This is a genomic window from Microbacterium sp. H37-C3 (genome assembly GCF_027157935.1).
In the GTDB taxonomy this organism is placed as follows: Bacteria; Actinomycetota; Actinomycetes; order Actinomycetales; family Microbacteriaceae; genus Microbacterium; species Microbacterium plantarum.
On sequence record NZ_JAPVLR010000002.1, the window covers coordinates 338618 to 451208 of the forward strand.

The 112591-nt window shown below is 70.9% G+C and carries 103 protein-coding genes, 1 pseudogene and 2 riboswitches (2 of these 106 cut by a window edge); of the genes and pseudogenes, 54 read left to right on the forward strand and 50 right to left on the reverse strand.

The window, feature by feature from the left end:
* The 4 genes from O1W71_RS06625 to O1W71_RS06640 form a co-directional block, all read left to right on the forward strand.
* A protein-coding gene (locus O1W71_RS06625) for a phage holin family protein (protein ID WP_269267073.1) crosses the window boundary here: on the forward strand, positions 1-110 show its 3' portion. The gene continues 301 nt to the left of window position 1, outside the view; the window shows 110 of its 411 coding nt (coding positions 302-411); its start codon lies beyond the left edge, outside the window; it ends in the stop codon at positions 108-110.
* A complete protein-coding gene (locus tag O1W71_RS06630) occupies positions 100-366 on the forward strand; it encodes a hypothetical protein (RefSeq protein WP_114589066.1) in 267 nt (88 codons plus the stop codon). Before O1W71_RS06625 ends, O1W71_RS06630 begins: the two co-directional genes overlap by 11 nt.
* A 200-nt stretch (positions 367-566) precedes the next feature.
* Positions 567-1367 carry a uroporphyrinogen-III synthase gene (locus tag O1W71_RS06635; RefSeq protein WP_112616173.1) on the forward strand — a complete coding sequence of 267 codons (801 nt, stop codon included), beginning with the start codon at positions 567-569 and terminating at the stop codon, positions 1365-1367.
* A 70-nt stretch (positions 1368-1437) separates the two neighbouring features.
* Positions 1438-1857 (forward strand): hypothetical protein, encoded by a 420-nt coding sequence (locus tag O1W71_RS06640; RefSeq protein ID WP_114589068.1) that lies wholly within the window; start codon positions 1438-1440, stop codon positions 1855-1857.
* Here O1W71_RS06640 and O1W71_RS06645 read toward each other — a convergent pair.
* Together O1W71_RS06645 and O1W71_RS06650 are read right to left on the reverse strand one after the other, a co-directional pair.
* On the reverse strand, positions 1824-2645 hold the full coding sequence (locus O1W71_RS06645) for an ABC transporter permease subunit (RefSeq protein ID WP_269267074.1): 822 nt from the start codon (positions 2643-2645) through the stop codon (positions 1824-1826). The two genes, O1W71_RS06640 and O1W71_RS06645, sit on opposite strands and share 34 nt — an antisense overlap.
* On the reverse strand, positions 2642-3574 hold the full coding sequence (locus O1W71_RS06650; protein WP_269267075.1) for an ATP-binding cassette domain-containing protein: 933 nt from the start codon (positions 3572-3574) through the stop codon (positions 2642-2644). The genes O1W71_RS06645 and O1W71_RS06650 overlap by 4 nt, the downstream gene beginning before the upstream one ends.
* Positions 3575-3660: 86 nt before the next feature.
* On the opposite strand from O1W71_RS06650, the gene O1W71_RS06655 reads away from it, so the two are divergent.
* Positions 3661-4731, forward strand: a complete 1071-nt coding sequence (locus tag O1W71_RS06655) for an enoyl-CoA hydratase/isomerase family protein (protein WP_269267076.1) — start codon at positions 3661-3663, stop codon at positions 4729-4731.
* Positions 4732-4831: 100 nt separating this feature from the next.
* The gene (locus tag O1W71_RS06660; protein WP_269267077.1) at positions 4832-5755 is read left to right on the forward strand and encodes a DnaJ domain-containing protein; all 924 of its coding nucleotides are present in this window, start codon (positions 4832-4834) and stop codon (positions 5753-5755) included.
* A gap of 22 nt (positions 5756-5777) precedes the next feature.
* On the opposite strand, the gene O1W71_RS06665 is transcribed toward O1W71_RS06660, so the two are convergent.
* Complete coding sequence (locus tag O1W71_RS06665) at positions 5778-7130, reverse strand: D-alanyl-D-alanine carboxypeptidase (RefSeq protein ID WP_269267078.1); 1353 nt, start codon at positions 7128-7130, stop codon at positions 5778-5780.
* A 37-nt stretch (positions 7131-7167) separates the two neighbouring features.
* Positions 7168-7277, forward strand: a riboswitch (TPP riboswitch).
* Between O1W71_RS06665 and O1W71_RS06670 the strand changes: the two genes are divergently transcribed.
* From O1W71_RS06670 to O1W71_RS06680, 3 genes are all read left to right on the forward strand, one after another.
* Positions 7270-7905: an ECF transporter S component gene (locus O1W71_RS06670; RefSeq protein ID WP_112616187.1), complete on the forward strand. Its 636-nt coding sequence runs from the start codon at positions 7270-7272 to the stop codon at positions 7903-7905. (Overlaps the previous riboswitch by 8 nt.)
* Positions 7824-9434 (forward strand): ABC transporter ATP-binding protein, encoded by a 1611-nt coding sequence (locus O1W71_RS06675; protein WP_442923952.1) that lies wholly within the window; start codon positions 7824-7826, stop codon positions 9432-9434. The genes O1W71_RS06670 and O1W71_RS06675 overlap by 82 nt, the downstream gene beginning before the upstream one ends.
* On the forward strand, positions 9431-10222 hold the full coding sequence (locus O1W71_RS06680; protein WP_269267080.1) for an energy-coupling factor transporter transmembrane component T family protein: 792 nt from the start codon (positions 9431-9433) through the stop codon (positions 10220-10222). The genes O1W71_RS06675 and O1W71_RS06680 overlap by 4 nt, the downstream gene beginning before the upstream one ends.
* A gap of 22 nt (positions 10223-10244) precedes the next feature.
* Here O1W71_RS06680 and O1W71_RS06685 read toward each other — a convergent pair whose 3' ends face one another.
* On the reverse strand, positions 10245-11225 hold the full coding sequence (locus O1W71_RS06685) for a sugar-binding transcriptional regulator (RefSeq protein WP_112616956.1): 981 nt from the start codon (positions 11223-11225) through the stop codon (positions 10245-10247).
* Between the two features lie 122 nt (positions 11226-11347).
* Between O1W71_RS06685 and O1W71_RS06690 the strand changes: the two genes are divergently transcribed.
* The 3 genes from O1W71_RS06690 (at position 11348) to glpK (ending at position 15481) form a co-directional block, all read left to right on the forward strand.
* On the forward strand, positions 11348-13066 hold the full coding sequence (locus O1W71_RS06690; RefSeq protein WP_269267081.1) for a glycerol-3-phosphate dehydrogenase/oxidase: 1719 nt from the start codon (positions 11348-11350) through the stop codon (positions 13064-13066).
* A 101-nt stretch (positions 13067-13167) separates the two neighbouring features.
* Complete coding sequence (locus tag O1W71_RS06695; RefSeq protein WP_269267082.1) at positions 13168-13920, forward strand: MIP/aquaporin family protein; 753 nt, start codon at positions 13168-13170, stop codon at positions 13918-13920.
* Between the two features lie 46 nt (positions 13921-13966).
* Entirely contained in the window at positions 13967-15481 is a 1515-nt protein-coding gene (glpK, locus tag O1W71_RS06700; protein ID WP_269267083.1) for a glycerol kinase GlpK, read from the forward strand.
* A 2-nt stretch (positions 15482-15483) separates the two neighbouring features.
* Here the strand turns inward: glpK and O1W71_RS06705 are convergent, their stop codons facing one another.
* A complete protein-coding gene (locus tag O1W71_RS06705; RefSeq protein WP_269267084.1) occupies positions 15484-15993 on the reverse strand; it encodes a GNAT family N-acetyltransferase in 510 nt (169 codons plus the stop codon).
* Entirely contained in the window at positions 15978-16715 is a 738-nt protein-coding gene (locus O1W71_RS06710) for an aminoglycoside 3'-phosphotransferase (RefSeq protein ID WP_269267085.1), read from the reverse strand. The genes O1W71_RS06705 and O1W71_RS06710 overlap by 16 nt, the downstream gene beginning before the upstream one ends.
* 74 nt (positions 16716-16789) lie before the next feature.
* Between O1W71_RS06710 and O1W71_RS06715 the strand changes: the two genes are divergently transcribed.
* The 3 genes from O1W71_RS06715 to O1W71_RS06725 are packed head-to-tail and all read left to right on the forward strand — an operon-like array spanning position 16790 to position 19208.
* Complete coding sequence (locus tag O1W71_RS06715) at positions 16790-17551, forward strand: SDR family NAD(P)-dependent oxidoreductase (RefSeq protein ID WP_269267087.1); 762 nt, start codon at positions 16790-16792, stop codon at positions 17549-17551.
* Positions 17548-18369 (forward strand): enoyl-CoA hydratase/isomerase family protein, encoded by an 822-nt coding sequence (locus tag O1W71_RS06720; protein ID WP_269267088.1) that lies wholly within the window; start codon positions 17548-17550, stop codon positions 18367-18369. Before O1W71_RS06715 ends, O1W71_RS06720 begins: the two co-directional genes overlap by 4 nt.
* Positions 18366-19208, forward strand: coding sequence for an SDR family oxidoreductase (locus tag O1W71_RS06725; RefSeq protein WP_269267089.1), 843 nt, complete (start codon positions 18366-18368; stop codon positions 19206-19208). Before O1W71_RS06720 ends, O1W71_RS06725 begins: the two co-directional genes overlap by 4 nt.
* A gap of 10 nt (positions 19209-19218) precedes the next feature.
* On the opposite strand, the gene O1W71_RS06730 is transcribed toward O1W71_RS06725, so the two are convergent.
* The 6 genes and pseudogenes from O1W71_RS06730 to O1W71_RS06755 form a co-directional block, all read right to left on the reverse strand.
* Positions 19219-19698, reverse strand: coding sequence for a GNAT family N-acetyltransferase (locus O1W71_RS06730; RefSeq protein ID WP_269267090.1), 480 nt, complete (start codon positions 19696-19698; stop codon positions 19219-19221).
* Positions 19698-20567: a Cof-type HAD-IIB family hydrolase gene (locus tag O1W71_RS06735; protein ID WP_269267092.1), complete on the reverse strand. Its 870-nt coding sequence runs from the start codon at positions 20565-20567 to the stop codon at positions 19698-19700. The genes O1W71_RS06730 and O1W71_RS06735 overlap by 1 nt, the downstream gene beginning before the upstream one ends.
* Before the next feature lie 23 nt (positions 20568-20590).
* Positions 20591-21466, reverse strand: coding sequence for an HAD-IIB family hydrolase (locus O1W71_RS06740; RefSeq protein ID WP_269267094.1), 876 nt, complete (start codon positions 21464-21466; stop codon positions 20591-20593).
* Positions 21467-21550: 84 nt separating this feature from the next.
* Positions 21551-22967, reverse strand: a pseudogene (locus tag O1W71_RS06745) (glycoside hydrolase family 1 protein).
* Positions 22968-23096: 129 nt separating this feature from the next.
* The gene (locus O1W71_RS06750; protein WP_269267095.1) at positions 23097-24956 is read right to left on the reverse strand and encodes a beta-glucoside-specific PTS transporter subunit IIABC; all 1860 of its coding nucleotides are present in this window, start codon (positions 24954-24956) and stop codon (positions 23097-23099) included.
* 187 nt (positions 24957-25143) lie between these two features.
* Positions 25144-26055, reverse strand: a complete 912-nt coding sequence (locus O1W71_RS06755) for a PRD domain-containing protein (protein WP_112616217.1) — start codon at positions 26053-26055, stop codon at positions 25144-25146.
* Positions 26056-26150: 95 nt separating this feature from the next.
* Between O1W71_RS06755 and rlmN the strand changes: the two genes are divergently transcribed.
* From rlmN to O1W71_RS06775, 4 genes are read left to right on the forward strand one after another with little or no spacing between them, the layout of a single operon-like run.
* The gene (gene rlmN / locus O1W71_RS06760) at positions 26151-27434 is read left to right on the forward strand and encodes a 23S rRNA (adenine(2503)-C(2))-methyltransferase RlmN (protein ID WP_112616219.1); all 1284 of its coding nucleotides are present in this window, start codon (positions 26151-26153) and stop codon (positions 27432-27434) included.
* Positions 27435-27489: 55 nt separating this feature from the next.
* Positions 27490-28503 carry an aldo/keto reductase family protein gene (locus O1W71_RS06765; RefSeq protein ID WP_269267098.1) on the forward strand — a complete coding sequence of 338 codons (1014 nt, stop codon included), beginning with the start codon at positions 27490-27492 and terminating at the stop codon, positions 28501-28503.
* Positions 28504-28512: 9 nt separating this feature from the next.
* The gene (locus O1W71_RS06770; RefSeq protein ID WP_269267527.1) at positions 28513-28995 is read left to right on the forward strand and encodes an NUDIX domain-containing protein; all 483 of its coding nucleotides are present in this window, start codon (positions 28513-28515) and stop codon (positions 28993-28995) included.
* Positions 28996-29016: 21 nt separating this feature from the next.
* Positions 29017-29952, forward strand: coding sequence for a hypothetical protein (locus tag O1W71_RS06775; protein WP_269267099.1), 936 nt, complete (start codon positions 29017-29019; stop codon positions 29950-29952).
* Between the two features lie 17 nt (positions 29953-29969).
* Here O1W71_RS06775 and O1W71_RS06780 read toward each other — a convergent pair whose 3' ends face one another.
* On the reverse strand, positions 29970-30500 hold the full coding sequence (locus tag O1W71_RS06780) for a ribonuclease H family protein (protein WP_036304688.1): 531 nt from the start codon (positions 30498-30500) through the stop codon (positions 29970-29972).
* Positions 30501-30607: 107 nt separating this feature from the next.
* On the opposite strand from O1W71_RS06780, the gene O1W71_RS06785 reads away from it, so the two are divergent.
* Genes O1W71_RS06785 through O1W71_RS06800 form a run of 4 tightly spaced genes read left to right on the forward strand, consistent with a single transcriptional unit; the run spans position 30608 to position 34945 of the window.
* A complete protein-coding gene (locus tag O1W71_RS06785) occupies positions 30608-31270 on the forward strand; it encodes a GntR family transcriptional regulator (protein ID WP_269267101.1) in 663 nt (220 codons plus the stop codon).
* A complete protein-coding gene (locus O1W71_RS06790; RefSeq protein WP_269267102.1) occupies positions 31267-32787 on the forward strand; it encodes an MmgE/PrpD family protein in 1521 nt (506 codons plus the stop codon). The genes O1W71_RS06785 and O1W71_RS06790 overlap by 4 nt, the downstream gene beginning before the upstream one ends.
* Complete coding sequence (prpB, locus tag O1W71_RS06795) at positions 32787-33713, forward strand: methylisocitrate lyase (protein WP_269267104.1); 927 nt, start codon at positions 32787-32789, stop codon at positions 33711-33713. The genes O1W71_RS06790 and prpB overlap by 1 nt, the downstream gene beginning before the upstream one ends.
* Positions 33714-33754: 41 nt before the next feature.
* A complete protein-coding gene (locus tag O1W71_RS06800; protein ID WP_269267106.1) occupies positions 33755-34945 on the forward strand; it encodes a bifunctional 2-methylcitrate synthase/citrate synthase in 1191 nt (396 codons plus the stop codon).
* Positions 34946-34973: 28 nt separating this feature from the next.
* On the opposite strand, the gene O1W71_RS06805 is transcribed toward O1W71_RS06800, so the two are convergent.
* Positions 34974-38777, reverse strand: a complete 3804-nt coding sequence (locus tag O1W71_RS06805) for a choice-of-anchor I family protein (RefSeq protein WP_269267107.1) — start codon at positions 38775-38777, stop codon at positions 34974-34976.
* Between the two features lie 119 nt (positions 38778-38896).
* On the opposite strand from O1W71_RS06805, the gene O1W71_RS06810 reads away from it, so the two are divergent.
* A complete protein-coding gene (locus O1W71_RS06810) occupies positions 38897-39673 on the forward strand; it encodes an enoyl-CoA hydratase-related protein (protein WP_269267108.1) in 777 nt (258 codons plus the stop codon).
* Positions 39674-39682: 9 nt separating this feature from the next.
* The gene (locus tag O1W71_RS06815) at positions 39683-40612 is read left to right on the forward strand and encodes a cytochrome b/b6 domain-containing protein (protein WP_269267109.1); all 930 of its coding nucleotides are present in this window, start codon (positions 39683-39685) and stop codon (positions 40610-40612) included.
* A gap of 45 nt (positions 40613-40657) precedes the next feature.
* Here the strand turns inward: O1W71_RS06815 and O1W71_RS06820 are convergent, their stop codons facing one another.
* The 3 genes from O1W71_RS06820 to O1W71_RS06830 form a co-directional block, all read right to left on the reverse strand.
* Entirely contained in the window at positions 40658-41998 is a 1341-nt protein-coding gene (locus tag O1W71_RS06820) for an HNH endonuclease signature motif containing protein (RefSeq protein WP_269267110.1), read from the reverse strand.
* 119 nt (positions 41999-42117) lie between these two features.
* A complete protein-coding gene (locus tag O1W71_RS06825) occupies positions 42118-42624 on the reverse strand; it encodes a GNAT family N-acetyltransferase (protein ID WP_112616251.1) in 507 nt (168 codons plus the stop codon).
* Positions 42625-42689: 65 nt separating this feature from the next.
* On the reverse strand, positions 42690-43658 hold the full coding sequence (locus O1W71_RS06830) for a hypothetical protein (RefSeq protein ID WP_269267112.1): 969 nt from the start codon (positions 43656-43658) through the stop codon (positions 42690-42692).
* Positions 43659-43774: 116 nt separating this feature from the next.
* Positions 43775-43871, forward strand: a riboswitch (TPP riboswitch).
* 2 nt (positions 43872-43873) lie between these two features.
* On the opposite strand from O1W71_RS06830, the gene thiM reads away from it, so the two are divergent.
* From thiM to O1W71_RS06885, 11 genes are all read left to right on the forward strand, one after another.
* Entirely contained in the window at positions 43874-44680 is an 807-nt protein-coding gene (thiM, locus tag O1W71_RS06835) for a hydroxyethylthiazole kinase (protein WP_442923965.1), read from the forward strand.
* Positions 44677-45357, forward strand: coding sequence for a thiamine phosphate synthase (gene thiE, locus O1W71_RS06840; RefSeq protein ID WP_269267114.1), 681 nt, complete (start codon positions 44677-44679; stop codon positions 45355-45357). The genes thiM and thiE overlap by 4 nt, the downstream gene beginning before the upstream one ends.
* Positions 45354-46856: a bifunctional hydroxymethylpyrimidine kinase/phosphomethylpyrimidine kinase gene (thiD, locus tag O1W71_RS06845; protein ID WP_269267115.1), complete on the forward strand. Its 1503-nt coding sequence runs from the start codon at positions 45354-45356 to the stop codon at positions 46854-46856. Before thiE ends, thiD begins: the two co-directional genes overlap by 4 nt.
* Positions 46857-46865: 9 nt before the next feature.
* Positions 46866-47918: a LacI family DNA-binding transcriptional regulator gene (locus tag O1W71_RS06850; protein WP_269267116.1), complete on the forward strand. Its 1053-nt coding sequence runs from the start codon at positions 46866-46868 to the stop codon at positions 47916-47918.
* Between the two features lie 109 nt (positions 47919-48027).
* Complete coding sequence (locus O1W71_RS06855; RefSeq protein ID WP_269267117.1) at positions 48028-49359, forward strand: extracellular solute-binding protein; 1332 nt, start codon at positions 48028-48030, stop codon at positions 49357-49359.
* On the forward strand, positions 49356-50327 hold the full coding sequence (locus tag O1W71_RS06860; protein ID WP_269267118.1) for a carbohydrate ABC transporter permease: 972 nt from the start codon (positions 49356-49358) through the stop codon (positions 50325-50327). Before O1W71_RS06855 ends, O1W71_RS06860 begins: the two co-directional genes overlap by 4 nt.
* Positions 50324-51241 carry a carbohydrate ABC transporter permease gene (locus tag O1W71_RS06865; protein ID WP_112616265.1) on the forward strand — a complete coding sequence of 306 codons (918 nt, stop codon included), beginning with the start codon at positions 50324-50326 and terminating at the stop codon, positions 51239-51241. Before O1W71_RS06860 ends, O1W71_RS06865 begins: the two co-directional genes overlap by 4 nt.
* Positions 51242-51299: 58 nt before the next feature.
* Entirely contained in the window at positions 51300-52841 is a 1542-nt protein-coding gene (arfA, locus tag O1W71_RS06870) for an arabinosylfuranosidase ArfA (protein WP_114589100.1), read from the forward strand.
* 81 nt (positions 52842-52922) lie between these two features.
* Positions 52923-53483: an acyl-CoA thioesterase gene (locus tag O1W71_RS06875; RefSeq protein WP_112616269.1), complete on the forward strand. Its 561-nt coding sequence runs from the start codon at positions 52923-52925 to the stop codon at positions 53481-53483.
* A 52-nt stretch (positions 53484-53535) separates the two neighbouring features.
* A complete protein-coding gene (locus O1W71_RS06880; protein ID WP_269267119.1) occupies positions 53536-57231 on the forward strand; it encodes a proline dehydrogenase family protein in 3696 nt (1231 codons plus the stop codon).
* 36 nt (positions 57232-57267) lie between these two features.
* Entirely contained in the window at positions 57268-57564 is a 297-nt protein-coding gene (locus O1W71_RS06885; protein WP_114589103.1) for a hypothetical protein, read from the forward strand.
* A gap of 20 nt (positions 57565-57584) precedes the next feature.
* Here the strand turns inward: O1W71_RS06885 and O1W71_RS06890 are convergent, their stop codons facing one another.
* Positions 57585-58142 (reverse strand): TetR/AcrR family transcriptional regulator, encoded by a 558-nt coding sequence (locus O1W71_RS06890; protein ID WP_269267120.1) that lies wholly within the window; start codon positions 58140-58142, stop codon positions 57585-57587.
* Positions 58143-58191: 49 nt separating this feature from the next.
* Here O1W71_RS06890 and O1W71_RS06895 point away from each other — a divergent pair, with 49 nt between their 5' ends.
* Positions 58192-58512 carry a hypothetical protein gene (locus tag O1W71_RS06895; protein WP_269267121.1) on the forward strand — a complete coding sequence of 107 codons (321 nt, stop codon included), beginning with the start codon at positions 58192-58194 and terminating at the stop codon, positions 58510-58512.
* 33 nt (positions 58513-58545) lie between these two features.
* On the opposite strand, the gene O1W71_RS06900 is transcribed toward O1W71_RS06895, so the two are convergent.
* Positions 58546-59436 (reverse strand): aldo/keto reductase, encoded by an 891-nt coding sequence (locus O1W71_RS06900; RefSeq protein WP_269267123.1) that lies wholly within the window; start codon positions 59434-59436, stop codon positions 58546-58548.
* Between the two features lie 206 nt (positions 59437-59642).
* On the opposite strand from O1W71_RS06900, the gene O1W71_RS06905 reads away from it, so the two are divergent.
* The 4 genes from O1W71_RS06905 to O1W71_RS06920 all read left to right on the forward strand — a co-directional run bounded on the left by O1W71_RS06905 (position 59643) and on the right by O1W71_RS06920 (position 64387).
* The gene (locus O1W71_RS06905) at positions 59643-60767 is read left to right on the forward strand and encodes an aminotransferase class III-fold pyridoxal phosphate-dependent enzyme (protein ID WP_269267124.1); all 1125 of its coding nucleotides are present in this window, start codon (positions 59643-59645) and stop codon (positions 60765-60767) included.
* Between the two features lie 184 nt (positions 60768-60951).
* A complete protein-coding gene (locus O1W71_RS06910; protein ID WP_269267125.1) occupies positions 60952-62619 on the forward strand; it encodes a circularly permuted type 2 ATP-grasp protein in 1668 nt (555 codons plus the stop codon).
* Entirely contained in the window at positions 62613-63545 is a 933-nt protein-coding gene (locus tag O1W71_RS06915) for an alpha-E domain-containing protein (protein ID WP_112616285.1), read from the forward strand. Before O1W71_RS06910 ends, O1W71_RS06915 begins: the two co-directional genes overlap by 7 nt.
* Entirely contained in the window at positions 63542-64387 is an 846-nt protein-coding gene (locus O1W71_RS06920; protein ID WP_269267127.1) for a transglutaminase family protein, read from the forward strand. Before O1W71_RS06915 ends, O1W71_RS06920 begins: the two co-directional genes overlap by 4 nt.
* Here O1W71_RS06920 and O1W71_RS06925 read toward each other — a convergent pair.
* From O1W71_RS06925 to O1W71_RS06960, 8 genes are all read right to left on the reverse strand, one after another.
* Entirely contained in the window at positions 64371-65981 is a 1611-nt protein-coding gene (locus O1W71_RS06925) for a DHA2 family efflux MFS transporter permease subunit (protein WP_269267128.1), read from the reverse strand. The two genes, O1W71_RS06920 and O1W71_RS06925, sit on opposite strands and share 17 nt — an antisense overlap.
* 99 nt (positions 65982-66080) lie before the next feature.
* The gene (locus O1W71_RS06930) at positions 66081-66302 is read right to left on the reverse strand and encodes a hypothetical protein (protein ID WP_112616291.1); all 222 of its coding nucleotides are present in this window, start codon (positions 66300-66302) and stop codon (positions 66081-66083) included.
* A gap of 170 nt (positions 66303-66472) precedes the next feature.
* Complete coding sequence (locus tag O1W71_RS06935; protein ID WP_269267129.1) at positions 66473-67900, reverse strand: rhamnulokinase; 1428 nt, start codon at positions 67898-67900, stop codon at positions 66473-66475.
* Between the two features lie 97 nt (positions 67901-67997).
* The gene (locus O1W71_RS06940; RefSeq protein WP_269267130.1) at positions 67998-70049 is read right to left on the reverse strand and encodes a bifunctional aldolase/short-chain dehydrogenase; all 2052 of its coding nucleotides are present in this window, start codon (positions 70047-70049) and stop codon (positions 67998-68000) included.
* A 28-nt stretch (positions 70050-70077) separates the two neighbouring features.
* The gene (locus tag O1W71_RS06945; RefSeq protein ID WP_269267131.1) at positions 70078-70938 is read right to left on the reverse strand and encodes an alpha/beta hydrolase fold domain-containing protein; all 861 of its coding nucleotides are present in this window, start codon (positions 70936-70938) and stop codon (positions 70078-70080) included.
* A complete protein-coding gene (locus tag O1W71_RS06950) occupies positions 70935-72251 on the reverse strand; it encodes an MFS transporter (RefSeq protein ID WP_269267132.1) in 1317 nt (438 codons plus the stop codon). The genes O1W71_RS06945 and O1W71_RS06950 overlap by 4 nt, the downstream gene beginning before the upstream one ends.
* Entirely contained in the window at positions 72248-73414 is a 1167-nt protein-coding gene (gene rhaI / locus O1W71_RS06955; RefSeq protein ID WP_269267134.1) for an L-rhamnose isomerase, read from the reverse strand. The genes O1W71_RS06950 and rhaI overlap by 4 nt, the downstream gene beginning before the upstream one ends.
* On the reverse strand, positions 73411-73836 hold the full coding sequence (locus O1W71_RS06960; RefSeq protein ID WP_269267135.1) for an L-rhamnose mutarotase: 426 nt from the start codon (positions 73834-73836) through the stop codon (positions 73411-73413). The genes rhaI and O1W71_RS06960 overlap by 4 nt, the downstream gene beginning before the upstream one ends.
* Positions 73837-73964: 128 nt before the next feature.
* Between O1W71_RS06960 and O1W71_RS06965 the strand changes: the two genes are divergently transcribed.
* Positions 73965-74969: a LacI family DNA-binding transcriptional regulator gene (locus O1W71_RS06965; protein WP_112616299.1), complete on the forward strand. Its 1005-nt coding sequence runs from the start codon at positions 73965-73967 to the stop codon at positions 74967-74969.
* Between the two features lie 229 nt (positions 74970-75198).
* The gene (locus tag O1W71_RS06970) at positions 75199-78075 is read left to right on the forward strand and encodes a rhamnogalacturonan lyase (protein ID WP_331282646.1); all 2877 of its coding nucleotides are present in this window, start codon (positions 75199-75201) and stop codon (positions 78073-78075) included.
* Between the two features lie 128 nt (positions 78076-78203).
* On the opposite strand, the gene O1W71_RS06975 is transcribed toward O1W71_RS06970, so the two are convergent.
* Together O1W71_RS06975 and O1W71_RS06980 are read right to left on the reverse strand one after the other, a co-directional pair.
* Positions 78204-79538 (reverse strand): MFS transporter, encoded by a 1335-nt coding sequence (locus O1W71_RS06975; protein ID WP_269267136.1) that lies wholly within the window; start codon positions 79536-79538, stop codon positions 78204-78206.
* Positions 79539-79546: 8 nt separating this feature from the next.
* Positions 79547-80005: a MarR family winged helix-turn-helix transcriptional regulator gene (locus tag O1W71_RS06980; RefSeq protein ID WP_112616303.1), complete on the reverse strand. Its 459-nt coding sequence runs from the start codon at positions 80003-80005 to the stop codon at positions 79547-79549.
* Positions 80006-80088: 83 nt separating this feature from the next.
* On the opposite strand from O1W71_RS06980, the gene O1W71_RS06985 reads away from it, so the two are divergent.
* On the forward strand, positions 80089-80934 hold the full coding sequence (locus tag O1W71_RS06985; RefSeq protein WP_269267138.1) for an alpha/beta fold hydrolase: 846 nt from the start codon (positions 80089-80091) through the stop codon (positions 80932-80934).
* On the opposite strand, the gene O1W71_RS06990 is transcribed toward O1W71_RS06985, so the two are convergent.
* Together O1W71_RS06990 and O1W71_RS06995 are read right to left on the reverse strand one after the other, a co-directional pair.
* Positions 80931-82340, reverse strand: a complete 1410-nt coding sequence (locus O1W71_RS06990; protein WP_269267139.1) for an FtsX-like permease family protein — start codon at positions 82338-82340, stop codon at positions 80931-80933. The two genes, O1W71_RS06985 and O1W71_RS06990, sit on opposite strands and share 4 nt — an antisense overlap.
* The gene (locus O1W71_RS06995; RefSeq protein ID WP_112616309.1) at positions 82337-83080 is read right to left on the reverse strand and encodes an ABC transporter ATP-binding protein; all 744 of its coding nucleotides are present in this window, start codon (positions 83078-83080) and stop codon (positions 82337-82339) included. Before O1W71_RS06995 ends, O1W71_RS06990 begins: the two co-directional genes overlap by 4 nt.
* Positions 83081-83180: 100 nt before the next feature.
* Here O1W71_RS06995 and O1W71_RS07000 point away from each other — a divergent pair, with 100 nt between their 5' ends.
* Positions 83181-84230, forward strand: coding sequence for a lipoate--protein ligase family protein (locus O1W71_RS07000; protein WP_023952552.1), 1050 nt, complete (start codon positions 83181-83183; stop codon positions 84228-84230).
* 12 nt (positions 84231-84242) lie between these two features.
* Here the strand turns inward: O1W71_RS07000 and O1W71_RS07005 are convergent, their stop codons facing one another.
* From O1W71_RS07005 to O1W71_RS07045, 9 genes are all read right to left on the reverse strand, one after another.
* Positions 84243-84998, reverse strand: a complete 756-nt coding sequence (locus tag O1W71_RS07005) for a hypothetical protein (RefSeq protein ID WP_269267140.1) — start codon at positions 84996-84998, stop codon at positions 84243-84245.
* Positions 84991-85551: a hypothetical protein gene (locus O1W71_RS07010; protein WP_269267141.1), complete on the reverse strand. Its 561-nt coding sequence runs from the start codon at positions 85549-85551 to the stop codon at positions 84991-84993. Before O1W71_RS07010 ends, O1W71_RS07005 begins: the two co-directional genes overlap by 8 nt.
* Entirely contained in the window at positions 85548-86153 is a 606-nt protein-coding gene (locus O1W71_RS07015; protein ID WP_269267142.1) for a hypothetical protein, read from the reverse strand. Before O1W71_RS07015 ends, O1W71_RS07010 begins: the two co-directional genes overlap by 4 nt.
* A gap of 33 nt (positions 86154-86186) precedes the next feature.
* Positions 86187-87458, reverse strand: a complete 1272-nt coding sequence (locus tag O1W71_RS07020; RefSeq protein WP_269267143.1) for a hypothetical protein — start codon at positions 87456-87458, stop codon at positions 86187-86189.
* Positions 87455-87784, reverse strand: coding sequence for a hypothetical protein (locus O1W71_RS07025; protein ID WP_112616319.1), 330 nt, complete (start codon positions 87782-87784; stop codon positions 87455-87457). Before O1W71_RS07025 ends, O1W71_RS07020 begins: the two co-directional genes overlap by 4 nt.
* 116 nt (positions 87785-87900) lie before the next feature.
* Positions 87901-89379, reverse strand: a complete 1479-nt coding sequence (locus O1W71_RS07030) for a carboxylesterase/lipase family protein (RefSeq protein WP_269267144.1) — start codon at positions 89377-89379, stop codon at positions 87901-87903.
* Positions 89380-89427: 48 nt separating this feature from the next.
* Positions 89428-89748, reverse strand: coding sequence for a hypothetical protein (locus O1W71_RS07035; RefSeq protein WP_269267145.1), 321 nt, complete (start codon positions 89746-89748; stop codon positions 89428-89430).
* Positions 89745-90332: an Asp23/Gls24 family envelope stress response protein gene (locus tag O1W71_RS07040; RefSeq protein ID WP_269267528.1), complete on the reverse strand. Its 588-nt coding sequence runs from the start codon at positions 90330-90332 to the stop codon at positions 89745-89747. The genes O1W71_RS07035 and O1W71_RS07040 overlap by 4 nt, the downstream gene beginning before the upstream one ends.
* Positions 90332-90904: an RNA polymerase sigma factor gene (locus tag O1W71_RS07045; protein WP_112616327.1), complete on the reverse strand. Its 573-nt coding sequence runs from the start codon at positions 90902-90904 to the stop codon at positions 90332-90334. Before O1W71_RS07045 ends, O1W71_RS07040 begins: the two co-directional genes overlap by 1 nt.
* Positions 90905-91043: 139 nt before the next feature.
* Here O1W71_RS07045 and O1W71_RS07050 point away from each other — a divergent pair, with 139 nt between their 5' ends.
* From O1W71_RS07050 to O1W71_RS07075, 6 genes are read left to right on the forward strand one after another with little or no spacing between them, the layout of a single operon-like run.
* On the forward strand, positions 91044-91547 hold the full coding sequence (locus O1W71_RS07050; protein ID WP_114589121.1) for an Asp23/Gls24 family envelope stress response protein: 504 nt from the start codon (positions 91044-91046) through the stop codon (positions 91545-91547).
* On the forward strand, positions 91544-91735 hold the full coding sequence (locus O1W71_RS07055; protein WP_023952539.1) for a DUF2273 domain-containing protein: 192 nt from the start codon (positions 91544-91546) through the stop codon (positions 91733-91735). The genes O1W71_RS07050 and O1W71_RS07055 overlap by 4 nt, the downstream gene beginning before the upstream one ends.
* The gene (locus O1W71_RS07060) at positions 91732-92127 is read left to right on the forward strand and encodes a hypothetical protein (protein WP_269267146.1); all 396 of its coding nucleotides are present in this window, start codon (positions 91732-91734) and stop codon (positions 92125-92127) included. Before O1W71_RS07055 ends, O1W71_RS07060 begins: the two co-directional genes overlap by 4 nt.
* Positions 92124-92708 (forward strand): DUF6286 domain-containing protein, encoded by a 585-nt coding sequence (locus O1W71_RS07065; protein ID WP_269267147.1) that lies wholly within the window; start codon positions 92124-92126, stop codon positions 92706-92708. The genes O1W71_RS07060 and O1W71_RS07065 overlap by 4 nt, the downstream gene beginning before the upstream one ends.
* Positions 92705-93319: a hypothetical protein gene (locus O1W71_RS07070; protein WP_269267148.1), complete on the forward strand. Its 615-nt coding sequence runs from the start codon at positions 92705-92707 to the stop codon at positions 93317-93319. The genes O1W71_RS07065 and O1W71_RS07070 overlap by 4 nt, the downstream gene beginning before the upstream one ends.
* A gap of 59 nt (positions 93320-93378) precedes the next feature.
* Positions 93379-93549, forward strand: coding sequence for a CsbD family protein (locus O1W71_RS07075; RefSeq protein WP_023952533.1), 171 nt, complete (start codon positions 93379-93381; stop codon positions 93547-93549).
* A 59-nt stretch (positions 93550-93608) separates the two neighbouring features.
* On the opposite strand, the gene galK is transcribed toward O1W71_RS07075, so the two are convergent.
* Together galK and galT are read right to left on the reverse strand one after the other, a co-directional pair.
* Positions 93609-94799 (reverse strand): galactokinase, encoded by a 1191-nt coding sequence (gene galK / locus O1W71_RS07080; RefSeq protein ID WP_442923982.1) that lies wholly within the window; start codon positions 94797-94799, stop codon positions 93609-93611.
* Positions 94796-95962, reverse strand: coding sequence for a galactose-1-phosphate uridylyltransferase (gene galT / locus O1W71_RS07085; RefSeq protein ID WP_269267149.1), 1167 nt, complete (start codon positions 95960-95962; stop codon positions 94796-94798). Before galT ends, galK begins: the two co-directional genes overlap by 4 nt.
* A gap of 57 nt (positions 95963-96019) precedes the next feature.
* On the opposite strand from galT, the gene O1W71_RS07090 reads away from it, so the two are divergent.
* Positions 96020-97003, forward strand: coding sequence for a LacI family DNA-binding transcriptional regulator (locus O1W71_RS07090; protein ID WP_269267150.1), 984 nt, complete (start codon positions 96020-96022; stop codon positions 97001-97003).
* 82 nt (positions 97004-97085) lie between these two features.
* Here O1W71_RS07090 and galE read toward each other — a convergent pair whose 3' ends face one another.
* From galE to O1W71_RS07120, 6 genes are all read right to left on the reverse strand, one after another.
* Positions 97086-98066 carry a UDP-glucose 4-epimerase GalE gene (gene galE / locus O1W71_RS07095; RefSeq protein ID WP_269267151.1) on the reverse strand — a complete coding sequence of 327 codons (981 nt, stop codon included), beginning with the start codon at positions 98064-98066 and terminating at the stop codon, positions 97086-97088.
* Positions 98067-98106: 40 nt separating this feature from the next.
* On the reverse strand, positions 98107-99870 hold the full coding sequence (locus O1W71_RS07100) for a glycoside hydrolase family 35 protein (RefSeq protein ID WP_269267152.1): 1764 nt from the start codon (positions 99868-99870) through the stop codon (positions 98107-98109).
* Positions 99867-101405, reverse strand: coding sequence for an arabinosylfuranosidase ArfA (gene arfA / locus O1W71_RS07105; RefSeq protein WP_269267154.1), 1539 nt, complete (start codon positions 101403-101405; stop codon positions 99867-99869). The genes O1W71_RS07100 and arfA (O1W71_RS07105) overlap by 4 nt, the downstream gene beginning before the upstream one ends.
* Before the next feature lie 74 nt (positions 101406-101479).
* Positions 101480-102826: an ABC transporter substrate-binding protein gene (locus O1W71_RS07110; RefSeq protein WP_269267155.1), complete on the reverse strand. Its 1347-nt coding sequence runs from the start codon at positions 102824-102826 to the stop codon at positions 101480-101482.
* Between the two features lie 82 nt (positions 102827-102908).
* A complete protein-coding gene (locus O1W71_RS07115) occupies positions 102909-103787 on the reverse strand; it encodes a carbohydrate ABC transporter permease (protein ID WP_112616345.1) in 879 nt (292 codons plus the stop codon).
* A complete protein-coding gene (locus tag O1W71_RS07120) occupies positions 103784-104707 on the reverse strand; it encodes a carbohydrate ABC transporter permease (RefSeq protein ID WP_112616347.1) in 924 nt (307 codons plus the stop codon). The genes O1W71_RS07115 and O1W71_RS07120 overlap by 4 nt, the downstream gene beginning before the upstream one ends.
* 171 nt (positions 104708-104878) lie before the next feature.
* On the opposite strand from O1W71_RS07120, the gene O1W71_RS07125 reads away from it, so the two are divergent.
* Both O1W71_RS07125 and O1W71_RS07130 read left to right on the forward strand, forming a co-directional pair.
* A complete protein-coding gene (locus O1W71_RS07125) occupies positions 104879-105862 on the forward strand; it encodes a LacI family DNA-binding transcriptional regulator (RefSeq protein ID WP_269267157.1) in 984 nt (327 codons plus the stop codon).
* A 113-nt stretch (positions 105863-105975) separates the two neighbouring features.
* Positions 105976-109881, forward strand: a complete 3906-nt coding sequence (locus O1W71_RS07130) for a glycoside hydrolase (RefSeq protein ID WP_269267158.1) — start codon at positions 105976-105978, stop codon at positions 109879-109881.
* A gap of 161 nt (positions 109882-110042) precedes the next feature.
* Here the strand turns inward: O1W71_RS07130 and O1W71_RS07135 are convergent, their stop codons facing one another.
* Positions 110043-112295 (reverse strand): beta-galactosidase, encoded by a 2253-nt coding sequence (locus tag O1W71_RS07135; RefSeq protein ID WP_269267160.1) that lies wholly within the window; start codon positions 112293-112295, stop codon positions 110043-110045.
* Positions 112292-112591, reverse strand: the 3' portion of a protein-coding gene (locus O1W71_RS07140) for a serine hydrolase domain-containing protein (RefSeq protein WP_269267161.1). The gene runs 672 nt beyond the window's last position; only the last 300 of its 972 coding nucleotides appear in the window; its start codon lies beyond the right edge, outside the window; the stop codon is at positions 112292-112294. Before O1W71_RS07140 ends, O1W71_RS07135 begins: the two co-directional genes overlap by 4 nt.

Sequence of the window (112591 nt, forward strand, 5' to 3'; positions counted from 1 at the left end):
TCGCGGTGCTGGGGCTCCTCCGCTTCAAGCGTCTGAGCTCACGGCAGAACCCCGCCCAGGCGATCTCCACCGACGCCAAGATCGTGAAGGAAGTGGCTGATGAGTTCTGAGCTCCCTGACACCGCGGTGCCGCTGGGCATCTCCGACCCGGTCGAGAAGGCGCGTGCCGAGCTGAAGGCCGCGCTCGCCGCCATCGAGCACAAGGCGAACCTCCCCAAGCGGGCGGTCATCGCAACCGACCGCGCCAGCCGCGAGGCGCGCGCGTATGCGCAGCGCAACCCGGCGGGAGCCGCTGCGGCAGCGGTCGGCGTCGCGGTCGCCGTGGGCGCCGTGGTCTGGGGCATCGCCCGGCTGATCGCCCGCTGACCCGTCCGTTCTCGGCCAACCGAGTCCGGATCGATACCTCCCGCCGCCGCCTCCCGCCCGCATCGGAGTATGCTCGGAAACGAGGCAGCGGCGATGGAGCGGATGCTGCCGATGTTGCGCATCCGGGTCTGCACCGCCCGGAGAAGGAACGTGCGTCGGCCGCTCTTCCGGGGGCGGCCGCGCCTCATGAGAGCCACCATATGCATGTCGAGCCCGGCCACCCAGAGCCGCAGAAGCCCCTCCGGGGGTGGCGCGTGCTCGTGCCGCGCGGCGGTCCCTGGGGCGACCAGGTCGCGGCACTCCTGCGATCGCACGGTGCCACGCCCGTCATCGCGCCGCTGGTGAACTTCGCGCCCACGACGGATGTCGCCGATCTCGAAGGCGCGCTCGCCGAGCTCGCGGCCGGAGCCTTCGACTGGATCACGTTGACGAGTGCCACGACCGTCGACGTCCTGTACGCCTATCGCGCGGAGATCCCCGCGCGCACGCGCGTCGCCGCGGTCGGTGAGACGACGGCTGCGGCGCTGACCGCGGTCGGGTACCGCGTTGACCTGGTTCCCGACGAGGACGATTCGGCGGCCGGCCTCGCCGAGCAGATCCTCGCCATCGAGCCCGAGCCGACACGCGTCCTGGCGCTGCGCAGCGAGGTCGCCAAGCCCGTCCTCACCAGGATGCTCGTCGAGGCCGGTCACGACGTCCGCAGCGTCGTGGCGTACCGCACCGTCGGCGTCCCGGTGACCGAACGCATTGCAGCCGACGTGGCCAGCGGGCGCATCAATGCGGTGCTCGTGACCAGCGGCTCGGTCGCCGAGCAGGTCAGCGAGCAGTTCCCCGATCTGCCGGCGTCGACTCTGATCGCGGCGATCGGCCCGCGGACGGCCCGCGACGCGCGCAAGCTCGGTCTCACCGTCGATGTGGTGGCCGCCGAGACCACGATCTCATCCCTCCTCGATGCGATCGCCCGCCAGCCTGCCCCGGCATCGGGAGCATCGGCGTCCTGACGCGATCGCGGCGGTGATCGTTGCCGGTCTGTGAGCATTTCGTGAGTGTCCGACTGGCAGACTGAGACGCATGGTGACGCTTCTGCTCGACTCCGCGCAGCTCGAAGTCGTGCTCTCGGCGACCGAGCGCGCCGCAGCATTCCGTCAGCGGAATGTCCTGGTGTCTCGCGAGCACATCGCGCGGGTGCAGCTGACGGATGACGCGTGGTCGTGGCTCCGCGGCGTGCCGCGCCCCGGACTGCTGGTTCCTGCGGTCATCGCGGCCGGTTCCTTCGAGTCAGCGGGAGGCACCGATTTCGTCCTGGTCCGGCGTCGCCGCCCGTCGGTCGTCGTCGACCTCGAGGGCGACGACGAGTTCCAGCGTCTGATCCTCACGACGCGGCACGGGGTGGCGCTCGTGCGCGCCCTGCGCCTCGACGTCGAGGACGAGCCGGCTGACGTGGCGGATCTGGTCGATCAGGCGACGTCGCGCCGCCACGACACCGCGTAGCCGATCACGGCGAACACGACGGCGTAGCCGACGAGCACGAGCCCGCCCGCCCACCACTCCAGGGGCTGGCCGGCGCTCCCGCCCATGGCGGCGTAGATGCTGTCGCCCGCGAGCGCATCCGAGGCCGCACCCGGGAGGAAGCGCACCACGTCGGCGAGCCCGTCGACCATGCTCGCGCCCACGCGGGCGATCGGCTCGACGAACTGGGTGAAAGCGAGGATGCCGACGACAGCGGCGATCTGGTTGCGGATGAGGGTGCCGAGCGCGATGCCCACGAGCACCCAGAGCACGAGGGCGAGCAGCATCCGTCCGAGGAACGCCCAGGTCTCGGGGCGTCCGAGCTGCGGGTCGACGCCGAACAGCGCCAGCATCCCACCGCCTGCGGCGACCGTCGAGCCGACGGCGGCGACGCCGAAGACGAGACCCATGACGATGCCCGCGAGCATCTTCGCCGACAACGCGATGCCACGTCGAGGGGTGGCCAGGAAGGTCGGCGTCAGGGTCTTGTGGCGGTACTCGCCGGTCACGAGCAGTGAACCCACGACGAGCGGGAACACGTATCCCATCGCCGTGGCGAGCCCGTAGATGAGGCTCGGCAGCCGATCGCCGAGCCCCGTCGGCAGCGACGTGGTGCCCGGGAGCGAGCCGTTCTCGCCCGCCGCGAAGACGGCGGCCATACCGCCGGCCGTTCCGCCGATGTACAGGACGAGGACGATCAGGAGGATCCACCAGACCGAGGTGGAGAACTGCTTCGTCAGTTCCGATCGGGTCGCGTTCACGAGGTTCATCGCGTCTCCTCCCCGGTCACGGCCGACGGGTGCACGCGGGTGCCGCTGACGAGCTCCAGGAAGACCTCTTCGAAAGCCGGACCCTTCCGCTGCAACGCGGTCAGGGCGATGCCGGCGTCGGCGGCGATGCGTCCGACCGTCGGGGCGTCGGCACCGCGCACGGCAAGGCCTGTGCGGCGTTCGTCGCTCTCGAAGCCGGCGGCCGAGAGGGCGCGGCGGAGCGCGTCTCGATCTTCGGCGTCGACGACGGTCGCGATCTCGTCCTGCGGCACGACATGCTCGATGCCGCCCTGGTACACGAGGCGCCCGCGCGTGATGATCATGAGCGCATCGACGGACTGCTGCACCTCTGCCAGCAGGTGCGACGAGACCAGGACGGTGCGTCCTTCCGCGGCGAGGTCGCGGAGGAAGCGGCGGATCCAGCGGATGCCTTCGGGGTCGAGCCCGTTCGTCGGCTCGTCGAGGACCAGGACGCCGGGGTCGCCCAGCAGGGCGTAGGCGAGACCGAGGCGCTGCCGCATCCCGAGTGAGAACCCGCCCACCTTGCGGCCGGCGACATCGCCGAGACCGACGATGCCCAGGGCGTCGTCGACGCGCGACGTCGGGATCCCCGCCGCATGGGCGTAGACCCGGAGATGTGCGGCGGCCGATCGGCCCGGGTGGAAGCTGGACGACTCGAGGACGGCGCCGACGGTCTGCAGCGGGTGCTTCAGGTCGCGGTAGCGGCGGCCACCGATCGTGGCGGAGCCCGACGTGGGGGAGATGAGCCCGAGGAGCATGCGCAGCGTCGTGGTCTTGCCCGCACCGTTCGGTCCGAGGAAGCCGGTGACGGCGCCCGGTTCGACCCGCGCCGTCAGGCCGTCGACCGCCGCGACGGCGCCGAAACGTTTGGCCACGTCGGTGAACTCCAGCACCTGTCCGTCCGCCATCGCGCCCCCTCTCGCCGGGTGGTTCCGCTCCCATCCTGCCCGACACGCCGCGTTCACCGCGAACTCCGAGCGGTAGCGTGGCGAGGGTGACCGACGCCGCTGCATCCGATCCGCGTGTCCGAGTCCGTGTCGATCGTGCACTCGGACATCTCACTCTCGACCGGCCGCGCGCCATCAACGCCCTCGACCTCGGCATGATCCAGCGCCTCGCCGCAGCGCTCGACGCGTGGGAGGACGACCCGGGTGTGGACGCCGTCCTCCTCGATGGCGCGGGCGACCGCGGGCTGTGCGCGGGGGGCGACGTCCGCGGGCTGTACGACCAGATCGTCGCGGGCGATGTCGCCGAGACGGCGCACTTCTTCCGGGCCGAGTACGCCCTCAACGCACGGATCGCCGCGTACCCCAAGCCCGTGGTCGTGTTCGCCGACGGTGTGACGATGGGCGGCGGGATCGGGCTCGCCGGTCACGCGGCGGTGCGGGTGGTCACCGAACGGTCGCGCCTGGCGATGCCCGAGGTGCGGATCGGCTTCACTCCCGACGTCGGCGGCAGCCTGCTGCTGGCCCGGGCGCCGGGGCGCGTGGGGGAGTACCTCGCGTTGACCGGTGAGTCGATGGATGGCGCTGACGCGATCTACGCCGGGTTCGCCGACCACCTCGTTCGCTCCGAGCGGCTCGATGATCTGCGCGACGCCCTCGTCAGCCGCGCCGACCCCCAGACCGCGACCGAGCTCGTCCTCTTATTCGACGAGACGGCCGCTCCTGCCCGCCTCGAGGCCGCCCGGCCCTGGATCGACGACGCCTTCGCCGCCGACTCCGTCGGCGAGATCATCGGCCGGTTGCGGAAGCGCGCCGAGCCGGAGGCCCACGCCACCGCTGAGCTGCTCGAGACGCTTCCGCCGACCGCTCTTGCCGTCACCCTCGCGGCCGTCCGCGCCGCGCGCGAGCAGGACGAGCTGCGAACGGTCCTGGCGCAGGAGTACGGCCTGGTGCTGTGGTTCGCCACGACGCAGCCCGACCTCGTCGAGGGCATCCGAGCCCGCCTCGTCGACAAGGACGGGGCGCCGTCGTGGTCGCCCGCGTCTCGTGACGACCTCGCTCCCGATGTCGTCGCGCGGGCGTTCGGGTTCGAGCCCGTCCCGGCCCTATGGACTGACTGAGTTCCGTCGGACGTCCGGGCTCCGCCCGGTCGCGAGGTAATAGTCTCGGGATGCTGTGCGTCCGCGCCGTCCCGGGGCTGCGCCGCGCGAGGGAGGGTTCGTGTTCGACAGTCCGCTGTCCGTCTCGGCGTACGACGTGCTCGGGGTCGCGCCCGACGTCGACGACGAGGAGCTTCGCCGCGCCTACCGACTCCGGTTGCGGCAGACGCATCCCGACACCGGGGGCGACGCCGTGAAGTTCGTGCAGGTGCAGCGTGCCTGGGACCTGGTCGGCACGTCCGCCGCCCGCGCCGCCTACGACCGCGGACACGGTTTCGCGGACGCCCCGACCTTCTCTCCCGACGCCCCGACGTGGCGGCCGCCGCAGCGCCCGACCGACACCCGCCCGCGGGCGCGGTCGTTCGGGCAGCCCGGCGGCTGGCGCCGTGAGCGCTACCTGACCCTCATCCGGGAGTGGGTCGGACGTGGCGCAGCGGTCGACGACCCGTACGACCCCGCGCTCGTCCGGACCGCGCCCCACGAGATCCGGCGGCTGCTGGCCGACGCCCTCGCTGAGGAGGCGACGGCTCGCGTGGTCGCGGACCTCGGAATGGGGTACACCGTCTGGCATGACGTGGCCGCCGACCCCCGCGATCCCGACGTGAAGCTCGACCACGTGGTGCTCGGGCCCTCCGGGCTCTACGCCGTGCTGTCGGAGGACTTCGGCGCTCCGGTGCGCACTCGGCGCGGCGAGCTGATCGGCGAGGGCGTCGACTCGCCGATCGCGACGCTCGTGCATCGAGCGCGAGCACTCAGCCGCGCCGCGCGGGTGAAGTTCAGCGGCGCGATCGTGGTGCTCCCCGACGACGATGTGGTGCAGGCCATCGAGGAACTCGGCCGTGTGCGCGGTCTCGCGGTCGCGGTGGTGGGACGTTCGGCGCTGGCCACGGTGCTCCGTCGCGGGGTCGCCGGTGCGCGTGAGATCGGCGGGAACGAGCTCTTCGACGTCCGCACCCGCCTGCAGCAGACCGTCCGCTTCGTATGATGTCTGCTCGGGCGTCGCGAGGTCAGTCCGCGAGACCCCACAGCTGCAGCGGGTGGCTGAGGCGCCACCAGATGTCCGGGTCGGGGATGTCCGCGGTCAGGCGCAGGGTCGTGGTCGCCGAGCCGAGCGGGCCGGTGAGCGTCAGCTCGCCCGCCTCGTCGCCGGCGTCGCGGGAATCGCCGAGCTCGACGTTCGCCGCAGCCTGAGACGACTGCGTGTTCCAGAGCGCGACCCGGACGTCGGCGTCGGTGACGATCTCGGCTGTCGCACCCCACGCGGTGGTCGCGGTGCCGGCGACGGTTCCCGCGGGCAGGGCCGGTGAGGCGGCGATCTCGGCGATGGTGCGATCGAGCAGCTCGGCCGTCGCCGAGTGGCGGGTCTCGTCGTCGGGCTGATCGAGAGCGGTCGCGTACACGCGGACGTTCACCCCGTCGATGGCGGTGTCTTTCGCGGCGACGAGGTTGTACGACCCGAACAGGCTGCCCGTCTTGACGCCGACGACCGCGGGGTCGGCCAGCAGAGCATTGGTGTTCTCGACGAAACCGGCGCCCGGCAGCTCGACGGAGCGCTGCGCCACGATACCGGCGATGACCGGGTTCGACATCGCGGTCTCGGCGAGGGCGATGACGGATGCCGGTGCCGCCGTGTTCTCCGGATCGATCCCGCTCGAATCGACGACGGTGACGCCGCCGAGATCATGGGCCTGCAGCCAGGCGTTCGCCGCCTCGACGTAGGCGTCTTCATCGGGCCAGAGGTCGAACACGAGACGGTCGGCGTAGTTGTTCGCCGATCCGATCAGCACGCCCTGCAGCAGCTGATACTGCGTCAGTACGCCGTCGACGGGTACGTCGAGAGCCGACTGGTCGTCGGCGAGGTAGGCGCGGTACTCCCGGCGGTCGGCGGAGGTGAAAGCGAATTCCGGACCCTGCTCGCCGTCGGCGAGCGGCATCCGGTCGAGGACGACGAGGGCCGTGACGAGCTTGGTGATGCTCGCGATGGACTCGGGCTCGCTCGACGAGGTCGAGACGTTCGCGAAGCCCTCGACGCCGGTCGCGCCGGCGCCTTCGAGGGGCCACGCCGGCTGTGCGACGGCTGCGGCGGGGGCGGTTACGGCGGCGGGGAGGATGTCGGGCGCGACGGCGTCGAGCGGCCAGAGAAGCGTCGCCGCCGCGTAGCCGCCCACGGTGAGGGCGGCGATTCCCAGCGTCGACAGGGCGGCCGGCGCCGCGGAGCGTCGCGGCGGCTCGGTGAGCAGGTCGGCGTGCGCGACCGTGTACGGGCCTGCTGAGGCAGCCGCTTCGTTTCGCCTGCCGCCGCGCGCGACGGCGTCCTCGTCGACCCACGCGAGGGCGACGCGCGCGTCGGGAGAACTCACCCGCCCAACGTACATCGCCCGCGCGACGTTATACTTCAGCGACAACCACGGGAGTCCGGTGAGCCGGGCTGAGAGGAAGCGATCCACGCTTCGACCGTCGAACCTGATCCGGATCATGCCGGCGCAGGGAGGAGAGAGAATGCACGCTGCTGCGTCCACCACCGAGTCCGATCGTCGTACTGGCCGCACGCCCGGCCGTTTCCGCTGGCGCGTCGTCGACATCGTCATCGCCAGTGTCATCGGCGTCGCCTGCGCCGCGGTGTTCCTGCTGTGGAACGTCGCCTATCAGGGCCCGTCCGCCGCACTCACGCCGTTGCTTCCGGGCCTGCAGGGCCTGCTCGCCGGGCCCTGGCTCATCGCCGGCGTTCTCGGCGGCCTCATCATCCGCAAGCCCGGCGCGGCGCTCTACACCGAGCTGCTCGCGGCTGTGATCTCGGCGCTCGTCGGCAATCAGTGGGGCCCCCTCACGATCGTCTCCGGTCTCGTTCAGGGATTGGGCGCGGAACTGATCTTCCTGGTGTTCCTCTACGCGTCGTGGCGTCTTCCGGTCGCGCTCCTCGCGGGTGCCGGGGCGGGTCTCGCCGGCGGCATCAACGACCGCATCCTCTGGTACCCCGGTGCCGACACTCTCTTCACGTCGGTCTACATCGCCTCGACGACGATCTCGGGCGCCGTCATCGCCGGTCTCGGCGGATGGCTCATCACGCGCGCGCTGGCGCGGACGGGAGCCCTCGGCCGGTTCGCGGCCGGGCGCGAAGCCACCGCCCGCGTCTGACGGTGGGCGACGCCGGGGCTCCGCGGCCCGCGACCCTCGAGGCCCGCGGGTGGGGGTGGCGCTACGCGACGCGACGCGCGTGGGCTGCACGCGAGACGACGTTCCGCATCGATGCCGGCGAGCGCGTGCTGCTGCTCGGCGCTTCGGGGTCGGGCAAATCGACGCTGCTGCAAGGCCTCGCCGGGGTCCTCGGCGGAGCCGACGAAGGCGAGCAGGAGGGGACGCTACTCGTGGACGGGCAGCCGGCCGCGGAGGCCCGTGGCCGAGCAGGGCTCGTTCTGCAAGACCCCGACAGCCAGACGATCCTCGCGCGGGTGGGCGACGACGTCGCGTTCGGCTGCGAGAACCTGGGCGTGCCCCGCGACGAGATCTGGCGCCGGGTACGGGCTGCGTTGGATGCGGTCGGACTCGACGTCCCGCTGGATCGTTCGACCGCGGCGTTGTCGGGCGGGCAGAAGCAGCGCCTCGCCCTCGCGGGCATCGTCGCGATGCAGCCGGGTGCGGTGCTGCTCGACGAGCCGACCGCGAACCTCGATCCTGCGGGCGTCGTCGACGTCCGGGACGCCGTCGCCCGCGCGCTCGATGCGACCGGGGCCACGCTCGTCGTGATCGAGCACCGGATCGAGGCGTGGCTTCCCGTCGTCGATCGGGTCATCGTGCTGGCGCCCGGCGGCGAGGTCATCGCTGACGGCGATCCTCGAACGGTGCTGACCGAACGGGGCCAGGAGCTCGCTGCGGCGGGCGTGTGGGTGCCCGGCATCCGTCCCTCCTTCCCGCCGCGGCCCGCCACTCGGCCTGGCGATGTGCTGCTGTCGGCCGCGGATCTCGTGGTCGGACGTGCCGCCGGCTCGCCGGCCGCCGGGCCTCTCGACCTCGATGTGCGGGCGGGCGAGGTGCTCGGTGTCGTCGGGCCGAACGGTGCCGGCAAGTCGACCCTCGGGCTCACGCTCGCGGGGCTGCTCCCCGGGCAGGGGGGTGCCGTGCGCGCGGCGGACGGCCTCGCTGCCGGGGCTGCGCTCGCCCGCCGTTCACGGCGACGTGTCGCCGCGGCCCCCGCCGACCCCGCGGCGTGGACGTCGACGGCGTTGCTGACGCGGATCGGGACGGTCCTGCAGGAGCCCGAGCATCAGATCCTGCGCGCATCGGTGCGCGACGAGCTCGAGGTCGGGCCCCGCGCTCTGGGTCTCGAGGAGACGGAGATCACTGCTCGCGTCGACGAACTGCTCGAGCGGCTTCGGCTCGCCCCGCTCGCCGGGGCCAACCCGTACACACTGTCGGGCGGCGAGAAGCGTCGCCTCACTGTCGCGGCGATGCTGGCGGCGCGTCCCCGGGTCGTGGTCCTCGACGAGCCGACTTTCGGCCAGGATGCGCGCACCTGGTCGGAGCTGGTCGCGATCATCGCTTCCCTGCGCGACGGTGTCGACGACCGCGGCCCGCTCGGCGTCGTCACGATCACTCACGACGATGCCGTGCTCGACGCGCTCGCGGCGCGCCGGTTCGCGCTCGCGCCGGCGGGGGTGCGGGCGTGAGCGCCCCCGTGCATCTCGAAGCTGCGCCGCGCGGCGTCGCGACGCTCAACCCCGTGGCGAAGCTGCTGGCGGCGCTCCTCATTGCACTTCCGCTGGTCATCACGATCGACCCGGTCTCGGCCGGCGTGGCCCTGCTCCTCGAGCTGCCGCTCCTGCTCGCGTCGGGCGTCGGGTGGCGCCGGTTCTGGATGCGGACACTGCCGCTGTGGATCGCCGCGCCGGCGGCCGCGGTGACGATCTCGCTCTACGGCGAGCGAAGCGGCGCCGAGGTCTTCTCCTGGGCATTCGTCCACGTCAGCGAGGGTTCGCTCGCGCTGGGGCTGGCTGCGGCGCTCCGCGTCCTCGCGATCGGGCTGCCGGCCGTCGTGCTGTTCATCACGGTGGACCCGACCGACCTCGCCGACGGGCTGGCGCAGATCTTGCGCCTTCCGGCCCGTTTCGTCATCGGGGGACTCGCCGGGATGCGGATGCTCGGTCTGCTCGCGGAGGATTGGCGCGCGCTCGCCCTCGCGCGGCGGGCCCGTGGCGTGGCCGACGCCGGCCGGCTGCGGCGCACGCTGGGGATGGCCTTCGCGCTTCTCGTGCTGGCCATTCGACGGGGCTCGGCGCTCGCGACCGCGATGGAGGCTCGGGCCTTCGGTGCGCCGGTGCGTCGCACGTGGGCGCGGGAGTCGCGGCTCGCGGCATCCGATGTCGCGGTCATGGCGGGCGGGCTCGCGATCTCGGTCACGGCTCTGGCCGTGTCGGTCGCGGTGGGAGCCTTTCACCCGATCTTCGGCCCGTCCTGAGATCAGGCCACGAGATCGGGTCTCAGAGGCTCCCGACCGTCGTCTCCGCCAGGCGCCGGGCGAGCGCCTCCTCGACGACGAGCTCGGTGATCAGCCCGGCGGCGAGAGCCCCGCGCAGCGCGTCGAGCTTGGTCAGGCTCGAAACCGCGCACAGGCGGCGGGGGATGCGGCGGATCGCTTCGAGCGACGGTCCGCTCGAGCGGGCGTTGAGCTCGATGCCGGTCGCCGAGCCGTCGATGCGGTAGAACACCGTCGCGCAGTCGCCGACGACCCCGTCGCGGAGAAGCGAGCGCAGATCCTCGCCGGTGAGGTAGCCGCCCGCGTACACATGGGACGGGACGTCGGCGTGCGGGGAGCCGAGCCCGAAGACGAACACCTGCACGCGCGACTGCGCGTCGAGGACGCGCCGGATCGACCGTTCGCGCCACAGCAGCTGCTTGGTCAGCGGATCGTCGAACAGTGCCGGCACGGGGAACTGCTGCACGTCGGTGCCGAACGCCTGCCCGAACCGCTCGAGGATCGCGCCGGAGTACGAGATGCCCGACGTCGACTCGTTCGCCGCGCCGTTCATCTGCACAATCTGCGAGTCGTGCAGCCGTTTCGTCGGCAGGTGGCGGGCGATCGCCGACACCGTGGCTCCCCAGGCGATGCCGATGCTGGCGTCGGGATCGAGCGTCGACGACAGGACGTGGGCCGCCGTCCGTGCGGTGCGCTCGAGCCGTTCGGCGTCATTCGTCCGCGGCGGTGTGCTCACGACATGCACCGAGATGCCGAAGCGCTCGGAGAGCCGCCGTGCCACCACCGAGTTCGCCTCATGCGGGGAGTGCACCGTGATCTCCACGAGACCGATGTCGCGGGCGTGCGAGAGCAGGCGCGACACCGATGACCGCGACAGGCTCATCTCGGCCGCGATCTGATCCATCGTCCGGTCCTGCACGTAGTAGAGCTGCGCGGCGCGCAATGCGTCGCGCGTCCGGGCTTCGGCTTCGGCATCCGCGCTCATCGTCGTCCGTTCTGCACGTTCGTGCATAGCCGCGGCGCCGGTGCACATCTGTGCACGACCGTTGCGCATCCGTGCGGTGGACCCCAGTGTAGATCGGGACAGCCGTGGAAAAGGATGCATGTATGACCGAGTCGACGCCGACCACCCGAGCGAACATCCGAGCCCTGCGTGAGCGCCCCCACGCGGAGGTCCTCGTGATCGGCGGCGGTATCAACGGCATCGCGACGTTCCGCGATCTCGCGCTCCAGGGCGTCGACGTCGCCCTCGTCGAGCGCGGCGACTATGTCAGCGGCGCCTCGTCCGCGTCGAGCCACATGATCCACGGCGGCGTGCGCTACCTCGAGAACGGCGAGTTCCGCCTCGTGAAAGAGTCGGTGACCGAGCGCAACCGCCTCGTGCGCAACGCCCCCCACTTCGTCAAGCCGCTGCCGACGACGATCCCGATCCACCGCACCTTCTCGGGCATCCTCGCGGCCCCGTTCCGGCTGCTCGTGACGCACGGCCGCGGCAAGCCCCGCGAGCGCGGCGCTCTGCTGATCAAGGTCGGTCTGATCATGTACGACACCTTCTCGCGCGACGGCGGATCGGTGCCTCGTCACCGGTTCCGCGGCCGCCGCAGCTCGCGGACGCAGTTCCCCGAACTCGACGAGCGTTTCCGGTACACCGCAACGTATTACGACGCCTCGATGCACGACCCCGAGCGCCTCGCGCTGGACGTGTTGCGCGACGGAGCGCGCGAGGACTCCGCGCGGGCTGCGAACTACGCCCCGGTGGTCGGTGCCGACGGATCGTCGGTCATCATCCGCGACGCCGTCACCGGCGAGGAGTTCCCCTTCTCGGCGGACGTCATCGTGAACACGAGCGGTCCCTGGACCGACCTGACCAACACCGCACTCGGCACCCCGACGCGCTTCATGGGTGGCACGAAGGGCTCGCACATCGTCCTCGACAACACGTCGCTGCTGGAGGCCACGGGCGGCAACGAGATCTTCTTCGAGGCCGCTGACGGCCGCATCGTCCTCATCTACCCGCTCAAGGGCCGAGTCATGGTCGGCACGACCGACATCGACGCCGACCCCGCGAGCGCGACGGTCTGCACCGACGACGAGATCGACTACTTCTTCGATCTGATCGGGCAGGTCTTCCCCGACATCTCGGTCGATCGATCGCAGATCGTCTACACCTTCTCGGGCATCCGTCCCCTCCCGCGGCACGACGACCTCGCCCCGGGCTTCGTCTCGCGCGACTACCGCATCGAGAAGGACCGTCTGGGCGATGTGCCCGTCCTGAGCCTCGTCGGCGGCAAGTGGACGACGTTCCGGGCGCTCGCCGAGCACCTCGCCACCGACGTGCTCGGCCTGATGCGGCGTCCGCGCCGGGTCGCCACCACCGACCTCGCGATCGGCGGCGGTGCGGGGTACCCCCGCAGCGTCGCGCAGCGCCGTCGCTGGATCGAGGCCCACCGCGGTGCGCACTCGGCGGAGTTCGCCGATCGGATGCTGGAGCGCTACGGCACCTACGCCCAGGAGGTGCTCGCGGCCCTCCCCGTCGCTCAGCAGGAGCTCGCGCACGCGCCCGGCTACTCGGTCGAGGAGATCGCCTTCCTCGCGGAGCGCGAGGAGGTCGTGTCGCTGATGGACCTGCTGCTGCGTCGCACGTCGATCGCGTTCGTCGGCGGCGTCTCGATGGAGACGCTCTCCGAGGTCGCCGAGGCGGCTGCGTCGGTGCTGGGCTGGGACGACGACGCCGTGCGTGCCCAGGTCGAGAAGGCTGCGCAGGCCCTCGAGGAGGCGCACCGCATCGACGTGCGGACCTCGCACCTGGCGCCGCTCGACGCCTGACGCTCGCAGACCCGGCGAGGCCCGACGCCGGATCACCCTCGGGCCACCCTCTCGCGCGGCGACGTCGCCCGCGATGATTCTGCAGAAAGGTCGACGCTGACATGCACGACATCAATCTCGGGCTCTACTTCGTGTCAGAGCTCGTGGGAACAGCGATGCTGCTCCTGCTCGGCGGTGGCGTGGTCGCCAACGTCATCCTCGCCAAGTCGAAGGGTCTCGGCGGCGGGACGCTGATGATCAACTGGGGCTGGGGCCTGGCGGTCTTCGCCGGTGTGCTCGTGTCGTCGTACTCCGGCGCGCAGCTGAACCCCGCCGTGTCGATCGGGCTCCTGGTGGGCGAGAAGATCGAGTTCGTCCAGTTCCTCGTCGCGATCGCCGCCCAGTTCGTCGGCGCCTTCCTCGGCGCCGTGCTCTGCTGGCTGGCCTACCACGACCACTTCGACGCCGAGCCCGACCCGGCCAACAAGCTCGGGGTGTTCTCGACCGGCCCCGGCATCCGCGCCTACGGTTGGAACCTCGTGACCGAGATCATCGCGACCTTCGTGCTCGTGTTCGTGATCTTCGGCTTCGCCGACTACGGCGACATCGAGATCGGCACGCCCGGTTCGCTCGGACCCCTCACCGCGGTGCCGGTGGCCCTCCTCGTGGTCGGCATCGGCGCCTCGCTCGGCGGCCCGACGGGCTACGCGATCAACCCGGCCCGCGACCTCGGCCCCCGCATCGCCCACGCCGTGCTCCCCATCAAGGGCAAGGGCTCGAGCGACTGGTCGTACGCGTGGGTTCCCGTCGTGGGACCCCTCATCGGCGGTACGCTCGCGGCACTCGCTGCCGGCGCTCTGCTCGGCCTCGCCTGACCCCCTCCACCGAACCGACAACGCGAACAGACAAGGACGTCACATCATGACCGACTACATCATCGCCCTCGACCAGGGCACGACCTCGAGCCGCGCGATCATCTTCGACAAGAAGGGCTCGATCATCTCCGTCGGGCAGAAGGAGCATGAGCAGATCATGCCCCGGGCCGGCTGGGTCGAGCACGACCCGATCGAGATCCGCGACAACATGCGCGAGGTCATCGGCATCGCGCTCGGCCGGGCCAACCTGACCCGTCACGACATCGCCGCGATCGGCATCACCAACCAGCGCGAGACCGCCGTCGTGTGGGACAAGAACACCGGCATCCCCGTGTACAACGCGATCGTGTGGCAGGACACCCGCACGCAGTCGATCGTCAACCGTCTGGCGGGCGACGAGGGCGTCGAGCGGTACAAGGACATCGTCGGGCTGCCGCTGGCGACGTACTTCTCGGGCACGAAGATCGTCTGGATCCTCGAGAACGTCGAGGGTGCCCGCGAGAAGGCCGAGGCCGGCGATCTCATCTTCGGCACGACTGACACGTGGGTGCTGTGGAACCTCACCGGAGGCCCGACGGGCGGCATCCACGCCACCGACGTCACGAACGCGTCGCGCACGCTCTTCATGGACCTCGAGACCCTCGAATGGCGGGACGACATCCTGGCCGACTTCGGTGTGCCGCGCTCGATGATGCCCGAGATCCGCTCGTCCAGCGAGGTCTACGGCGAGGCGCGCGACACGTCTCTGCTGCGCGAGACGCCGGTGGCCGGCATCCTCGGCGACCAGCAGGCCGCGACCTTCGGCCAGGCGGCCTTCGATGCCGGTGAGAGCAAGAACACCTACGGCACCGGTAACTTCCTGATCTTCCAGACCGGCACCGAGATCGTGAAGTCCGAGAACGGACTGCTCACGACGGTCGGCTACAAGCTGGGCGACGGGCCGACCCACTACGCGCTCGAGGGCTCGATCGCCGTCACCGGGTCGCTCATCCAGTGGCTGCGGGATCAGCTCGGGATCATCTCGACCGCTCCCGAGGTCGAGCAGCTCGCGCTCTCGGTCGAAGACAACGGCGGCGTGTACTTCGTCCCCGCCTTCTCGGGTCTGTACGCACCGTACTGGCGGCCGGATGCCCGCGGCGCGATCGTCGGGCTCACGCGCTACGCCAACCGCGGCCACCTCTCCCGCGCAGCGCTCGAGGCCACGGCCTTCCAGACGCGCGAGGTGCTGGATGCCGTCAACGCCGACTCCGGGGTCGACCTGGCCGAGCTGAAGGTCGACGGCGGCATGATCGCCAACGACACGCTGATGCAGTTCCAGGCCGACATCCTGGGCGTTCCCGTCGTGCGGCCGGTCGTCGCCGAGACGACGGCGCTCGGTGCCGCCTACGCAGCCGGCCTCGCGGTCGGCTTCTGGAGCGACCTCGACGAGCTGCGGGCCAACTGGCAGGAAGACAAGCGCTGGACGCCGAACGACGACGCCCCGGAGCGCGAGCGCCAGCTGCGGCTGTGGAAGAAGGCCGTGACGAAGTCGATGGACTGGGTCGACGACGACGTCCGCTGAGGTCAGAGGGAGAGGGCGAAGCAGACCGAGCGCGGCATCGTCTCGACATAGGGCTCGTAGACGGGGATGCGGCTGAAGCCCATCGACGCGTAGAGCGCCATGGACTCGGGCTGCTGGAGTCCGGTCTGCAGGATCACGCGCTCCGCGCCGTCCGCGCGGGCGGCCTCGAGCGCGGCCGACATGAGTCCGCGGGCGATGCCGAGCCCTCGGAAGCCCGGTGCCACGATGAGGCGCTTGATCTCCCACTCGTCGCCGAGCCTGCGCAGGATGACGTGCCCCGCGGGGGCCTCGTCGGCGCCGGCTTCGGCGGCGAGGGCGATCAGCGTCGCGACGATCTCGTCGGGGTGCGTCGCGAGTGCGCGGGCGCGAGCTCGGCGTCGCTCGTCCGGCTCGTCGCCGTGGAAGCCGTCGTAGCGCGCGCCGAGGTCGTCGTCGAGCTGGCGGCGCAGGTCGCGGGCGCGGGGATCGTCGTAGGCGACATCGACGATGCGCCAGGTCAGGTCTCGTTCCACAGCGACCGATAGTAGGCCAGTCGCTCGGGGTCGGGACGCACCCCGTATGCGGCGATGAGCGCGTCCTCCCAGCCGGGACCGTAGTTCCACTCGGTGCTCATCGAGGCGACGGCGATGTCGGCCCAGCGGTCGGCGACGCCGAGCGCGCCGAGGTCGACGTGCGCGAGCCACCGTCCGCCGTCGTCGATGAGGGTGTTCGGGCAGCAGGCGTCGCCGTGGCAGACCACGAGGAGATCGGGCTCGGGCGGCTCGTGGAGGGATGTCGGAACGGCGATGCCGCGGGCCGCTGCGGTGCGCAGCCGGTGCTCGACGCGCCAGTCGAACGGGCAGTCCACGACGGGCAGCGCGTCGTGGAGCGCGCGGAGGCCCTCCCCGACGGCGCGGACGGCGGTGGCGGGATCCGCGATCCAGCGAGGATCGACCGCCGACCGGCCGGGCAGCGCGCGGGTCACGAGCCATTCGATGTCGCCGTCCTCACCGGTCTCGATGACCTCGGGCACCGGTGTGAATCGTGCGGCCCATCGCAGGCGCTCCGACTCGTCGTGCATCGAGGTCTCGAGATTCCGCGGACCGATCTTGACGACGCGGCCGTCGTCGGTGCGGAACGTGAGGCCCCCGATCGCGTTGCGCCACAGCGGCGTCGAGCTCGCGCCGCGGGTGAGTCGGCGCAGCCGTGCGGCGATGTCGGGCGGGATCGGCGCATCCGGCGGCAGCAGGGTCACAGCCCCATCCTGCCCCGGCAGCTCAGCCGGCCGCGGGCGTTCTAGGGTGGAGGGGCGAGTTCGAAGGAGAACACATGCAGATCGCGGGAGTCTCCGCCCTCATCACGGGCGGCGCCAGCGGACTGGGCGCGGCCACGGCGCGGCGCCTCGCCGCTGACGGTGCGCACGTCACGATCGTCGACCTGCCGGGGTCGCCCGGCCGGGAGGTCGCCGCCGAGCTCGGCGGGAGGTTCGCCCCCGCCGACGTCACCGACCCGGACGAGGTCGCCGATGCCGTCGAGACAGCCGGCCGCACCACGCCCCTGCGGATCGTCGTCAACTGTGCCGGAATCGCACCGCCCGCCAAGCTGCTCGACCGCGAGGGCGCGCCCACGCCGCTCCCGGACTTCGAGCGGATCATCCGTATCAACCTCGTCGGCACCTACAACGTCGTCGCTCAGGCGTCGGCGGCGATCGCGCGGACCGAACCGACCGACTCGGGAGCCCGCGGCGTCATCGTCAACACCGCCTCCGTCGCCGCCTTCGACGGCCAGATCGGCCAGCCCGCCTACGCCGCATCGAAGGGGGGAGTGCACGCGATGACCCTGCCGATCGCGCGCGAGCTCGCGCGCTACGGCATCCGCGTCTGCACCATCGCCCCCGGGATCATGCAGACGCCCATGATGGCCGGGCTGCCGGATGCCGCGCAGCGCTCGCTCGGTGAGCAGGTGCCGTATCCGCAGCGGCTGGGGGCGCCGGAGGAGTTCGCCGCGCTCGCCGCCCACATCGTCGACAACGACTACCTCAACGGAGAGACGATCCGTCTCGACGGCGCGATCAGAATGGCACCACGATGACCGACACTGCATCCGACATCGCACCCGACACTGCATCCGACACCGTTCTGCTGCGGCGCGAGGGCGCGCTCGCGCGCATCACCCTGAACCGTCCGGCATCCCTCAACGCGGTCGACGCCGAGATGGCGACGCGCTGGCGCGAGGTCGCCGCCGAGGTCGCCGCCGACGCGTCGATCGGCGCCGTGATCCTGGATGCTGCGGGCCGCGCCTTCTGCGCGGGCGGCGATGTCGTGTCGATGTCGACGTCGGGCATGGGCGGCACCGCGGTCACCGAGACGGCCCGCGTCATCCACGACGGCATCACCTCGTTGACCGACGCGGCGGTGCCGATCGTCGCGGCCGTCCAGGGCGCGGTCGCCGGGGGAGGGCTCGGGATCATGCTCGTCGCCGACTACATCGTCGCGTCGCCGTCGGCGGTCTTCGTCAGCAAGTACGCCAACATCGGGCTCACTCCCGATCTCGGTGTGTCGACTCTGCTGCCGGCCGCCATCGGCCAGCGCCGGGCGCTGCAGCTGCTGCTCGACGACACGACGCTCGACGCCGCGACCGCACGCGACTGGGGCCTGATCGCCGAGGTCGTCGACGACCCGGCCGCCCGCGCGCAGGCGCTCGCCGAATCGTGGCTGCACGGCGCGACGACCGCGTTCGGTCAGGCCAAGCGCCTCGTGCGCGAGGGCGCCGGGCGCACCTTCGCGCAGAACCTCGACGACGAGGCGCGGACGATCGGCGCGCGTTTCGACAGCGACGAGGCGCGTGTCCGCATCGACGCGTTCGCCGCCGCATCCGCCCGCCGGACCCGACCCGAGGAGAAGTCATGACCGACCCGAAGCCCCTGGCGGGCAAGACGCTGCTGATGTCGGGCGGGAGCCGCGGCATCGGTCTGGCCATCGCGCTGCGCGCTGCGCGCGACGGTGCGAATATCGCCCTGCTCGCCAAGACCGACCAGCCGCATCCGAAGCTCGAGGGCACCGTCCACACTGCCGCCGCCGAGATCGTCGCGGCCGGCGGCCAGGCCCTGCCGATCGTCGGCGACGTCCGCGACGAGGACTCGATCACCGAGGCGGTGCTGAAGACGCAGGGCGAGTTCGGCGGGATCGATATCGTCGTCAACAACGCATCGGCGATCGACCTCTCGGGCACGCTGGAGCTCGCCACGAAGCGTTTCGACCTCATGCAGGGGGTCAACGTGCGCGGCACGTTCCTGCTCTCGCGGGCCGCCATCCCGATCCTGCGAGAGGCCGAGAACCCGCACATCCTCTCGCTGTCGCCCCCGCTCAACCTCTCGCCGAAGTGGCTCGGCGCGCACACCGGCTACACCCTCGCGAAGTACGGCATGACGATGGCGACCCTCGGCGTCGCCGCGGAGTTCGCCGGCGACGGCATCGCCGCCAACACCCTGTGGCCGCGGACGACGATCGCGACGGCGGCGGTGAAGTACTCCCTCGGCGGTGACCGCATGATGGCCGCGAGCCGCACTCCGGAGATCTACGCGGATGCCGCCTACCACGTGCTCGTCCAGCCCTCGCGCGAGTACACGGGGCAGACCCTCATCGTCGAGGATGTGCTCGAAGCCGCCGGCGTGACCGACTTCTCGAGCTACGCCGCCGTCCCGGGAACGCCCGACGCCGAGCTGTTCCCCGACGTCTTCCTCGACTGACGGGTCGGGATCAGAGAGGCTTGCGCAGGAAGATCTGGAAGGTGCCGTCGCCCTGCGCCACGCGCTCGGACTCGCTGTAGCCTTCGCGCTCGTAGAGGCGCAGGTTGGCCTCGCTGAGCGAGCCGGTGAACAGCTCGGCCTCGCGCGCTCCGGCCTCCCGTCCGCGGGCCTCGACAGCGGCGAGCAGTGCCGTGCCGAGTCCGGACCCCTGCTGGTCGGGGGCGATCGCGATGCGCCCGATCAGCAGCAGCTCGCCGTCGAGGCGGGCGCGCGCCGCTCCGACGATGCGACCGTCGTCGACGGCGACGCAGCCGAGGTTCTCCTGCAGCTCCGCACGGAGCTCATCGAGGGTCTGCGTGAGGGGCGGCATGTCGGCGGCGTCGTAGATGAGGGCCTCGGACACGAATGCCGCGCGCTGCAGGGTCAGCACCTCGCCCGCGTCAGCGGGGTCGATGGGGCGGATGTCGCGGTCGCCGGCCTCGCGGGACATCAGACGGCCGTCTCGGGGTCGATGATGCCGTGGCGGACAAAGGCGTTCCAGATGCCGTCGTCGAGGACACCGGTGGTGACCTCGCCGGCGATGCGCTGCAGCTGGGGGTCGGCCTCGGCCATCGCGATGGCGGTGCCGCAGACCTCGAACATCTCGACGTCGTTCCAGCTGTCGCCGATTCCGACGGCGTCGGCGGCGTCACGGCCGAGGTGCCTCAGCATCGCCTGGATGCCGGTTCCCTTGTTCGTGCCGCGCATCCCGACCTCGCCGTTCGCCCCGGTGGGCAGGGGCATGCTGCCCGGGATGACGTGGAACTCGTCGCCGAGCGCGCGCTGGGTCTTCTCGACGGCGTCGGGGTCGGAGCTGACGAACACCGCCTTCGCGATGTGGTCGAGATCGGCCTCTTCGACGGGGGCGAAGCGCGGCGCGGCCACGACGTCCTCGGCGAGGGCGACGGTCGAGAGGTCCTCGGCGTGACGACGTCGGCGTTCGCTGATGAACTCGGCGATGAAGGACCGCACGCCCTCGCTCGCGTACACCCCGTCGTGCGACTGGATGAAGTACCGCGTGCCCTGCTCGTCGAAGTAGGCCATGACCCGCTCGACGGCGGCGCGGGGCATCAGCTCGGCGAGCACCGTCTCGTCACCGGAGACCGCGAGGGCCCCGCCGTTGGAGATGGCGCCGTCGAAGCCGATGTCGAGCACGCGGGGGTTGATGTCGCCGGCGGCGCGTCCCGTGCACAGGTAGACGAGATGCCCGCGTTCGCGGGCGGCGCGAACCGCTGCGATCGTCGAGGGGGCGATCGTCTCGCCGTGCGCGAGGATGGTGCCGTCGACGTCGAGGAAGATGATGCGAGAATTCGACGTCACCCCTCCAGCGTAATGCGGGTGGCTCACAGCAGGCCGTGGCGGACGAAGGCGTTGTGGATGCCGTCGTCGTCGATCGCGGTCGTGACCTCGTCGGCGAGGGCCTGCACCTCGAGCGCGGCGTTGCCCATCGCGATCGCGGTGCCGCAGACCTCGAACATCTCGGCGTCGTTCCAGTTGTCGCCGATGCCGATGGCGTCGGCGGGGTCGACGCCCAGGTGGGCGAGCACCTCGAGGATCGCGGCGCCCTTGTTCACGCCGCGCGGCGCCACTTCGCCCGAGCTGCCCTCGGGCAGGGGGATCGTGCCCGAGACGACGGCGAAGTCGGGGGCGAGCTGCTCGAGCAGGTCGGCGACCGCGTCCGCGTCGTGCCCGAGGATGACGGCCTTGGCGACCTCGGCATCCGAGAAGTGGACCTCGTCGTCGAAGGTCTTCATCCCGACGCTGAAGAACTCGAGCTCCTCCGGGTCGGCCCCGGCGGCCCGCGCGTCCTCGATGTGGCGGGCGCGGTCGCGCTCGAGACGGTCCGCGAGCAGAGCCGGCAGTCCCGGGCTCGCGAACATGCGGTCGAACGACTGGTAGTACCAGTGGATGCCGCGGGCCTCGAACGCGGCGCTGAGGCGCGCGACCTCGGCGGCGGTCATGAGTCGCGAGACGATCAGCTCGTCGCCGACCCCGGCGAACGCGCCGCCGTTGGTGACGGCACCGTCGAAGCCGATGTCGAGGATGCGGCCGCGGAGCTCGGCCATGCCGCGTCCGGTGCTCAGCAGCACGAGGTGACCGTTCTCGCGGGCACGGCGGACGGCGGCGACGGCGGATTCGGGCAGGTGGGTGCCGTCCTGCAAAAGCGTGCCGTCGACGTCGAGGAAGACGGCGCGGCGGCGGAAGTCGGACGAGGTCATGCAGATCCCCTCTCGGATGCGGAGAAGGGCGCGGCCGCGGGCCAGAAGGAGGGCCCCGCGACCGCGCCCGGTCGGGTCAGCGTCTCAGCGGGTCAGCGAGGCGCCGTTGGTGCGGATGACTTCGGCGTACCAGCCGAACGACTTCTTCTCGAAGCGCTCGAGCGTGCCCGAGCCGTCGTCGTTGCGGTCGACGTAGATAAAGCCGTACCGCTTGCTCAGCTGAGCGGTCGAGGCGCTGACGAGGTCGATGCAGCCCCACGAGGTGTAGCCGAGCACCTCGACGCCGTCGGCGATCGCCTCGCCGACCTGCACGAGGTGGTCGTTGAGGTAGGCGATGCGGTAGTCGTCGACGACCGTCTTGACGCCGTCGACCTCGACGAGCTGGTCCTTCGCGCCCAGGCCGTTCTCGACGATGAACAGCGGCTTCTGCCAGCGATCCCAGAACTGGTTGAGCACCAGTCGCAGGCCGACGGGATCGATCTGCCAGCCCCACTCGCTCGCCTCGAGGGTCGGGTTCGGCACGCCGCCCATGATGTTGCCCTCGCCGGTGACCTTCTTCGCCGGGTCGGCGGTCGCGGCGACCGACATGTAGTAGCTGAACGACACGAAGTCGACCGTGTTGGTGAGGTCGTCGCGGTCCTCGTCGGTGATGTCGAGCTCGATGCCCTTCTCGGCGAGCGTGCGCAGGAAGTACCCGGGGTAGGCGCCGCGGGTGTGCACGTCGCCGTAGACGAGGTTCGAGTGATCGAACGACATGACCTCGAGGGCGTCGGCGGGAGAGGGCGAGAGCGGGTACACGGGCATCGAGAGCACCATGCAGCCGATCTGCGCGTTCGGGGCGACCTCGCGCGCGATGCGCGTCGCGCGGGCGGATGCCACGAGCTCGTGGTGCATCGCCTGGTACAGCTGCTGCTCCGTCAGCTCGTCCTTCGGGGTGTTGATGCCCCCCGACATGAAGGGGGCGTGCAGCAGCGAGTTGATCTCGTTGAAGGTCAGCCAGTACTTCACCCGTGCGCCGTAGCGCTCGAAGAGGGTGCGCGCGTAGTTCTCGTAGAAGCCGATGAGCCGGCGGTCGGTCCATCCGTCGTAGGTCTCGGCGAGGTGGAGCGGGGTCTCGTAGTGCGAGATCGTGACGAGCGGCTCGATGCCGTGCTTCTCGAGCTCGTCGAGCACGCGATCGTAGAAGGCGAGGCCCTCTTCGTTCGGCTCGGTCTCGTCGCCCTTCGGGAAGATGCGGCTCCACGCGATGGAGAAGCGGAAGGTCTTGAAGCCCATCTTGGCGAACAGGGCGATGTCTTCGGCGTAGCGGTGGTAGAAGTCGATGCCGACGAGCTTGAGGTTGTCGAGGGTCGGTGCGTCGGTGCGGGCGCCGACGATGCCGTGGGGGCATGACGTCCTGCACCGAGAGGCCCTTGCCGCCTTCGTCGTAGGCGCCCTCGAGCTGGTTCGCGGCGGTCGCGCCGCCCCAGAGGAATCCGTCGGGGAAGGTGGTGGTGCTCATGACTCTCTCGTTTCGTATCGCTTGTCCCGCGGTTGGCGGGACTGTGTATCGCTGGTCCCGCGGATGGCGGGACGGGTGGGGGAGGGGGCGGGGTTCGGGTTGCCCGCCCCCTCCGTTCGGGTGCGTCGGTCAGCTCGCGAGCGCGGACTCGACCGAGACCGCCGTGAACAGCGGCTCGCCGTGCGCGATCGGGCCGGACGCCTGGTCGGTCAGGGCGGGGTACAGCTCGCCGTTGGTGACGATGACGGGCGTCGTCAGGTCGTAGCCCGCCCGCTCGATCGCGTCGCCGTCGAACTCGACGAGCAGATCGCCGGCCTTGACCTCCTGGCCGGTGGTGACCTTGACGTCGAAGTGAGCGCCGGCGAGCTTGACCGTGTCGATGCCGATGTGGATCAGTACCTCGGCGCCGTCGGCGTGGCGCAGGCCGATCGCGTGTCCGGTCGGGAACGCGGCTGCGACGGTCGCGTCGAACGGGGCGTAGACGGCGCCGGAACGCGGCTTGATCGCGACGCCGTCACCGAGGCTGCCCTCGGCGAAGGCCGCGTCGGGGGTCTCGCTCAGGGGCACGACCGTACCGTCGACCGGGCTGAGAACGACGACGTCGTTGCCGGATGCCGCCGGGGTGGCTGCCGGTGCGGCATCCTCTTCGGGCTCCTTGAAGCCGACGATCGCGGTCAGCAGGAACGGGATGGCGATCGCGGCGGCGAGGCCGATGATGAGCATGACCATGTTCCCGTTGCCGAACAGGGCCGGAAGCGCCAGGCCGGAGGGGACGACGAAGGCGGTCGAGAAGACGCCGCCCATCGCGATGATCGCGCCGCCGACCACACCGCCGACGATGCCGAAGGCGAAGGGGCGCTTGAGCGGCAGGTTGATGCCGTAGATGGCGGGCTCGGTGATGCCGGCGAGGAAGCCCGACAGCGTCGCGGGAGCCGCGAGCGACTTGAGGTTCTTGTTGCGGGCGCGCACCCAGACACCGGCGACGGCGGCAGCCTGCGCGAGGACGGCTGCGAACACGGGGCCGATGAGCAGGATCTGACCGGTGGTCTGGTACTCCAGTGTGAACAGCGGCACGAGGCCCCAGTGCAGACCGAAGATGACGAAGACCTGCCAGAAGCCGCCCATGATGGCGCCGCCGGCCCACGGGGCGTTCTCGAAGACCCAGCCGATGCCGTTGCCGAGCGCGCCGCTGAGGATCGCGGAGATCGGGCCGATGACGACGAAGACGATCGGGACGGCGATGAGCACGACGATCATCGGGGTGACGAAGCGCCGCACCGCGCCCGGGAGCTTCGCGTAGAGGAACTTCTCGGCGTGGCTCTGCAGCCACACGATCACGATGATCGGGATGACGCTCGAGACGTAGGTGACCATCGTGAACGGGATGCCGAAGAACGTCAGCCCCTCGACCCCGACGAGCGGGGTGATGGTCGGGTAGAGCAGCGCGGCCGCGATCGCGAACGCGGTGAACTCGTTGGCCTTGAAGTAGCGCGCCGCGGTGAACGCGAGCGCCATCGGCAGGAAGTTGATGAGACCGTCCGATAGGGCGTTCAGCACCGCGTAGGTCGAGTTGTCGGTGCCGATCCAGCCGAAGGTGACCGCGGCTGCGAGGAAGGCCTTGAGCAGACCGGTGCCCGCGAGGGCCCACAGCAGCGGCGTGAAGATCGCCGAGATCATCGAGATGAAGCGGTTGAAGAGGTTGCCCTTCGGGCCCTCGGATGCCGCGGCCTCGGAGCCGGCGCCGAACTTCGAGATCTTGCCGATCTCGGCGAACACGTCGGGGACGTCGTTGCCGATGACGACCTGGTACTGGCCGCCGGCCTGGGCGACGGTGACGACACCGGGCACGGCCTTGACGGCGGCGGTGTTCGCCTTGGACTCGTCCTTCAGCACGAAACGCAGACGCGTCGCGCAGTGGACGAGGGAGGTGACGTTCTCCTCGCCGCCGACGCCCTCCAGGACGCCGGCCGCGGTCTTCGAGTAATCCATCGGGACTGCTCGCTTTCTGCCGCAGCATCGCGGCACTCGGGTGGAGGAAGCCGCCGCATCCCTGTTTCCGGGCAACAAAAAAACCTGAACTCGTTCACCGCCGATCAAGACGATGTGAGTTCAGGTTTTGCCCGCTGCCGCGGTAACAATCCGGAGACTTCCGCAGGGCAGCGACGCCCTGCGAGGGTCACGGTAGCACGGGACCGGGGTTCTGGCCAGCTTCGTTCGCACCGACCTGCGTCGCCAGGCGCTCGACGTGCACGATGACGTACAGGAGCTCCTCGTCGGTCAGCTCCGACTCCGTCGCCGCACGGACGTAGGCCTTCACCTCCTCCGCGATCGCGTAGGAGCGCGGGTAGCTGTGCTTGGCGAACTCGAAGAACGAGGTGTCGGCGCTGCGCAGCATCGTCTTCGAGACGAGGCGCTGCAGCAGGAACTGGATGTGCAGGATGAATCGGGCGTAATCGGGGCTGTCGGTGTCGAGCTTGACGCCGAGGCCGTTCTCGACCGTCATGACGACGTGCTGCAGGCGGCGGAAGAGGAGCGCCGCCGTGCCGTTCGGCTCGTCGCGGGTCGCGTTGAGCAGGTGCATCGTGAGGAACACCGCCTCTTCGGCGGGCAGCTCGCGATCGAGGGACTCGGAGATCGCGGTGGCCATGCGCTGCGCCGCGGAGAACTCGTGGGGATGCAGCACGCGCAGTTCGGGCATGTTGGTCGCGGGGATCCGGATGCCGTTGTCGAGCCGCTCGAGCACGAACTGGATGTGGTCGATGACGGCCATCGTGAAGAACCGGTCGAGGTGGTGGCCGAGACGGCGCTCGGCCTCGTCGACGGCGCGAGTGACGGCTTCCACCACCGGGTAGGGCACGTCGGTGAGCAGCTGGCGTTCGCGGTCGCCGGCATCCCCCGCATCGAGGATGAAGGTCTTCTCGACCTTGTCGGGGTCGAGGGTGTCGGACGGCTTCAGCTGGAACCCGAGCCCGCGTCCCATGAGCACGCGTTCGCGGCCATGCTCGTCGAGAGTGATGACGACGTTGTTGTTCAGCACCTTGTGCACGACGGTGCCCCGCGGGGGCGGAGCGACGTCGTCGAGGTTCATGGCTGCAGTCTAGGGCGGAGCAGGGCGGGGGCCGCCGGGCGCGGCGAACGCCGGCGGCCAGCCTTCGCGCAGGCGGCGCCGGTACCCTGGATCATATGACCGATTCAGATCCCGTGCGCGAGACCGCGTCGTCCGTGCGCGAGACCTCGTCGCCCGTGCGCTCCACCAAGCCGCGTCAGGTGCGCCCCGCGACCGAGGGCTGGTCGCAGCAGAAGGACGAGTCCGGTCGTCCGCTGCTGCAGTTCGCGAGCCCGAAGCGCGGCAAGCCGCCCGTCCACCTTGCCGACCTCACGCCCGAGCAGCGCGTCGAGAAGGTCAAGGAGCTCGGCATGCCGGGCTTCCGGGCGAAGCAGCTCGAGAAGCACTACTTTCGGCACTTCACCTCGGATGCCGCGGAGATGACCGACCTGCCCGCCGCGGGGCGCGACGAGCTCGTCGCCGGTCTGCTCCCGCCGCTCCTGACCGAGGTGCGCCGGCTCGAGACCGACCGCGGCGACACGATCAAGTTCCTGTGGAAGCTCCACGACGGCGCCCTCGTCGAGTCGGTGCTCATGCGCTACACGGGCCGCATCACGCTGTGCGTGTCGAGCCAGGCCGGATGCGGCATGAACTGCCCGTTCTGCGCGACCGGCCAGGCGGGCCTGACCCGCAACATGTCGGCCGCCGAGATCATCGAGCAGGTCGTCCGGGCGAACCGTCTCATCGCGGACGGCGGCCTCGGCGACCCGCGCAAGGTCGGGCACGAGGGCGAGCGCGTCACGAACATCGTCTTCATGGGCATGGGCGAGCCGCTGGCGAACTACGCCCGCGTCATGCAGGCGGTGCGCACGATGGTCGACAAGGATCACGGCATCGGCATGAGCGCGCGGGGCATCACGGTCTCCACGGTCGGCCTCGTTCCGGCGATCCAGAAGCTGACGAAGGAGGACATTCCCGTCACCTTCGCACTCTCGCTGCACGCCCCCGACGATCAGCTGCGTGACGAGCTCATCCCCGTCAACTCCCGGTGGAAGGTCGACGAGGCGCTCGACGCGGCGAAGGCCTACTTCGACGAGACGGGCCGGCGGGTGTCGATCGAGTACGCCCTCATCAAGGACATGAACGACCACGCGTGGCGCGCGGACCTCCTCGCCGAGAAACTGAACGCCCGCGGACGCGGCTGGGTGCACGTCAACCCCATCCCGCTCAATCCGACGCCCGGCTCCATCTGGACCTCGTCCGAGCCCGAGGTGCAGGACGAGTTCGTGCGACGGCTGAACGAGGCGGGCATCCCGACGACCCTTCGCGACACCCGCGGCAAGGAGATCGATGGGGCGTGCGGTCAGCTCGTCGCGACCGAGGACGACCAGCGCGCGGCCGACACGGTTCCCGCGGGTTGAGGTCATAAGACGCAACTCCGGCCCGCACGGGCCCACCGCGAGGTAGCGTTTTCCCATGGTTGAGTATCGCTACCTCGGCAACAGTGGATTCAAGGTCTCGGAGATCACGTACGGCAACTGGGTGACGCATGCGTCGCAGGTGGAGAACGACGCGGCCATCGCGACCGTCCACAAGGCGCTGGACCTCGGCATCACCTCGTTCGACACCGCGGACGCGTACGCCAACACGGCCGCGGAGGTCGTGCTCGGCGAGGCGCTGAAGGGTCAGCCGCGCGAGACGCTTGAGATCTTCACGAAGGTGTATTGGCCGACCGGCCGCAAGGGGCCGAACGACCAGGGCCTCTCGCGCAAGCACATCTTCGACAGCATCAACGGGTCGCTCCGCCGTCTCGGTGTCGACTACGTCGACCTCTACCAGGCGCACCGCTACGACTACGAGACGCCGCTGGAAGAGACGATGCAGGCTTTCGCCGACATCGTCCGCCAGGGCAAGGCGCTCTACATCGGCGTCAGCGAGTGGACCGCCGAGCAGCTGCGCGAGGGTCACGCCCTCGCGACGAAGCTTGGGTTCCAGCTCGTGTCGAACCAGCCGCAGTACTCGGCGCTGTGGCGCGTCATCGAGGGCAAGGTCATTCCCACCTCGCAGGAGCTCGGCATCTCGCAGATCGTCTGGTCGCCGCTCGCGCAGGGCGTGCTGACGGGCAAGTACCAGCCCGGGCAGCCCGTACCCGAGGGATCGCGCGCGACCGACGAGAAGAGCGGCGCGAACTTCATCAAGCGCTTCTTGAACGATGAGGTGCTCACGGCCGTTCAGAAGCTGAAGCCGATCGCCGATGAGGCGGGCCTCACCGTCGCGCAGCTCTCGCTCGCGTGGGTGCTGCACAACGAGAACATCGCAGCAGCGCTCGTCGGCGCCTCGCGTCCCGAGCAGCTCGAGGACACCGTGAAGGCCTCGGGTGTGAAGCTCGAGCAGTCGGCGTACGACGCGATCAACGATGCCCTCGGCGGCGTCGCGGTGACCGACCCGGCCGAGACCGACACGGTCTCGCCGAAGACGCGCCCGGCCTGATCCGGGCTGATCGTGGTCACGAGCGCCGGCATCCTGCCCTACCGCATCGCTGCGGACGGCACGGTGTCGGCGCTCGTCGCCCACATGGGAGGACCGTTCTGGGCGGCCAAGGACGCCGGGGCGTGGTCGATCGTCAAGGGCGAGTACGACCCCGACGACGAGGCGGCCCTGGATGCCGCGCGGCGCGAGTTCCGCGAAGAGCTCGGGCTCGAGCCGCCCGACGGCGAGTACGCCGAGCTCGGCACCTTCTCGTACTCGTCGGGCAAGCGCATCACGGTGTTCGTCGTCGACGGCAGCGGGTTCGATGCCTCGAACGCGGCATTCGGCGAGTTCGAGATGGAGTGGCCGCCGCGGTCGGGGCGCACGGCGTCGTTCCCCGAGGTCGACCGGGTCGAGTGGGTCGAGGTGGGGCGCGCTCGCGAGCTGCTCGTCAAGGGTCAGCGACCGGCCCTCGACCGGCTCGATGAACTCGTTCAAGCGAGCGGGAGGTAGTCGAGGGTGGCGCAGCATCGCATGCTTCCCACCGACCGGTGGGAGCCGTTCTCCGATGAGCACCTGGCGCGCGTCATCCCCGTCGCCACGGATCGCATCGTCCGGGCCTCGGCCGCCGCGGACTTCGCGCCGCGGCAAGCGGAGATGGTGATCTTCGACGCGTGCGGCATGAGCGCGGACGGCGTGCGTATCTGGCATGCCGCCCGCCTGCTGGGCGAGTCGGCGAACGCACGCGCCCGGTCGTCGGCTCGGCTTCGCTTCGGCGGTCGCGCATCCAGCATTGGCTGGATCGGGTGGGTGCTGGTGCTCGCCGCCCTCACCGGCGGACTCGCATTCGCCGTCGCGCTGCAGACGAAAGACGTGGTGCTCACAGCCGCGTTCTCCGCCGCGACGGCGATGGCGGTGCTGGTGGCGGCCGCGGGCGCGCGAGGACGCCCGCTCGATCGTGCGCTGTGGCGGCCGCAGGCTGTCGCCCTCGTCGGGACGGCGGTTGCCGCCGTCCTCGTCGGCAGCGGTGCCACCGCCCCCGCAATGGCCGTGCTGGTGACTGCCCCGGTCATCGTCGTCACCTCTCTGGTCGCAGGCATGATCATCCGGGGCGCCAAGCCGCAGCAGGCCCGCGAGGTGGATGACAGTCTGACCGCCGCTTACCGGGCGGTCATCGCGGACCTTCCCGCTCATGTCGAGCGTCTCGAGCGCGAGACGAGCGCTGCACTGCCGCCGGAGCGAGCCCGGTTCGTCGAACGCGTCCGCGCCGCCGTGTTCGAACGAGTGCGGGCCGACGAGCGCGTGCCCGAGCGGGCGCGGAGAAGGCTCGCGCGGCACGGGGACGCGCACGGCGCGGGCGGCGTCATCATCGCGGATTTCGCCGATCCGCTCACCTGGATGCCGGAGGCGCTCGCGCGGTCGGCGTACACCACGGACGATCCGCGGCATCCCGACAATCGGGACGGCTGACCGGTCTCGCCGTCCCGTCAGCGCTTCTTCTTCGGCGCCTCCGACACGTCGAGCTTCTCGTGCAGGCCGCCCAGCGACGACCAGGCGCTCGCGGTGCCCTTCGCCGCGTGCTCGGCGCCGCGCACGGCTCGCTCGTCGGCCCACTCGTTCAGGACGTGGCCGCGGTGCCCGCGGACGTGCTCGAGGATGACGTCGGGCAGTCCGCGCGCACGGCGGGCGTCGCGGGCGGCGATGAGCTGCTCGAGGATGTCGCGGTTCTTCGTCGGCGCGCCGGTCGAGGTCTTCCAGCCGCGGCGGCGATGGCCGTCCATCCACGATGCGTACGTGTCGATCGCGTACTTGGAATCGGCCTGAACGACGAGCTCGCGGACGTCGGGGTGGTCCTCGATCGCCTTCAGCAGCCCGAGCAGCTCGCCGATGTTGTTCGTGCCCTGCGGGATCGCTCCGGCGGCCCAGTGGCCGTCCTCGCCGACCCAGGCCCAGCCGGTCGGTCCGGGATTGCCCTTGCAGGCGCCGTCGGTGGCCACGGTGTATCGGTCGGAACTCACTCGGGCAAGGGTACCCGGGAGGTCGTGCGATGCGGCTTCTGTATACGTTGGAGTCCGATTCCGCGGTTTTGACCCGCCGGCACGGGCTCTGTGTATACAATCGTCGCATGGTGGCCGAGGGTGGAGCACGGGCGGGAGAGCGCGCCTACGCCGCTCTGCTGGCCGAGATCCAGAACGGCGACCTCGCTCCCGGGGCGGTGCTCGGCGAGGTGGAGCAGGCGACGCGACTGGGCGTCAGCCGTACTCCGCTGCGCGAGGCTCTCCGGCGACTCGCGGCCGACGGCCTCGTGCGCCAGGCCTCGCCGCGGGTGACCGTCGTCGCCGACATCGATCGCGATGACATCCGATCGCTGTTCGAGGTGCGCCGTGCGCTGGAAGAGACCGCCGCACGGCTCGCCGCATCCCGGGGCGACGCCGCGCTCTTCGCCGAGCTCGCCGCGGCGTTCGACCGCACCGCGCAGGCCGATGCGCCCGGAGCGGGTGACCCCGACGCGTACTACGCGCTCATCGCTCGCTTCGACGCGGCGCTCGACGACGCCGCAGGCAACGCCTATCTGACGTCGGCGCTGACGAAGGTCCGCGCTCACCTCGTGCGGGTTCGCCGCCTCGCACGCGACAACCCCGCGCGGCTCGCGGCGTCGATCGAGGAGCACCGGCTCATCGCGAGCGCCATCGCCGCCCGCGACGCCGACCTCGCCGCCCACGCGACCCATGTGCACCTGCACAACGCCCTGACCAGCATCCTCGACTCCCTGGAGGCATCCGCATGACCGTCAGCCATCACGTCCGCGTCCACCGCAGCGACGAGGAGCTCGCGCGCGAGGACCAGCTCGCGTGGAAGATCGCGGAGGTCGCCGTCGACCCCGTAGCGGTCGAGCCCGCCGTGGTCGACATGATCGTGAACCGCATCATCGACAACGCCGCCGTCGCAGCGGCATCCCTCACCCGGGCGCCCGTCAGCTCGGCCCGCGCGCAGGCGCTCGACCACCCGGTCTCGCGCGGCGGCGCGGGGGCGAGCGTGTTCGGCGCGACCGACCGCACGAGCCCCGAGTGGGCCGCGTGGGCGAACGGCGTCGCGGTGCGCGAGCTGGATTACCACGACACCTTCCTCGCGGCGGACTACTCGCATCCCGGCGACAACATCCCGCCGATCCTCGCGGTCGCTCAGCACGTCGGTGCCGACGGTGCGGCGCTCGTGCGGGGCCTCGCGACCGGGTACGAGATCCAGATCGACCTCGTGCGGGCCATCTGCCTGCACAAGCACAAGATCGACCACGTCGCCCACCTCGGGCCTTCGGCCGCCGCCGGCATCGGCACGCTGCTGGGCCTCGATACCGCGACGATCTACCAGGCGGTCGGCCAGGCGCTGCACACGACGACCGCGACGCGCCAGTCGCGCAAGGGCGAGATCTCGACCTGGAAGGCCCACGCCCCCGCCTTCGCCGGCAAGCTCGCGGTCGAGGCCGTCGACCGCGCGATGCGCGGCGAGACGAGCCCGAACCCGATCTACGAGGGTGAGGACGGCGTCATCGCGTGGCTGCTCGACGGACCGGATGCCGCCTACACGGTGCCGCTGCCGGCGCCGGGCGAGCCCAAGCGCGGCATCCTCGACTCGTACACGAAGGAGCACTCGGCCGAGTATCAGGCGCAGGCGTGGATCGACCTCGCGCGCAAGCTGCACGGCGAGCACCCCGAGCTGCTCGACTCCGCGAACGTCGAGAGCATCGTGCTCCACACCAGCCACCACACGCACTACGTCATCGGCTCGGGGGCGAACGACCCGCAGAAGTACGACCCGACCGCGTCGCGCGAGACGCTCGATCACTCGATCCCGTACATCTTCGCGGTCGCGCTGCAGGACGGCGGCTGGCACCACGTCGACTCGTACACGCCCGAGCGCGCCGCCCGCCCCGACACGGTCGCCCTGTGGCAGCGAATCACGACGGCCGAGGATGCCGAATGGACGCGGCGCTACCACTCGGAGGATCCGGCGGAGAAGGCCTTCGGCGGGCGCGTCGAGATCCGGATGGCCGACGGCTCGACGATCGTCGACGAGATCGCCGTCGCCGACGCCCACCCGCTCGGTGCTCGCCCGTTCGCGCGCGAGGACTACATCCGCAAGTTCCGGATCCTCGCCGAGCCCGTGCTCGAACCGGCCCAGATCGAGCGCTTCCTCGACCTCGCGCAGCGTCTGCCCGATCTCACGGCAGACGAGGTGCGCGAGCTGAACATCGTCGCACGTGACGGCGTCATCGCGTCTGCGCCGAACCCGCGAGGGCTGTTCTGATGCTGTATTCGCAGACCACCCCCGCCGACAAGCGCCGCATCCTCCGGGAGCGGCTCGCGAGCGGTGAGACCCTGCGATTCCCGGGGGCGTTCAACCCCCTCTCGGCCCGGCTCATCGAGCGACGCGGCTTCGACGGCGTGTACGTCTCGGGCGCGGTCATCGCGGCTGACCTCGGGCTGCCCGATGTGGGCCTCACGACGCTGAGCGAGGTCGCCGGGCGCGGCCAGCAGATCGCGCGGATGACGGAGCTTCCGGCGATCATCGACGCCGACACGGGCTTCGGCGAGCCGATGAACGTCGCCCGCACGATCCAGACGCTCGAGGATGCCGGCCTCGCCGGATGCCACATCGAGGACCAGGTCAACCCCAAGCGCTGCGGGCACCTCGACGGAAAGAGCGTCGTCGACGAGAACACGGCCGTGGGCCGCATCCGGGCTGCCGTCGACGCCCGGCGCGACGCGAACTTCCTCATCATGGCGCGCACCGATGTGCGGGCGATCGAGGGGATGGATGCCGCCGTCGACCGCGCCCGCGCGCTCGTCGACGCCGGGGCCGACGCGATCTTCCCCGAGGCGATGCGCGACCTCGCGGAGTTCGAGGCGATGGCGTCGGCCGTCGACGTGCCGATCCTGGCGAACATGACGGAGTTCGGGAAGTCCGAGCTCTTCACGGTGGACCAGCTGCGCGACGCAGGTGCGCGGATCGTGATCTGGCCCGTCTCGCTGCTGCGCATCGCGATGGGGGCGGCGGGCCGCGCGCTCGACGAGCTCACGGCGGCCGGGAATCTGACCGCGAAGCTCGGCGAGATGCAGCACCGCGCCGACCTGTACGACCTCGTCGACTACGAGGGCTACACGCGCTTCGACTCGTCGGTCTTCGACTTCACCCTGTCGACTCGCCAGAATGAGTCGATCGACCGGGGCTGAGACCCGCGGATTCTGGCTACTCGACGGAGAGGGAACAGAACATGACCGAGCAAGACATCCGTAAGGGGCTCGTGGGGGTCGTTGCCGATGTGACGGCGATCTCGAAGGTGAACCCCGAGACGAACTCGCTGCTCTACCGGGGCTACCCGGTGCAGGAGCTCGCCGCGACGCAGCCGGTCGACGCCGTGGCGCATCTGCTGTGGCTCGGCGAACTGCCGACCGACGACCAGCTCGCCGAGCAGCGCCGGCGGGCTCGGCCGCAGCGGGCGCTGCCGCCGGAGCTGCGGGAGGCGATCGACCGGATGCCGGTGGACGCGCACCCGATGGACGAGGTGCGGACCGCCGTGAGCGTTCTCGGCGCGCTCGACACCGCCGGCGCGGCATCCGTGCTCGACGCCGTCGGGACGCCCGAGCGCAACCTGGAGCGAAGCCTGCGCCTGTTCGCGGTGCTGCCGGCGGTCGTCGCCTACGGGCAGCGTCGCCGCCGCGGGCTGGGCCCCATCGAGCCGCGCGACGACCTCGACGACGCAGCGAACTTCCTGTGGATGACCTTCGGCGAGGAGCCCGATCCGGTCGTCGCCGACGCGTTCAACCGGTCGCTGATCCTCTACGCGGAGCACTCGTTCAACGCCTCGACCTTCACGGCTCGGGTCATCGCTTCGACCCTGAGCGACCTGTACTCGGCCGTCGTCGGGGCGATCGGAGCCCTCAAGGGGCCGCTCCACGGCGGAGCGAACGAGGCTGTGATGCACGTCTTCGACGAGATCGGGGATGCCACCGCCGTCGAGGCCTGGCTCGACCGGGCGCTCGCCGAGAAGCGCAAGATCATGGGGTTCGGTCACCGCGTCTACAAGCGCGGCGATTCGCGGGTTCCGACGATGAAGGCGGCGCTCGACGCGTTGGTCGCCCACTACGACCGGCCGGATGTCGCGGAGCTCTACGACGCCCTCGAGCGCGAGTTCACCCAGCGCAAGGGCATCTACCCGAACCTCGACTATCCGTCGGGCCCCGCGTACAACCTCATGGGCTTCGACACCGTAACTTTCACGCCGCTGTTCGTCGCGGCCCGCGTGGTCGGGTGGACGGCGCACATCATGGAGCAGTACGCCGCCAATGCGCTCATCCGGCCGCTGTCGGCGTACGACGGGCCGGATGAGCGCCACGTCGACGGATATGTCGCCGACGAGGCCGAGGTCGAGGCAGCAGAGCGCCCCGAGGAAGCCGCCAGCTGACGGCTCCCTCGGGGCGGACTCGGACGGGTCAGGCGGTTCGGCGGCGACGCGCGGCGACCAGGAGGCCGCCCAGCGCGAGGGCGAGGATGCCCGCCACCGCGAACCCGATCGGAGCCGTCCCGCCGGTGACGGCGATCGTGCCCGCCGGCGCGGCGGCCGTCACCGTCACGGCGACCTCGATCGGCGTGAGCGTCCCCGACGTCACGACGAGGCGGTGCGCGCCGACCTCGAAGTCACGCGGGATCGCGACCGAGAACGCCGTGCGGCCGGATGCGTCGGCCGCGGGGATGCCGCTGACGACGATCGGCTCGCTGAACAGTGTCGCGGCGATCCGCTGGCCCGGCTCGAGGCCGGTGACCGTGACATCGAGCGTGCCGCCCTGCGCGACCGTGCTGCCGCCGAGCTCGACCGTCGCCCACGGCTGTGCGGGCTCGGCGGGCTCGCCGGGCTCGCCGGGCTCGCCGGGCTCCGTGGGCTCGCCGTCACCGGGCGCGCCGGGGCCGGGGAAGCCCGGCTGCTCGACCGGCGGCTGCTCGCCGGCGACGTAGGCACGGTTCGCCGGGGCCGGTGAGACCGGGCCCACGGCGGCGAAGAACTCCACCGTCGCCTGCAGGTCGACCTGGCCGGAGTCCGCCGCCCCGGTGCCCGTCGCGAAGGTGCCGAAGTTGTCGCCGCCGCCCGCGAGGAACGAGTTGGTGACGACGCGGATCTTCGTTGTGGTGTCGTCGAGCGCGAGCTGCTCACCGTTCAGCTGCATCGAGCGGATGTGCGAGCCCCTCGTTCCCTCGGGTGCGTACTCGAATGTGAAGCCCTTCGACACGCCCATCGCGAGCTTGGGACGCGACGCTCCGTCGGGCTGCCACTGCTCCTCGAGAACCTGCTTGATCTGTGCCGGGGTGAGCTCGAGCGTGACCAGGGTGTTCGCGAACGGCTGGACGTTGGCGACCTCACGGTACGACACAGCGCCGTTGTCGTCGCCGAACAGCAGGTCGGCGCGCAGGCCGCCCGGGTTCATGAACGCCACCTCGGCGTCGCGTCCGCCGTAGGCCGGGTTCTGCGACGTGGCCCACAGGTAGACGTCGGCGACGGTGTTGCCGAGCGTCGAGTGCACGCCGCGGTCCTCCGAGCCCGACGCGGTCTTGCCGCGCAGGATGTCGGCGGTGATCGAGCCGACCTGCACGCGGCCCTTCTCGTCCGCGATGCGCACGGCGTTCGCGACGACCTGGGCCGTCTCGGTGTCGGGGTAGGCGATGTACTGCCCCAGCGTGGCGTTGTACAGCGACACCGTGCTGGGGGTGATCGACTCGAGTTCGCCCGCATCGGTCAGCTCGATGTCGAGCGAGCCGAGCGTCGTGCCGTACTGGTGCGCCTGGAGCACCGGGCGCCCGCCGATCTCGCACGCGTACTTCTGGTGGGTGTGGGCGGAGACGATCGCGTCGATGTCGCCGGACGCGCCACGGACGAGGTCGCCGAAGTCGCCGGTCTCGGTCGCGATCGCGGTGCAGTCGGAGCCCGCGGAGCCCTCGTGCGCGAGCAGCACCACGATGTCCGCGCCCTCGGCAACCGCGTCGGCCGCTGCATCGTTGGCCGATGCGACCTGGTCGCGGAACTCGATGCCCGCGATGCCCTGCGGGCTCACCATTCCCGCGGTCTGCTCGGTCACGGTGCCGACGAACGCGATCTGCGTGCCGTCGACCTCCTTGATCGTGTACGGCTTGAGCGCGTGCTCGTCGGTGCCCTTCACGAGGACATTCGCACCGAGTGCGAAGTCGCTGAAGGCGCCGGGATCCGCGTCGTCCTCGAATCGGGGGATGACACGCCCGGTCAGGTCGTCGAAACCGCGGTCGAACTCGTGGTTGCCGACGGCGCTGACGTCGAGGCCGGCGGTCTTCAGCGCGTCGATCGTGGGGGTGTCCTGATCGATGAACGACTCGAACGCCGACGCGCCGATGTTGTCACCGGCCGAGACGAGCAGGGTGTTCGGGTTCTGCTGGCGGAACGTGTCGACCGCGCCCGCGAGGACAGCGGCACCCGCGACGCCGCTGGATTCCTGCACGAGCCGCCCGTGGAAGTCGTTGATCGTCAGCACGCGGATGTCGGGCTGCGCGACGGGAGCGCCGCCGACGAGCTGCTCGATGCTGTACAGCGTCGTCGTTCCCGACACCTCGTTGCCGACCGCGAGCAGCGGCTGGCCCGTGGGGGAGCGGTGCGCCCCGATGAAGTGGATGCCCTCAGGGCCGAGGTCGCCCGCGGCGGGGGAGTCGGCGGCGGCGCTGAAGTCGCGGTTGTTGACGTACGTCACGTACGTCGCCGCCTTCGGATCCGTGATGTCGTAGACGATGATGCCGCCGACGCGCTCGAAGCCGATGAAGGCGTACGTGCGGCCGCCGACCGTCCCGATCGACAGGTTCTCGGGCTCGGGGCCCTTGTCGTCGCTGCGTCCCTCGAGGTTGGCCTCGGTGTGGTTCGAGTTGACGTACTCGGGCGCGACGCGCGCGAGGATCTGCTCGAACTGGTCGCCCGAGTCGAACATCAGCGAGCCGTCGGTGCCCCAGATCGAGAACGAGCGACCGCCGAAGGAGTACAGCTCGTCGTAGCAGCTGCCGTCCGCGCGCAGACCGTTCTCGATCGTGACGTTCAGACGTCCGAGGGCCGCATCGCCGAGCTGCGCCGCGAGGGGGGAATCGGCGCAGACGGCCGGGAGCCCCTTCTTGCCGAGGTCCTTCACACGGACGGCCTCCGCGTAGTCGCCCCACTCGCGGGCGTCGCCCTCGTTGGCGGTGACGAGGTAGGTCGTGGCCTTGCCGCCCGCCGTGGCCGAGTACGACTGGATGCCGTCGGGCATGTACATGCCCTTCAGCCCGGCGTACTCGGCGATGTTGATCGCGCCGTCCTTATCGCTCGCGTCGAGCCCGTTGCCGACCGCGCCGTGATCCTTGAACCCGAGCGGGACGACCTTGGTGACCTCGGCCTTGGCGAGGTCGACGACGGCGATCGCGTTCGCCTCCTGGAGCGCCGCGTAAGCGGTCGTGCCGTCGACGGTGATGTACTCGGGCTCGAGGTTGCGGCTCACACGATTGGCGGTGAGGGGCTTGTCTCCCTGGTCCGGTGCCGCGACGTCCGGTCCGAACACGCGCACGCCGGCCGGAAGCGTCTTCGAGCCGCCGGGCTCGAACGCGCCGAAGCCCGCGATGCGCACGGCCGCCTGCGCGGGGGCCGAGACGGTCTTGGGGAGCGCGACGACGCCGACGGATCCTTCCGGGTCGACCGAGAAGTCGTCGGCGGGCTCGCCCTCGTTCGCGACGACCGCGTACGCGCCGTCCTTCGAGATCGTGACCATATCGGGCAGGGCGCCGACGGTGACCGAGCCGAGGCGAGCGGATGCCGCGTCGCCGGCGTTCGCGTCGAAGAAGACCAGTGACCCGTTCGCGGTCTTGTCCTCGGCCTCGAACGCCACGATGCCGAGACCGTCGTCGCGGATCGCGAGGGAGTTCGCCGTGCCGGCATCGGCGATGGTGAACAGCTCGACCGGCGCGGTCGGGTCGCTGTTGTCGAGCACCGTCACCGAGCCGGCCTGCGCGTTGACGACGTAGAGGCGGTCGCGGTACGACTGCACGATCTCGGCGGCGGACTCATCGAAGACGCCGGTCTCGTGGGTGCCGATGGGTGTGAGCGCGAGCGTCGCGCCGGGAGCGGAGTCGGTGATCGGTTCGCTGACGATCGCGGCGGATGCCGTGGTGAGCGGCGTCAGTGCCAGCGTGCAGGTGAGTGCGGCCGTCGCGACGGCGGCGAGCGTGCGGGGAACCGTGCGGCTCCGGGCAGGCGAAGGCATAGGTGTCCTCTGGTCGGGTGAACGGGTGCAGGTCGTGAGTACTCTCCGTACGTGTCCGGCATGTGAATGCCCGGCAACCGATCGGAGACGCGCGGAGAGGCGCGTGGCACGATGAGGGGATGAGCGACTACACGACCATCGTCAGCGAGACGCGAGGGCGCGTCGGCTGGCTGACACTGAACCGACCGGAGGCGTTGAACGCCCTGAACTCGACGCTCGTCGCCGAGCTCGCCGACGCGGCCATGGCGTTCGACCGCGACGAGACGATCGGCGCGATCGTCGTGACCGGCTCGGAGCGGGCGTTCGCGGCCGGCGCGGACATCAAAGAGATGGCGGGCAAGAGTGCCCGCGACATGTCGATGGAGAACCCTTTCGCGGCGTTGGCGGACTTCGCGCGGGTGCGTACCCCCGTCGTCGCCGCGGTTGCCGGGTTCGCGCTCGGTGGCGGGTGCGAGCTGGCGATGATGTGCGACGTCGTGCTGGCCGCCGACACCGCGGTGTTCGGGCAGCCCGAGATCGACCTCGGCGTCATTCCGGGCATCGGCGGGACGCAGCGGCTGACGCGCGCGGTCGGCTACTACAAGGCCGCGGAGCTCGTGCTGACCGGACGGCGGATGCCGGCGGAGGAGGCGGAGCGCGCCGGGCTCGTGACTCGTGTGGTTCCGGCGGCGCAGCTGCTCGACGAAGCCGGTGCCGTCGCCGATCGGATCGCGTCGCGATCGCTGCCGGTCGCCTATGCGGCGAAGCAGGCGCTGCGCGCCTCGCAGGAGACGAGTGCCGCGGAAGGGCTGCGCCTCGAGCGCACGCTCTTCGCGTCGTTGTTCGCGCTCGAGGACCAGAAGGAAGGCATGGCCGCCTTCGCCGAGAAGCGCGCCCCCGAGTTCCGCCACCGCTGACCTGCCGCGGTGTTGGTCGAACGCGTGGCCGCCGCACGCCGACGGGTGACGGTGATCGTGGCCGTCGGCGTCGCACTGGTGCTCGCGGCGGCGGGTGCCGTCGCGTTCGCCCGCTGGGCGCTGAGCCTCGATGCGATGCGTGGGTTCGTCGAGCGGTACCCGGGCGCATACCCGCTGCCGGCGGGGGCGCCGGTCGGGATTCCGCCGTGGCTCGCCTGGCAGCACTTCTTCAACGCCTTCCTGATGGTGCTGATCATTCGCACGGGTCTGCAGGCGCGGAGGGAGAAGCGTCCGAGGGTGTTCTGGTCACCGCGGGGCAGGCCGAAGCGCCGGACGAGCCTCACGATCTGGTTCCATCAGGCGCTCGACGTCATCTGGATCGGCAACGGCATCGTGTTCGTCATCCTGCTCTTCGCGACCGGACAGTGGATGCGGATCGTGCCGACGAGCTGGGACGTGCTGCCGAATGCTGCCTCGGCGGCGTTGCAGTACGTGTCGCTCGACTGGCCGACGGAGAACGGCTGGGTGAATTACAACAGCCTGCAGCAGCTCGCGTACGCCACGACCGTGTTCGTCGCGGCACCGCTCGCGGTCGTCACCGGCGCGCGGCTCAGCACGGTCTGGCCGCGGGGCGACGGGCGGATCAACCGCCTGTACCCGCTCGAGTGGGCACGACGCCTGCACGTGCTGGTGATGCTCTTCTTCGTCGTCTTCATCGTGACCCATGTCGCTCTCGTCCTGGCTACGGGAGCGCTCCGCAACCTCAACCACATGTACGCCGCACAAGGCTCGGCGGACCCGACGGCCTACGCCGACAACTGGACCGGCTTCTGGCTGTTCGTCCTGTCGCTCGCCGTCATCGTCGGGGCGTGCGTCGCCGCTCGCCCCGCTGTCCTCGTACCGATCGCGCGTTTGTTCGGCACGACCATCACCCGTTGACCGTCGTCGGCCGGTCGGAGATCACGCCCGCGCGATCAGGCGGTGTCAGAAGGGTGGCGGTTCGTCCGGCGGTGGTCCGCCGGGTGTCGCATCCGGTGGCGGGTCCGTGGTGTCGATGGTGAAGCAGACCGCCGGTACGGGAACGTCTTCGCGGTACACCCGGCCGAGGGGTGAGGTCCATTCGAGGACCCCACCACCGACCTGCCGAACCTCCCACTTCGTGAACTGCTTCATCGAGTGGTGTCGTTGGCAGAGGTGGGCGAGGTTGAAGATGTGGGTGTGCCCACCCAGGGCATGGTCGATGGTGTGATCCAGTTCGCAGCGGATCGCGGCTCGTCGGCATCCGGGGAACCGGCAGTGCTGGTCGCGGGCCATCAGGAGTTTCTTCATCGACGCGGTGGGTCGGTAGGTGTCGATCTCGACCGGGGTGCGGGTGACGGGGTCGATGAAGAGCCGGTCCCACTCCGATACCTGCCCGGCGAGCTGCCGGACGGTGTCGGCATCGACGAGCCCGGCCCCGACGGCTTCGGCGGGGCTCTCATCCTTGCCCATCAACGTCTCGGCGGTGACCGCGACCTGAACGCGTGCCCGAATCGCGCCGAGCCCACCGGCCCGGTCGGTCCCGTAGGTCGGGTCGACCACGGGCGCCCCGCCGAGAACGAGGTCACCCAGGATGTCCGCGCGCAGCTGATCCATCGTCCGCGTGTCGCCGGAATCACTCTCCGCCCTGGCGTCCTTCACCGACTGTCCCATCTGCGTCAGTCGGTCGAGCATCCCGGCGGCGATGACCGTCGGAAGGTTCGCGACGAGGTTCGACATCCCGTCTGTCCCGTGGAACACCCGTACGCACCGCTCCGCCGCCGCGGTCTTGTGCCGGTCGGTGAAGGTCTGCGGGTGAAGCCGGGCCGCCAGCGCGTCCAGCGCACCCCGCACCCGCGAGGGCACATCCCGCTCACACACCGAGATCGCCGCTTCCGCGAACGAATCCCGCACCTCAGCCGGCACCCCCGCGCCGACCCGCACGACCACATCGACGTGGCCGCGTTCGATCCGCCGCTGGACCCACGCCTCGAACACCGCGGGGTAGTCATCGATGACGGTCATCGCGTGGTCGATCTCGCCCTGCAGCCGCCGGTCCGTCAACCGCGCCATGCCCGCTGCTTCGGCCGCGACCGACCGCAGCTCCATGTCCGACGCCACGCCCCGCACCCCATCACGGCGAGCGTCGTGCAGCGCGGCGTGGCCCAGGTCGGCCAGCGCCCGGGTGCGAGCGATGTCAGCGGCGTGAGAGAGGTCGAGCGCCTCCGCGTACCGCGAGAAAGCGAGCGCTTGCGACGGCGTGGGCGTTTCGCCTCCCACCTCGCCACCCGCGCTGTTCGCTGTCATGTTCCCATGATGACAGTGGGGTACGACATCGAAGTCGAACAGAAGTACGAATGTGAGCAACTCGCTAAAAACACCGGCGGGGGAGGAACGACCGCCGCCGTCACCCGACTCGCGCCGGGTCAGCGGACGAAGCGGACCTCGGTCAGCGTTTCGCCGAGGAACGGCTCGGTGTGGGTCTGCCCGTCGAGCGTGAAGCCATTTCGCTCGTAGAAGCGGTGCGCGCGGGGGTTGTCCTCCGCGACCCACAGGTAGACGCCCTCGTCCTTCTCGACGGCCGCGTCGAAGAGCCGCTGACCGATGCCGGTGCCGTGCCAGGCGTCGAGCAGGTAGATGAAGTACAGCTCGCGCATCCGGGGGGCGTCGCGATCGCGCGCCGGGCCCGACCCGACGAAACCGACGATCTCACCTCGGACGAGTGCGGCGTACATCCGGAAGTCCTCGCCCTGCGCGGCCCAGTGGGTCCACAGCTCGGCGAGTCGTCGCGGCGAGACGCTCTGAAGAGCGGCGGTGCTGATGAGGTGGTCGTAGGTCTCGTGCCAGCAGGTGGCGTGCACCCGCCCGAGGGCTTCGGCGTCGACATCCCGCACCGGACGGACGACGATGTCGGTCTGCAGTTCGGCTTCCATGGCCAGACTCTACGCGCGGCCGGCGACGGCGTGAAATCGGCGAGTCGGGGTTGCGCCGCCCGCCGTCATGCGCCGACACCGTCCACCACGGCGACCTCAACCGAGACCAGGCCGACCTCGCCCGGGCTCCAGCCCGCCGCAACCAGTCGAGCCCGCAGCGCTCGTTCGATGACCCTCTGCTCGCTGGGGCTGCGCAGCCGTGCACCGGCCCCCGTGGGTTCGACGACGGCGCCGGGATCGAGAGTCCGCGCCGCGGCGATCAGGTCCTCCCTCATCCGATCGGCGCGCGCGGCCCCGAGGGCGGTTCGGACGATCTCGTACGAACCCAGCGTAACCGTCCACGCCGGCCCCCGGTCGTCGTCCGGGGCCCCGCGCGAGCGTTGCCCGGCCAGCGCGGCCAGCGCGGCGCTGCGGTCCGACAGGATCATCAGGAGGGCAGCGCCGCTCAGGAGGACGAGCACGGCCCCCGCGATGGTCGTCGGCACGACCGAGAACCCGAGGCGGTAGAGCGCTGAATCCCATCCGAGCGTGAGCCCCACGCCGGCGCGGCACACGGAGAAGAGCGCGTAGACCGCCATGGTCGCTGCGAGGAGCCACGACCCCCGTCGCGCTGCGATGGCGGGGTGCCTCGCGGCGACGCTGGTCAACCCGCAGATGACCGCCATGACCAGGACCTTCACCGCGAGCGAGACGGGCAGTCCGATCGCCGCGGAGACGACGCCGACGACAGCGGCGAGCGAGACGGCGATGCCGCCGCGGGTGAGGACGCCGCCGCTGAGCGAGCCGAGCCCGGCGAAGACCAGTCCCGGGCCGAGGACCATGGCGATGTCGCTGATGACGAGCGATGCCGGATCGCCGGTCTGGGTGTGGACGAGGTACAGCAGGCTGGACGCGGTGGCCGAGAGCGCGCCGACGATCCCGAAGCGCAGGAGCGCGCCGCGCCGACGCCAGCTCGGGCGCAGCGTGAACAGCACGACGAGGCCGATGATCGTCATGAGGCACGCGAAGACCAGCGCGCATCCCGCTGTCAGCACGGCCCCACCCCCTCGCGCGCCGGCCCGTGAAGCGCGCTCACTCGCAACCTACGCGCTTCGGCGGCCGGGAGAAAAGCACAGCGGCCCAGAGCGTGCAAACCGGCCTGCTATGGTCGTGTCCCGACACGGGGTGCCCGCGACCGCGAGCTGAGATTAGACCCGTCGAACCTGCTCCAGTGCAATGCTGGCGAAGGGATGTCGAAATGCGCGATGTCGTGCCCACCGTCCGAGGACCGGAAGCGGCGCTCCGAGCGCTGCGGGATGCCGCTCCGCTCACCCACTGCGTGACCAACGCCGTCGTCACCGGGTTCACCGCGAACGCGCTGCTCGCGCTCGGGGCGAGCCCGGCGATGGTCGACATCGAGGGTGAGGCGGGCATCTTCGCCGACGTCGCCGACGGTGTCCTGATCAACCTCGGCACCCCGAATCCGCAGCAGCAGGCCAGCGCCCGCGAGATCGTGGCGGCGACGCGGCGCTGGGTGCTCGACCCCGTCGCGGTCGGGATGCTGCCGATCCGCACGGCCCTCGCCGCGGAGCTCGTCGCTGCTCGCCCCGCGATCATCCGCGGCAACGCCTCGGAGATCGCGGCGGTCGCCGGAACCGGCGCGGGCGGCCGCGGCGTCGACAGCATCGACGACCCGGACTCGGTGCACGCGGCCGCGGCGGCCCTGGCCCGCCGGTCCGGCGCGGTCGTCGCGGTGTCGGGCGCGACGGACCTCGTCACCGACGGAGAACGGGTCGCGCGGGTTCCCGGGGGAGACCCGCTGCTGACCCGGGTGACCGGCGGAGGCTGCTCGCTGGGCGCGACGATGGCGGCCTTCCTCGGCGTCGTCGAGCCCTTCTCGGCAGCCGTCGCAGCGTCGCTCGTGCACAAGCAGGCCGCCGAGGCTGCGGCATCCGTGTCGTCCGGTCCCGGCTCGTTCGCCGTCGCCTTCCTCGACGCGCTCGCGACGCTCGCTCCCGGCGACCTCGATGCCGCACGCGTCGCGACCCGCGCGATGGCGGCGGAGGGCGTCCGGTGACCCGCCGGGTCGACCTCGCCCTGCACCTCGTCACCGATGACCGGCTGAACGCCGACGCGCTGCTGTCGATCGTCGACGCCGCCGTCGACGGGGGCGTGACGGTGGTGCAGCTGCGCGACAAGAGAGTGAGCGCGGCCGAGCTGATCCGCCGCGCCCGGATGCTGTCGGATGTGATCGCGGGGCGGGTTCCGCTGCTCATCGACGACCGGGTCGACGTCGCCCTCGCCGCCATCGATGCGGGGGCCCGCGTGGACGGCGTGCATCTCGGTCAGAACGACATCCCGCCCACGACTGCGCGGCGAGTCCTCGGGCCGGACGCCGTCATCGGGTGGACGGCGAACACGGCGGCGCATCTGCAGGCCGCCCACGCGATGCCGGACGGCACCCTCGACTATCTCGGGGTCGGCGTGATCCGGCCGACGATCACGAAGCCCGATCACCCGCCCGCGCTGGGCATCGAGGGATTCGCGGAACGGGCCGCAGCGACGCCGCTCGCGTGCGTCGCGATCGGGGGTGTGGGTCCCGATGACGTCGCCGCCCTCCGCCGAGCGGGGGCGGCCGGGGTCGCCGTCGTCTCGGCGATCAGCGGTGCTGCGGACCCCGCCGCGGCCGCGCGCGCCTTCGCCGTCGCAGCGAGCGGGCGCGGATCCGACACCGCGGACGGAGCGGTCCGGTGACCGCCGGGGCACGGGCGCCGCGCGTACCGCGGGTGCTGAGCATCGCGGGCACCGACCCGTCGGGCGGCGCGGGCATTCAAGCCGACCTCAAGTCGATCGCGGCGATGGGCGGCTACGGCATGGCCGTCGTCGCGGCCCTCGTGGCGCAGAACACCCGCGGTGTGCGGGCCGTGCACGTGCCTCCGCCGGAGTTCTTGCGTACGCAGCTCGACGCGGTCGGCGATGACGTCGAGATCGATGCGATCAAGATCGGGATGCTGCACTCCGAGCCGCTCGTCGCGGTCGTCGACGACTGGCTGGCTCGGCGAGGCCATGACCTCGTCGTGCTGGACCCCGTCATGGTGGCCACAAGCGGCGATCGCCTGCTCGATCCCGCCGCAGAGGCCGCGATCCGCGCCCTCTGCGGGCGCGTCGCCCTCGTGACGCCGAACCTCCCCGAGCTGGCAGTGCTCGCGGAGGAGCCGCTCGCACGCACCTGGCGCGACGCCCTCGCCCAGGCGCAGCGGTTCGCGCGCACATCGGGTGCGGCGGTGCTCGTCAAAGGCGGGCATCTCGACGGCGACGACTGCCCCGACGCGATCGTGACGCCGGACGGGGTCGCGGCAGAGGTCGCGCGCCGCCGCATCGCCTCGACCAACACCCACGGCACCGGGTGCTCCCTGTCGTCGGCGATGGCGACGCTCGGCGCGAGCGGCATCGGCTGGACCGGTGCCCTCGCGCGTGCGACCGAATGGTTGGCCGGTGCGATCGCGGCGGGCGCCTCGCTCGGCGTCGGGCGAGGAAACGGCCCTGTCGATCACCTGCACGAGCTGCGCCCGCACCTCCCGTCGCCCGTGTCGTGGACGGAGCGCGCCTGGGCCGGCGCCGCTCCGCTCCGCGCCGCCGTCGACTCCTGCGCCTTCGTCGAGGGGCTGCGCACGGGAGAGCTCGATGAGCCGGTCTTCGCCTGGTACCTCCAGCAGGACGCGCTGTACCTCTCGGAGTACGCCCGTGTCCTCGCCCGAGCCAGCGCGCTCGCCCCGCGAGGCGAGGAACAGGTGTTCTGGGCGGAGGCCGCCGCCTCGGCGATCGCGGTCGAATCCGAGCTCCACCGCTCGCGGGTCGGCGCGGACGCCGCGGACCCCGCCGCCGCGACGCTCGCCTACACCGATCACCTCCACGCCGCATCCGCTCGCGGCTCGTACGGTGAGCTGGTCGCCGCCCTCCTGCCGTGCTTCTGGCTCTACTCCGATGTGGGCGAGCGATTCGCGGCGGCGTCGCACGCGCACCATCCGTATCGGGACTGGCTCTCGACCTACGCCGACCCCGCTTTCGCCGCATCGACCCGCGCCGCGATCGAGATCGTCGACCGGGCGGCGGAAGATGCGTCGTCGGCAGAGCGCGCGCGGATGAGCGTCGCGTTCGCGCGATCGATGCGCCACGAGCTCGCCTTCTTCGAGGCGCCCATCGCAGCGCTGGCCGGCGCAACACGGGCGGGAGGGCCTGCGCGCGGGGCCTAGTCTGTGCTCATGCCGAAGGAGAGAGCCGGCCGAGCCACGATGAAGGATGTGGCGGCGCTCGCCGGGGTATCGGCGAAGACGGTCTCCAACGTGCTGACGGGCACCGCCGCGGTACGTCCCGAGACGCAGCAGCGCGTGGAGTCGGCGATGCGCGAGCTCGACTTCGTGCCAAACCTCAGCGCCCGGGGACTGCGGAACGGCCGCTCCGGTGTGATCGCCATCGCCCTCCCCGACCTTGCGACGGCGTTCTCCGCCGAGATGCTGCATCACCTCGTCGACGCGGCTCACCAGCGCGGCTACGCGGTCCAGATCGAGGAGACCGCGCTCGAGCCGGAGCGTGAGCGCGACCTCGTCTCGCGGGCGCGTCAGCATCTCGTCGACGGTGTCGTGCTCAACCCGATCCGCATCGAGGACAGCGTCGTCGATCGCGACGAACGGCTGCCGCCTGTCGTGCTGATCGGCGAGGTCGAGCAGCACGTCACCGACCGGGTGCTCGTCGACAGCCGGGGTGGCGCGCGCGATGCCGTGGCTCACCTCGTGGCGCGCGGGGCGCGGCGGATCGCCGCGATCGGCGGCGACGATCAGCCCGAGCTCGCCACGGCGACCAGTCGCCTGCGCCTCGCGGGCGTGCGCGACGGGCTCGCCGCGGCCGGGTTCGAGCACGACCGCCGCCGGGAGGTCAACCTGCTGCCCTGGAACATGGAGGCGGGCGCGCTGGGCGTGCGGACACTGCTCGATCGCGGGGTCGAGGTCGACGCCCTCCTCTGCTTCACCGACTCGATCGCCGTCGGCGCGCTGCACGAACTGGCGCGTGCGGGCATCCGGGTGCCGGAGGACGTGCTCGTGTGCGGCTTCGACGACATCGAGCAGTCGCGCTTCACGACACCGCAGCTGACGACCGTCTCCTTCGACCGGAACGAGTTCGCGCGTGCGACGATCGCGCTCCTCGAGGAGCGCATCGCGGCGCGCGACGTTCCGGTGCGAGCGGTGGCGATCGAGCACCGGGTGGTCGCTCGAGCGAGCACGGACGCGGTGCCGCGAGGCGTATCGCCCGGCCGCTGACCGTCGGCATCGATGACATCCGGATTTTCCTTGCGCATTGATTACATCGATGTAAAAGTATGAGGGTCCCTGGTTGTCACGATGTCGTGCCGTCACAAAGGAGTGACCGATGGCCCCACCCATAGAACTCAGCAGACGGCGATTCCTCACGGGAGCCGCAGCCCTCGCCGGAACCGCCTTCCTCGCCTCGTGCGCCGGTCTCCCCGGCGCCACGGGCGCCCGCACCCTCCAGTTCTGGCACCTGCTCTCCGGCGCCGACGGCGTGACGATGTCCGGGCTCATCGACGGCGTCAACGCCGCGCAGTCCGACTACCGCGTCCGTCCGACGGTGCTCGCGTGGGGCGAGCCGTATTACACGAAGCTCGCGATGGCGGCCGCCGGTGGCCGGGCGCCGGACGTCTCGGTCATGCACGCCTCGCGCGTCGTCGGGTACGCGCCGGGCGGGCTGCTCGACACATGGGACACGGGGCGTCTGGCCGACCTCGGCGTCGACGCGAGCACCTTCACCGACGCGATCTGGCGCAAGGGGTTCATCGGCGACGACCTCTACAGCGTCGCGCTCGACGCGCATCCGTTCATCCTCATGTACAACACCGACATCTGCGCCGAGGCGGGCGTGCTCGACAGCGACGGCAAGCTGCTGCCGATCGCCTCGCCCGAAGACTTCCTCGAGCTCGGACGCGCGGTGGCCGCGGTGTCGGAATCGCACGGGCTGTCATTCGGCTACCTCGGCGACGGTGCGCAGATGTGGCGCCTCTTCTACACGCTCTACACGCAGCACGGGCTCGAGATCGAGCTTCCCGCGGGCGGCAAGGCCGAGATCGACGAGGATGCCGCGGTCGCGGCGCTCAGCTTCATGCAGCAGCTGCTCGACGACGAGATCGCCTCGCGCAGCGCCGATTATCAGAGCGCGATCGCCGAGTTCGCCACCGGGCGCAGCGGACTCTTCCTCACCGGTGTCTGGGAGCTGCGCTCGATGCAGCAGCAGAACCTGCCGATCGACGCCGCGGTCATCCCGGCCGTGTTCGGCACCCCGTCGGTCTACGCCGACTCGCACTCGTTCACGCTGCCCCATCAGAGCGCGCCCGACGAGGAGACCCGCGATCTTGTCTACCGCTTCGTCGCCGACATCCTGAAGGGGTCTTTCGACTGGGCCGGCGCCGGCCACATCCCCGCGTATCTCCCCGTGACGCAGTCCGCCGCCTACGCCGACCTGCTGCCGCAGGCGCACTACGCCGAGGCCGCCGAGCTCGTCCGCTACGACCCGCCGGCCTGGTTCACCGGCTCGGGATCGCGGTTCCAGGCCGACTTCGGCGCCGCCGTGCAGAACGTCCTGCTCCAGGGCGCCGATCCGGCGGCAGCGGTCGCCCGCTTCCGCGCGGGCGTGGACCAGCGCCTGCAGACGCCGAACCCGGCCGCACCGGAAGGAGCCCGCGCATGACCCTCGACACCGGATCCGGCCGCGCCGGCCTCGCCGACACCGCGGCGACGCGCACGATCGTCACCGGCGACCGCACAGGGCCGCACCGCCACGTCGGCGACCGCGGCGAGCAGCGCATCGCCTGGACGTTCCTCGCGCCGTTTCTCGCCGCCTTCCTCCTCTTCCTCGTGTGGCCGCTGCTGCACGGGCTCTACCTCAGCTTCACCGACCAGTCGTTGACGGGTGCCGGCGGCTCGTTCATCGGCATCGCGAACTACGTCGAGGCCCTCGGCGACCCCGTCATGTGGCGCTCGCTCGGCAACACGGCCTGGTTCACGGTGCTCTCGACCGTGCCCCTGGTCGTCCTCGCTCTCGTCATGGCGCTGCTCGTGCAGCGCGGCCTGCCCGGACAGTGGCTGTGGCGCCTGTCGTTCTTCATGCCGTATCTGCTCGCCTCGACCGTGATCTCGCAGATCTGGGTGTGGATCTTCAACCCGCAGATCGGCGCGGCCAACGGCATCCTCGAGGCGTTCGGGCTCGAGCCGATCGCCTGGCTGCAGAATCCCGACACCAACATGCTCGCGATCGTCGTCGCGACGGTGTGGTGGACGATCGGGTTCAACTTTCTGCTCTACCTCGCGGCGTTGCAGAACATCCCCGAGACCCAGTACGAAGCCGCGTCGATCGACGGCGCGGGGGAGTGGCGCAAGCTCTTCTCGATCACGATCCCGCAGCTCGGCCAGGTCACCGTGCTCATCGTCATCCTGCAGGTGCTGGCCTCGCTCAAGTTGTTCGATCAGGCGTATCAGATGCTCGGCGGCATCGCGAGCGAGACGACCCGCTCCATCGTCCAGTACATCTACGAGTCCGGGTTCGTCGGGTACCGCTTCGGCTACTCGGCGGCGATCTCGTACGTCTTCTTCGCCGTGATCGTGCTGATCGGCGTCATTCAGGCCCTCGCGACCCGTCGCCGGAAGGAGCACTCATGAGCGCCGCCACCGCCAGCTCCACGGCCACGCGCGCCGTCGTCGCGCCCGGGGTCGGCCCCGATCCGCGGAGCCGCAAACCCGGTCAGCGCCGGTTCAGCGCGCTCAACATCGTCGCGTTCGTCGCCCTCGCCCTCCTGGCGATCGGGTGGCTGCTGCCGTTCCTCTGGGCGGTCGCGACCGCCTTCAAGACCGAGACGGATGCCGCCTCCGGCGCCGGCGGCTGGATCGGCGAGAGCGGGCCCACGACGGAGGCCTTCACCTCGATCCTCTCGCAGGGCAACGTGTGGGTCTGGGCCGGCAACAGCCTCTGGACCTCCGCCGTGATCACCCTGCTCACCGTCGCGATCTCGGCCGTGGCCGCGTACGCGTTCTCACGGCTCGAGTTCCGCGGCAAGAAGTTCCTCTACGGCGCGGTCATCGCCTCGATCGTCATCCCGCCGCAGGTGCTGATCATCCCGCTCTTCTACGAGATGCTCGCCTTCAACCTCGTCGACACCCCGTGGGGCCTGATCCTGCCGCAGGTCGTCGCGCCGGCGATGGTGTTCATCCTCAAGAAGTTCTTCGACCAGGTGCCCATCGAGCTCGAGGATGCCGCGCGGGTCGACGGCGCCGGACGGTTCCGGGTGTTCTGGTCGATCGTGCTGCCGCTGTCGCGGCCCATCCTCGGCGCCGTCGCGATCTTCGTGTTCATCGGCGCGTGGAACAACTTCCTCTGGCCGTTCCTCATCATCAACGACACGACCCTCATGACCCTGCCGGTGGGACTCCAGACCGTGATCAGCGCCTACGGCGTGCAGTACGCGCAGGTCATGGCCCAGGCCGTCCTCGCCTCGGTGCCGCTGATCATCGTCTTCCTGGTGTTCCAGAAGCAGATCGTCCGCGGCGTCGCCACGACCGGCTTCGGCGGTCAGTGACCGGCGCCGCCCGGCACGCGTCGTCCGCATCCCCTCACCCCGAAAGAACAGGAGCATCATGCCCCGCGCCCGCATCGTCCTCGATCGCGACTTCACTGTGGCCGACGTGCCGCGCCGCCTCTTCGGCTCGTTCGTCGAGCACATGGGCCGCTGCGTCTACACCGGCATCTACGAGCCGGGTCACCCGCAGGCCGACGAACGCGGCTTCCGTCGCGACGTCCTCTCGCTCGTGAAGGAGCTGGGCGCCACCGTGATCCGCTACCCCGGCGGCAACTTCGTCTCGGGCTACAACTGGGAGGACGGCGTCGGGCCGGTCGCCGACCGTCCGCACCGGCTCGATGGCGCCTGGCACACGGTCGAGACCAACGCGTTCGGGCTCCACGAGTTCGTCGACTGGGCGCGCGAGGCCGAGGTCGAGGTCATGGAGGCGGTCAACCTCGGCACGCGCGGTGTCGACGAGGCCCGCGCGCTCGTCGAGTACGCGAACCACGCCGGCGGTACGTACTGGTCGGACCTGCGTCGCCGCAACGGGGCCGCAGCGCCCTTCGACATCCGCCTCTGGTGCCTCGGCAACGAGCTCGACGGCCCGTGGCAGATCGGCCACAAGACCGCGCACGAGTACGGCCGCCTCGCTCAGGAGACGGCGAAGGCGATGCGCCTGGTCGACCCCGACATCGAGCTCGTGGCGGTGGGATCGTCGAACCGGCAGATGCCGACCTTCGGCTCGTGGGAGCACACGGTCCTCACGCACGCGTACGACGAGGTCGACTACATCTCGATGCACGCCTACTACCAGGAGGACGGCGGGGACGCGGCATCCTTCCTCGCCGAGGCCGTCGACATGGACGCCTTCATCGACGGCGTCGTCTCGACGATCGACGCGGTCAAGGCTGCGGGCAAGCATCGCAAGCAGGTCGACATCTCGTTCGACGAGTGGAACGTCTGGTACCAGCGGGGCCTCGACACCGAGGACCAGCCGCACATCGTCTCGGCGTCGAAGGAGTGGCGCGCCCACCCGCGCCTCATCGAGGACACCTACAACGTCACCGACGCCGTCGTGGTCGGGACCTTCCTGCACAGCCTGCTGCGCCACGGCGACCGCGTGCGCATCGCCAACCAGGCGCAGCTGGTCAACGTGATCGCACCCATCCGCTCGGAGGAGGGCGGGCCGGCCTGGCGGCAGTCGATCTTCTGGCCGTTCGCCCGCATGTCGCAGCTGGCGCAGGGGCGCGTGCTGCGGCTCGCGATCGACTCCGATCAGACGCCGACGGCGAAGTTCGGCGACGTGGATGTCGTCGACGCGGCCGCGACGTGGGACGAGGCGACCGGCCGCGTCGCCCTGTTCGTCGCCAATCGCTCGCTCGAGTCCGAGACCGAGGTGTCGCTCGAGCTGCGCGGGCTGGGCGCGTCGGGCGTCGTCTCGGCCGAGGTGCTGACGGTGCCCGAGGGCGGCGACCGGCGGTCGGCCAACACCGAGCACGACCAGGATGCCGTCGGCCTCGTGCCCCTGCGCGGCGTCGGACTCGACGAGGGCACGCTGCGGGCGACCCTGCCCGCGCTGTCGTGGGCGGTGATCGTGCTCGACACCGCGCGCGCCTGACCGCCACGGGGGCCGACGCTTTGTGGAAGGCGCACAACGGATGCGGGCAGAGGCATGGGGCATCCGATAGCGTCGGCCCTCGTGAACGTGTGGCTCCGGACCCTGCTGACGATCTGGCGAGCGAAGCGACAGCTGCGCAGGAACGGCCCGCGGCCGCTCATGGCGGTCGGCCGGGTGAAGCTCCGGACGCTGCCCACCGACATCGATCTGCTCGGGCACATGAACAACGGGCGGTACGCCTCGCTGTTCGACCTCGGCCGGTTCGACCTGCTGGTGCGCAACGGCATCTGGGACACCTTCCAGGAGAAGGGCTGGTACGGCGTCGTCGCGAGCAGCACGATCACTTTCCGGAAGTCGCTGAACCTCTGGCAGCGCTTCACGATCGAGACGCGCCTGCACGGACACGACGACAAGTCGGTGTACATGGTGCATCGTGCGGTCGTCCGCGGCGAGGTCTACGCCGAGATGCTGGTGCGTTCGCGGTTCCTGCGTCGCACGGGCGGCATCGTGCCGCTCGATGAACTGTTCGCGGTGCTCGGCCGGCGCGACGATCTGCCCGAGCTCGAGCCGTGGATGACCGAGTGGGCTGCGGCGACCGCTCTGCCGTCGACGCGTGCCGAGGCGCCCAGCGTCTGGGAGTGATCCCCGGGCGAGGCGCCGCCCTTCGAGACCGCTTGCGACATAGGCTGACGGCATGTCCGACACCGTTTCGTCCGGCACCACCCCGCCGGGCTTCCCCGCCGACGATTCCCTCGCCCATCAGGCGGTGGACCTGGCCCAGAAATGGGTGCACACGTCGGCCGATTTCCCCGCGGATGCCGCAGCGCAGCGCCTCGCGGGAGTCCTTCGCGACCCGAACGGCCTGCCGTTCACGATCGGTTTCGTCGACGGGGTCATGCGCCCCGAGAGCGTGACCGCCGCCGCGACCCGACTGCACCACGTCGCCCCGCTGGTCCCGGAGTTCCTGCCCTGGTATCTCCGCGGTGCCGTGCGCATCGGCGGCGCCGTGGCCCCCGTGCTGCCGACCCCCGTCGTGCCGATCGCGCGCACGGCACTGCGCGAGATGGTCGGGCACCTGGTCGTCGACGCGCGACCGCACAAGCTCGGCCCCGCCATCGCCCGCATCCGCGAGTCCGGGGCCCGCCTCAACCTCAATCTCCTCGGCGAGGCGGTGCTCGGCGAGGAAGAAGCACGCCGCCGGCTCGACGGCATCCACGAGCTGATCCGCCGGCCCGACGTCGACTACGTCTCGGTGAAGGTCTCGGCGATCGTCAGCCGCATCTCGATGTGGGCGTTCGACGAGGTCGTCGCCGATGTCGTCGAGCGGCTGCTACCGCTCTACCTGAGCGCGGCTGAGGACGGCACCTTCATCAACCTCGACATGGAGGAGTACCGCGACCTCGATCTCACGATCGCCGTCTTCACCCGCATCCTCGAAGATGAGCGGCTGCGGGGGCTCGAGGCCGGGATCGTGCTGCAGGCCTATCTGCCCGACGCCGCCGACGCCCTCGACGAGCTGACCGCGTGGGCGCAGGCCCGCGTCGCGGCCGGTGGAAGCCGCATCAAGGTGCGGCTGGTCAAGGGCGCGAATCTCGCGATGGAGCGCGTGGACGCCACGATCCACGGCTGGCCGCTGGCGACCCACGCGAGCAAGCTCGACGCCGACGCGATGTACCTGCGGTGCCTCGACCGTGCCCTGCGCCCCGAGCGGAGCGCCGCGGTGCGGCTCGGCGTCGCGGGGCACAACCTCTTCGACATCGCCTATGCCTGGCTGCTCGCCGGCGAGCGCGGTGTGCGCGACGACATCGAGATCGAGATGCTCCTCGGCATGGCGCAGGGTCAGGTCGCCGCGGTCACGGCCGACGTGGGCCACGTGCTGCTGTACGTCCCGGTCGTCCGCCCCGACGAGTTCGACGTCGCCATCAGCTACCTCGTGCGGCGGCTGGAGGAGAACGCTTCGAGCGAGAACTTCCTCTCGGCGGCGTTCGACCTCGCGACCGACGCGAGCCTGTTCGAGCGCGAACGCGATCGATTCCTCGCCTCCCTCGAGCGCGCGGCCGACCCGGCCCTGCCCAGCGGGCCGAACCGCACGCAGGACCGCACGATGTCGTTGCGGCCCATCGCGCCGCAACGCATCACGCGCGACCCCGCCGAGGGCGACGACGGGCTGACGCAGGCGGTGCTCGGCATCGCCGACGCCGCGGGCCGTTCCGACGAGACCACGGCTCTGGGCGAGCCCGACGATGTCCTGTTCGGCGGTGAGCACTTCGTCGAGACCGCCGTCTACGCCCCGCGCGAGACGCGCCGGGCCCCGGCGCTCGGAGCGCCCGGGTTCGCCAACACTCCCGACTCCGACCCCGCGCTCGCCGTCAACCGGGAGTGGGCCCGCGGCATCCTGTCGCGGATCGAGGGCAGCACGGCCGGTGACGAGACGATCGCCGCCGCCCGGGTCGATGACGCGGGAGAGCTCGATGGAATCGTGGCGCGTGTGGGATCGGCGGCATCCGCCTGGGGCTCGATGGCCGCGGCCGACCGCAGTGCGGTGCTGCTCGCCGCCTCGCGCGCACTCGAATCACGTCGGGCCGAGCTCATCGAGGTCGCCGCATCCGAGACCGGCAAGGTGCTGGCCGAAGCCGACGTCGAGGTCAGCGAAGCGGTCGACTTCGCCGCCTATTACGCCGCGACGGCGCGCGAGCTCGATCGGGTCAGCGGCGCCGTCTTCGAGCCGGCATCGGTCACGGTGGTCGCTCCGCCGTGGAACTTCCCGCTCGCCATCCCCGCCGGCGGCGTGCTCGCGGCCCTCGCCGCCGGATCGGGCGTCGTCTTCAAGCCCGCTCCGCAGGCCCGTCGCTGTGCGGCGGTCGTCGCCGAGGCGCTGTGGGATGCCGGGGTGCCCCGCGATCTCCTCGCGCTCGTGGACATCGACGAGGGCGATCTCGGCCGCCGGCTCATCACCCACCCGTCGGTCGACCGCGTCATCCTCACCGGCTCGTGGGAGACGGCGGCGCTGTTCCGGTCGTGGCGGCCCGAGCTGCCGCTGCTTGCCGAGACCAGCGGCAAGAACGCGATCATCGTGATGCCCTCGGCCGACCTCGATCTGGCGGCATCCGACCTGATCAAGAGCGCCTTCGGTCACGCCGGTCAGAAGTGCTCCGCCGCGTCGCTCGCGATCCTGGTGGGGCCGGTCGGACGGTCGAAGCGGTTCGCGCGTCAACTCGTCGACGCCACGCGGTCGCTGCGGGTCGGACCGCCCACCGATCCCCGCAGCGAGGTCGGGCCCGTGATCGAGCCGCCGCAGGGCAAGCTCGAATGGGCTCTCAGCTCACTCGAGGAGGGTGAGCGCTGGCTCGTCGAGCCGCGTCCCCTCGATTTCGGCGACGCGACCGCTGGGCGCTTCTGGTCTCCGGGCGTGAAGGTGGGCGTGAGCGCCGGGTCGCGCACGCACCTCGAGGAGTTCTTCGGGCCGGTGCTCGGCGTCATGCACGCGCGCACCCTCGACGAGGCGATCGACCTGCAGAACGCGGTGGCCTACGGCTTGACCGCGGGCCTGCACACCCAGGACGCCGCCGATCTGGCGACCTGGCTCGACCGGGTCGAGGCCGGCAACCTCTACGTCAACCGCGGCATCACGGGGGCCATCGTCCAGCGTCAGCCCTTCGGCGGCTGGAAGCGGTCGTCGGTGGGCGCAGGCACGAAGGCCGGCGGACCGAACTACCTCGTCGGGCTCGGTTCCTGGCGTGCGTCGAACGGGTCGGCGTCGAGCACGCTGCATCTGCGCGGTCTCGACTCGCGCATCACGACCATCATCGAGTCGGCGCAGCCCACCCTCGACTACGAGTCGTTCGAATGGCTGCGGCGCGGCGCTCTCTCGGATGCCGTCGCCTGGGACCGCGAGTTCGGGCAGGTGCGCGACGTGTCCGGCCTCGGCGTCGAGCGGAACCTGTTCCGGTATCGCCCGGTCGACGTGGCGGTGCGAGCGTCGTCGGATGCGACCTGGCAGGCGGTGCTCCGCGTGCTCGTCGCGGGCGTGCGGGCCGGATCGGCCGTGACGCTGAGCTCGCCGGTCGGTCTTCCCGCCGACGTCCGGCGGGCGCTCGGCGAGGTCGACATCGCGGTCTCGGTCGAGACCGACGGTGAATGGCTGCAGCGCATCGCCGCCCCCGAGCGTCGACCGGGCCGCATCCGCCTGGTCGGCTCGCGTGAGACGGTGGCCGAGCTGCGGACGGCCATCGCGGCAGCGACCGGGGGAGACCCGGATGTCGCCGTCTACGCCGACGAGGTCACGACCGCGGCGCGGATCGAGCTGCTGCCCTTCGTGCACGAGCAGTCCATCACGATCACCGCCCACCGTTTCGGCAATCCCGACGACTGGTCCGAGGCGGTCATCTGACGTGCGGCCGCGGTGCCGTCTCGGTAGCGTGGCGGGATGACGGATGACGCAGCCGCTGCGCCCACGCTGATCCTCGCCCGTCTGTCGGTCGAGCGCGAGTCGCTCCTCGGTGCCCTGTTCATCGGGCTCGGGGCGGTGGCGCTCGCGATCACCGTCATCGCGCTGGCGCTCTCGCCGGGGCTCAACCTGCCCGTGCTCGTTGGTGTCGGCGCGGGAACGGTGCTGCTCGTCCACGGCATCCTGCGCCGCTCGGCCGCCGCCCGTGCCGCGGCCGCCCTCGACCGGCTCGAGTCCGCTCCGGCCTCCGTCTCTCGCCGAGCCGAGCCGAGCTGAGCTGAGCGCTGCTCGGCGCCTCAGACGAAGGCGGCGAGTACGGCGTCGACGTGGGCGTCGAGCGACGCGGCCGCCGGCTCGGGATCGAGACCGAGGAGGCGTCGACGGTGCGGTTCGCCGAGCAGGGCACCGAACAGATGCTCGGCGCGACGGTCGTCGCCGTCCAGGTGGGCCGCGAGGTAACGCTGCGCCGCGATCGGGCCGGCGTCGTAGAACGCACGCGAGACCGCGGGGTCGTCGAGCGCGACCGCGACGGCTGCGCGGTGCAGGCCGATCGCGCGGTCGGCGAACAGCGCCGTCGCGATGAGTGTGCAGGCGTGCCGGAGGTCGCGGGCCTCGACATCGAGGTAGCCGTGCACATCGGTCACCGCGGCGCCCAGCAGCGCCGACTTGTCACCGATGCGTTCGTAGATCGTGCGTTTGGTCACGCCCGCCTGCTGCGCGATCGCGTCGAGCGAGGCGGCGTAGAAGCCGACCTCGACGAAGACGTCTGCCGCCACCGTGACGATGCGGGCGTCGCGCGCGGCCTGTTCATGGGCGGGCGGGCGGCCGCGGCGTCGATCTCCGGTCGAGGGCATGACGACAGGCTAGCAGAATGATACGGTGGCGTTTCATTAAGGAGGCGCCATGGACGAGATCGTCTGCCACATCGCGATCGCCGATGACTGGGGCATGAGCCGCAAGTTCGGCGAGTACGAGGTCGCGACGCGGGGCGTGCCGTGGGAACCGGGCGAGTACATCCGGGCCTGCGACCCCGACGACGTCGCCGACGTCGTCGCAACCGTCTACGCCGACGTGCGGCTGCCGCTCCTGCGGATCGACTGCAGCGTCGCGGGCCTCGCGCGCCACGGCGTCGAGGTGACGCGGGTCGACGGACGGCCCCGCATCCACGGGCCGATTCCCATGAACCCGGATGCCGTCGTCGGCGAGCATCCGCTCACGGCCTGAGGTCGCCTCGGGCCGTGGGCGGCGTGCGCCGGATCAGGCGTCGATGCCGACCGAGTGCGACAGGCGTGCGCGCTCGTCGCCCGAGAGCTCGAGGTGCACGGCCTTCGCGCTGTCGACGATCGACGCGGCGCGGCGCGCTCCCGGAATCGGGATGACGGTGTCGCTGAGCGCCAGCTCCCACGCGAGCACGACCTGCTGCGGGCTCACGTCGTGGGCGCGGGCGACCTCGCCGAAGACCGCGAAGCGATCACCGATCGACCGTGCGCCACCGCCCGTTCCGCCCAGGGGGCTCCACGGGAGGAATGCGATGCCTCGGTCGGCGCAGTAGCGCAGCTCGTCGTAGCTGCCCGGATGCCGCGGCGAGAACTCGTTCTGCACGCTCGCGAGGTTGCCCTCGCCGAGCACCTGCTGGGCGATCTCGATCTCCTCGACGCTGGCGTTGGAGATGCCGATCGCGCGGATCTTGCCCTCCTGCTGCAAGGTCTTGAAGTTCTCCATGACCTCGCCGTAGACCATCCAGCGGTCGGGGCGGTGGTACTGGTAGAGGTCGATGACGTCGACCCGGAGCGCTCGGAGCGAGGCCTCGACCGCCTTCCGTAGGTAGTCGAGCGAGCCGTCCCGGCCCCACTTCTCGCCGTCGCTGCGGGTGATGCCGCCCTTCGTCGCCACCACGATCTGAGAGCGGTCGCCGCCCCACGTGGCCAGGGCCTCGGCCATGATCTCCTCGTTGTGCCCCATCGTGTCCCAGCTCGGGGCGTAGATGTCGGCGGTGTCGAGCAGGGTGATGCCCGCGTCGAGCGCGGCGTGCACCGTCGCGACGGCATCCTTCCGGTCGGGGATCTGCTTGTCGTTGTTCATCGAGACGGGCATCCCGCCCAGGCCGATGGCCGAGACGGTGAACGGTCCGAGGGTGCGCTGCTGCATGGGTCTCCTTCGACGATTCGCGGTGGTGTGGTTCCAGCCTGTCAGGCGCGACGACGAACGGGCAGGACCTTGCGCAATCGGGTCAGGGGGCTACCGCGGGTCGTCGTCGCAGTCCTCAGCGGCCCCAGATCGTGCCGGGGGAGAATGGATGCCGGCCGCGCGGCGACCCGCCGCCGCGTGCGCGACCGCCGAAGCCAGGAGTCCGAATGACGATCGCCGACCACCACCCGACGCCGGACGCGAACGACGAGGACAGCGCGAAGCGCGCTCTCGCGGGAGCGCCGCCGCTCCTGCCGGTCATGCTCGCGACGGGTGAGGGAGCGTGGGTGACCGACGTCGAGGGGCGCCGATACCTCGACCTGACCGCCGATCCGGCGCTCACCTTCGGGCACCGCCACCCCGCTCTGCTCGCCGTCGCCACCGAGCAGCTGGGCCGATTGACCAGCACGAGCACCGTCGTCGCCGACGACCGCGCCGACGGATTCGCCGACGCGCTGGCTGCGCTGCTGGGTGCTGAGGCGGTGCTGCCGGCCACCACCGGGCCCGACGCTCTTCGCGCCGCCGTCGAGGCGGCGCTCGGCGCAGCGCCCCGGACGACCGTCGTGGTCGCGGCGGGCTCCCACCCCGAGCTTGCGGCGTCGGGTGCTGTCACGGTGCCGTTCGGCGACATCGACGCGCTCGTCGCGGCGCTCGACGACACCGTCGCCGCCGTCGTCCTCGAGCCCGTTCAGGCCGCGGCGGGGGTGATCGAGGCGCCCGCGGGATACCTGGAAACCGCACGGCAGGCGACCGCCGATCGCGGGATCGCCCTGATCCTCGACGAGACGCGCAGCGGCCTCGGCAGGCTCGGCGACACCGTCGCGCTCGCGGGGACGGGAGCGGCGCCCGACCTCCGTGTGATCGGCCCGGCGCTCGGCGGCGGCATCGTCCCCGTCGCCGCCGTCGTCGGGAGTCGCACGCTGCTCGGTGAGGCCGCCGACCCGGCATCCGTGTCTCCGCTCGCGAGCGCCATCGCGCACCGCGTGGTCGAGATGCTCGAGGCGGGCGAGCTGCAGAACCGGGCCCGTGCTCTCGCCGAACATCTCGCCGGACGCATTGAGGCCCTTGCCGGGGCGGGCGCGGTGGCCGTCCGGACCGCGGGGGTCTGGGCGGGCGTCGACGTCGACCCGACGGTCGTCACCGCAGCCGAGGTCGCCCGGCGCCTCGTCGCGCGCGGCGTCCTGGTCGATGTCGTCGGCGACGCGACGATCGTGCTGGTTCCGCCGCTGGTCATCCGGGCGACCGAGCTCGACTGGGCGATCGAGCAGCTGCGCGTCGTGCTCGCGGCCTGATCCCGCCGCGGCGCGATACATCTGCAGGACCGGTGCGGCTGGTGTCTGGTCCAGCCGACGCCGTGACGACATCAGCCCCACCAGTCCGACGGATGTATCGCTCAGCCGCGCGCCGGATGTCAACACGGCGGGGAAACAGGTCGGGAAATACTGACGCAACACAGCCCGGATTAGGCTCGCATCCATGGGTGACCTCTTCGACGGATACGGCTCGACGCTGACGCCGCGCAAGACCGTATCGGGGGTGCCGCCGTACGACGAGATGTTCGAGGTCTCGGGCACGATGCCCGCCCCCGGCAGCTCGCGCGCGGCGTACCGCGAGCTGTATCAGGCGCTCGCGCAGATGACCCAGGAGGAGCTCCGCGGCCGCACCGAATCGCTCGCGAGCTCGTACCTCGCGCAGGGCGTCACGTTCGACTTCGCGGGGGAGGAGCGCCCCTTCCCGCTCGATGCCGTTCCCCGCGTCATCGACTACGACGAGTGGTCGCACGTCGAGTCGGGCGTGAAGCAGCGCGTGCGTGCGCTGGAGGCCTTCCTCGACGACGCCTACGGACATCAGTTCTGCGTCCGCGACGGCGTGCTGCCCGCGAAGCTCATCGCCTCGTCGCAGTACTACTACCGTCAGGCGGCCGGCATCCGCTCCGCCAACGGCGTGCGCATCCAGGTCTCGGGCATCGACCTCATCCGCGACGAGCACGGCGAGATGCGCGTGCTCGAGGACAACGTGCGCGTCCCCTCGGGGGTCAGCTACGTCATCTCGAACCGCCGCGTCATGGCGCAGACCCTGCCCGAGCTGTTCGTCTCGATGCGGGTCCGACCCGTCGGCGACTACCCGAACAAGCTCCTCCAGGCCCTGCGGGCCTCCGCGCCCCCCGGAGTCGACGACCCCAACGTCGTCGTGCTGACGCCGGGCGTCTACAACTCCGCGTACTTCGAGCACACGCTGCTCGCGCGTCTCATGGGCGTCGAGCTCGTCGAAGGCCGCGACCTGGTCTGCTCGGGCGGCAAGGTGTTCATGCGCACGACCCGGGGTCCGCAGCGTGTCGACGTCATCTACCGCCGAGTCGACGACGACTTCCTCGACCCGCTGCAGTTCCGTGCCGACTCGATGCTCGGCGCCCCGGGCCTCATGCTCGCCGCGCGCCTGGGCAACGTCACGATCGCCAACGCCGTGGGTAACGGCGTCGCCGACGACAAGCTGCTCTACACCTACGTGCCCGACCTCATCCGGTACTACCTCGCGGAGGAGCCCATCCTCAAGAACGTCGACACCTGGCGGCTCGAGGACCCGGGCGCGCTCGAAGAGGTGCTCGACCGGCTCGACGAACTCGTCGTGAAGCCCGTCGACGGGTCGGGCGGTAAAGGGCTCGTCGTCGGCCCGGACGCTTCGCCCGCCGAGCTCGAGAAGCTGCGCAAGAAGCTGCTGGCCGATCCGCGCGGGTGGATCGCGCAGCCCGTCGTCATGCTCTCGACGATCCCCACGCTCGTCGAGGACGGCATGCGCCCCCGCCACGCCGACCTGCGCCCGTTCGCGGTCAACAACGGCGAAGAGGTGTGGGTGCTGCCGGGCGGCCTCACGCGCGTCGCGCTGCCGGAGGGGCAGCTCGTCGTCAACTCCAGCCAGGGCGGCGGATCGAAGGACACGTGGGTCGTCGGCGGTGACGCCCCGCGCACGGTCGAGTACAGCCAGGGCAACCTCGCCGGCCTCGTCGCCGACCAGGCGTCGACGCAGGCGATCCCGATCATCTACGACGAGCAGGACGAGCCGGCCCATTCGCCGCAGGACCACCCCGGCGGCCTGAGCGAGCAGCAGGAGCAGCAGCAGCAGCAGACCGGAGGTGCGACGTGCTGAGCCGCATCGCCGAGAGCCTCTTCTGGATCGGACGCTACATCGAGCGGAGCGACGGCACCGCCCGCATCCTCGACGTCCACCTGCAGCTGCTGCTCGAGGACCCCTGGATCGACGAGGACACCGCCTGCCGGTCGCTCCTGTCGGTCATGGGGTCGTTCCCGCCCGAGGGGCTCGACACCGTCACCCGTCAGGACGTGCTGACCCGGCTCGCGGTCGACCGCACCAATCCGTCCAGCATCGCCTACTCGCTGCAGTCGGCCCGGGAGAACGCCCGCCGCGCGCGCGAGATCGTCTCGACCGAGCTGTGGGAGACCCTCAACACCACCTACTCGCGGATGCCGCGGCGACTCAACGCCGAGAAGGTGCACGAGTTCTTCCACTGGGTGCGCGAGCGCGCGGCGCTCGCCGTCGGGGTCACCGACTCGTCGACGAGTCGCGACGAGGCCTGGCAGTTCTTCACGCTGGGCCGCTCGATCGAGCGCACCGACATGACCGCGCGGCTGCTCGCGACCCGCTCGCTGACGGAGGAGTCCGGCCCCTCGTGGACGACGATCCTCCGCTCCTGCGGTGCGTACGAGGCGTACCTGCGCACGTATCGCGGGATGCCGAGCGCGCGCAACGCGGCGGAGTTCCTGCTGCTCGACCGTCTATTCCCGCGTTCGATCATCCACTCGATCCAACGTGCCGAGGAGTGCATGAGCGCGATCGACCCCGTCGCCGACCGGGTGGGGCACTCCAACGCGGTGCTGCGGGCCCTCGGCCGTATCCGCAACGACCTCGAGTATCGGCCGCTCGGCGAGATCCTCTCCGAGCTGCCCGAGCACATGGACAACGTGCAGAAGGTGACCCGCGAGGCCTCCGAAGCGATCCGCGGTCGATTCTTCCCCACGGCGGCGGAACCGAACTGGATCGGAGAGACCTCGTGAAGCGTCTGCGCATCGAGCACGCGACCGGATTCACCTATCCCGGCGACGTCGCCGCGTCGTACAACGAGGCGCGGATGCTGCCGAGTTCGACCGACAGCCAGTTCGTGCTGAGTTCGCAGCTCGACATCGACCCGACGACGGCCGTCAACCACTACGTGGACTACTTCGGCACCCGGGTCGCCGCGTTCGACGTGCTCGCCGCGCATCACGCGCTGTCGATCACGGCCCGCTCGCTGGTCGAGGTTCGGCCGCGCCCCATCGAGCACCGGCAGATCTCGTGGGAGGAGCTCGCCGCGGAGACGGAGCGCTCGATCCACACGGTCGAACAACTCGGGCAGACGGCGCGCACGGCGCCGCATCCGGAGGTGGTGGCGCTGGCGCGTGAGATCGCGGCGTCGCACGACGAGCCGGGGCCGGCGGCCCACGCGATCGCGATCGCGATCGGGGATGCCGTCGAGTACATGCCCGGCGTCACCGGGGTGCACTCCACCGCCGCGGAGTCGTGGCCCCAGCGCACGGGCGTGTGCCAGGACATCGCGCACATCACGCTCGGCGCTCTGCGGAGCGTCGGCATCCCGGCGCGGTACGTCTCGGGCTATCTGCATCCCGATCCCGACGCTCAGGTCGGCGTGCCGGTGACGGGCGAGTCGCACGCGTGGATCGAGTGGTTCGCCGGTGACTGGCAGGGCTTCGACCCCACCAACAACGTCGAGATCAGCGACCGGCACGTGCTGGTCGGGCGCGGCCGAGACTACAACGACGTCCCGCCGCTGCGCGGGGTGTTCGCGGGCCCGTACAAGAGCGCCCTGCACGTCACGGTGACGATCACGCGCGAGGCGTGACCTCCGCGGCATCCGCTTCGACCGGCTCGCGGCGGGCGCCCCGGCCGAGGGATGCCGTCGCGGCGAGGCCCAGCACGAGGAAGCCGGCCGCGGCGAAGCTCGCGGCGCGCGTACCGTCGGAGAGGGCAGCCTTCGCGTCGGTGGCGATGTCGGCGGTCTGCGGTGAGGCCTCGAGGCCCGCGATCGCTCCGCCCGCGCTCTCGACGACGGCGCTGACGACCTGATCACGCTGCTCGGCCGGGACGCCGCGGTCGTCGAGTCGCGTCGCGAGGGCGCCGGAGGTCGTCGAGAACAGGATGGTTCCGAGGATCGCGATGCCGAGCGCGGCGCCGAGCTGACGGGCGGTCGACTGCGTGCCGGACGCCTGTCCTCCCTCGGCGACGGGGACGTCGGTGAGCACGACACCGGTCAGCTGCGCCGTGGCGAGGCCCACGCCGATCCCGTAGACGAACAGCGCCGGGACGAGCGGGCCCCACGTCGCATCGGGGGCGATGACGAGGGCCACGCCGACGACGCCGACGATCTCGGCGGCCAGGCCCGCGCGAACGATCCAGACCGGCGAGACCTTGCCCGACAGGGCGCCGGCGAGCCCGCTGGCGACGAACGAGCCCGCGGCCAGGGCGAGCAGCACGAGGCCCGTCTGGACCGCCTCGAACCCGAGCGCGAACTGCAGCCACAGGGGAAGGGCCAGGATGATGCCGAACTCGCCGAGCGCGACGACGAGGGCGGCGAGGTTGCCGTTGCGGAACGACGGGATGCCGAAGAGCCCGAAGGCCAGCAGAGTGGGCTTGCCGACCCGGCGACGGCGCACGCCCCAGGCGATGAAGACCGCGATCGTCACGGCGGAGACGGCGAACGCGATCGGGACGGGGGAGAGCTCCCACGGCCATGACGCCCCGAAGAGCTCGGGCCGCTGGTCGACGGTCCACCAGCCGTAGCTTCGTCCCTCGATGAGGCCGAACACGAGGGTGCCCATGGCGACGACAGACAGGACGGCTCCGACGACGTCGACCCCGGCGGCGCCGCCGCGCGATTCCGTGACCGTGAGCAGGACGCCGACGATGATGAGGATGCCGAGGGGGATGTTGATGCCGAAGGCCCAGTGCCACGAGAACGTCGTGGTCAGCCAGCCGCCGAGCAGCGGTCCGACGGCGGCCATGCCGCCGATCGTCGAGCCCCAGACGGCGAAGGCGATGCCGCGCTCGCGGCCGCGGAACGTCGCGTTCAACAGCGACAGGGTGGTCGGGAGGATCATCGCGCCGCCGACGCCCTGGACGAAGCGGGCGAGGATGAGCAGGTCGCCGCTCGACGCGAGCGCCGCGCCGACCGAGGCCAGCGCGAAGACGACGACGCCGGTCAGCAGCATCCGTCGTCGACCCACCCGATCGGCGACGCTGCCGAAGACGAGCAGCAGGGAGGCGAACACGAGGGTGTACGCCTCCTGGACCCACTGCACCTGAGTGGAGGTGATGCCGAGGTCATCGACGATCGAGGGGACGGCGACGTTGACGATCGTCGAGTCCACGATGATGAGTGCGACGGCGATGCTGATGAAGACGAGTCCCGCCCACCGGCGGCGTGCCGAAGTTTCCATGATTGCTAGAATAGCTAGCAAAATTGCGGACACAAGATGCGGTTCGCGCAGCGCGAAAACGGCCGGTCCCGCGGGGAACCGGCCGTCTCGAGAAGGGGATCAGGCGGGCGGGTCGCCCGGGTCGAGGGTCTTCAGCATGTCCTCTTCGGCGGCGTTGTCGGCCGTGAGCTCGTCCTCGGTGGTCTCGTCGCCGCCGCGGGGTGCGTCATCGGTGATCGACTGCTCGGCGCTGGGATCGTCGAGGTGACGGTCGCCGGTGGGCTCTTCGGACGGGATCGCGCTGTCGCCGGCGCCGCCGGCCGGGGTGTCGTGGCTGCTCATGGCCGCGACGTTACGCGCGCGGTCGCCGCGCGCGGCACCCCTTGACACGCGATCCGGCCGTGGTGCCGATACATCCGTCGGATCGGCGTGGCAGGAGTGGTGTCGGCGGCCGCCTGAGGCCACTCCCGCACCGCCGGTCCGGCGAATGTATCGGCACCACGGCTCCCCGGCTAGGCTCGGGGCTCGTAGCGGCGCGGTGCGTGCGTGCGGGCGACGAGGTCGCGGAGGGCCTCGAGCGAGCCCGAGACGAACCCCGCGGCGCGGGCCTGCACCAGGACGTTGCCGAGTGCCGTCGCCTCGACGGGTCCGGCGAGCACCGGCATCCCGGCGCGGTCGGCAGTGCGCTGGCACAGCAGCTCGTTGAGCGCCCCGCCACCGACGATGTGGATCGTCCGGACATCGACGCGGCCGAGGCGCGCGGCATCGGCCACGGCGTCGGCGAACGCCTGCGCGAGCGACTCGACGATCGACCGGGTGTACTCCGCGCGGGTGCGCGGCGGCGCGACGTCGTGCTCGGCGCACCAGGCGTCGATGCGCGAGGTCATCTCGCCGGGCGCGAGGAAACGCGGGTCGTTGACGTCGAAGACGACGCCGTCGGCCTCGCGTGCGGCGTCGAGCAGGGTCGGCAGATCGATGCGGTGTCCCTCGCGGCGCTCCCACTGCCGCACGGCCTCGCTCAGGACCCACAGGCCCATGACGTTGTGCAGAAGGCGCACGCGGCCGTCGACGCCGCCCTCGTTCGTGAAGTTCGCCTCGAGAGCGGCGCGGGTCAGCACGAGGTGGTCGACCTCGACGCCGACGAGACCCCATGTGCCGCACGAGATGTAGGCCGCGGCATCCGGCTGCATCGGCACGGCGACGACGGCCGAGGCGGTGTCGTGCGATCCGACGGCAGTCACGGGCGTGTCGCTCGGCGCCCCGATCGACGCTGCGACGTCCGGACGCAGCGGGCCCAGCCGATCGCCCGGGGCGATGAGCGGAGGGAGGATGCCGCGGGGGATGCCGAGCGCTGAGACGAGGGCGCCGTCCCACGAGGCCTGCAGCACCCGCAGGAGTCCGGTCGTCGACGCGTTGGTCTGCTCGGCACGGGCTTCGCCGGTCAGCCAGTACCCGACGAGGTCGGGTACGAGGAGGGCGGTGTCGGCGAACGCCAGCACCTCCGGGTCCTCAGCGGCGAGCTGGTACAGCGTGTTGAACGGCAGGAACTGCAGGCCGTTCCGCTCGAAGAGCTCGGCGTGCGGAAAGCGCGCATGCACGCTCTCGACCCCGCGGGCGGTGCGCTCGTCGCGATAGTGGAACGGTTCGCCCAGCATCCGCCCGCCGCGCAGCAGCGCGTAGTCGACGGCCCACGAGTCGACCCCGATCGAGGCGATCTCAGGCGTCGCGCGGAAGGCCTCGCGCAGGCCGCCCAGTACCGATCCGTACATCCCCACGAGGTTCCAGTGGAGGCCGTCGCCCGCGTGCACCGGATCGTTGGCGAACCGCGCCACGGTCTCGGTGCGCAGCGCGTCAGCCCCCACATGCCCGACGATGACCCGCCCGCTGGTGGCCCCGAGGTCAACCGCCACCACATTCCCTGACGCGGTCACGCGCGGCATCCTTCCCGCGAGTGCACGGCCTGTCGCCGAGTGCACGACCTTGGAGCGTGCGGATGCCGTGCACTGGGCGCGAAGCCGTGCATTCGAATGCCTGCCCTCATCGGAGGAAGGCGGCGGCGACGCCGGAGTCCACGGGGATGTGCAGGCCGGTCGTGCGGGAGAGCTCGGGGCCGGTGAGCACGAACACAGCATCGGCGACGTTCTCGGGGACGACCTCGCGCTTGAGGATCGTGCGGTTGGCGTAGAACTGGCCGAGGTCCTCCTCGTTGACGCCGTAGGTTGCGGCGCGGTTGGCGCCCCAGCCGGAGGCGAAGATGCCCGAGCCGCGCACGACACCGTCGGGGTTGATGCCGTTCACGCGCACGCCGTGCTCGCCGAGCTCGACCGCCAGCAGCCGCACCTGGTGGGCCTGGTCGGCCTTCGTCGCCGAGTACGCGATGTTGTTGGGCCCGGCGAAGACGGAGTTCTTCGAGGAGATGTAGATGACGTCGCCGCCCATCCTCTGCTCGATGAGCGCCTTCGCCGCGGCCTTCGAGACGAGGAATGACCCCTTGGCCATGACGTCGTGCTGCAGGTCCCAGTCCTTCTCGGTCGTCTCCAGCAGCGGCTTCGACAGCGACAGGCCGGCGTTGTTGACGACGAGGTCGATGCCCCCGAACGCCAGGAGCGTCGCGTCGATCGCGGCCTGCACGCCGTCGGCGTCGGCGACGTTGGCTGCGACGCCGATCGCGACGTCGGTGCCGCCGAGCTCCGCGGCCGCGGCCTGCGCCTTCTCGAGGTCGAGGTCGGCGACGACGACGCATGCCCCCTCGGCAGCGAGCCGGGTGGCGATGGCCTTGCCGATGCCGGATGCCGCTCCCGTGACGAACGCGATGCGTCCCTGGTGGGTCTTGGGCTTGGGCATCCGCTGGAGCTTGGCCTCTTCGAGCGCCCAGTACTCGATGCGGAACTTCTCGGCGTCCGAGATCGGCGCGTAGGTCGAGAGGGCCTCGGCGCCGCGAATGACGTTGATCGCGTTGATGTAGAACTCACCCGCAACGCGTGCGGTCTGCTTGTTCGCCCCGTACGAGAACATCCCCACGCCCGGGACCAGCACGATGAGCGGGTCGGCGCCGCGGATTGCCGGGGAGTCCGCGTCGGCGTGTGCGTCGTAGTACGCCTGGTAGTGGGCGCGGTACTCGGCGTGCAGCTCGTGCAGACGGGCGATCTGCGCCTCGACCGACGCCGTGGCGGGAACGTCGAGGATGAGTGGCTTGACCTTCGTGCGCAGGAAGTGGTCGGGGCAGCTCGTGCCCAGAGCAGCGAGGGCGGGAGCCTTCTCGGATGCCAGGAAGTCGAGCACGACGTCGGCATCGGTGTAGTGGCCGACCATCGGCTTGTCGGTCGAGGCGATGCCGCGGATCGTGGGGGCGAGGGCGGCTGCGCGGGCTCGGCGCTCAGTCTCGGGCAGCGCCTCGAACCCGGCGCGCACGCCGCCGAAGGGCTTGGCCGCGCCGTGCTCGTCGATGTATGCCTGCGCGGTCTCGATGATCCAGAGGCTGTTCGCCTCGGCCTCATCCGAGGTGTCGCCCCACGCCGTGATGCCGTGCCCGCCGAGGATGCACCCGATCGCCTGCGGGTTCTGCGCCTTGATCTCGGCGATGTCGAGGCCGAGCTGGAACCCCGGTCGCCGCCAGGGCACCCAGACCACGCGCTGTGAACCGGTGCCGTCGCCGAAGATCTTCGCCGTCAGCTCCTCGCCGTCGGCGGCGGTCGCGATCGCGATGCCCGCGTCGGGATGCAGGTGATCGACGTGCGCGGCATCCACCAGTCCGTGCATCGCGGTGTCGATCGAGGGGGCCGCCCCGCCCTTGCCGTGCAGGCAGTAGTCGAACGCGGCGACCATCTCGTCCTCGCGCTCGACGCCGGGGTAGACGTTCACCAGCGCCCGCATCCGGTCGAGGCGCAGCACCGCGAGCCCCGACTCGGTCAGGGTGCCGAGGTCGCCGCCCGACCCCTTGACCCACAGCAGCTCGACGGGCTCACCGGTGACGGGGTCGATGTCGGTGCCCTTGGCGGAGGTGTTGCCGCCGGCGTAGTTGGTGTTCTTGGGGTCGGAGCCCAGGCGGTTGCTGCGCGCGATGAGGTCGGCGGCTGCGGCGGAGGTCATGGCTTTCCTTCGGGGTAGGGAGGGGAGGTCAGGATGCGGCGAGGGCAGCGAATCGCTGCACGATGCGTGCCATCGATGCGGCGAAACCCGGATGCTCGGGCCGGTTGAGGTGGCCGTGATCGGTGCCCGGCTCGACGACGACGTCGACATCGCCGCCGGCGGCCCGCAGCATCGCGGCGAACACGTCGCCCGAGACGCTCAGTTCGTCGATCTCGCTGTTGATCATGAGCGTCGGCGGGAAGCCGCGCAGCTCGTCGGTCGACGCGAGGCCCGGAACGGCCGCGATCGGCGCGCCGATCACCGAGTGGCCGAGGTAGTTCTCGTACATCTCACGGACGACGTCGGCCCCGAACCGGTCGTGCTCGGGGTGCGCGGCGAGAGCGGCGCGCAGCGCCGGACCGGGGGCGGGCTGCACGGCGAGCAGGGTGGGGTAGGCCAGCACGATCAGGCGAGGCAGGATGCCGCCCCCGCTGAGCAGGCGCAGGGTCGCGCCCGTCGCGAGGTTCGCGCCCGCGCTCGCGCCGCCGATCGCCAGGCGTCTCACACCGAGCTCCTCGGCGTGAGACGCCGCCCACTGCCAAGCCCGCAGGACGTCGTCGGATGCCGCCGGGTAGCGGTTGCCGCTGCGGTCGTCCGTCTGCTGGTCGGCGCCGTCCCACGCGGGCGGCACCGGGGCGAGGCGGTAGTCGACGGAGAAGACCGTCGTCCCCGCCGCGGCGAGCCCGCGAGCGACGGCATCCGCTTCGGGCATGTCGAGGTCGCCGAACGCGAAGCCGCCGCCGTGCATCCATACCAATCCGGTGCCGTCGGGCTCGGCCGCGCGGTAGAGCCGGATGAGCCCGCCCGCCTCGGACGTGGGCGAGGGCGCGGCCGGGGAGGCGGCGCTCACCGGGCGACCCGCTCTTCCGCGGGAGTCGGGACATGTCGGCCGTAGCGCTCGAGCTCGATGTCCTCGAGTGACTTGCCCTCGGTGTTCGGCGCCCAGATGGTTCCGATCAGCAGCGCGGCGACGAGCAGCCCGAGGATGATCACGCCGAGTCCGGCGAGTCCCAGTCCCGACAGCAGGACGGGGAAGACGAGGCTCAGGAGCCCGACCATGACCCGGGCGAGCATGAAGAGCACGCCCTGCGCGCTCGCGCGGTAGCGGGTGGCGAACAGCTCGGCGGTCCACAGACCGTAGAACGCCTGCGCCCCGACGCCGGCGGAGACACCCCACGCGACGGCGAAGAACAGCAGCGAGAACAGCCCCGGGGGAGCGTAAATCAGCACTGCCCACGCCACGACGCCGAGCGCCGCACCGCCGAGGTACAGCCACTTGCGGCGCACCCGGTCGCCGAAGCGCATGAAGCCGAAGAAGGTCGCGGCTGCCGTGAGGCTCCAGACGAGCACCTGCAGCAGGTTCTGCTGCATCGGGTCGTGGAGGCCCGCGGCGTCGTACACACGCGGCTGGAAGATGCCGGCCTGGCCCGCGACGGTGTTCCAGAGGCCGTAGACGCCGATGAGGAAGGCGAGGGCGCCCCAGTTCTTCGGTTCCTTGAGCAAGCCCGCGATGCCGGAGAAGAACGACGGGCGTTCGCCCGCGACGAGCGCAGCCTCGCGCTGGCTCTTCCACCGGCGCGACTCGGGGAGTCCACGGCGCACCCACCACGTCACGGCGGCGATGACGAAGAGGTGGAAGAAGATCAGGCGCGAGCCGAGCAGACCCAGCGGGCCGACGATGACCGCGAGCAGGAACCCGACGGCCGGGCCGATGGACCAGGCGAGTTGCGCCGTGCCCACGTGTGCGGCACGGTGCTCGTTGGGTGCCTCCTCGGCGATGTAGGTCCACGACGCCGGAACGCCCGCGCCGACCGCGATGCCCATGAGGATGACGCCGACGAGCAGGACCCCGAGGTTCGGCGCGAACGTGACGGCTAGAGCTCCGAGCATGAACACGATCAGGTCGTAGGTGTAGATGAACTTGCGGCCCAGGCGGTCGCAGAGGGGACCGCCGATCGCGGCACCGATCGCGGCGCCGAAGGCGTTGGCCGACAGGGCGGCCACGATGCCGACGACGCCGTCGTCGAAGCCGAAGGCCTCCTGCCACAGCGTCAGGCTCGTGGCGAGCGCGATGATCGCGCCGGCCTCGATGTAGTTCGACATGGCGACGGCGATCGTCGCCTTCCAGGCGCTCAGCGGGCGGCGGGTGCGGGTCGTGCTCATGCGCCCCACCCGGCCTGGGTGCCGCCGACGCGGTCGGCTTCGATCTTCTCCTGGTAGCCGGATGCCGCGTACGCGGCCATCGGGTCGGCGGGAAGACCCCGCGACTCGCGCCACTCGGCCAGGGCCGGGCGGACGTCGGTGTAGAACGCGTCCATGAACACCGCCTGCGCCCCGAGGACGTCGTTCGCGGTGCGGGCGGCGGCGAGGGCGTCGGCGTCGATGAGCAGCGCGCGGGCGGTCATCTCCTGGACGTTGAGCACCGAGCGGATCTGGCCCGGGATCTTCGCCTCGATGTTGTGGCACTGGTCGAGCATGAAGACCACGTCGGGGTTGTCGAAGCCGCCGCCGCGCAGCACCTCGACGAGGATGCGGAACAGCTGGAACGGGTCGGCCGCGCCCACGATGAGGTCGTCGTCGGCGTAGAAGCGGGAGTTGAAGTCGAACGAGCCGAGCTTGCCGAGGCGCAGCAGCTGCATGACGATGAACTCGATGTTGGTGCCGGGAGCGTGGTGGCCCGTGTCGAGGCACACCATCGCGCGCTCGCCGAGCGCCGCCACCTGCACGTAGCTCGTCCCCCAGTCGGGGACGTCGGTGTGGTAGAACGACGGCTCGAAGAACTTGTACTCCAGCACCAGGCGCTGCTCGCCCGACAGGCGGTCGTAGATCCGCTGCAGCGAATCGGCTAGGCGGTCCTGACGCGCGCGCATGTCGTTCTGCCCGGGGTAGTTCGACCCCTCGGCCAGCCAGATCTTCAGGTCGCGGGAGCCCGTGGCATCCATCACGTCGATGCACTCGAGGTGGTGGTCGATGGCCTTGCGGCGGATCGCGTCATCCTCGTGGGTCAGCGCCCCGAACTTGTAGTCCTCGTCCTGGAACGTGTTCGAGTTGATCGTGCCGAGTGCGACCCCGAGGTCTTCGGCGTGGCGGCGGAGGGCGCCGAAGTCGTCGACCTTGTCCCACGGGATGTGAAGCGCGACGGCCGGGGCGAGCCCGGTGACACGGTTCACCTCGGCGGCATCCGCGATCTTCTCGAACGGATCGCGCGGCGTGCCGGCGGTGGGGAACACGCGGAAGCGCGTGCCCGAGTTGCCGAACGCCCAGCTGGGCAGCTCGATGCCCTGGCGCTCGAGCAGGGCGAAGTGGTCGGGGGAAAGGGTGCTCACGATGCGTCGTCGCTTTCGTCGGGGTTTTCGGTGGATGTCGTCGGGGCCGTGCCAGTGGCGGTCGCCGTGCCGGTGGCGGTCGCCGCGAGTTGGTCGTGCAGGTTGAAGACCTCGGTGAGGGGCGTGGCAGCCTGATCGGGACGCCCCTCGAGTCCGACGAAGAAGCGGGCCATCTCGGCTTCCCAGCGGGCTGCGACGGGCGACGCGGCGAGGTACGCCTGAGCCGCGGCGTCGTCGTCGACCTCGTAGTAGCCGATCAACCGGCTGCCCTCACCGAGGAACAGGGAGTAGTTGCGGCGGCCGGACGCGGCGATCTCCGCCAGCATCTCGGGCCAGACGGGGGTGTGTCGGGCGACGTACTCGTCGAGCAGATCCGGATGGATCTGCAGCGAGAAGCAGACCCGGTGGGTAGATGCACTCATCGTCGAGGCTCCTTGGTGAGCTGGTGTGAATCGTTTCACGAGCGTAGCGGGTTGTGCGCGCGGGCACAAACGGCAAGCGCTTACCCACATCCTGCCGTTGCCGTCGTGCTCGCGCTACGGTGGTGTGCATGGCAGTGAGCGTGCGGGATGTCGCGGTCGCGGCATCCGTTTCGGTGGGGACCGTCTCGAACGTCCTCAACAACCCGACGCGCGTGTCGCCGGAGATGGTCGCGCGCGTGCAGCAGGCCATCGCCGATCTGGGGTTCGTCCGCAACGATGCGGCCCGACAGCTGCGGGCCGGACGCAGCCGGTCGATCGGCCTCGTGGTGCTCGACATCGGCAACCCGTTCTTCGCCGAGGTCGCGCGGGGCGCGGAGGAGCGTGCTGCCGAGAGCGGCATGGCGGTCCTGCTCAGCACGAGCGACGAGAAGCCCGAGCGCGAGTCGGCGTATCTCGACCTCTTCCGCGAGCAGCGCGTCAACGGCGTGCTCGTGACCCCCGCGAGTGACGACCTGGAGCGGTTGCGTGGGCTGCAGGCGGCGGGGGTCCCGGTCGTCCTCGTCGATCGCGAGGTGCCCGACGACGTCTTCGCCTCGGTGTCGGTCGACGACGTCGAGGGCGGCTATCTCGCCGTGTCGCACCTGCTGGCCCGCGGGCGTCGGCGCATCGCGTTCGTCCGCGGACCGGTGTCGATCCGTCAGGTCGCCGATCGTCTCGAGGGTGCGCGGCGCGCGGTGGCCGAAGTCGCCGGTGCTCACCTGGAAGAGCTCGCCGTGCCCGCCCTGTCGGTGCTGCACGGCCGTGCTGCCGGCGAGCAGCTGCGCGACCGCCGCGGAGAGGACCGCGTCGATGCCGTGTTCGCGGCGAACGACCTGCTCGCCGTCGGCGTGCTGCAGGCCTTCGCGGTGCTCGGGCAGCTTCGCGTGCCCGAGGAGGTCGCGCTCATCGGCTACGACGACATCGACTTCGCGTCGGCCACCGTCGTGCCGCTCAGCTCGATCCGCCAGCCCGCCCACGAGATCGGATACCGCGCCGTCGACCTCCTGCTGCGAGGCCTCGACGATCCCGCCGGCGAGCACGAGCGCCGCGTGCGCTTCCGCCCCGAGCTCGTCGTCCGCGACTCGACCGGCTGACCGCGGCATCCTGTCGCCCCTCGAGGCGCCGTCGCCCCGCGAGGCCCTGTCGCCCCGCGAGGTCCCCGTTCGGCCGGTTCTGCGCGCCGCTTTACCGGCCCAAGTGGGACCTCGGCACCATCGGGTGGAGGCCGCGCGGACCGGATGAGAGAAGACTCATCGGCGCGCGGGGGAGGTGCGCCTAGGCTCATCGGAACGCAGGAAAGCGCATTCCGATGGGATCCATTCTATGAAGAACAGACTCCGCTCCTCGCTGCTCGCCGGCCTCGCCGCGGGCACGCTCGCCACGGCGACCCTCACGGTCGGGGGCGTCGCAACGCTTCCCGCGGCAGGGGTCGAGGCGCCGCCGTCCGCGCCGATACCGCGGCTCGAGACCCTCGATCGCGGCCTGGTCGCCGTGCCGACGGACGAGGGCGTCTTCCTCAGCTGGCGTCTGCTCGCGGGCGAGGCCAGCGGTGCCGGCGAGACCGGCCTCACGGGCACCGACTTCGTCGTCTTCCGCGACGACGTTCCGATCGCCACCGTCACCGACAGCACGAACTACCGCGACGACGCCGGGACGGCGGCATCCGTCTATCGCGTGGCGCCGGTCACGGCGGGCGTCGAGGCGGCGGCGAGCGAGGCCGCGATCGCGATGGATGCCGGCTTCCTCGACATCGCGCTGCAGCGGCCCGAAGGCGGCGTGACCCCGGCGGGCGAGGAATACACCTACTCGGCCAACGACGTCTCCGTCGGTGACGTCGACGGTGACGGGCGCTACGAGTTCATCGTGAAGTGGGATCCCTCGAACTCCAAGGACGTCTCGCAGGTCGGGTACAACGGCGGGGTCTACATCGACACCTACAGCCTCGAGGGGCGCCTGCTGAACCGGCTCGACCTCGGTCCGAACATCCGTGCCGGCGCGCACTACACGCAGTTCCTCGTCTACGACTTCGACGGCGATGGCCGGTCGGAGACGATGCTCAAGACCGCGCCCGGGACGAAGTCGATCACCTACGCCGACGACGGCTCGGTGGCCTCGGAGCAGTACGTCACGATGCCGGACGAGGATGTCGCGGCGGGCTACGCCCACACCGATGACTACCGGATGAGCGCCGCAGACTACGCCGACCACCTCGAGGAGATGTTCCGCGGATGGTCGACGCGCGACGAAGTCGTCTCGGGCCAGTGGCCGGCCACCCTGGAAGAGGCCTTCGGCATCGAGCCGCGCTACGACTACCCGCTGTCGGAGGCCGATGCCCGCGCGCTCGTCGACCACTTCATCGACGTGTACGCGCCGAGCCGCAGCGCCCGCAACGTCCTGCGGAACTTCGAGGGCTTCATCCTCGACGGGCCCGAATACCTCACCGTCTTCGACGGCGAGAGCGGGGCCGAGCTGCAGACAGTGCGCTACGAGCCCGACCGCGGCGACGACGGCCTGCTGTGGGGCGACTACGCGATGTCGCGCATCGAGCCCGGTAACCGGGTCGACCGGTTCCTGGCGGGCGTCGCCTATCTCGACGGTGAGCGCCCGTCGGCGGTGTTCGCTCGCGGTTACTACACCCGCACGACGATCGCGACCTACGACTGGGACGGCGAGAACCTGTCGAAACGGTGGTTCGTCGACAGCGGGCATGCCCCGATGACCAACCCGTTCATCGACGGTCCCCATGGAGTCGACGGCACCGATCCCGTGTACGGCTCGATCACGACGCAGGGCTTCCATAGTCTGTCGGCGGCGGATGTCGACGGAGACGGCCGCCACGAGATCGTCTACGGATCGGCGACGCTCGACGACGACGGCAGCCTGCTCTACAGCTCGTTCGCCGAGATGCCCGAGGGATCGGCGACGCCGGGCGAGATGGCGCGCCTCGGTCACGGCGACGCGATGCACGTCGCCGACATCGACCCGTCCCGCCCGGGTCTGGAGATCTTCACCGTGCACGAGGGCGGAGCGTACGCGCCCTACGGCACGGCACTGCGGGATGCCGCCACCGGCGAGGTCATCTTCGGCGCCTACTCGGGCCGAGACACCGGGCGCGGGATGATCGGCGACGTGCGCCCCGACGTGCCCGGCATGGAGGTCTGGTCGAGCATGCCCGGCGGAACGGATGCCTCGGGCCTGCTGACCGCCCAGGGCGAGGTGCTCTCGGCGGCGACGCCCGGCACCAACGCCTCGATCCGCTGGGGCGGCGACCTCACGACGCAGATCGTGAACGGCAGCGGTGACGTCACCCCGACGATCGACGACTGGGCGCGCGGCACCGTACTGACGGCATCCGGAACCCTCGCCAACAACGGCACGAAGGGCAACCCCGGGCTCGTCGCCGACGTGCTGGGGGACTGGCGCGAAGAGCTGGTCGTGCGCACGGCCGACTCGTCGGCGCTGCGGGTGTACGTCTCGACCGAGGTGACCGAGCACAAGCTGTACACGCTCATGCACGATCCGCAGTACCGCGCCGAGGTCGCCCGTCAGCAGACGACCTACAACCAGCCGAGCTACACCGGCTTCCACCTCGCCTCGGGCATGGACTTCGCCGGTGTGCCGCTGCGGCCTGCTCCCGCGCCCGTCGCGACGCCCGGCATCGGGGTGGACTCGACCGGCGTCAACGTCAGCTGGAAGACGACGGATGCCGGCGCCGAGGTCACCGGCTTCAGCGTCACCCTCCGCTCGGCGGCGGGCGAGACGATCGAGCACCAGGTCGGGACCGAGGCTCGCTCTGCGCGGTTCGCGACGGTCCCGCCGGGGGAGTGGACCGCGACCGTCACGCCCGCGGGCACCTTCGGCTCGGCGGCGCAGTCGCAGCCGTCGGCGACGGCCACAGTGCGAGAGGGGCAGCCGGTGCCACTCCGAGTCAGCGCGCGGTCGCAGTGCGTCAACGGAGCGGTGCACGTCGCGGTCCATGCCGCGAATCAGGCGGGAGCGCCGGTCGACGTGCGGCTGGCCGCGGTCGGCGGCGAGCACGCGCAGCAGAAGGTCGCGGCGGCCGACGCGGCGTACCGGCTCTTCGACTCGGGCCGCGACTCGCTCGTGCCCGGGTCGGCGACCGTCACGGCGTATCAGTGGGTCGACGGTGTCGGCTACCACGCCACCTACGACGTGCCCTACTTCGCCCGGATGTGCTGAGGCGTCCCGCTCGGACGCGAGGCCCCGATACATCCGAAGGGCCGGAGTGACGGGTGGGGCCGGTGAGGCCGTGCGAATGCTCACCAGCCCCACCCATCCGACAGATGTATCGGGCGCGGGCGCGGGCGTCAGCGGGAGCGGCGGTCGGACGTGGCGTCGGGCAGGGAGATGGGCGTCGTGCCGGCGACCTCGTCGCTGAACTCCTCCGGGGCGACGACCGAGATCGGACGCGTCTCGTCGAGCGAGAGGGCGAACCGGCGCGAGCTCGAGCGGTGCACGCGTCCGGAGACGAGCATCCACGTCACCCCGACCCCGAACGCGACGAAGGCGGCGACGGCACCGAGGCCGATGGCCGCGCGCGGCCCGAACTGGTCGGCGACCCACCCGACGATCGGCGCGCCGATGGGCGTGCCGCCCATGAGGATCGCCATGTACAGCGCGAGCACGCGGCCGCGCAGCGCCGGGTCGGTCGTGGTCTGCACGTACCCGTTGGCCGTCGTGAGGGTGGTCACGACCGCGAACCCGGTGAACATCAGGGTCACCGCGTACAGCCAGTAGTCCGGCATGAAGGCCGACACCGCTGCGGCGAGCGCGAAGAGTCCGGCGCCGAAGATCACGACGCGGATGCGGGCGCGATCGCGACGTGCTGCCATCAGGGCGCCCGCGAGCGATCCGATCGCCAGGATCGAGCTGAGGAGGCCGTACCCGTCGGCATCGCGTCCGAACTCGATCGCCATGGTCGAGGCGAAGATCGGGAAGTTCATACCGAAGGCGCCGAGGAGGAACACCATCGCGAACGTCACCATGAGGTCGGGGCGCCCGCGCACGTACCGGAAGCCGTCGGCGAGGCGCGCCGCACCGGGAGAGGTGACCCGCGGGATGAGTTCGCCGGGTCGGATGAGGAACAGCGCCACGATCATCGCGAGGAACGTCGCCGCGTTGATGAAGAACACCCAGCCGGTGCCGACCGCGACGATGACGATTCCCGCGGCAGCGGGGCCGATCATGCGCGCTCCGTTGAAGGATGCCGCGTTGAGCGCGACCGCATTGGCCGCGATCTCGCGCGCGACGATGTCGGAGACGAACGCCTGGCGCGCCGGATTGTCGAAGGCCGAGATCATGCCGAGCGTGAACGCGAAGACGTACATGAGCGGGAGCGTCATGACGCCCGTGAGCAGCAGCGTGCCGATGACCAGCCCGACGAGCATGAGCGAGCTCTGCGTGACCACGAGCAGACGGCGCCGGTCGAAACGGTCGGCGACCCACCCGGTGACGCCCACGAGCAGGAGCGGCGGGGCGAACTGCAGCGCCATCGTGACGCCCATCGCTCCCGCGTCGTTGTCGGTGAGGCCGGTGAGGACGACCCAGCTGAGCGCTGTGGCCTGCATCCACGCGCCGACGTTCGACACGAGGGCGCCGAAGAACCACACCCGGTAGTTGAACACCGAGAAGGAGCGGAACATCGCGGAGCTCATCGGTCGGCCACCGCCCGCATGATGACGGCGGCGGCCGCGAGAGTCTCACGGTCGGCCGGTTCGAGCTCTTCCAGTGCGTGCTCGAGCCAGGAGTCGCGACGGCGGGTCGTCTCGATCACGACGGTGCGGCCCTCGTCGGTGAGGGCGATGTTCACCTTGCGGCGGTCGCCGTCGTCGGGCGTCCGGGTCAGGTACCCGAGCTCTTCGAGGTGGTTGACGGTGCGGTTCATCGACGGTGCCGATACGCGCTCGCGGTCGGCCAGCTCGCCGAGCGTGTGCGGACCGTGCACGTGCAGGTTCGCGAGCACGGCGTACTGCCCGTCGCTCATCGAATCGACGGCACGCTGCGCGCGGAGCCGCCGTGCGAGGCGGAAGGTCGCCATGCGGAGGTCGGTCGCGTCGTGCGCGAGATCGATGGCGGTCGGTGGGGCGGAAGCGGGGGAGGAGGTGCTCATCTGTGATGTTTAGCCTAGCTCATTAGTCTTGCTAACGGTCTGTGGTGTCCGGAATGCGACGGCCGGAAACGTAGACTCGCCGCATGCCCGAGTTCATCGACGCGCACGGGGTCGCGATCGTCTACGACATCCATCCCGCGCCTGGCGAGCAGCGGGCCGTCGTGCAGCTGCTGCACGGTGTCGGCGAGCACGCGGGCCGGTATGCCGAACTCGCCGGGATCCTCACCGCGGCGGGCTTCACCGTCTACGCCGACGACCACCGGGGTCATGGCCGCACCGGCATCCGGCAGCACGGCGATCCGAGCAAGCTCGGCAAGCTCGGTCGGGGAGGGCTGCATGCCGCGCGCGACGCCTGCGCCGAGCTGACCCGCATCATCGAGCACGACCATCCCGGGGCGCCGATCGTGCTCCTCGGCCACTCGTGGGGATCATTCCTCGCGCAGATGCTGTTCGACGGCCGGCCCGAGGCATACGCGGCACTCGTGCTGTCGGGGTCGGCGCTGCGCTGGCCCGGATCGCTCAACTCGGGCGACCTGAACGCGCCGTGGAAGGCGCCCGGCGCGAACGGCGTCGAGTGGCTGAGCACGGATGCCGCCGTCCAGCAGAGCTTCCTGGACGACCCCCTCACGACGACGACCGCGCTGCCCCGCCTGTTCGGGCCGGTCGAGACGCTCAAGCTCATCGGTCGTCCCCGTCGCGACCTCGGTGTCGACGTCCCGGTGCTGCTCATGGTCGGGCGGGACGACACCGTGGGCGGGCCTCGCAGCGTCCATCGCCTCGCCGACGCCTACCGCACGCGATCGGGCCTGACGGATGTGACGACGCTCGTCTACCCCGGTGCTCGCCACGAGATCTTCAACGAGACGGTCCGGGGTGACGTGCAGGCCGATCTGCTCGCCTGGCTCGACGCCCGCTTCCCGCGGGGCTAAGCGCCGCGTCGGATTGCCGTGACGAGCGGGCGTGACGCGAGGAGCGCCAGCGCGACCGCCCCGAAGCCCGCGACGAAGGTCGCCGCGATGACGGCCATCGTCAGCGGCGCGACGACCAGGCTGATCCCCACGACCGGGAGAGCCAGCGCCACGCCGACGACCGCTCCGCCGGCGGCGGCCCAGCGCAGGGGCAGCATCACCGTGATGCGACGTGCCCGAGCGAGTTCCGCGGGCTCCATGCCGAGCCGGTCGAGGCCCACGATGAGCTCGCGGTCGTCGAGCACCGACGCCGCCTGACTGACGCCCACCGAGGCGGCGAGCAGGACGAAGCCCGCCCCGAGGGTGACGAGGACGCCGGTGCGGATGTCGGCGAACAGCGTCATTCCAGGCTCGTCGCCGGCGATCTCGGTGAGCGCGATGCCGCTGCCCCCGACGACGGCGATGAACGAGATCATCGCGATGCTCGAGACTCGACGCCAGGCGGTGGGGGCATGTGCGGCGAGCTCCCGCCCTGCGATGAGCTGAGCAGCCGTCCGGGCGCGGCGTGCCATCGAGCGGCCGCGTGCGGCGACGATGGGCGTACCGATGAGGTTCACCAGAGCGAGGGCCCCGGCGAACAGAGCCAGCAGGAGGGCGATCGACGCTGCGGGGGCGAGGACCGTGCTCACGCTGCTGAACTGGGCCACGATCGTGCCGACGGCGACAATCGCGATCCCGGAGATCACGAGGGTGCGGGTGCGTCGCGGCGGCGCCTCGGTGCGGCGGCGCACGCCCAGTGGGGTGAGCCGCACGCGTCGCAGGCTCGCTGCCGCGCTCACCGTCGCGATGAGCCCGACGCCCAGGATGACGGCCAGGACGATCGGCCATCCGGCCCACACGGCGGTGGCACCGACGGGGCCACCGAAGAAGGGGAGCAGCCCGACCAGCGGCAGGGCGATGCCGTAGGCGGCGGCGCCGACCAGTGCTCCCGCGAACGCGACGGCGGATGCCTCACCCACCGCCATCGCTCCGACCTCGGTGTTGGTGGCGCCGAGGAGGCGCAGCGTCGAGAGCCGGTCGTTGCGGCGCCGGCTCGACAGGCGCGCGGCGGCAGCCCCGAGGGTTGCTGTCGGAACAGCGAGAAGGATGAGCGCGAGGACGCTGAGCACGCCGTAGAGGAAAGCCATCTGGCCCGTGCGCGGGTCGGTGAGGAACATGCGGGTGCCGCCCGCGACGATCAGCATGAGCATCGTCGTCACCGCGAAGGCGACCAGTGGCAGGACGATGGCCGCAGACCCTTGCCGCGCCGGCCGGGAGAGCAGGACCGTGAGAGCCGCGACGCAGCGCACACTGCCCGGTGTCTCCGCCGCTCGGGCCAGCGGGGTCGGAGGCTGCGGGAGCGAACCGGTCGCGACGACGACGCTCATCGGGTCACCTCGGCGGCTGCGGCCCCACGCGCGGGCAAGACGGACGAATCGACGATGCGTCCGTCGCGCATCCGGAGGACGCGGTCGCAGCGGCGCGCGACCTCCGCATCGTGGGTCACGACGACGAGGCTGCGGCCCTGGCCGGTGGTGGCGTGCAGCAGCGCATCGAGGACCTCCGCGGAGGTGGTGGAGTCGAGGGCGCCGGTCGGCTCGTCGGCGAACACCACGGGGGCTCCGGTCACCTGGGCGCGGGCGATGGCGACGCGCTGCGCCTGCCCGCCGGAGAGCTCGCCGATGCGCCGGTTCTCCATGCCGGCGAGGCCCAGGGCGCCGAGCCAGGCGGCGGCGTGCGCTTCGGCAGCAGCTCGCGCCGTGCCGACGAGGAGCAGCGGCAGGGCAGCGTTCTCGACGGCGGTGAGCTCGGGCAGCAGCAGGTGGTCCTGGAAGACGAAGCCGAGGCTGCTGCGACGCACGGCGGAGCGGTCGGCGTCGGGCATGCCGACGAGTTCCTGCGCCGGGGCGCCGGGAGCGGCGAGGCGGACGGAGCCGGCATCGGGCGAGATGATTGCGGCGAGGCAGTGCAGAAGCGTCGTCTTGCCCGACCCCGAGGCGCCCATGATCGCGACGGCCTCGCCGGCGCGCACGGTCAGGTCGACGCGGTCGAGCGCGGTGAGCGCCCCGTAGCGCTTCACGAGCCCGCGGGCTTCGAGGACGGGGGCGGAATCGATGGTGGGGTTCATGTCATCCACTCTTCCGAGCGGGGCCCGCGCCGTCGTCCGTCGCGAGGTGTAACGGCATCCGTCGGGCGACCGATCCTCCGCCCGGTCCTAGGCTGGACGCATGCACGGCGAATACAAGGTCCCCGGAGGAAAGCTGGTCGTCGTCGACCTCGAGGTGCGCGACGGCCGCATCGCCGATTTCCACCTGGCGGGCGACTTCTTCCTCGAGCCCGACGACGCCCTCGCTGACATCGATGCGGCCGTGACGGGCCTGCCCGAGGAGTCGGATGTCGCCACCATCGCGGCAGCCGTCCGTTCCGCGCTGCCCGACGGCGCGCAGCTGCTCGGCTTCACGCCCGAGTCGGTCGGCACGGCCGTGCGTCGCGCGATGATCACGGCCCCGGGCTGGCGCGAATTCGACTGGGAGGTCGTCCACGACCGAGCCGTGTCGCCCAGCATGAACCTCGCGCTCGACGAGGTGCTGACCACCCGCGTCGGCGACGGCCGGCGGAACCCCACCCTGCGCATCTGGGAGTGGAACGAGTCGGCCGTCGTGATCGGGTCGTTCCAGTCGTACCGCAACGAGGTCGACCCCGAGGGTGCCGCGAAGCACGGGTTCGACGTCGTGCGCCGCATCTCCGGCGGGGGAGCGATGATGATGGCGGCGAACTCGATCGTGACGTACTCGCTGTACGTGCCGGCATCCCTCGTCGCGGGGCTGACCTTCGCCGACTCGTACGCGTTCCTCGACGACTGGGTGCTCGAGGCCCTCCGCTCGCTCGGCATCGAGGCGACCTACCAGCCGCTGAACGACATCGCCTCGCCCTCGGGCAAGATCGGCGGCGCGGCGCAGAAGCGTCTCGCCAACGGCGGGGTGCTCCACCACGCCACCCTGTCGTACGACATGGACGGGCAGGTGCTCACCGAGGTGCTGCGCATCGGCCGCGAGAAGCTCAGCGACAAGGGAACCGTCTCGGCCGCCAAGCGCGTCGATCCGCTGCGCAGCCAGACGGGTCTGCCGCGCGACGCGATCATCGAGCGGTTCATCGAGGTGTTCTCGAAGCGCTACGGCGCCGTGCCCGGCACGATCTCCGACGAGGAGTACGCCGAGGCCGAGGCGCTCGTCGAGTCGAAGTTCGCCACCGACGCCTGGCTCAAGCGCGTTCCCTGAGCCGCGGCGTCGTCAGCGGCGCGTCTGCGACAGGGCCCAGTGGGCTCGGGCGAGACCGCCGAGCGGCGCTCGCGTCAGGATGGCGGCATCCGATTCGCTCAGGATGCCGCCGTCGACCGCCATGCGCAATGCGGTGGCGATGTCTTCTCGCGCCCGCTCCTGTCGCGCGGCCGGCAGCGCGCCGACGGCGGCGCGCAGGGCCTCGACTCCCGTCCGCGGAGTCGGCGACCCTCCGGCGCGACGCCCGGCTCGGACGATGGCGGCGACGGTGATGGCGGACGCGATGCCCTGCACGGCGAAGGCGGCGATGGTGAGGCCGGGGGCACCGGCGTCATCGGAGCGCAGCGCGACGATGAGGATCGCGAACGCGGCGAAGAGCACCGAGATGGCATTGATGGACAGCTGGGAACCGCTCGCCTCGGCGCGCCCGCTCGCCAGCTGCCGCCACAGCACCGGACGCGATGCCGCCGCCACGATCGCCAGCGCAGCGGCGACGAGTGTCGGCACGGTCAGGTCGGATGCCGTTCGGGCGGGGATCACGACGACCCCGGCGGCGATGATCGGCAGAAACTCCAGCAGTGCGACGCCCAGTGAGCGGAACATCGACCCGCGGCCGACCGGGCGGCGGCGCTCTTCGTCCGACGCGTCCAGCAGATCCTGGACCGCCGGTTCGTCGGCGAAGGCGGCGCGCTCGATCAGCGCGGCGTCGAATCCGCGCCCGGACTCCACGAGTTCGCGGGCCGCGGACGCGGCGGAGCTCTCACGCATCGTCTTCTACTCTCATCGACTGGGCCAGCGTCCGCAGCGGCTCCTCCACCACACCGACCATGGTCGTGGTCGTCGGGTCGCTCAGCAGGCGCACCGCGCACAGTTCGCCGGAGACGAGGATACCGATCCCGGCCGGGACCGGTGCGCCGGGCGTATCCGGGCCCGCCGCAATGAAGCGAACCACCACGCCCGCGCCGATGCCGGGGACAGTGATCTCCTCGACGGTCGGCGCCATCGCCAGCGGAATGTCTCCGAGGAGGGCTGCGACGACGTCCTGGTCGGCCGCGAGCGGCGGGCGCACCTCGGCTCGCACCAGAAGGGCGACCGGGGCCGCTCCGGGCCAGAACTGCACCCCGAACCCCGTGCTCGGGTCGAGGGCGGCACGCGCCGCATGCGCGATCGCGACGGCGGCTTCCCGGTCTGACGGGGCCATCGGCGATGCGGCGAATCTCGCCGCCGTCTCCCGCTCCCATTCGGTCGTCGCCTGACCTGGGGCGAGGTGGTTCGGGATGTGCAGCCATACCCGCGGGTCGGGCGATACGGTGAGTCTCACCTCGTGCTCCAGTGCAGCGTCGACACGACCGCGTCGCTCAGCTCGAACATTCCGGCGACAAGCGGGTGCGAGCGCGGAACGGACCCATCGGCCGGCGCGACCGCCACCGCCACCAGATGCAGCGCCTCTCGGCGCTCCGTCCCCGGGATCGGCGTCAGATACGTAGTGGTGTACTGGCGGGCTCGTTCGGTTCCGAGGGCGAGGGTTGACTCTGACTCCCAGCGCACGAAGCGGCGATCGTCACGCAGAGCGGTCGCGCCGCGGGTGCGTATCAGATCCGCAACTTGAGCATCGAGCGTCTTCTGAGCGGTAGCCTCGCGGACGCTCGCAGTGATGGACAGCGGTAGTAGGAGGTCGTTGGACCAGGCGCGGGTCTGAATGTAGAAGCGCTCGGTGCCGGTCGCGCGCATCTTCGAGAATGCCCTCGTGGTGATCGCGCGCAGCTGGGCCGCTAATTCCGGCCGGTGCGCTGCACTGAGTCGCTCCGAAGCCCGGCCCATCAGCGCGGCCTGTGCGGCTTGCGTCGTGGTGAACTCCTCCCAGCCGTCGGGAAGTACGACAGAGAACTCCGGGTACGACTGTCCCAGCACATCGGCGCGCAATCTGTTCATCGGTGGGGACTCCTCATGCCGTGCTCAGGATCGGGCAAGCTCAGCCTCCCACGTATCGACGGGCGATGAGGCCTCACTGATCACGTCGTACGTTGCCAATGCGATCTGGCCCGGGGTGTTGGCGATCCAGCCGTAGTGCCCGGCGACCGTTCCCACGACGCCCCAGCCGCCCGTGCTGAGGGCATCGTTCGCGTTCGCAGCGAAACCGTGTCCCATGAGGCGGGCGGCGACGTCGTCCATCGCCGACGAGCCACGCATGGCGGTAGTGAAGGACGTCCATCCGCCCGCCCCGAAGGTGCGCGCGGTGCTGAAGGTATCGCCGAATCGAGAGAAGGCCAGGGCGAAGTCCGTGCGTCCGGCTGTCGTCCCGAGGCCCCCGATCAGGTCGCTTCCGACCGCCGTGAAGCCCGATCGCGCGCCGCCGGCGAACTTGGCGAGGCTCCCGAACGGGATGACGCCGATCACCGCGACCGCAATCTCGAACGGATCCGAGTTGCCGCGTCCGGCTTTGTACAGCGTCAGACCCAGGGTGACCAGGGCGACGATCGCGCCGAGAGCGGCGATGATCGGTCCGCCGATGACGAAAGCCGCCACCGCGAGCGCGATCCCCACCCATTGGAGTACGACGAGCGCGCCTTCGACGAACCCGTCGAAGTCGTCCCAGCCGCTGTCCTGGATACCGCCGGAAGTAGCCGTGCCGATGCGTGATGCGGCCAGCTCGAAGGCGCTCTCCCAGGTGTCGTAGGCGGAATCGTAGGTCTCGGCCTCCGAGACGAACTCGGCATGTGCATTGGTCTGGGCGGTGAGGGCCTGCGCAACGTCACGTTCGTGAGCGAGCTCCGCCGCGCTGGGCCCAGGGTCGTCGGGCGTCGGAGAGGGAAAGAGCGGAGCCGATCCCGCCGTCTCGTCGTAGTTCTGCTGCGCGCGGACGTAAGCGTCCCAGGCGGCCTGGCAGCGTTCGACGATCGGACGCATCGACTGCTGCACATCGCTGAGCGATTCGCCATACTCTCGAACTGCTGCGCCCGTCGGCTCGTAGCGTTCACCGGCGAGACGCAACTCTTCGTGGATCTCGCCGACCACCTCGCGGATCTTCTCGATCGACAGACCCCGCTGACCATCGGCGCCGTCGGCGATCGCCTCGAGCACTCCCGCCGCGCCGATCATCTGCGCCCCTAAGTCCTCGATCTCCCCGCCGCGCCGAACCACGGCGGCGGCGTCACCGGTGACGACGGAGATCTCTCGTCCGCGGGGGGATGGCGCCATGTCGCGTGCGCCGAATCCGTACCCGCTCATGAGGCCCTCGGCATCGTCGCAGCCTCGTTGCGCTCGACCTGAGTGGACCGAGAGGCCTCGACATCCCACTCGGCCCAGCCGCGTCCCGTGCTCTCGACCCGTTCCTGGATCTTCATCAGATCCTCGCGGAGTCCGCGGCGGCGATCATTCCAGCCGCTCTCGAACTCCGACGACGCGTCTCGAAGGCGGGTCTTGCCGTACGGCGTACCTACGGAGTCCTCAAGGTCGTCGGCGCGTTCCTCCGCCTTCTCGAATTCGACGATGATCTGCTTCAACGACCCGTTGAGTTCGTTGAGCACGTCATAAGTGACGATGACATCCGACATGGCGCTCCCCTCTGCTTGCGTTGACAGTGTATTCAGGAGCACCAGACCTCTCGATGGGGAGCACTCCCCATCTCGGGTGACGGATCGACCGTCAGCAGGGTCTGACCCGCACCCCGTCAGCCGGTGAGCGCCCGCACCGACGCGTAGCCGTCGGCCGCGACCGTCGGCACCGACGGCGGAGCACCGAACATGCGGGTCGCCCGCTCGTCCGGCGTCCATCGCGGCCAGCCCGGGGCGCCGGTCCGCACAAACGACACGGCGGCACCGTGCATCGCATCGGCCAGCTCCTGCGGCGGGTGCGGCCCCGCGAGCTTCGCAACGCCGTCGGCGTCGAGGACGTCCCACCAGAACGGCACATCGAGGCAGTGCAGCGCCCAGCGCTTGGTCGGGGAGGGCCAGCTGAACCGGTAGGCCCACGTCGACGAGCCGCTTCGTGCCCGGGCGACGAGCGGCACGGTGTCGCGGAAGATGCGGTCGGTGGCGTAACGGCCAAGGAACGCGGCGGTGCCGAGTCGTCGCTGCGCGCGGTTGTCGCGGATGTAGCGCCAGCGCATCGCGTGGCCGACCCCGAGGGCGGCCAATGCGAGCGCCGGCGGGACGAAACGCAACGGGCCGGCGACCCCGTCGGTGATCATCGTGAACTCGTCGTCGGTGGTGCCGAGCACGAGCGTCTTGTCCGCGCCGACGCCGGCCGCGAGGGCGTCGAGGGTGGGGCGCGGGATGAGCTCGCCGTCGACGACCGGACCCCACGTGAGCCCTTCGGCGAGCCGCGAGCGCACCGAGGCGATGATGCTGCCGTGCCGCTCCGACTCGAGAGCGTGCTGCGCCGTGAGCACCGTGAGCTCGTCGACGCCGGCGAACGCCTCGCGTGTCGGGGCGATGCCGAGGCGCGCGGCGAGCCGGCCTGTCGCCGTCGCGGCCCGGGCGGGCGGCACGTTCGTCAGGGCCGCCGAGATCGCCAGCACACGGCGGAACAGGTGTTGAGCATCCGGCATCCCGAGCAGGGTGAGCACCGCGCCGCCGCCCGCGGACTGCCCGGCGATCGTGACATCATCCGGATCCCCGCCGAAGGCGGACACGTTCGCCCGCACCCATTCGAGGGCGGCGATCCAGTCGCGCACCGCGCGGTTCGTCGGGGCTCCGGGAAGGAGGCCGAAGCCGTCGAAGCCCAGCCGGTACGAGACCGTCACCACGACGATGCCCGCCCGCGCGAACGAGCCGCCGTCGTACCAGGGGCTCGCGGGCGAACCCTGCACGAAGGCTCCGCCGTGGATGTAGACGAGCACCGGATGCCGTGCGCCGCCTGGCTCGGTGGGCGAGTCCGGCGCGAACACGTTGACCGACAGGGTGTCGTCGCCGGGGATCGATGGCTCGGGGATGAGGGTGTCGCCGTCGTCCCCGCGCTGCGGCGTGGGGCCGTACGCGGTCGCGTCGCGGACGCCGTCCCACGGCTCGACGGGCGCGGGCTCGGCGAACCGCAGCGTGCCTGTCGGGGCCTTCGCGTACGGGATGCCGAGGAACGCGAGAGTGCCGTCGGGGCGACGCGTGCCGCGCACCTCACCGGTGGAGAGGGGTGCCGAGACGCTCGCTGTCACGATCCGAAGCTAGCGGACTCGGCGGCGCCTCGGTGAGGCGGCTGCGGGTCAGGCGATGCGGCGGACCTGCACCGTGATCCGGTCGACGGTCGGATGCTGCACGCAGAGTTCGTCGGCGACGGCGCGGGCCACCTCGGGCGTGCGCGCGGATGCGGCGACGGAGATCGCGGCGGCCGCGGTCACCACCTCGCCGTCGGTCGAGACGAGGATGTCGTTCGTCGGAGCCGCCGCTTCTCGGTGGAGCGCCGTGGCCGCAGCTCCGAGCACGCGGGTCAGCGGCGGGCGCGGATCGTGCACGGCGCTGACCCCGGGCACCTCGACGAGGGGGCGCGGAGCCGACGGGTCGACGACGGAGACGGGCTCGATCATGCGATGTCCTTGGGCGGGAAGGGACGGTGGAGGTCTTCGACGGTGACGTCGACGGCGGTGATGTTCAGCTCGGTGTGCTGGGCGAGCGCCTCGGACACCGCTCGGCGGACCGCTCCGGCAGCGGTCGGCAGCGACTCGCCCCAGGCGACCGACGCGGTGATGTCGACGGCGATCGGCGCATCGGGCACCTCGACGTCGCCGACGATGCGCGAATGGCCGATGAAGACGCCGTCGATCGCGTCGCCGCTGGCGCGGATGAGCGCTTGCACGGCTCCCTCGGTGACGGTCATCGAGACCCGCGGATCGGGATGCGACAGCGGGATCGAGCGACCGGCTCGCAGCTCGGCGCGCACGGCGTCCATCACACCGTGGAACCAGTTCTCCGAGGGCTCGGGCATCTCGGCGGCATCCGCCGCGATGAGGTCACGTGACAACCGCCCCGCCCGTTCGAGGGCATCGAGTGCGTTGAGGCAGTCGGGACAGGTCTCGATCTCGGGGTCGTACGGCGAGCGACCGCTGTCGAGGTAGTCGCTGATCTCGTCGATCGTCTTGCCGCACTCGAGAGTCATGTCGGCGGCATCCATCAGCGCCACCCCGCCATCTGAATCGTGATGCTGGCGCGGGCGCGGGACAGGTTTCCTCGAACGGTGCTGAGAGGGAGGTTCATCTCTTCTGCGATCTCGGTATAGCTGAGCGACCCGACTTCTCGGAGCAGCCAGCAGCGGCGTTGGGCTTCCGGCAGCGCATCGAGTGCAAGAGAGAGCGCTTGCAACTGTGCGTTGCGGATGGCAGCGGCCTCGGGAAGGAGGCCCGCCTCCGCGGCTCTGTCGAATCCGTCCAGTGTGTCATGGTCGGGGCGCTTCCTGAGATGCGCGTACGCCTCGCGGCTCGCGATCTTCATGAGCCACGCCTTCACGGCGTTCGGGTCGCGCAGGGTGGACAGCTGCCGCCATGCGGTGAGGAAGGCCTCCTGCACGACGTCGTCGGTCTCCGAGAGGGTGCCGACGATGCGGTACACGTAGGCGCGCACGAGGCGGGAGTGACGGTGGAGGAGGACATCGAACGCGTCGGCGTCGCCGGATGCCGCGCGGGCGGCGAGGATGCCGTCGGGCGCGGCCTGCAGGTCGGCGTTCGACCCGCTGTCTTCGGCTCGCATCGTTCCCCCAGAAAACTTCTCGAACTTTTTTGTGACGAATCCGGATGAGCCGCCCTCTTATCTGTAGAGCGAACGTAACGCTCACCGAATGACGAGCCGAGAGCTTGCATCGGACAACGCAGACAGATAAGGAAACGTCATGGCTGAGGACCAGAAGAACACCGCCCCCGCTGCTGAGACCACGAAGTCGCAGGCCGCCGCGCCGCAGGCTTCGCGCGTCGACCGCACGTTCTCGTCGTCGCGCGTCCCGGCCGACACCGACGCCGCGGGCAAGACGACGATCGCCGACGGCGTCGTCGCGAAGGTCGCCGGCATCGCGGCGCGTGAGGTCGCCGGTGTCTACGCGCTCGGTGGCGGCGGAGCACGCGCCTTCGGTGCGATCCGCGACGCCATCAACGCCACCGACCTGTCGCAGGGCGTGAAGGTGGAGGTCGGCGAGACCCAGGCCGCCGCCGACCTCACGATCGTCGTCGAGTACCCGGCGCCGATCCAAGAGGTCGCCGACAACGTCCGCGCCGCCGTCGCCGGTGCCATCAGCCGTCTCGTGGGCCTCGAGGTCGTCGAGGTCAACGTCGAGGTCAACGACGTGCACATCGCCGGCGCTGACGACGACGACAACGAGTCCGAGTCGCGCGTCGCATGAGTGCCACCGTCTCGGGTGCGCTGATCGGCGCCATCCTCGCCGCCGCCGCCCTGTTGTTCGGCTTCTGGGGATTCCTCCTCGTCGCCCTCTTCATGGCGATCGGCGCGGCGGTCGGTCGCATCGCGTCCGGCAAGCTCGACGTCCGCGGGCTGGCCGACGTGCTGACAGGTCGGCGCACCTCGTCATGACCGTTGCAGAGGCCATCCGTCCCGGTGGCGGCGTCACGGCCGCCGCCGGCGGGGCGTCCGGTCTCGCCGGACGGGTCGATGTGCGCGAGCGCGTGGTGCGGAAGGTCTCGGAACAGATCGCATCCCAGGTCATCGGAGTGGACGTCGACCGCGTGTCGGTCACGGCATCCGATCACCGGGGTGGGGTGGCCGTCCGCATCCAGGCGCCGTTCCCCGTCCCGTCGCTCGACGACACCGAAGCGGTACGAGCCGCCGGAGTCGTCGTCGACATCGCCCGTGAGGCCCAGCACCGCGTGCAGGAAGAGCTCGGCCGCGTGCTGGGTAAACCCGTCACCCGCGTCGACATCACCGTCACCGGTGCCACGACACCCGCAAGGAGGAGAGTCCGATGAGCAGTCCCGTGCTGCGCCGCGTCGTGCGGCGTGAGACGCACTCGCCGCGCACCGTCGCGATGATCATCGCCGTCGTCCTCGTCATCCTCGCGCTGATCTACGTCGGCACGGAGATCGTGCTGAACCTCGCGGGTCAGCCGGCGCTTCTCCTCGGACCCGCCGCTGCCTTCGGGTGGGTCGTCGGTCTCCCGACGGAGGTTCCGGTCGGCGTCAGCGTCGCCATCGGCGCCGTCATCGCGGTGCTCGGCGTGGTCCTCGTGGTGCTCGCCGTCGCCCCGGGCCGCCTATCGAAGCACCAGCTCGTCGTCGGCGAGAGCGCCGTCGTCGCCGACAACGGCGTGATCGCCTCGGCGATCGCGCAGCGGGTCAGCGACGAGAGCGGACTGCCCCGCGACCAGGTGCGGGTCGGTGTCGGACACCGCTCGGTCGACGTGACCCTCACCCCTGCGGTGGGAGTCCCCGTCGACGAGACGCAGGTCCGCGCCATCGCGGATGCGGAGCTGGAGTCGTATCGACTCGCGTCGAAGCTGCGCACGGCGGTGCGGATCGAGCGGCCCCGCGAACAGGAGGAGAACGCATGAACAACACCAATCGCGCGGTCAACCGCACGATCCTCCTGATCCTGGGACTGGTGCTCGTCGTCGTCGGCGGCGGAATCATCGCCGGCGCGGTGTGGCCGGCGGCCGCCGACACCTGGACCTCGGTCGGATCCGGGGCCGAGGACTGGGCGAAGCAGGCGTGGGACGCCACCGTCATCGCGGGCACGAGCCTCACCTGGCTCGCCGTCGGCGTGCTCGCCGCGCTCGGGCTGCTGGTCGTGCTGCTGATCGTGCTGGTCGTGCGCAGCATCCACGGCCGCCGCCGGACCGCCCTCCGGGCGACCGGGGCGGAGAGCGACCTCGGCCGCATCACGGTCACGGAGGGCTTCGCGGCGGATGCGCTGAAGAACGCGCTGGCCGACCGCGACGAGATCCTCAGTGCCCGCGTCACCGCGAACGACATCAACAAGCAGCCCGTGCTGCACGTCAGCGTGACCCCGCGGCAGAACACCTCGCCGCTGCACGTGGCCGAGACCGTCGAACGTCTCGTCGGCAACCTCGGCACGCTGACGGGTCAGCAGCTCACGACCTACATCTCCATTCACACCGGGCTGCGCGCGAAGCTGGCGCACGACCAGCGCCGCCTGTCCTGAATCGCGCACGTCCACAGCCCCGCCCGCGGGGCGCCACCACCGAAAGAGAGGAGCCCATCATGGGTCTCGACGACAAGATCAAGAACGCCGCGCAGGACATCGCCGGCAAGGCGAAGGAAGCCATCGGCAAGGCGACAGACAACGACAAGCTCGAAGCCGAGGGCAAGGCCGATCAGGTCAAGGCCGAGGCGAAGAAGACGGGCGAAGACGTCAAGGACGCCTTCAAGTAAGCCGCGAGACTGCGGAGGGGGATGCCGTGTCGGCATCCCCCTCTTGTGGACTCGTCGCGTCAGCTGTCGCGGCGCGCGCCGGCCGACGGGCTGACGGGGAAGATCGTCGGGGTCGCGTACCCGGCGGTTGCGAACGCCTTCTCGACGGCATCGGCCACGTCGTCGACGGCGGCGGTCTCGATGAGTGCGATCGCCGCGCCGCCGAAGCCGCCGCCGGTCATACGCGCGCCGATGGCGCCGGCCGCGCGGGCGGTCTCGACGGCGAGGTCGAGCTCGGGGACGGAGATCTCGAAGTCGTCGCGCATCGAGGCGTGCGAGGCGTCCAGCAGCGACCCGATCGCTCGCGGCCCCTGCTCCCGGAGGATCTGCACCGTGTCGAGCACACGCTGGTTCTCGGTGACGATGTGGCGGACCCGGCGAAAAGTGACGTCGTCGAGCAGCTCGGCGGCACGGTCGAGGTCGCCGACCGACAGGTCGCGCAGCATCGGGACGCCCATGACCCGCGCGCCCTTCTCGCACGACGCGCGGCGCTCGCCGTAGCCGCCGGTGGAGTGCGCGTGCTTGACGTTGGTGTCCATGACCAGCAGGGTGAGCCCCGCGGCGGCGAAGCCGAGCTCGACCTCCTCCGTCTCGAGCGAACGGCAGTCGAGGAAGGTGGCGGCATCCGGCTCGCCGAGCATCGACGCCATCTGGTCCATGATCCCGGTGGGAGCGCCGACGGCCTCGTTCTCGGCGCGACGGCCGACCTGCGCGAGCGCCACGCGGTCGAGTCCGAGGTTCCACAGCTCGTTGAGCGCTGAGGCGGTGGCTCCCTCGATCGCGGCCGACGACGACAGGCCCGCGCCGACCGGCACGTTCGACGCGAACGCGAGATCGGCGCCGGTCAGCGCGGTCGGGTCTGCGCCGGCGGCCTGGATCAGCGCCCAGGCGACGCCGAGCGGGTATGCGGACCACTCGGGCACGGCGTGCTCGCCGCCCGTGGTCGGGAAGATCGCGTCGAGGTCGGCGATCGCCACGTCGACCGGCACCGTGTCGAACGTCGAGATGACGCGCAGCCGGCCGTCGTCGCGAGTAGCGAGCGCCACGTGCGTGCGGTGGGGCGTGGCGAAGGGGAACACGAAGCCGTCGTTGTAGTCGGTGTGCTCGCCGATGAGGTTGACGCGGCCGGGCGCCGACCACTCGCTCGTCGCGGTCGCGCCGAGCGAGGTCAGGAGGTCGCGCGCATCGGTGCGCGGATCGGTGTCGGTCACAGGGTCACTCCTTCTACGGCCCCGCGGATACGCGCGGCCGCGGTCTCGGGCGGGATGTCGCCGATCCAGGCGCCCATGGCCGCCTCGGAACCGGCGAGGAACTTGAGCTTGTCGGCGGCGCGGCGCGGGCTCGTGAGCTGCAGGTGCAGACGCGCGGTGTCGCGCGCATGGCGGACCGGAGCCTGGTGCCACGCGGCGATGTACGGCGTCGGGGTGTCGTACAGCGCGTCGATGCCGCGCAGCAGGCGCAGGTAGAGCGGGGCGAGTTCGTCTCGCTCGGCGTCGTTCGTCTCGGCGAAGTCGGCGACGTGCCGGTGGGGGAGCAGGTGCACCTCGATCGGCCAGCGCGCGGCGAACGGGACGAACGCCGTCCAGTGCTCGCCGCGGAGCACGACCCGCGGGCCCGCCTGCTCGAAGTCGAGGATGCGCTGGAACAGATCGGGAGCCGTGCGGTCGATCGAGTCGAGCAAGCGGGTCGTGCGGGGCGTGATGTAGGGGTAGGCGTAGATCTGCCCGTGCGGATGCGGCAGGGTGACGCCGATCGCCTCGCCGCGGTTCTCGAACGGGAACACCTGCTCGATGCCGGGGAGCGTCGAGAGCGCGGCCGTGCGGTCGGCCCACGCCTCGATGACGGTGCGGGCGCGCGTGACCGTCTGGGTGCCGAACGATCCGGCGTGCTCGGGAGAGAAGCACACGACCTCGGTGCGTCCGACGCTCGTGCGGGTGCGGCCGAGGCCGAGGTGGGCGAGGTCGTCGATGCCGCGGGGAGGATCGGATGCCGCGGGCGCGCCGCCGAACGCCTCGGCGAGGGCGGGACCGAACGACGGCGACTTGTTCTCGAAGACGGCGACGTCGTAGCGCGACGGGATCTCGGAGGGGTTGGTGGGTGTCTGCGGGGCGAGCGGGTCGAGCTCGGCCGGGGGCAGGAAGGCGCGGTTCTGCCGCGACGCGGCGATCGAGATCCAGTCACCCGTCAGGACGTCCTGCCGCATCGTCGCGGTCTCGGGGCGCGGGTCGAGGGAGCGGGCGTCGACCGCGCGCTCGGGGCCGAGCGCAGTATCGGGGTCGTCGTAGTAGATGAGCTCGCGGCCGTCGTCGAGTCGCGTGGAGCGTTTGACGATGCCCGCGCCGAGCGGCACGGCGAGAGGAGCGCTGATGTTCACGATAACACGCTACATTCCGGGCGTGATATCGTCAACACACCCGACGAGAGGACCGGCATGCGCGTGTCGATGGCCCAAGTGGCGGCCCACGCGGGCGTCTCGGCGCAGACCGTCTCGCGCGTGGCCAACGGCAGTCCGCGCGTCGACCCCGCGACGCGGGCCCGCGTCGAGGCATCCATGGCGGCGCTCGGCTACCGCATGCATCGCGCCGCCCGCGCCCTGCGCACCGGCCAGACCCGCACGATCGGCCTCGTCGTCTCGACGCTCGCCTCGGTCGGCAACTCCCGCATGCTGCAGGCCATCGCCGACGCGGCGAGCGAGCGCGACTACGCCCTCGCCGTGGTGACGGTCGCCGGGGCGCGTGACATCGCGGAGGCCTTCGCACAGCTGCGCGACCAGGGCGTCGACGGGGCGATCGTGCTCAACGAGGCGACGCGGCTCGCTCGTGACACCGCACCGCCCGCCGACCTGCGTCTCGTCGTCGTCGATTCGCCGCCCGACGACCGCTTCGCGATCGTGCAGACCGATCACGCCGGCGGCGCCCGGCAGGCGACGCGGCATCTGCTCGAGCTGGGGCACGCGACGGTGCACCACCTCGCCGGTCCCGAGGCGTCGTTCGCGGCGCAGGAGCGCGAGCGCGGCTGGCGCGAGGCGCTGATCGACGCGGATGCCGTCGCGCCCGAGGTCGTCCGCGGCGACTGGACCTCGCGCGGCGGTCACGCGGCGGGAGCGGGGCTCGCGGGCGCCACGGCGGTGTTCGCCGCCAACGACCAGATGGCGCTCGGCCTGCTGCGGGCGTTCAGCGACGCCGGTCGCGCTGTGCCGGACGACGTCGCGATCGTCGGGTTCGACGACGTCGTGGATGCCGCGGAGTACCGGCCTCCGCTGACGACCGTCCGCCAGGACTTCGACGCCCTCGGCGCCCGCGCCGTCGAGGCGCTCGTGGAGGTCATCGAGTCGGGCTCAACGGCCGCGTTGCGCACCGTTCCCACGGAACTCGTGGTCCGCGCGAGCACGGTACGCGGTCTCGCGGCGGAATGAGGCGCAGTTCGGGGTGTCCGACGCGGTTCGAACCGCGCGTCATCCCCGGAACTGCGCCTGATCCCCGCGCTCGGCGAGCGGGTCAGACGGATGCCGCGCGGCGGGCCTCCCAGCCGGTGCGCACCATCTCGTCGACCGAGTAGCGGTTGGCCCACTCGAGGTCGCGAGCGGCGAGCTCGCCGGTGGCGACGATGCGGTCGGGGTCGCCGGGGCGGCGGGGGCCGATTCGCGGGGTGAAGTCGATGCCCGTCACGCGGGCCATCGCGTCCATGATCTCGCGGACCGACAGGCCGTTCTGCGACCCCAGGTTGTAGGCCGGTTCGACGCTCTCGCCGGCGGCGAGGCGCTGGGCGGCGACGACGTGGGCCGCGGCGATGTCGGCGACGTGGACGTAGTCGCGCACGTTCGTACCGTCGTCGGTGTCGTAGTCGTCGCCGTTGATCTGCGGAGTCTCGCCGGCGATCAGCTTCTCGAAGACGATGGGGAAGAGGTTGTGGGGGCTCGTGTCGTAGACGGACGGGTCGCCCGAGCCCACGACATTGAAGTAGCGCAGCGAGGTGTGGCGCAGGGGTGCGGGGGAGTCCGCGGTCGCGACGGCCTGATCGCGCAGGAGCCACTCGCCGATGAGCTTCGACTCGCCGTAGGGCGACGCGGGACGCTTGGGCAGGTCCTCCGTGACGAGCGGCACGTCGGGGGTGCCGTAGACGGCGGCGCTGGAGGAGAAGACGATCTTGTCGACGCCCGCGGTCTCCATCGCCTCGAGCACGATCCGCGTGCCCTCGACGTTCTGCGCGTAGGTGTGCAGGGGGCGGGTCACCGAGACTCCGGCGTACTTGTAGCCGGCGACGTGGATGACGCCCTCGACGCCGTGCTCGCGCAGCGCGCCCTCGACGAGCGGACGGTCGAGGATCGAGCCGCGGACGAACGGCACGCCCTCGGGGACGAACCCCGCGTGCCCGCTCGACAGATCGTCGAGGACGACGGGGTCGAGACCCGCCGCGGCGAGGGCGCGCACGACATGCGCGCCGATGTATCCAGCACCACCGGTGACCATCCAGCTCATGACATCCATCCTGCCCGATCGCGGCGGGGCTCCCTCACGCTCACTCCTCGCGGTGGCCGAGGTCGGGCGCGGCGACGAACGCGGCGACGGGCTCGACGACGTGCTCGAGCTCGACGACGACGATATCGTTCGCCCCGGCGCGGGTGGCGGGTGCGGGCACGTACAACGTGCGCTGCGGGCCGTTGCGCCAGTACCGGCCGAGGAAGAACCCGTTCACGAACGCGTAGCCCTTGCTCCAGGCATCCGTGTCGAGGAAGAGGTCGGCGGGCTCGTCGAGGTCGAACGTGCCCACGAGGCCGGTGCGGCCCGCCGTCGTCTGCTCGGACGCAGCGGGGATGCGGGCGGCGACGCCCGCGAGGTCGACGGGCTGCGCCGTCCAGCCGGAGAGCTCGTGTCCGCCGAGGGTCACGAGGCCGACGAGGCCCTTGTTCTCGCCGAGACGGACGTCGTAGTTCACGCGGCCCTGGTCCTCGACGAGCACCGTCAGCCGCGACCCGCGGGGGATCGGCAGCGACCGCTCGTGCAGCGCGCGCTGCAGGCGGCCGATCGGCGCGCCGTCGACCGCGACCCAGGCGAGGTCGCGGACCTCCGCGAAGGCGAGCACGGCGCTGTCGGCGTCGGCGAACGCTTCGGCGGGCAGGGTGACGTCGTAGCGCACGAGGGGTCCGAGCTGCCCGAGCTGCTCGAACGTGGGGGGAGTGACCGCCGCGCCCGCGCCGGTACCCGCGGCAGCATCCGCCGCGGGCAGCCAGTCACCCGTGGTCCGCAGCGGGACCGACAGGACGGGAGCCGCAGGCCGCGCAGGCGGCACCTCGTCGGGCACCGGGGCGTACCGGGCGATGACCTCGCGGAACGCGTGGTACTTCTCGGTCGGGTGGCCCGATTCGTCCAGCGGAGCGTCGTAGTCGTACGAGGTGACGATGGGGGCGTAGCGGCCCTTGTCGTTTGCGCCGTTCGTGGTGCCGAAGTTCGTGCCGCCGTGGAGCATGTAGATGTTCACCGACGCTCCGGCGGCGAGCAACGCGTCGAGCTCGGATGCCGAGGCCGCGGCATCCGTGGTGTGGTGCACCCCGCCCCACCAGTCGAACCAGCCGTCCCAGAACTCCGAGCACATGAGCGGGCCGGTCGGCTGGTGCTCGCGCAGGGTCGCGAGGCGCTCGGTCGCGCGCGAGCCGAACGATCCGGTCGTGTGCAGGTCGGGCAGCGTGCCGGCCGCGAGCATATGCGGCTCGGGCTGGTCGACCGTCGTCAGCGGCACGGTGATGTCGCAGGCGCGGGTGAGCTCGGTGAGTGCGCGGAGGTAGTCGTGGTCCGAGCCGTAGGCGCCGTACTCGTTCTCGATCTGGACGAGCACGACGTTGCCGCCGCGATCGATCTGACGCGGCGCCACGATCTCGTAGACGCGCCGCAGGTACGTGCTCACCGCTTCGACGTACTGCGGCTCGGAGCGGCGCAGCCCGATGCCGGGCGTGCTCGTGAGCCACACCGGCAGGCCGCCGTTGTGCCACTCGGCGCAGATGTACGGGCCGGGGCGCACGATCGCGTGCATGCCCTCCGCCGCGATGAGGTCGAGGAAACGCCCCAGGTCGTTCCAGCCCGTGGCATCCCATTCGCCGCGCACCGGCTCGTGGGCGTTCCAGGCGACGTAGGTCTCGATGGTGTTGAGCCCCATGAGCCGCGCCTTGCGGATGCGGTCGGCCCAGTGCTCCGGGTGAATGCGGAAGTAGTGCAGGGCTCCCGCGATGACCCGGTGGGGGCGCCCGTCGAGGAGGAAGTCGGTCTCGCCGATGCTGAAGGTCGTCACGGGGTCACTCGATTCGTTCCGGGGTTCAGGCGCACGGTCACGCGCGCCCAGGAGAGCGGGGGAAGGGTCAGGGTCACGGCATCATCGCTGACGTCGACGGCGAGGGATGCCGGCGCGACGGGCTGCGACGACGCGCTGTTGACGGTGTGCCGGTCGCCGCCGGCGGGGACGGTCAGCACGAGCGCCTCCGCGCCCGCGGCCGAGCGGCCGAGATCGATCGTGACGGGTGTCTCTGCGTCGAGCCCGCGGTGCACGAGGAAGATCGACAGCTCGTCGCCGGCGATCGTCGCAACGGCGTCGACGGCGCCCACGTCGCCGTAGCGCGCGGTCGGGATGACGCCGGTGTCGATGACCGGCACCACGACGTGGCCGGATGCCGCGGCCGCGGTCAGCTGGAAGGGGAAGAAGGTGGTCTGCCGCCAGGCCGCGCCGCCCGGCTCGGTGCGGATCGGCGCGATGACGTTGACGAGCTGCGCGAGATTCGCCATCGAGACGCGGTCGGCGCGGCGGAGCATCGTGATGAGGAGGGACCCGACGACGACGGCATCCGTGACGGTGTAGTCGTCCTCGATGAGGCGCGGGGCGACGGGCCAGTCGCCCGTGAACACCTCGGGCTTGTCGACCTCGTTCCAGCGGGTCTGGTTCCAGACGTTCCACTCGTCGACGCTGATGCCGATGGGGTCGGTGATGCCGCGCTCGGCGCGCACCTCGTCGATGATGCCGGCGACCTCGCCGATGTAGGCGTCGAGCGCGGCGCCGGAGGCGAGGAAGCTCGCGGGGTCGCCCGGGGTCTCCTCGTAGTAGGCGTGCACGGAGATGTGGTCGACGAGTCCCGCGGTGTGACGGAGCACGGTGCGCTCCCACTCGCCGAAGGTCGGCATCTCGTGGTTCGAGCTGCCCGCGGCGACGAGCTCGATCTCGGGATCGATGAACCGCATGAGTCGGGCGCTCTCGGCGGCGAGGCGGCCGTACTCGTCGGCCGTCTTGTGCCCGATCTGCCAGGGGCCGTCCATCTCGTTGCCCAGGCACCAGAGCCGGATGCCGAAGGGCTCGGCGCGCCCGTTCTCGCGGCGGCGCTCCGACAGCGCGGTGCCGCCCGGGTGATTGGCGTACTCGAGCAGGTCGGCGGCCTCGGCGACGCCGCGCGTGCCGAGGTTCACGGCCTCCATGAGCTCGAGCCCCGCCTGCTCGGCCCACGCGGCGAACTCGTGCAGCCCGACCTGGTTGGTCTCGGTGCTGTGCCATGCGGCATCCAGGCGCACGGGGCGCCGGTCGCGCGGGCCGACGCCGTCCTCCCACCGGTAGCCCGAGACGAAGTTGCCCCCGGGATAGCGCACGACGGTCGCGCCCAGCTCACGCACGAGCTCGAGGACGTCGGCGCGGAAGCCGGCGTCGTCGGCCGTGGCGTGACCCGGCTCGAAGATGCCGTCGTAGACGCAGCGGCCCATGTGCTCGACGAAGGTGCCGAAGAGTCGGCGCGGGACAACGGGCCCGGGTGCGGCCGTGTCGAGCGAGATGCGGGTGGGGGAGGTCATTGCTCTTCTCCTGGGGGGACATGGCGAGGGGCGGGCCGGACCGAAGCTCGATGCGACCCGCCCCTCGTCGGGCGTCACTTGTTGACGGTGAAGCCCTGGTCGTTGCCGTACTGCACGAGCTGGTCCTGCCACGTGGCGAGGCCCTCGTTCAGGTCGGACTTCGAGGCGTAGGACTGCCCGACGGTGTCGCTGAAGATGCTGTTCGCGTAGACCTGGAAGGGCAGGTACTGCCAGCCCGGACGCACGTCCTTGGCCGCCTGCACGAGCACCTCGTTGATCTTCTGGCCGCCGAAGTACTCGGGCGCCTTGTTCAGGAACTCATCCGACTCGAGCTGCGCGGTCGTCGAGGGGAAGCCGCCGCTCTCGGCGAAGATCGTCAGGCTCTCCTCGTCGTTGTTCAGCCACTTCAGGAACGCGGCGGCGAGGGCCGGGTTCTCGCTCTGCTTCGTGACCGCCTGGCCGCCGCCGCCGTTCTCGGCCGAGACCGGGGTGCCGTCGTAGGTCGGCATGGGAGCCACGCGCCAGTCGCCCGCCGCGTCGGCCACCGACGACTCGAGGTTGCCGGGCATCCAGGCGCCGATGACGAGGGTCGCGATCGAGCCGTCGCCGAGGCCCTTGAACCACTCGTCGCTCCAGCTCGGGGTGCTGGCGATCAGGTCGTCCTCGACGAGCGTGTTCCAGGTGTCGGCCCACTTCTTCGAGCCCTCGTCGGCGACGTTGATCGTCACGTCGGTGCCATCGGCGGAGAACGGCTGGCCGCCCGCCTGCCAGATCATGCTGGTGGCGAAGCCGGCGTCACCGGTGTCGTTCGTGATCTTCTTCGTCGGGTCGGCGGCGGTGAGCTGACGCGCGGTGGCGATGTACTCGTCCCACGTCGTCGGGACCGTCAGGCCGTACTGGTCGAAGACCGCCTTGTTGTAGAACAGCGCCATGGGACCCGAGTCCTGCGGGAGACCGTAGATCTTGCCGTCGAAGTCGACGGAGTTCCACGTCGAGGCGGTGTAGTCGCTCTCGAGGTCGCCGAAGCCGTAGGGCGCGAGGTCGAGCAGCCCGTCGGTGAGGGCGAATTGCGGGAAGGCGTAGTACTCGATCTGCACGACGTCGGGGGCGCCCGAGCCGGCCTTGATCGCGTTCTGGAGCTTGGTGTACTCCTCCGTGTTGGTGCCCGCGTTGACGACGTTGACCTTGACCTCGGGGTACTTCTTCATGAACGCCTCGGCCTGCGCCTCGGCGGACGGGGTCCACGACCAGTAGGTGATCTCGCCGCCGGCCTTCAGGGCCGCGTCAAGGTCGTCGGGGTTGCCGCTGCCCGCGGCGGGGCCGGAGGACGAGCAGGCGGCCAGCACGAGGCCGGCGGCTGCGGTCAGGGCCACGACGGATGCGGCGCGACGCAGCGCCGATCCCTTGCGCATGGGTGTCATGGGAGTTCCTTCACTTCGTTGTTGTGGATTCGGGTTGTTGTGGATTCAGGTGGTGCGGAATACAGGGTCTTCGGGGGTGTGCTCACTGCTTGACGCTGCCGGCGCTCAGACCGGACTGCCAGAAGCGCTGCAGCATGAGGAAGGCCACCACGATCGGGATGATCGACAGCAGCGATCCGGTGATCACCAGGTTGTAGATGGGCTGCGCCGCGGCTCCGGTGGCCTGGGCGTTCCACTGATTGAGCCCGACGGTGAGCGGGTACCAGGCGGGGTCGCTGAGCATGATGAGCGGGAGGAAGTAGTTGTTCCACGTGGCGACGACCGCGAACAGCAGCACGGTGACGATGCCGGGCATAAGGAGCTTGGTCGAGATGGTGAAGAACGTGCGCATCTCGCTGGCGCCGTCCATCCGAGCGGCCTCGAGCAGCTCGGTGGGAACGGCATCGCTGGCGAACACCCACATCAGGTACAGGCCGAAGGGGCTGATGAGCGAGGGGATGATGATCGCCCACGGGGTGTTCGTCAGGCCCAGCTGGCTGAACATGAGGAACGTGGGGACCGCGAGGGCGGTGCCGGGAACGGCGACGGCGCCGATGACGACGGCGAAGACCGCCTTGCGGCCGCGGAAGTTGTACTTCGCCAGGCCGTAGCCCGCCATTGTGGCCAGCACCGTGGCTCCGCCCGCGCCGACGACGACGTAGAGGAGCGTGTTGCCGAGCCACCGCAGGAAGATGCCGTCGCGGTAGGTGAACGTGTCGACGATGTTGTTCCACAGGTTGAAGCTGTCGCCGAACCAGAGGCCGAACGTCGTGAACAGGTCGCCCTGCGTCTTCGTCGCGTTGATGATCAGCCAGAACAGCGGCAGCAGCGTGTAGAGGATGAACAGGCTCATCACGACGGTGAGCACGACGGACTTCCGCCGGGCGAACGGCGTGCTGCGGGCGAGGGCGGGAGCGGTCATCGCATCTCCTGACGGGATCCGCGCAACTGGACGACGTAGGCGATGACCGCCGTGATGACGCCCATGATGATCGCGACGGTGGCGGCGTAGTTGTACTGCTGGCCGGCGAACGAGAGGTTGTACGCGTACATGTTCGGCGTGAAGAACGTCGTGATCGTGTTCGGGGCCAGGGGCTTGAGGATGTTCGGCTCGTTGAAGAGCTGGAAGCTGCCGATGATCGAGAAGATCGTGGCGATGACGATCGAGCCGCGCAGAGCGGGGATCTTGATCGAGAGGATCGTGCGCCAGGCGCCGGCGCCGTCGAGGGATGCCGCCTCGTACAGCTCACCGGGGATGGTCTTGAGCGACGAGTAGAAGATCAGCATGTTGTAGCCGACGAACTGCCAGGTCACGATGTTGCCGATCGAGACCATCATCCACTCGGGGAGGAAGGGTCGCAGGACCTGGGCACCGAGCAGATCGTTGATGTTGCCGGCGAGGCCGAACTGGTCGCCGTAGATGTAGCCCCACATGAGGACCGCGACGACGGCGGGCACGGCGTAGGGCAGGAAGATGATGATCCGGTAGAAGCCCGAGGCGTGCAGGCGCGCGCTGTCGATCGCGAGGGCCGCAGCGAGGGCGAGCACGAGCATGATCGGCACCTGGATCAGCAGGAACAGCAGCACGCGGAGGAAGCCGTCCCACAGCTTCGGGTCGGCGAAGGCCGTCAGGTAGTTCTCGAAGCCGACGAACGCGTTGCCGCCGACGATCTGCTCGCGGAAGAAGCTGAGGTAGAGCGCGTAGGCGAGGGGTGCGAGGAAGACGAGGGCGAACACGATCGCGAAGGGCCCCACGAAGAGCCATCCGCGCTGTTCGACGCTGACGCGCCGCCGCTTCCGCGCGGTGCGCACGGCGGGAGGGGGTGCCGTTGTGGTCGTCATCGTCCATGCCTCTTCTGTGATGCAGGCGCTCGCCGATTGAGCGCGGATGTTGACGTAAACATAACTCGGAGACGCTAGCATGTCAACGTCAACATCAAGGAGGATCCGGGCATGGGTAAAGCAGGGCCAGCCGTACGCCCGGACGCTCGACCGCGGCGTCGGGAAGTGTCGATGGCCGACGTGGCGGCGATGGCCGGCGTGTCGGGTCAGACCGTCTCGCGGGTCGCGAACGGCCGCGAGAACGTCGACCCCGAGACCCGGGCGCGCGTCCAGGAGGCGATGGCGCAGCTCGGCTATCGACCCAACAGTGCCGCGCGTGCACTGCGTTCGGGACGCTTCCGCAGCATCGGCGTGATCATGTTCTCGCTCGCGAGCTACGGCAACACGCGCACGCTCGACGCCGTGGCATCCGTCGCCGCCGAGGCGGGGTACTCCCTCACCGTCATCACGGTGCAGTCGGCGACGCAGTCCGACGTCTCGGGTGCATTCGTGCGCCTGGCCGAGCATGCCGTCGACGGTGTCATCATCCTGATCGAGACGCATCGTCTGGGCGAGCGCGAGCTGGCGCTGCCGACGGGACTCCCCGTGGTCGTGGTCGACTCGAGTGCCGATTATCCGTATCCCGTCGTCGACAACGACCAGACGCTGGGCGCGCGCCTCGCGACCGAGCACCTGCTCGACCTCGGACACGAAACCGTGAGTCACATCTCGGGTCCGCGGGAGTCCTTCGCCGCCGAGCGCAGGCGAGCCGCCTGGCACGACACGCTCGTCGCCCGCGGTGCGGTGGTACCCGAGGTGCACGTCGGGGACTGGACCGCGGAGTCGGGTTACGAGATCGGCCGGGCGCTCGCCGGGGACGACCGCGTGACGGCGGTCTTCGTCGCCAACGACCGCATGGCGCTCGGGCTGCTGCGCGCGCTGCACGAGGCCGATCGCCCTGTGCCGGCGAGCGTCAGCGTCGTCGGGTACGACGATGCTCCCGAGTCGGCGAACTTCTGGCCCCCCCTGACGACCGTACGTCAGCACTTCGACCGGATCGGCGCGGCCGCCGTGCGGTCGCTGCTCACCGAGATCGACGGGGGAGAGGTGCCGGCCGAGCGCACGCTCGTCCCCACCGAGCTCGTCGTGCGTGCGAGTTCCGGCCCGCGCCGCTGATCGACCGTTGCACCGGGACAGAGACGTCCCTTAGGCTCGATGTTGACGTCAACATGTTTACGTCAACATCACCCCCCCTGAGGTCGCATCGTTGCGACCGGATAGGAATGACGATGAAGTCAGCTCGACTGATGTCGATGACCTGCGCGGTGGCGCTCGCGTCCGGTGGGCTCACCGCTGCGGCCGCCGTCGCGCCCCCGCCGGTGCACGCCGCCGACGCCGCCGCCGTGCGGATCACTCCGAATCCCGCCACCGCCTCGGAGAAGCCGTTCGAGGGATGGGGCACGAGCCTCGTCTGGTTCGCCAACGCGACCGGCGACTATCCCGAGGACGTCCGGCAGGACCTCTTCGACGCCGTCTTCGGCGACGAAGGCCTGAACCTCAACATCGCGCGTTACAACATCGGCGGCGGCAACGCCTCCGACGTCCCGCCGTACCTGCGGCCGGGCGGCGCGGTTCCCGGCTTCTGGAATCCGAACCTGCCGGCGACCGATGACGAAGGGGCGATCACCTCGACCTTCGCCGACCGCGACCGGTACCGGGATGCCTGGGACCCCGATGACCCCGACGCGTACGACTTCGAGCAGGACCTCGCGCAGCGCTGGTGGCTCGGCGCGCTGAAGGACAAGGTCACGCACTGGGAGGCGTTCAGCAACTCCCCGCCCTACTTCCTCACCCAGAGCGGCTACGTCTCGGGCGGGATCAACAACGCCACGAGCGAGCAGCTCGCCCCGGCGGACATGGACAAGTTCGCCGGCTATCTGGTGAACGTCGTCGACGAGCTCGAGCGGGTCCACGGCATCTCGTTCGACACGATCGACCCGTTCAACGAGCCCAACACGAACTACTGGTCGACGCAGATCCCCGACGGTGCCACCTGGCCCACCGGTGGACGCCAGGAGGGCGCGCACATCGGGCCGCAGGCTCAGGACGCGATGATCACAGCCCTCGCCGAGCGCCTCGCGCAGCCGGGAACGAGCACGGATGCGGTGATTTCCGCGATGGACGAGACGAACCCGGGCATCTTCGCGACCAACTGGAACACGTGGTCGGCACAGGCGAAGGGCCTCGTCGACCAGCTGAACGTCCACACGTACGGCACTGGCGGGCGCCAGGTCGTCCGCGACATCGCCAAGGCCGCCGACAAGCCGCTGTGGATGAGCGAGGTCGAGGGCAACTGGACCGATCAGAGCAAGGGATTCGTCACCGACGACATCGACAACGGCCTCGGCATGGCCCAGCACATCGTCGGTGACCTGCGCGAGCTCGAGCCCGACGCCTGGGTGTTCTGGCAGCCGGTCGAGGACCTCTACAACATGGAGAAGGTCGAGAAGCTGAACTGGGGCAGCGTCTTCATCGACTTCGACTGCAACGACGAGGGGCAGTCCGAGCGCCGGCTCCGCGACGGTGACGCCGACCCCTCCTGCAAGGTGCTGACGAACGAGAAGTTCAACACCGTGCGCAACTTCACGCACTACATCACCCCCGGCGACCGCTTGATCGCGACCGACAACGCGCAGTCGACGGCGGCGATCGACGCCGACGGCGAGGGCGCCACGATCGTGCACGTCAACGCCGAGGCCGCCGAACGCACGGTGGAGATCGACCTGAGCGACTTCGGCACGGTAGCCCCCGGGGCGACCGTGACCCCCATCGTGACGACGCAGTCGACCGCCGCGGAGCCCTCGGTCAACGCGCTCCGGCAGGGGCAGCCGGTCGCCGTGGACGCGGCATCCCGCACCGCGACGCTGACGGTGCCCGCCAAGTCGGTCGTGACCTTCGTCATCGACGGCGTCTCGGGCGTCTCATCGGATGCCGCGGCCTTCCGCGACGGCGAGACGGTGCAGCTCACGGGTCTTCAGAGCGGACTCGCCCTCGACGGCAGCTCGAGCCTCGCGGTCCGTTCGCTCGCCACCACGGCCGAGGCCGCCCGCGGACAGGCCTGGACCGTCCGCACGATCGAGGGCGCGGGCACCAACCGCCACCGCTTCACGCTGCAGAACGGTTCCGGGCAGTTCCTCGCTTCGCGCGGCACGGCCACGGCGCTCGTGGATGCCGACCCGGCGGCAGCCGCGGTCGATCCCGCCCTGCAGTGGATGGCCTCGACGACGGACGGCACGTACTACTCGGTGCTCAACGTCGCCGCGGAGCGCGTGCTCGACGTGAACGGCGGCAGCACGACGTCCGGCGCTGCGGTGGGCCTGTGGACCTCCAACGGCGGCGGGAACCAGCAGTGGCGCATCGCGAGCACGAGCGTCGCGGGCACCGAGCCCGTCACGGTCGCGACCGCGGTCGGCGTCGCCCCGACACTGCCCGCGTCCGTGAGCGTGCGCTACGTCGGAGGGACGGTGCGACAGGCGCCGGTGACGTGGCAGCTCGACGGCGTCGACTTCTCGCGCCCCGGTGCGGTGGAGGTCACCGGCACGGGCACCGAGCTGTTCGGCGGCTCGTTCGAAGCGAGCGCGACCGTCGAGATCGGCGCCTACACCGCGACGCGGCCGGCATCCGTCACCGTCCCGGCCGGAAGCGCCCTCGACGCCGTCAGGAGCCAGGCCGACGACACCGTGGAGGCCGAGCTGCGACCCTCGGGAGCGGGCTTCCCGGTCCCGGTCGAGTGGGCGTGGGACGGCATCGCCGATGGTACGTTCGCCGAGCCCGGCAGGGTCTCGGTGCCCGGCGTGGCCACGGGCCCGAGCGGCGAGAAGCTCGACGCGCGGCTGACCGTGATCGTCACGGCCGCGTCCGAGCGCAACGTCGCCCCCGAGAGCCGCCCGAGCGCGACCTTCACCGAGAGCACGCAGTACGCGGTGAGCAACACGATCAACGGAAGCTCGACCGACAAGGGCTGGTCGAACTGGCGCTCGGGCACGAAGAACGTGCAGGACACCCTGAGCTACGCCCTGGCGCAGCGCGAGACCCTGACGCGTGTCGCCGTGCAGTTCTACCGCGACGGCAGCTCGCTGAGCTGGCCCGCGACCATGCGGGTCGACCACCGCGTGAGCGGCGGCGACTGGGTCGAGGGCGACCTCGTTCCGGTGCCGGAGCCCACCGCGGGTGCGCCGCGCGTCGAGGTGCCGGTCACCGGCGCCGCCGACGAGGTGCGCGTCGTGCTGAACGCCCGTCCCGACACGCACATGATCGTGTCGGAGGTCGAGATCTTCGCCGCGGCACCGGCGCCGGCCGGGATCGTGGATCTCGCGCGGCTCACGGTCGGCGACGAGCCCGTCGACGGGTTCGCGCCCGACACGCTGGAGTACACCGTCACGACGACGGGGTCCGCGTGGCCGATGCTCCACGCGCTCGCGGTCGACGACGATGCCACGGTCGTCGTGACCCAGCCCGGCGAGGACCAGGCTGGCGATGTCCAACGCATGGCGGCGGATGCCGTGCCTGCGGCCGACGACGTGATCAGCAGCACCGGAACCGTGACGGTCACGGCTCCCGACGGCGCCTCGCGCACCTACTCGGTGACCGTGAACCGCGCCGTCGGCGTCGAGACGCCGGTCGTGTCGGGCGAGCCGCGCGTCGGCGCGACCGTGCGCGCGGTGGCCGTCACCGATCCCGCGGACGCGGCACGCGCGTTCGTCTGGCTGCGCGACGGGGCGGCGATCGATGGCGCCACCGCCGACACCTATGCGCTGACCGCCGCCGACGAAGGCCGGGAGATCTCGGTCGAGGTGGCCGCCGAGGCGGCCGGCTTCATCGACGGCAGCGCCCGCTCAGCGGCGATCGTCCCGACCGCCGCCGTCGTCGACCCGGGAACGGGCGGCGGCACCGATGGCGGCACCGGCGGCGGCACCGGCGCTCCGGGTTCGGGCGCTGGCTCGGGTTCGGGTTCGGGTAGCGGCTCGGTGACGGGGGCCGGAGCGAACGGCTCGGCTGCCTCGACGGACGCGCGCGATCTCGCACGCACGGGAGGGGATGCCGGCGGCATCACCGCGACGGTGATGGGCGCGCTCGCGCTGCTCATGCTCGGCGCCGGAGCGCTCGTGCTGCGTCGCCGACGCGCGCAGGCCTGAGCGCCCGACGACGCAGGCCGTGCCGATCGATGTGACGATCGGCACGGCCTCGCCGTCTCCGGAGAATCCCACGCTTAGCGGAGCTTCGGCCCGCGCGGCATCCGATTCACGCGTCATTCTCCGAGTTCGCTGGCGCCGCGCGCCGCGCGCCGCGTGCCGCATCACGCGAGGTGCTGCCAGGGACCGCGCAGCCGGAGCGACGCGCGCAGGGATGTCGCCGCGGCATCGGCTCGCCGCGACTCCGCATCCGTCGCGAGCGCGATCGTCGAGGCCGGAGACAACGCCAGCACCTCGACGGTGATCTCGCTCGTCGGTGTCGCCCCGGCGTCCCGAAGCGACAGCGACCAGCGCGTGCCGTCCCAGAAGCGGTCGTCGACGATGCGGCCGTCGACCAGGAACCGTCCCACGTCGCCCGCCCAGTCGAGGTCGAGCACCGCGTCCGCCTCGGGGTCCAGCGAGGTCGCGGGGAGCTGCACCCGGTACCGAGCCGCCCGCTCGGCGAACGTCTCGTCCGACGGCGCGCGGTGACGCGGGCCGCCGAAGCCGTAGTCCGTCGCCGGAGCGGCCGGCGGGCGGACGAGCTCGACTCCCACCGGCGCGCTGCCCATCGCGGTAACGCGGCCGGGCCCGCCGGGCGCGCCCGTGACGATCGACCACTCGCCGGTGTGCGGGTCGTAGCGGTGAGCCTCCCGAGCGCCACGGAGCATCGCGATGTCGGCATCCCACGCCAGCTCGCCATCGGTCAGCCACAGCTCCGGGCGCGACCCGGGGCGCACCCAGAGCCGGTCGGCGTCGGCGGCCGGCAACACCACAACATCGAGGTCGTCGAAGCGGAGCGGAGCGCGTCCCGGCCGGGCGACCTGCGGTCCGGCCTGGCCGATCGCGATCTCGGCGGGGATGCCGCGATCTTCGAGCAGCACAAGCGTCGGACGCGGGCCGCCCGAGAGGACCGTGATCAGGGTGGCCGTCGCCCAGGCGACCCGTGCCTGCCCAACCGTGAGCCCGACGGGCCATCGAGCGAGCGTCCCCGCGGGGACCGTGACCGGACGCGACGGGAGCACGGTCTCGGTGTCGCCGACGACGACGCGCAGCTGGACGTCGGCGACGTCCTCCACCTGTTCGTACGGCTGGTGGTGCGAGATCACGACGACGCCCTCCGCTCCGTCGGAGCGCAGCGCCCACCGGAGGGTGGTCCGGTCGTCGAGCGACGCGGCGCGGACGTCGGGAAGAGCAGACGACATGCCGGACAGGCGGTCGCCGAACGCGGTGAGGAAGGCGTGCTGCGCGCGCAGCAGCGGAGCGGATTCGGCGAGGTCGCCCGACTGCCCGATCGGGGCGTGGAAGTCGTAGCCGAACTCGGGGAGGTCGTTGGGATACCCGGTGTCGATCGTCTCCTGCAGATCGGGTCCGGGGTTCCGGCCGCCGACGAACATGTAATAGCCCTGCCAGGCCGACCCGTTGCCGATCTTGATGTGGGCGAGCGCGGCGACATCGCGTCCCCCGAGCACCGGGCGACGGTGGTACGCGGTGGCCATCCCCCCGCCCAGCTCGCAGGTCGCCGGGGGGAAGCCGTGCAGGTCGGCCGTCGCGCTCGCCGCCGCGAAGCCCTGGCTCGCGCGCACGTCCGCTCCGACCCCCGGGTCGTCCCAGTCGTGTGAGGGGAAGTAATGCGCGCGGAACGTCTGGTCCCAGGGTGCGCCCGGGTCGACCCAGAATCCGTCCGCATACCCGCCGAAGAGCGGCATGACCTCACCGTCGGGCAGCTGCGCCCCGCCCCAGGCCGTCGCCGTCCACAGGGGTGCCGCCATTCCCGCTTCGCGGGCGAGGCGCTTGAGCGTGACCAGGTGCTCCGGACGGTCGTACAACTCGTTCTCGAGCTGGATGCCGATGACCGGCCCGCCTGGTCGCGCGCGGCCGCTCAGGGACGCGGCGAGCTGGCCGAACCACTCCCGGACGAGGTCGAGGTAGCCGGGGTCATCGCTGCGGAGGACGACCGGCAGAGCCTGAACCCAATCGGGGAAGCCGCCGTTGCGGGACTCGCCATGCGCCCACGGACCGATGCGCAGCACGACATCGAGTCCCGCCGCAGCCGCCTCGTCGACGAAGGCCCCGAGGTCGAGGTTCCCGTCGAAGCGCGGGTGCCCGCGCTCGGCGACGTGGTGGTTCCAGAAGGCGTAGGTCGATGCGACCGTGACGCCGGCGGCGCGCAGCTGCCGCATCCGCTCGGACCAGCGATCGCGCGGCAGTCGGCTGTAGTGCACCTCGCCCGACACCGGCACCCAGCCTTCACCGTGCCGGTACAGGGCGCGGTCGGTGACCGAGATGCCGCGGGCGCGCTCGTGGGGAGCGGGCAGCGGTGCGGGCCGTTCGGGCTGGGGCCACGCGGAATGCTCGACGCGGAGCAGCTCGCTCACAGCGCGCCGACAATCGCGTTGTCGAGTTCGTCGATGTCGACGCCGGAGCGCAACGCCCGGTTGGTCAGCAGCACCCACGCGATGCCCGCGGTCGGGTGCACCCAGAACTCCGTTCCCGCCCAGCCGCCGTGGCCGTAGACGTCGCGGTCGATCAGGCCCGGCGCTCGGCTGCGGAGGTTCCAGGCGAGACCCCAGTCCTGCCCGCGCTCGGCAGCGTAAGGCTCCAATCGGGGGATGTCGCCGGTCAGGGGTCGCCGCATCATCGCGAGCGTCGCCGGGGCGAGGATGCCGTCGCG

What these genes read in the sequence shown, in the direction of transcription:
- O1W71_RS06880 (WP_269267119.1), top strand. Translation starts at nt 53,536, where the DNA reads ATGTCCGACACCGTTTCGTCCGGCACCACCCCGCCGGGCTTCCCCGCC.
- O1W71_RS06740 (WP_269267094.1), bottom strand. Translation starts at nt 21,466, where the DNA reads ATGACCTCGTCCGACTTCCGCCGCCGCGCCGTCTTCCTCGACGTCGAC.
- O1W71_RS06895 (WP_269267121.1), top strand. Translation starts at nt 58,192, where the DNA reads ATGGACGAGATCGTCTGCCACATCGCGATCGCCGATGACTGGGGCATG.
- O1W71_RS06990 (WP_269267139.1), bottom strand. Translation starts at nt 82,340, where the DNA reads ATGAGCGTCGTCGTCGCGACCGGTTCGCTCCCGCAGCCTCCGACCCCG.
- O1W71_RS06975 (WP_269267136.1), bottom strand. Translation starts at nt 79,538, where the DNA reads ATGTTCCGCTCCTTCTCGGTGTTCAACTACCGGGTGTGGTTCTTCGGC.
- O1W71_RS06885 (WP_114589103.1), top strand. Translation starts at nt 57,268, where the DNA reads ATGACGGATGACGCAGCCGCTGCGCCCACGCTGATCCTCGCCCGTCTG.
- O1W71_RS06970 (WP_331282646.1), top strand. Translation starts at nt 75,199, where the DNA reads ATGAAGAACAGACTCCGCTCCTCGCTGCTCGCCGGCCTCGCCGCGGGC.
- O1W71_RS06860 (WP_269267118.1), top strand. Translation starts at nt 49,356, where the DNA reads ATGACCCTCGACACCGGATCCGGCCGCGCCGGCCTCGCCGACACCGCG.
- O1W71_RS07050 (WP_114589121.1), top strand. Translation starts at nt 91,044, where the DNA reads ATGGCTGAGGACCAGAAGAACACCGCCCCCGCTGCTGAGACCACGAAG.
- O1W71_RS06725 (WP_269267089.1), top strand. Translation starts at nt 18,366, where the DNA reads ATGACCGACCCGAAGCCCCTGGCGGGCAAGACGCTGCTGATGTCGGGC.
- O1W71_RS06690 (WP_269267081.1), top strand. Translation starts at nt 11,348, where the DNA reads ATGACCGAGTCGACGCCGACCACCCGAGCGAACATCCGAGCCCTGCGT.
- O1W71_RS06900 (WP_269267123.1), bottom strand. Translation starts at nt 59,436, where the DNA reads ATGCAGCAGCGCACCCTCGGACCGTTCACCGTCTCGGCCATCGGCCTG.
- O1W71_RS06695 (WP_269267082.1), top strand. Translation starts at nt 13,168, where the DNA reads ATGCACGACATCAATCTCGGGCTCTACTTCGTGTCAGAGCTCGTGGGA.
- O1W71_RS06935 (WP_269267129.1), bottom strand. Translation starts at nt 67,900, where the DNA reads ATGCCGCGCGTGACCGCGTCAGGGAATGTGGTGGCGGTTGACCTCGGG.
- arfA (WP_269267154.1), bottom strand. Translation starts at nt 101,405, where the DNA reads ATGACCTCCCCCACCCGCATCTCGCTCGACACGGCCGCACCCGGGCCC.
- O1W71_RS06820 (WP_269267110.1), bottom strand. Translation starts at nt 41,998, where the DNA reads ATGACAGCGAACAGCGCGGGTGGCGAGGTGGGAGGCGAAACGCCCACG.
- O1W71_RS06925 (WP_269267128.1), bottom strand. Translation starts at nt 65,981, where the DNA reads ATGGAAACTTCGGCACGCCGCCGGTGGGCGGGACTCGTCTTCATCAGC.
- O1W71_RS06635 (WP_112616173.1), top strand. Translation starts at nt 567, where the DNA reads ATGCATGTCGAGCCCGGCCACCCAGAGCCGCAGAAGCCCCTCCGGGGG.
- O1W71_RS07110 (WP_269267155.1), bottom strand. Translation starts at nt 102,826, where the DNA reads ATGACACCCATGCGCAAGGGATCGGCGCTGCGTCGCGCCGCATCCGTC.
- O1W71_RS06775 (WP_269267099.1), top strand. Translation starts at nt 29,017, where the DNA reads ATGCTTCCCACCGACCGGTGGGAGCCGTTCTCCGATGAGCACCTGGCG.
- O1W71_RS07005 (WP_269267140.1), bottom strand. Translation starts at nt 84,998, where the DNA reads ATGCGTGAGAGCTCCGCCGCGTCCGCGGCCCGCGAACTCGTGGAGTCC.
- O1W71_RS06810 (WP_269267108.1), top strand. Translation starts at nt 38,897, where the DNA reads ATGAGCGACTACACGACCATCGTCAGCGAGACGCGAGGGCGCGTCGGC.
- O1W71_RS07070 (WP_269267148.1), top strand. Translation starts at nt 92,705, where the DNA reads ATGAACAACACCAATCGCGCGGTCAACCGCACGATCCTCCTGATCCTG.
- O1W71_RS06980 (WP_112616303.1), bottom strand. Translation starts at nt 80,005, where the DNA reads ATGAGCACCTCCTCCCCCGCTTCCGCCCCACCGACCGCCATCGATCTC.
- O1W71_RS07035 (WP_269267145.1), bottom strand. Translation starts at nt 89,748, where the DNA reads ATGATCGAGCCCGTCTCCGTCGTCGACCCGTCGGCTCCGCGCCCCCTC.
- O1W71_RS06645 (WP_269267074.1), bottom strand. Translation starts at nt 2,645, where the DNA reads ATGAACCTCGTGAACGCGACCCGATCGGAACTGACGAAGCAGTTCTCC.
- O1W71_RS06685 (WP_112616956.1), bottom strand. Translation starts at nt 11,225, where the DNA reads ATGAGCGCGGATGCCGAAGCCGAAGCCCGGACGCGCGACGCATTGCGC.
- O1W71_RS06995 (WP_112616309.1), bottom strand. Translation starts at nt 83,080, where the DNA reads ATGAACCCCACCATCGATTCCGCCCCCGTCCTCGAAGCCCGCGGGCTC.
- O1W71_RS06785 (WP_269267101.1), top strand. Translation starts at nt 30,608, where the DNA reads ATGGTGGCCGAGGGTGGAGCACGGGCGGGAGAGCGCGCCTACGCCGCT.
- O1W71_RS06755 (WP_112616217.1), bottom strand. Translation starts at nt 26,055, where the DNA reads ATGAACCTCGACGACGTCGCTCCGCCCCCGCGGGGCACCGTCGTGCAC.
- O1W71_RS06850 (WP_269267116.1), top strand. Translation starts at nt 46,866, where the DNA reads ATGCCGAAGGAGAGAGCCGGCCGAGCCACGATGAAGGATGTGGCGGCG.
- O1W71_RS06670 (WP_112616187.1), top strand. Translation starts at nt 7,270, where the DNA reads ATGCACGCTGCTGCGTCCACCACCGAGTCCGATCGTCGTACTGGCCGC.
- rlmN (WP_112616219.1), top strand. Translation starts at nt 26,151, where the DNA reads ATGACCGATTCAGATCCCGTGCGCGAGACCGCGTCGTCCGTGCGCGAG.
- O1W71_RS06765 (WP_269267098.1), top strand. Translation starts at nt 27,490, where the DNA reads ATGGTTGAGTATCGCTACCTCGGCAACAGTGGATTCAAGGTCTCGGAG.
- O1W71_RS07025 (WP_112616319.1), bottom strand. Translation starts at nt 87,784, where the DNA reads ATGTCGGATGTCATCGTCACTTATGACGTGCTCAACGAACTCAACGGG.
- O1W71_RS07125 (WP_269267157.1), top strand. Translation starts at nt 104,879, where the DNA reads ATGGCCGACGTGGCGGCGATGGCCGGCGTGTCGGGTCAGACCGTCTCG.
- O1W71_RS06650 (WP_269267075.1), bottom strand. Translation starts at nt 3,574, where the DNA reads ATGGCGGACGGACAGGTGCTGGAGTTCACCGACGTGGCCAAACGTTTC.
- O1W71_RS06730 (WP_269267090.1), bottom strand. Translation starts at nt 19,698, where the DNA reads ATGTCCCGCGAGGCCGGCGACCGCGACATCCGCCCCATCGACCCCGCT.
- O1W71_RS06930 (WP_112616291.1), bottom strand. Translation starts at nt 66,302, where the DNA reads ATGAGCAGCCACGACACCCCGGCCGGCGGCGCCGGCGACAGCGCGATC.
- O1W71_RS07000 (WP_023952552.1), top strand. Translation starts at nt 83,181, where the DNA reads ATGCACGGCGAATACAAGGTCCCCGGAGGAAAGCTGGTCGTCGTCGAC.
- prpB (WP_269267104.1), top strand. Translation starts at nt 32,787, where the DNA reads ATGCTGTATTCGCAGACCACCCCCGCCGACAAGCGCCGCATCCTCCGG.
- O1W71_RS06630 (WP_114589066.1), top strand. Translation starts at nt 100, where the DNA reads ATGAGTTCTGAGCTCCCTGACACCGCGGTGCCGCTGGGCATCTCCGAC.
- O1W71_RS06675 (WP_442923952.1), top strand. Translation starts at nt 7,824, where the DNA reads ATGGCTCATCACGCGCGCGCTGGCGCGGACGGGAGCCCTCGGCCGGTT.
- O1W71_RS06715 (WP_269267087.1), top strand. Translation starts at nt 16,790, where the DNA reads ATGCAGATCGCGGGAGTCTCCGCCCTCATCACGGGCGGCGCCAGCGGA.
- O1W71_RS07115 (WP_112616345.1), bottom strand. Translation starts at nt 103,787, where the DNA reads ATGACCGCTCCCGCCCTCGCCCGCAGCACGCCGTTCGCCCGGCGGAAG.
- O1W71_RS07130 (WP_269267158.1), top strand. Translation starts at nt 105,976, where the DNA reads ATGAAGTCAGCTCGACTGATGTCGATGACCTGCGCGGTGGCGCTCGCG.
- O1W71_RS07075 (WP_023952533.1), top strand. Translation starts at nt 93,379, where the DNA reads ATGGGTCTCGACGACAAGATCAAGAACGCCGCGCAGGACATCGCCGGC.
- O1W71_RS06960 (WP_269267135.1), bottom strand. Translation starts at nt 73,836, where the DNA reads ATGAGTGCATCTACCCACCGGGTCTGCTTCTCGCTGCAGATCCATCCG.
- O1W71_RS06950 (WP_269267132.1), bottom strand. Translation starts at nt 72,251, where the DNA reads ATGAGCACGACCCGCACCCGCCGCCCGCTGAGCGCCTGGAAGGCGACG.
- O1W71_RS07090 (WP_269267150.1), top strand. Translation starts at nt 96,020, where the DNA reads ATGCGCGTGTCGATGGCCCAAGTGGCGGCCCACGCGGGCGTCTCGGCG.
- O1W71_RS06800 (WP_269267106.1), top strand. Translation starts at nt 33,755, where the DNA reads ATGACCGAGCAAGACATCCGTAAGGGGCTCGTGGGGGTCGTTGCCGAT.
- O1W71_RS06640 (WP_114589068.1), top strand. Translation starts at nt 1,438, where the DNA reads ATGGTGACGCTTCTGCTCGACTCCGCGCAGCTCGAAGTCGTGCTCTCG.
- O1W71_RS06825 (WP_112616251.1), bottom strand. Translation starts at nt 42,624, where the DNA reads ATGGAAGCCGAACTGCAGACCGACATCGTCGTCCGTCCGGTGCGGGAT.
- O1W71_RS06965 (WP_112616299.1), top strand. Translation starts at nt 73,965, where the DNA reads ATGGCAGTGAGCGTGCGGGATGTCGCGGTCGCGGCATCCGTTTCGGTG.
- O1W71_RS06805 (WP_269267107.1), bottom strand. Translation starts at nt 38,777, where the DNA reads ATGCCTTCGCCTGCCCGGAGCCGCACGGTTCCCCGCACGCTCGCCGCC.
- O1W71_RS07055 (WP_023952539.1), top strand. Translation starts at nt 91,544, where the DNA reads ATGAGTGCCACCGTCTCGGGTGCGCTGATCGGCGCCATCCTCGCCGCC.
- O1W71_RS06985 (WP_269267138.1), top strand. Translation starts at nt 80,089, where the DNA reads ATGCCCGAGTTCATCGACGCGCACGGGGTCGCGATCGTCTACGACATC.
- O1W71_RS06940 (WP_269267130.1), bottom strand. Translation starts at nt 70,049, where the DNA reads ATGACCTCCGCCGCAGCCGCCGACCTCATCGCGCGCAGCAACCGCCTG.
- O1W71_RS06905 (WP_269267124.1), top strand. Translation starts at nt 59,643, where the DNA reads ATGACGATCGCCGACCACCACCCGACGCCGGACGCGAACGACGAGGAC.
- O1W71_RS07060 (WP_269267146.1), top strand. Translation starts at nt 91,732, where the DNA reads ATGACCGTTGCAGAGGCCATCCGTCCCGGTGGCGGCGTCACGGCCGCC.
- O1W71_RS07045 (WP_112616327.1), bottom strand. Translation starts at nt 90,904, where the DNA reads ATGCGAGCCGAAGACAGCGGGTCGAACGCCGACCTGCAGGCCGCGCCC.
- galE (WP_269267151.1), bottom strand. Translation starts at nt 98,066, where the DNA reads ATGAGCTGGATGGTCACCGGTGGTGCTGGATACATCGGCGCGCATGTC.
- O1W71_RS07040 (WP_269267528.1), bottom strand. Translation starts at nt 90,332, where the DNA reads ATGGATGCCGCCGACATGACTCTCGAGTGCGGCAAGACGATCGACGAG.
- O1W71_RS07020 (WP_269267143.1), bottom strand. Translation starts at nt 87,458, where the DNA reads ATGAGCGGGTACGGATTCGGCGCACGCGACATGGCGCCATCCCCCCGC.
- O1W71_RS06750 (WP_269267095.1), bottom strand. Translation starts at nt 24,956, where the DNA reads ATGGATTACTCGAAGACCGCGGCCGGCGTCCTGGAGGGCGTCGGCGGC.
- O1W71_RS06910 (WP_269267125.1), top strand. Translation starts at nt 60,952, where the DNA reads ATGGGTGACCTCTTCGACGGATACGGCTCGACGCTGACGCCGCGCAAG.
- O1W71_RS06865 (WP_112616265.1), top strand. Translation starts at nt 50,324, where the DNA reads ATGAGCGCCGCCACCGCCAGCTCCACGGCCACGCGCGCCGTCGTCGCG.
- O1W71_RS06790 (WP_269267102.1), top strand. Translation starts at nt 31,267, where the DNA reads ATGACCGTCAGCCATCACGTCCGCGTCCACCGCAGCGACGAGGAGCTC.
- O1W71_RS06890 (WP_269267120.1), bottom strand. Translation starts at nt 58,142, where the DNA reads ATGCCCTCGACCGGAGATCGACGCCGCGGCCGCCCGCCCGCCCATGAA.
- O1W71_RS06855 (WP_269267117.1), top strand. Translation starts at nt 48,028, where the DNA reads ATGGCCCCACCCATAGAACTCAGCAGACGGCGATTCCTCACGGGAGCC.
- glpK (WP_269267083.1), top strand. Translation starts at nt 13,967, where the DNA reads ATGACCGACTACATCATCGCCCTCGACCAGGGCACGACCTCGAGCCGC.
- O1W71_RS07065 (WP_269267147.1), top strand. Translation starts at nt 92,124, where the DNA reads ATGAGCAGTCCCGTGCTGCGCCGCGTCGTGCGGCGTGAGACGCACTCG.
- arfA (WP_114589100.1), top strand. Translation starts at nt 51,300, where the DNA reads ATGCCCCGCGCCCGCATCGTCCTCGATCGCGACTTCACTGTGGCCGAC.
- O1W71_RS07120 (WP_112616347.1), bottom strand. Translation starts at nt 104,707, where the DNA reads ATGACGACCACAACGGCACCCCCTCCCGCCGTGCGCACCGCGCGGAAG.
- O1W71_RS06720 (WP_269267088.1), top strand. Translation starts at nt 17,548, where the DNA reads ATGACCGACACTGCATCCGACATCGCACCCGACACTGCATCCGACACC.